The sequence below is a fragment of the Algoriphagus sp. 4150 genome (assembly GCF_031457395.1).
Taxonomy (GTDB): domain Bacteria; phylum Bacteroidota; class Bacteroidia; order Cytophagales; family Cyclobacteriaceae; genus Algoriphagus.
Genome location: NZ_JAVDWS010000019.1, coordinates 1 through 108260, shown reverse-complemented (window position 1 = coordinate 108260; position 108260 = coordinate 1). Strand labels below are relative to the sequence as shown.

General features: G+C 40.8%; 77 protein-coding genes and 1 pseudogene. 60 read left to right on the top strand and 18 right to left on the bottom strand.

Annotated elements, in window-relative coordinates:
* The first annotated feature begins 86 nt into the window (after positions 1 to 86).
* From J2X69_RS19855 to J2X69_RS19830, 6 genes are all read left to right on the top strand, one after another.
* Positions 87 to 842: a LytTR family DNA-binding domain-containing protein gene (locus tag J2X69_RS19855; protein WP_310107267.1), complete on the top strand. Its 756-nt coding sequence runs from the start codon at positions 87 to 89 to the stop codon at positions 840 to 842.
* 302 nt (positions 843 to 1144) lie between these two features.
* The gene (locus J2X69_RS19850; protein ID WP_310107266.1) at positions 1145 to 2230 is read left to right on the top strand and encodes an AraC family transcriptional regulator; all 1086 of its coding nucleotides are present in this window, start codon (positions 1145 to 1147) and stop codon (positions 2228 to 2230) included.
* A 508-nt stretch (positions 2231 to 2738) separates the two neighbouring features.
* Complete coding sequence (locus J2X69_RS19845; RefSeq protein ID WP_310107265.1) at positions 2739 to 5597, top strand: TonB-dependent receptor; 2859 nt, start codon at positions 2739 to 2741, stop codon at positions 5595 to 5597.
* A 9-nt stretch (positions 5598 to 5606) separates the two neighbouring features.
* Positions 5607 to 6425, top strand: a complete 819-nt coding sequence (locus tag J2X69_RS19840; protein WP_310107264.1) for a tyrosine-protein phosphatase — start codon at positions 5607 to 5609, stop codon at positions 6423 to 6425.
* A gap of 449 nt (positions 6426 to 6874) precedes the next feature.
* Complete coding sequence (locus J2X69_RS19835; protein WP_310107262.1) at positions 6875 to 7525, top strand: flavin reductase family protein; 651 nt, start codon at positions 6875 to 6877, stop codon at positions 7523 to 7525.
* Between the two features lie 638 nt (positions 7526 to 8163).
* Positions 8164 to 8421, top strand: a complete 258-nt coding sequence (locus tag J2X69_RS19830) for a hypothetical protein (protein ID WP_310107260.1) — start codon at positions 8164 to 8166, stop codon at positions 8419 to 8421.
* Positions 8422 to 8690: 269 nt separating this feature from the next.
* Here the strand turns inward: J2X69_RS19830 and J2X69_RS19825 are convergent, their stop codons facing one another.
* Both J2X69_RS19825 and J2X69_RS19820 read right to left on the bottom strand, forming a co-directional pair.
* A complete protein-coding gene (locus tag J2X69_RS19825) occupies positions 8691 to 9380 on the bottom strand; it encodes a sugar transferase (protein WP_310107258.1) in 690 nt (229 codons plus the stop codon).
* A 4-nt stretch (positions 9381 to 9384) separates the two neighbouring features.
* A complete protein-coding gene (locus tag J2X69_RS19820; RefSeq protein WP_310107256.1) occupies positions 9385 to 10122 on the bottom strand; it encodes a WecB/TagA/CpsF family glycosyltransferase in 738 nt (245 codons plus the stop codon).
* Positions 10123 to 10729: 607 nt separating this feature from the next.
* Here J2X69_RS19820 and J2X69_RS19815 point away from each other — a divergent pair.
* From J2X69_RS19815 to J2X69_RS19720, 20 genes are all read left to right on the top strand, one after another.
* Complete coding sequence (locus J2X69_RS19815; RefSeq protein WP_310107254.1) at positions 10730 to 11689, top strand: GDP-L-fucose synthase; 960 nt, start codon at positions 10730 to 10732, stop codon at positions 11687 to 11689.
* 26 nt (positions 11690 to 11715) lie between these two features.
* A complete protein-coding gene (gene gmd, locus J2X69_RS19810; protein ID WP_310107251.1) occupies positions 11716 to 12861 on the top strand; it encodes a GDP-mannose 4,6-dehydratase in 1146 nt (381 codons plus the stop codon).
* Positions 12862 to 13220: 359 nt separating this feature from the next.
* Complete coding sequence (locus J2X69_RS19805) at positions 13221 to 13805, top strand: condensation domain-containing protein (RefSeq protein WP_310107250.1); 585 nt, start codon at positions 13221 to 13223, stop codon at positions 13803 to 13805.
* A gap of 108 nt (positions 13806 to 13913) precedes the next feature.
* Positions 13914 to 14654, top strand: a complete 741-nt coding sequence (locus J2X69_RS19800) for a 4'-phosphopantetheinyl transferase superfamily protein (RefSeq protein ID WP_310107249.1) — start codon at positions 13914 to 13916, stop codon at positions 14652 to 14654.
* A 49-nt stretch (positions 14655 to 14703) separates the two neighbouring features.
* Positions 14704 to 15615, top strand: a complete 912-nt coding sequence (locus J2X69_RS19795; protein WP_310107248.1) for an alpha-1,2-fucosyltransferase — start codon at positions 14704 to 14706, stop codon at positions 15613 to 15615.
* Positions 15616 to 16348: 733 nt separating this feature from the next.
* Entirely contained in the window at positions 16349 to 17362 is a 1014-nt protein-coding gene (locus tag J2X69_RS19790) for a sugar phosphate nucleotidyltransferase (RefSeq protein ID WP_310107247.1), read from the top strand.
* A 102-nt stretch (positions 17363 to 17464) separates the two neighbouring features.
* Positions 17465 to 23884, top strand: a complete 6420-nt coding sequence (locus tag J2X69_RS19785) for a polyketide synthase (protein ID WP_310107246.1) — start codon at positions 17465 to 17467, stop codon at positions 23882 to 23884.
* A gap of 42 nt (positions 23885 to 23926) precedes the next feature.
* The gene (locus J2X69_RS19780) at positions 23927 to 28048 is read left to right on the top strand and encodes an amino acid adenylation domain-containing protein (protein WP_310107245.1); all 4122 of its coding nucleotides are present in this window, start codon (positions 23927 to 23929) and stop codon (positions 28046 to 28048) included.
* Between the two features lie 86 nt (positions 28049 to 28134).
* Entirely contained in the window at positions 28135 to 28944 is an 810-nt protein-coding gene (locus J2X69_RS19775; RefSeq protein WP_310107244.1) for a polysaccharide biosynthesis/export family protein, read from the top strand.
* 46 nt (positions 28945 to 28990) lie between these two features.
* Entirely contained in the window at positions 28991 to 31309 is a 2319-nt protein-coding gene (locus J2X69_RS19770) for an AAA family ATPase (protein ID WP_310107243.1), read from the top strand.
* Positions 31310 to 31350: 41 nt separating this feature from the next.
* Positions 31351 to 32700, top strand: coding sequence for an oligosaccharide flippase family protein (locus tag J2X69_RS19765; protein ID WP_310107241.1), 1350 nt, complete (start codon positions 31351 to 31353; stop codon positions 32698 to 32700).
* Positions 32701 to 32710: 10 nt separating this feature from the next.
* Positions 32711 to 33598, top strand: coding sequence for an alpha-1,2-fucosyltransferase (locus J2X69_RS19760; RefSeq protein WP_310107239.1), 888 nt, complete (start codon positions 32711 to 32713; stop codon positions 33596 to 33598).
* A gap of 21 nt (positions 33599 to 33619) precedes the next feature.
* The gene (locus J2X69_RS19755; RefSeq protein ID WP_310107237.1) at positions 33620 to 34831 is read left to right on the top strand and encodes a glycosyltransferase; all 1212 of its coding nucleotides are present in this window, start codon (positions 33620 to 33622) and stop codon (positions 34829 to 34831) included.
* Between the two features lies 1 nt (position 34832).
* Complete coding sequence (locus tag J2X69_RS19750; protein ID WP_310107235.1) at positions 34833 to 36182, top strand: hypothetical protein; 1350 nt, start codon at positions 34833 to 34835, stop codon at positions 36180 to 36182.
* Positions 36175 to 37503 carry a group 1 glycosyl transferase gene (locus tag J2X69_RS19745; RefSeq protein ID WP_310107233.1) on the top strand — a complete coding sequence of 443 codons (1329 nt, stop codon included), beginning with the start codon at positions 36175 to 36177 and terminating at the stop codon, positions 37501 to 37503. Before J2X69_RS19750 ends, J2X69_RS19745 begins: the two co-directional genes overlap by 8 nt.
* 12 nt (positions 37504 to 37515) lie before the next feature.
* Positions 37516 to 38667, top strand: a complete 1152-nt coding sequence (locus J2X69_RS19740) for a glycosyltransferase (protein WP_310107231.1) — start codon at positions 37516 to 37518, stop codon at positions 38665 to 38667.
* Positions 38654 to 39703: a glycosyltransferase gene (locus J2X69_RS19735; RefSeq protein ID WP_310107229.1), complete on the top strand. Its 1050-nt coding sequence runs from the start codon at positions 38654 to 38656 to the stop codon at positions 39701 to 39703. The genes J2X69_RS19740 and J2X69_RS19735 overlap by 14 nt, the downstream gene beginning before the upstream one ends.
* A 6-nt stretch (positions 39704 to 39709) precedes the next feature.
* Positions 39710 to 40885 carry a glycosyltransferase family 1 protein gene (locus tag J2X69_RS19730; protein WP_310107227.1) on the top strand — a complete coding sequence of 392 codons (1176 nt, stop codon included), beginning with the start codon at positions 39710 to 39712 and terminating at the stop codon, positions 40883 to 40885.
* Between the two features lie 51 nt (positions 40886 to 40936).
* Positions 40937 to 43393, top strand: a complete 2457-nt coding sequence (locus J2X69_RS19725) for a right-handed parallel beta-helix repeat-containing protein (RefSeq protein ID WP_310107225.1) — start codon at positions 40937 to 40939, stop codon at positions 43391 to 43393.
* Positions 43394 to 45157: 1764 nt separating this feature from the next.
* Positions 45158 to 54709 carry an Ig-like domain-containing protein gene (locus J2X69_RS19720; protein WP_310107222.1) on the top strand — a complete coding sequence of 3184 codons (9552 nt, stop codon included), beginning with the start codon at positions 45158 to 45160 and terminating at the stop codon, positions 54707 to 54709.
* Positions 54710 to 55093: 384 nt separating this feature from the next.
* On the opposite strand, the gene J2X69_RS19715 is transcribed toward J2X69_RS19720, so the two are convergent.
* The 3 genes from J2X69_RS19715 to J2X69_RS19705 form a co-directional block, all read right to left on the bottom strand.
* Positions 55094 to 55474, bottom strand: a complete 381-nt coding sequence (locus J2X69_RS19715; RefSeq protein WP_310107220.1) for a hypothetical protein — start codon at positions 55472 to 55474, stop codon at positions 55094 to 55096.
* Positions 55475 to 56073: 599 nt separating this feature from the next.
* Positions 56074 to 56691 carry an NAD(P)H-dependent oxidoreductase gene (locus J2X69_RS19710; protein WP_310107217.1) on the bottom strand — a complete coding sequence of 206 codons (618 nt, stop codon included), beginning with the start codon at positions 56689 to 56691 and terminating at the stop codon, positions 56074 to 56076.
* 3 nt (positions 56692 to 56694) lie between these two features.
* Positions 56695 to 57183 (bottom strand): dihydrofolate reductase, encoded by a 489-nt coding sequence (locus J2X69_RS19705; protein WP_310107216.1) that lies wholly within the window; start codon positions 57181 to 57183, stop codon positions 56695 to 56697.
* A 104-nt stretch (positions 57184 to 57287) separates the two neighbouring features.
* On the opposite strand from J2X69_RS19705, the gene J2X69_RS19700 reads away from it, so the two are divergent.
* The 13 genes and pseudogenes from J2X69_RS19700 (at position 57288) to J2X69_RS19640 (ending at position 69014) form a co-directional block, all read left to right on the top strand.
* A complete protein-coding gene (locus tag J2X69_RS19700; protein ID WP_310107214.1) occupies positions 57288 to 57650 on the top strand; it encodes a helix-turn-helix domain-containing protein in 363 nt (120 codons plus the stop codon).
* A 216-nt stretch (positions 57651 to 57866) separates the two neighbouring features.
* Entirely contained in the window at positions 57867 to 58619 is a 753-nt protein-coding gene (locus J2X69_RS19695) for an SDR family oxidoreductase (RefSeq protein ID WP_310107212.1), read from the top strand.
* Positions 58619 to 59323 (top strand): 2OG-Fe(II) oxygenase, encoded by a 705-nt coding sequence (locus J2X69_RS19690; RefSeq protein ID WP_310107211.1) that lies wholly within the window; start codon positions 58619 to 58621, stop codon positions 59321 to 59323. The genes J2X69_RS19695 and J2X69_RS19690 overlap by 1 nt, the downstream gene beginning before the upstream one ends.
* A gap of 3 nt (positions 59324 to 59326) precedes the next feature.
* Positions 59327 to 59572, top strand: a complete 246-nt coding sequence (locus tag J2X69_RS19685) for an Ada metal-binding domain-containing protein (RefSeq protein WP_310107210.1) — start codon at positions 59327 to 59329, stop codon at positions 59570 to 59572.
* A 152-nt stretch (positions 59573 to 59724) separates the two neighbouring features.
* A complete protein-coding gene (locus tag J2X69_RS19680) occupies positions 59725 to 60300 on the top strand; it encodes an NAD(P)H-dependent oxidoreductase (protein ID WP_310107208.1) in 576 nt (191 codons plus the stop codon).
* A 95-nt stretch (positions 60301 to 60395) separates the two neighbouring features.
* Positions 60396 to 60551, top strand: coding sequence for a hypothetical protein (locus J2X69_RS19675; protein ID WP_310107207.1), 156 nt, complete (start codon positions 60396 to 60398; stop codon positions 60549 to 60551).
* A 63-nt stretch (positions 60552 to 60614) separates the two neighbouring features.
* Entirely contained in the window at positions 60615 to 61070 is a 456-nt protein-coding gene (locus J2X69_RS19670) for an SgcJ/EcaC family oxidoreductase (protein WP_310107205.1), read from the top strand.
* A 195-nt stretch (positions 61071 to 61265) separates the two neighbouring features.
* Positions 61266 to 61727 carry a carboxymuconolactone decarboxylase family protein gene (locus tag J2X69_RS19665; RefSeq protein WP_310107201.1) on the top strand — a complete coding sequence of 154 codons (462 nt, stop codon included), beginning with the start codon at positions 61266 to 61268 and terminating at the stop codon, positions 61725 to 61727.
* A gap of 272 nt (positions 61728 to 61999) precedes the next feature.
* Positions 62000 to 62689: a head GIN domain-containing protein gene (locus tag J2X69_RS19660; protein ID WP_310107200.1), complete on the top strand. Its 690-nt coding sequence runs from the start codon at positions 62000 to 62002 to the stop codon at positions 62687 to 62689.
* Positions 62690 to 62844: 155 nt separating this feature from the next.
* Entirely contained in the window at positions 62845 to 65271 is a 2427-nt protein-coding gene (locus J2X69_RS19655) for an ABC transporter permease (protein ID WP_310107198.1), read from the top strand.
* Positions 65272 to 65730: 459 nt separating this feature from the next.
* Positions 65731 to 66426: pseudogene (locus J2X69_RS19650) on the top strand (head GIN domain-containing protein).
* 437 nt (positions 66427 to 66863) lie between these two features.
* Complete coding sequence (locus J2X69_RS19645) at positions 66864 to 68006, top strand: hypothetical protein (protein ID WP_310107196.1); 1143 nt, start codon at positions 66864 to 66866, stop codon at positions 68004 to 68006.
* Positions 68007 to 68018: 12 nt separating this feature from the next.
* Complete coding sequence (locus J2X69_RS19640; protein WP_310107194.1) at positions 68019 to 69014, top strand: phosphotriesterase; 996 nt, start codon at positions 68019 to 68021, stop codon at positions 69012 to 69014.
* Between the two features lie 46 nt (positions 69015 to 69060).
* On the opposite strand, the gene J2X69_RS19635 is transcribed toward J2X69_RS19640, so the two are convergent.
* Positions 69061 to 69657, bottom strand: coding sequence for a hypothetical protein (locus tag J2X69_RS19635; protein WP_310107192.1), 597 nt, complete (start codon positions 69655 to 69657; stop codon positions 69061 to 69063).
* Between the two features lie 298 nt (positions 69658 to 69955).
* Positions 69956 to 70558 (bottom strand): hypothetical protein, encoded by a 603-nt coding sequence (locus tag J2X69_RS19630; protein WP_310107189.1) that lies wholly within the window; start codon positions 70556 to 70558, stop codon positions 69956 to 69958.
* Positions 70559 to 70773: 215 nt separating this feature from the next.
* On the opposite strand from J2X69_RS19630, the gene guaA reads away from it, so the two are divergent.
* From guaA to J2X69_RS19610, 4 genes are all read left to right on the top strand, one after another.
* A complete protein-coding gene (guaA, locus tag J2X69_RS19625; protein WP_310107187.1) occupies positions 70774 to 72303 on the top strand; it encodes a glutamine-hydrolyzing GMP synthase in 1530 nt (509 codons plus the stop codon).
* A gap of 141 nt (positions 72304 to 72444) precedes the next feature.
* Entirely contained in the window at positions 72445 to 74094 is a 1650-nt protein-coding gene (locus J2X69_RS19620; RefSeq protein WP_310107185.1) for an ABC transporter substrate-binding protein, read from the top strand.
* Positions 74095 to 74097: 3 nt separating this feature from the next.
* Complete coding sequence (hemL, locus tag J2X69_RS19615) at positions 74098 to 75393, top strand: glutamate-1-semialdehyde 2,1-aminomutase (protein WP_310107183.1); 1296 nt, start codon at positions 74098 to 74100, stop codon at positions 75391 to 75393.
* 29 nt (positions 75394 to 75422) lie between these two features.
* Positions 75423 to 75776: a Spx/MgsR family RNA polymerase-binding regulatory protein gene (locus J2X69_RS19610; protein ID WP_310107180.1), complete on the top strand. Its 354-nt coding sequence runs from the start codon at positions 75423 to 75425 to the stop codon at positions 75774 to 75776.
* A gap of 165 nt (positions 75777 to 75941) precedes the next feature.
* Here the strand turns inward: J2X69_RS19610 and J2X69_RS19605 are convergent, their stop codons facing one another.
* The 4 genes from J2X69_RS19605 to J2X69_RS19590 form a co-directional block, all read right to left on the bottom strand.
* Entirely contained in the window at positions 75942 to 77324 is a 1383-nt protein-coding gene (locus tag J2X69_RS19605; protein WP_310107177.1) for a c-type cytochrome domain-containing protein, read from the bottom strand.
* A gap of 50 nt (positions 77325 to 77374) precedes the next feature.
* On the bottom strand, positions 77375 to 78880 hold the full coding sequence (locus J2X69_RS19600) for a DUF1501 domain-containing protein (protein ID WP_310107174.1): 1506 nt from the start codon (positions 78878 to 78880) through the stop codon (positions 77375 to 77377).
* Between the two features lies 1 nt (position 78881).
* A complete protein-coding gene (locus tag J2X69_RS19595; protein ID WP_310107172.1) occupies positions 78882 to 81623 on the bottom strand; it encodes a DUF1553 domain-containing protein in 2742 nt (913 codons plus the stop codon).
* A gap of 391 nt (positions 81624 to 82014) precedes the next feature.
* Positions 82015 to 82962 (bottom strand): L-threonine 3-dehydrogenase, encoded by a 948-nt coding sequence (locus tag J2X69_RS19590; RefSeq protein WP_310107170.1) that lies wholly within the window; start codon positions 82960 to 82962, stop codon positions 82015 to 82017.
* 156 nt (positions 82963 to 83118) lie between these two features.
* Here J2X69_RS19590 and kbl point away from each other — a divergent pair, with 156 nt between their 5' ends.
* Entirely contained in the window at positions 83119 to 84315 is a 1197-nt protein-coding gene (gene kbl, locus J2X69_RS19585; protein ID WP_310107168.1) for a glycine C-acetyltransferase, read from the top strand.
* Positions 84316 to 84581: 266 nt separating this feature from the next.
* Here kbl and J2X69_RS19580 read toward each other — a convergent pair whose 3' ends face one another.
* From J2X69_RS19580 to folP, 3 genes are all read right to left on the bottom strand, one after another.
* Positions 84582 to 85304, bottom strand: a complete 723-nt coding sequence (locus J2X69_RS19580) for a DUF5715 family protein (protein ID WP_310107167.1) — start codon at positions 85302 to 85304, stop codon at positions 84582 to 84584.
* Between the two features lie 416 nt (positions 85305 to 85720).
* A complete protein-coding gene (gene cdaA, locus J2X69_RS19575) occupies positions 85721 to 86605 on the bottom strand; it encodes a diadenylate cyclase CdaA (RefSeq protein ID WP_310107165.1) in 885 nt (294 codons plus the stop codon).
* Positions 86602 to 87486 carry a dihydropteroate synthase gene (gene folP / locus J2X69_RS19570; RefSeq protein ID WP_310107163.1) on the bottom strand — a complete coding sequence of 295 codons (885 nt, stop codon included), beginning with the start codon at positions 87484 to 87486 and terminating at the stop codon, positions 86602 to 86604. The genes cdaA and folP overlap by 4 nt, the downstream gene beginning before the upstream one ends.
* Positions 87487 to 87500: 14 nt before the next feature.
* Here folP and J2X69_RS19565 point away from each other — a divergent pair, with 14 nt between their 5' ends.
* From J2X69_RS19565 to J2X69_RS19555, 3 genes are read left to right on the top strand one after another with little or no spacing between them, the layout of a single operon-like run.
* Positions 87501 to 88046, top strand: coding sequence for a DUF1599 domain-containing protein (locus tag J2X69_RS19565; RefSeq protein WP_310107161.1), 546 nt, complete (start codon positions 87501 to 87503; stop codon positions 88044 to 88046).
* Positions 88039 to 89139 (top strand): BT_3928 family protein, encoded by a 1101-nt coding sequence (locus J2X69_RS19560; protein WP_310107158.1) that lies wholly within the window; start codon positions 88039 to 88041, stop codon positions 89137 to 89139. The genes J2X69_RS19565 and J2X69_RS19560 overlap by 8 nt, the downstream gene beginning before the upstream one ends.
* Positions 89140 to 89142: 3 nt before the next feature.
* A complete protein-coding gene (locus tag J2X69_RS19555; protein WP_310107156.1) occupies positions 89143 to 89673 on the top strand; it encodes a shikimate kinase in 531 nt (176 codons plus the stop codon).
* On the opposite strand, the gene J2X69_RS19550 is transcribed toward J2X69_RS19555, so the two are convergent.
* Positions 89663 to 91168: an outer membrane protein transport protein gene (locus tag J2X69_RS19550; RefSeq protein ID WP_310107154.1), complete on the bottom strand. Its 1506-nt coding sequence runs from the start codon at positions 91166 to 91168 to the stop codon at positions 89663 to 89665. The two genes, J2X69_RS19555 and J2X69_RS19550, sit on opposite strands and share 11 nt — an antisense overlap.
* Positions 91169 to 91188: 20 nt before the next feature.
* On the opposite strand from J2X69_RS19550, the gene J2X69_RS19545 reads away from it, so the two are divergent.
* Positions 91189 to 91365 (top strand): hypothetical protein, encoded by a 177-nt coding sequence (locus J2X69_RS19545; RefSeq protein WP_310107152.1) that lies wholly within the window; start codon positions 91189 to 91191, stop codon positions 91363 to 91365.
* Here the strand turns inward: J2X69_RS19545 and J2X69_RS19540 are convergent.
* Entirely contained in the window at positions 91362 to 92699 is a 1338-nt protein-coding gene (locus tag J2X69_RS19540; protein WP_310107150.1) for a hypothetical protein, read from the bottom strand. The genes J2X69_RS19545 and J2X69_RS19540 overlap by 4 nt on opposite strands.
* 121 nt (positions 92700 to 92820) lie before the next feature.
* Here J2X69_RS19540 and proS point away from each other — a divergent pair, with 121 nt between their 5' ends.
* From proS to floA, 3 genes are all read left to right on the top strand, one after another.
* Entirely contained in the window at positions 92821 to 94302 is a 1482-nt protein-coding gene (proS, locus tag J2X69_RS19535) for a proline--tRNA ligase (protein WP_310107148.1), read from the top strand.
* Positions 94303 to 94401: 99 nt separating this feature from the next.
* Positions 94402 to 94860 carry an NfeD family protein gene (locus J2X69_RS19530; protein ID WP_310107146.1) on the top strand — a complete coding sequence of 153 codons (459 nt, stop codon included), beginning with the start codon at positions 94402 to 94404 and terminating at the stop codon, positions 94858 to 94860.
* 1 nt (position 94861) lies between these two features.
* A complete protein-coding gene (gene floA / locus J2X69_RS19525) occupies positions 94862 to 95881 on the top strand; it encodes a flotillin-like protein FloA (RefSeq protein ID WP_310107144.1) in 1020 nt (339 codons plus the stop codon).
* Between the two features lie 10 nt (positions 95882 to 95891).
* Here floA and J2X69_RS19520 read toward each other — a convergent pair whose 3' ends face one another.
* Complete coding sequence (locus J2X69_RS19520) at positions 95892 to 97457, bottom strand: WG repeat-containing protein (RefSeq protein ID WP_310107143.1); 1566 nt, start codon at positions 97455 to 97457, stop codon at positions 95892 to 95894.
* Between the two features lie 94 nt (positions 97458 to 97551).
* Entirely contained in the window at positions 97552 to 98817 is a 1266-nt protein-coding gene (gene hemA, locus J2X69_RS19515; RefSeq protein WP_310107268.1) for a glutamyl-tRNA reductase, read from the bottom strand.
* Positions 98818 to 99013: 196 nt separating this feature from the next.
* Between hemA and J2X69_RS19510 the strand changes: the two genes are divergently transcribed.
* From J2X69_RS19510 to J2X69_RS19470, 9 genes are all read left to right on the top strand, one after another.
* Positions 99014 to 99697, top strand: a complete 684-nt coding sequence (locus J2X69_RS19510; protein WP_310107141.1) for a helix-hairpin-helix domain-containing protein — start codon at positions 99014 to 99016, stop codon at positions 99695 to 99697.
* A gap of 50 nt (positions 99698 to 99747) precedes the next feature.
* Complete coding sequence (locus J2X69_RS19505) at positions 99748 to 100221, top strand: type I restriction enzyme HsdR N-terminal domain-containing protein (protein ID WP_310107140.1); 474 nt, start codon at positions 99748 to 99750, stop codon at positions 100219 to 100221.
* Positions 100222 to 100286: 65 nt separating this feature from the next.
* On the top strand, positions 100287 to 101000 hold the full coding sequence (locus tag J2X69_RS19500; protein ID WP_310107137.1) for a Crp/Fnr family transcriptional regulator: 714 nt from the start codon (positions 100287 to 100289) through the stop codon (positions 100998 to 101000).
* Positions 101001 to 101036: 36 nt separating this feature from the next.
* The gene (locus J2X69_RS19495; protein ID WP_310107136.1) at positions 101037 to 101546 is read left to right on the top strand and encodes a rhodanese-like domain-containing protein; all 510 of its coding nucleotides are present in this window, start codon (positions 101037 to 101039) and stop codon (positions 101544 to 101546) included.
* Positions 101547 to 101923: 377 nt separating this feature from the next.
* Positions 101924 to 102688 carry a DUF547 domain-containing protein gene (locus J2X69_RS19490; RefSeq protein WP_310107134.1) on the top strand — a complete coding sequence of 255 codons (765 nt, stop codon included), beginning with the start codon at positions 101924 to 101926 and terminating at the stop codon, positions 102686 to 102688.
* 51 nt (positions 102689 to 102739) lie between these two features.
* Complete coding sequence (locus tag J2X69_RS19485; protein ID WP_310107132.1) at positions 102740 to 104095, top strand: FAD/NAD(P)-binding oxidoreductase; 1356 nt, start codon at positions 102740 to 102742, stop codon at positions 104093 to 104095.
* Positions 104096 to 104207: 112 nt separating this feature from the next.
* Positions 104208 to 105752 (top strand): 4Fe-4S binding protein, encoded by a 1545-nt coding sequence (locus J2X69_RS19480; RefSeq protein ID WP_310107129.1) that lies wholly within the window; start codon positions 104208 to 104210, stop codon positions 105750 to 105752.
* On the top strand, positions 105753 to 107219 hold the full coding sequence (locus tag J2X69_RS19475; RefSeq protein WP_310107127.1) for a glycosyltransferase family 2 protein: 1467 nt from the start codon (positions 105753 to 105755) through the stop codon (positions 107217 to 107219). It begins immediately after the preceding gene.
* 6 nt (positions 107220 to 107225) lie between these two features.
* On the top strand, positions 107226 to 107918 hold the full coding sequence (locus J2X69_RS19470; RefSeq protein ID WP_310107124.1) for a glycosyltransferase family 2 protein: 693 nt from the start codon (positions 107226 to 107228) through the stop codon (positions 107916 to 107918).
* The last annotated feature ends 342 nt before the right edge of the window (positions 107919 to 108260 follow it).

The window sequence follows — 108260 nt, the reverse complement described above, 5'->3', positions numbered from 1 at the left end:
GCATGAATATGAAAATTTAACTTCTTAGCGTTTTCTTACCCTTACCTAAAAATATAAAAATGAAGTGACAGAAAAATTATAAACATATGAAAAGAGCAATTATCATCGAGGATGAAGTTAGAAGCAGAGAATTGCTGCATGCCTTGGTCACCTCCCATTGTAGCGAAATAGAGGTAATAGCTTCCACGGGAACTGTAAATGAAGCTATAGCCCTGATCAAGGCACATGAACCGGATATCCTGTTTCTGGATATCGAGCTTCAGACCGGAACGGGATTTGAAATCCTACAGCAAATAAACGGTCTCAGCCCGGCGGTTATTTTCACCACTGCCTATGAGCATTATGCCATCCGTGCGATCAAATTCAGTGCGGTAGACTATCTGCTGAAACCCATCGATGTGGATGAACTTAAAGAAGCTGTGACCAAAGTAGCCAGCCGACCTACTGAAGATCATCAGCGGATGCTGAGCTCCCTTCTCCAAAATCTGCATGAGCTGAAGCCACAGGGGAAGCCTACACTGACACTATCCCTGTCGAATGAACTGGAATTTATTCCTATCGATGAGATCATCCGGATCGAAGCAGCAGGGGCTTATTCTACATTCTATTTAGTAGATGGGAGAAAGATCATCGTCAGCAAAAACCTGAAGGAATATGAGATGCTTCTTTGCAGTCATTTTTTCATGCGCATACACAACTCCCATATCATCAATCTAAACAAAATCCAGCGAATGCTTAAAACTGATGGAGGCTATGCGGTGATGAGTGATGGGTTTCCGGTGATTATCTCTCCCAAAAAGAAGGATGAATTTCTTCACGCCATGTCACTGAGATCATTGTAAAGATCCCTGTTTTGCCAGGGGGGTGTCAATGGCCTATGTGGATACACATAAAATATATCTCTGAGAGTATCAGTGGGTGATTAAACACCGATTTTATTATCCGATGTAAATAAATTGATAGTTGACTCTATCTGGCGAAAATCGGACAAGCCCTTACTCACCTCCAAAGATAATATTCCATTAACATCTATATAATTCCTAAAAGGTAATTTTGAAAGCAACCGGCAAGAAGGGTTTATCCATGAAAGCCGGTCTATAAAGTATAGAGCTTATTCGGATTTCCAACTCAAAGAAGTTTAACCATGGGTATTGTACTTGCTGTTGTCACTCTTCAAGCACTCACCAGTGGTCTTTTAATATACCTCAATAAGAGATACAAGGGGGAAGATCTTTACCTAAGTCTTATTTTTGGTGTAATTTTTATTCATCTGGTCTATAAAGGAGCCCTACTGGTATTTTTCGAAGACAGGGAAATATTTGACAAACTTCACGGTTGCTTTTCGATGCTCTATGGTCCTATGCTCTATTTCTATATCAGATCCATTCTGGGTAAACCGGTAAGCTATAAACTACTCCTCATTCATGGGGTGCCTTTTTTTATGGGCTTAGGCCTTAATAGTATGATGATCATCTTTTTGCTTATAGATACTGATTTTCACCAGCTTATGGAAGTCTATCATCAGCTTACCCAATGGATGGTGTTTCTGTCATTTGTGGGGTATGGGACGTATTGTTTTGTAGCACTAAGGAAAGTGGAAGGAGATTGGTTTCTTAATCATAAGATTCTTATTTCCAAAGGTATAGGTGCTAGTTATTTGATTCTTTCTGTGCTGATTTTGATAGGTTTTGGCTCTGTGTTATTTGATTTTATTTTGCCCATCAATATGAGATACATCTACTTTACCATGATGTTTGTCTTGTTTTTTTCAGTAGTGCAGATCAGGATTAGAATGCTTTTGTCCAAAGAGAATCCCGGTGAAGCCCAAAACCATTTAGCGATAATTCCTAAGACTAAGTACCGCAATTCTAAAATTTCCGATGAAGAATTGGAAGAGGTTCTAATGAAAGTTTACCAACTTTTTGCCGATAAAAAACCATACTTGGATCAAGACTATAGCTTGGATCTGATGGCAAAAGACATCGGTCTTCCCAAGCTTAAAATCACTCAGGCATTAAACATGCATTTGGGACAAAATTTTTATCAGTTTGTCAACGCGGCCAGAATAGAAGAGTCTAAAGTTCTGTTGCAGAATCCGCTGGAAGAAAATCTCAGTGTGGTAGGTTATGAGGCAGGATTTAAGTCCAAATCCACTTTTTACAAGTATTTCAAGGATGCGACTGGATTTAGCCCCAGCGATTATAAGAAATCACTGGAATTCAGTAATTGAGAATCCGTTTATTGGTTAAGCTACCTTGCTTTATTTCCTTCAGGGATATTCAGTTTACTCTAGCACTTGATTTTTTCGGGCACTTCTAATTTCAATCTCCATACTTCCAGTGCCTTTGCCGGATAGATGTCTAAAGTGATCCGACCCTTGGCATTTGTTAGGCACTACTTGGCTTTTTTCAAATCGGCACTAAGGCAGAAGGTATTTCTAAAGAGAATATGGAAGGGATTCCGGAGTTTTTCGACTGACTTAAGCAGCTTCAATCTATCGATCTCTTCAATGGGAAGGTAAATGGAAATTGAAGAATAAGAATAACAATGGGATGCAGGATAGATTAACCGAATACCTGATTATCTGTTTTCTTTTTTTAGTAACTATTTGATAATACATAGTAAATAACTGATAATAAGTATGTTATATTCTATTTCTGATTGGAAGTGTGCGTGAAAATTTGTACGGACGACAAATGCAAACCGGAAGAATAGGTTTGTGGAAAAAATTGAAAGCTATGCAAAAACACTTACAACTAATGCTGGTATTGATGTTTTTGAGCTTTGCCATAAAAGCTCAAACCAACGCCTCCATATCAGGAAGAATATCCGATGGGAACGGGTACTTGCCCGGAGTAAACGTCTATGTGATAGAAACCAATCATGGTGCTCCGACAGACCTGTCGGGGAAGTTTGATATTTCCAATTTACCAACAGGAAAAGTAGCTGTCCGAATCAGCTATCTCGGTTATGAGACAGTCACCAAAGTCGTAGAACTTGTTCCCGGAAAAAATACAATTGGAAATATAATTTTGGCAGAAGCAGCGGGCGACTTGGAGGAATATGTGATTAATGGAACGATGATTCCTTCACAGATGAAAGCGATGTCCATAAAAAAGAATTCCCTTGCTATAATGGATGTGATTGCTGCCGATGCAATAGGCAAGCTTCCTGACAGAAACGCCGCCGAGGCGGTTCAGCGCTTGCCGGGAGCAAGTGTAAACCGATACCATGGTGAGGCCAATCAGGTGAGTGTGAGAGGAACTCCCTATGCTTGGGCTTCTACATTGTACAATGGTACCCGACTTCCCAGTGCAAATGTATTTGGCAATAGAAATTCTCTTTTGGATGCAATTCCGGCTGAAATGATCCAATATGTTCAGCTTTCAAAAGCAATTACTCCGGATATGGAAGGGGATGCGATAGGGGGTAGTGTGAATTTTGTGACCCGAACAGCTCCTCAGGATAGAACACTTAATATCAGTTTGGCAGGAGGATACGGTCAAAAATCCCAAAATGGAAGTTACAATGCTTCGTTGGTTTATGGCGACCGTTTCTTTGACGGAAAATTGGGCTTTGTAATCTCAGGGTCTATCTGGAATCGGAATTTCGCTTCGGATGAAATCGCCTTGGACTACAATCTAACTAAGGAAAATCCTGCGGAACGATATAGTGTCAACACAATGAATGCAAAAAGGTACTATGGTACCAGAACTACCTCTGCGGTGAATGCGGCCATAGAATATGAGTTTTCGTCTTCGCACAAAGTATTTGCGCGGCTGGTGCGGGATAGATTTGATGATGTCAGGCCGGTGTACGAATCTTATTACGAATTCAATAGAAATCGTTACCGCTACAGCAACAGAGAATCAGAATATAAAACCAACCTTAAAGGGGTCGAATTGGGAGGAAGTCACAACCTATCTACTACGTTTAAACTAGAATGGAAGGCATCTTCCTATGATATGTATTATAGACTTGATACTCCTCCGGGAATGCCTTCTGACCAGAAAGGTCTTCCGATCGCCCAGTTTTTTCAAAACCTGGAAGGTGATTTCGGTGGCAGATCCGCAGATGGACTGATATACAATACGTTTGATTCCCCCGACGGGAAAGGAATCTCGCCGCTGAACTTTGATCCCCAGCTTAGCAATGAGAATGATTTTCTAGACCCTACACGCCTGAGTTTGCAGCAGATGATAATATATCAAATTGACCAGCGGGATAGAGATCGGGTGGGACAGGTAGACTTTACCTGGGACGCGAGTTCCAAATTCAGTTTAAAAGCGGGAGGTAAATTCCGGTTTAAGAAAAATGAGGGAATGAATACCCCGTTGGCATTCTTAGCCAATGCCTCATTGGGAATTCCTAATTCGGCACCTTTAAGATATCTGAGTGAATTTGACCAGATGGATTTTCCTGTCACCGGTACATTTTTCAAGGAATTGAATGGGCAATTTGATGGGTTGGCTATTCAGCCGATGACCCAGACTCAGATATTTGAACTATTCACACCTGAGTTTTTTGAGCAAAATGGCATCAACAACTATTCTTCTGCGTCAAACGCCACGACAAAATTCAATGGAACAGAGGATGTCTATGCCGGATACATCATGGGAACCTATGAGCTTAACTCCAAACTCAAAGTAGTCGGTGGTTTTAGAAACGAATACACACAAATCGAAATGAACAGTTCAGTGTATGACGCGGCTACCAAGGAAGTAACTCCGATTACCAAAGACCACAGCTATAATGCCTTCCTGCCCATGTTTCATGTGAAGTACAGCCCTTCGGAAAACAAGAATCTCCGTCTGGCTTATACAAGGACTTTCGCAAGGGCAAACTTTGCGGATCTGAGCCCTTCAGAGAATATTGATATAACCGGTGGAATCCCTAGGATAACCCGTGGAAATACGTATTTGCTGCCTACTTTTTCCAACAACTTTGATGTCATGGGAGAGTGGTTTCTTCAGGATATTGGATTGCTCACTGCAGGGATTTTCTACAAGGATATAGACAATTTTATTTTCAGGGATCTTTCCACCGAGACCATCGATGGCACGGGGTATTTGGTCTCACAGCCAAAGAATCTGGAATCAGCTTTCTTGGTAGGGTTTGAGATGGGGATTACCAAGAGATTTTCCGGCTTACCCGGATTCTGGAGTGGATTTGGGGTTGACGTGAATTATACGTTGATTCATTCAGAGTTGGAAGTGCCGAGAATCGGAGAGAGCGGTGAGCCTATTGCCGTGGATATCACTTCTTTGCCCAATCAGTCTAAGAACCTTTTCAACACCTCACTTTTCTACGAAAAAAACGGTTTGATGCTTCGATTGGCTGGGAATTATCGTGGTCCATCCATTGAGACAATTAATCAGAACCTAGGCCCTGATTACTATGTGTCTGTAAACAAAAATTTCACAGTTGACTTCTCTGCGGCTTACTCAGTCTCGGATCGCATTAAGGTATTTGCCGAAGTAAGAAACCTCACCAACGAGCCTTTTGTCCAGTATTTGGGAGAAAATAAAAACCGGATTACATCCAGCGAGTGGTACGCCACTAACGGACAGGCTGGAATCAGATACGTAATATTCTAATCAAACACCATGAAAACGTTAAAAACACTCATCTTATCGGCCACCTTGCTTACTTCTCTGGAAGCAATGGCCCAGAAAAACCTTGGCTTAGAATCCAGCCCTAATTTTAGGGAACTAGGCGGTATTTCAGTCGGAAATGAATACCGTATCAAAGAGGATATGATTTACCGATCCGGTAGCTTTAGTAATCTTCCGGATTCTGATAAGGAGAAATTCGCTGAGACCGGAATAAATACCGTGGTTGATTTTCGGTCTGAATTCGAAATAAAACGGGAGCCGGACGATATCCCCGCCTCATTAGAAGCTAACTATGTAGGAAGCCAAATAGGTGAAATGGATCAGAAGGCTATGGGTCAATTTATGAAAGTTCTCAACAACGATGATTTCAGAACTGAAAGCCTGGATTCTCTGATGGTGGAGGCGAACAAGGGTTTTGTAACTAATATTTCTGATTATATGCCTTTTTTCGAAAGTCTTCGGAGACCGGATGCAGTAGTGCTTTTCCATTGCAGCGCAGGTAAAGACAGGACCGGGTTGGCCTCCTCTCTTTTTCTACATATTCTTGGAGCGGATTGGGATACTATTCTTGCTGACTATATGCGTTCGAATGAAGCAGTGCAGAAGCTTGATGAGGATAAACTTTCCATGTACGGAATTCCAAAGGATAGAGCGCAATATTTAATGGGGGTAAGGCCTGAATATTTGGAAGCGGCATGGACTGAAATCCAGAGAGAATTCGGCAGTGTCGATGCTATGCTCGAAAAAGAGTTCGGTATAGGAGAAAAGGAGAAAGCTGAGATTAAAGCTAAATATCTGACAAAAATCTGATTTTAACTTTACTTTAAAACCGAAGAAGGCTGTCTCACATCAGGAGGGACAGCCTCTTTTTTTTCGAATAGGAGGCAAAGAAGTCTCCAAAATCAAATCGGACGGCGGCGCGGATTGGGGGGATAGGGGCTCAGCACCTGCCTACTTGACCTTCCGTCTTACCACCTAAGCTTGAAAGTTCATATGTTCATTTCCACCTCCTGCACTAGCTCTTATTTCCAGACAAGGGTCCTTGGGCAGGAGACAATGATCTTGATGATAATTGGATTCAAAAGAGGGATGATTGATCCCAGTGGATTTAAGAGATCCTGTAGGCCTCTTTTCGGTAATTTAAGTCTCAATTCTTTGCCTCTAATCCCTGTACCGAATCTCAAAGGCGATAAATAGCAAGAAACGGGTTTTTAACATGCTATAAGTGGTTGACATTTGGATAAACAAACTTCTAACAGATGCATCTATTAAGTGAGCCTTCTATCCTGTATTTTGGAACCCCGGTTGTACTGATCAGCAGTGAAAATGAAAACGGTACTTATAATCTCGCGCCGATCTCTTCCGCATTTTGGTTAGGTTGGCGCTGTATTATCGGAATTGGTACAAATACCAAGACAGCGCAGAACCTGAAAAGGAAGGGGGAATGTGTCATCAATTTACCTTCTGTAAATGAAGCAGGTATTGTAAACGGGCTGGCAATGCTAACAGGCTGTGATTCTGTTCCTGCCAGAAAACAGGCTAAGGGGTATCGCTATGAACCAAATAAGTTTGAAATAACAGGGGCTACTCTAATGAAGTCTGAAATAGTTTCTGTTCCCGGGGTAAAGGAATGCCCTGTCCAGCTGGAGGCTGTTGTCAGTGCAATTAACCCTATTGGCGAAGATGATATATCTCTAAAGGATCGGATAGTTTCTGTTGAACTTAAAATCCTGAGAATAAGGTTGGAGGAAAACATCCTGATGGACGGTGATCCCAACCATGTCGACCCTGACAAATGGAGACCTTTAATAATGAGCTTTCAGCAGTTTTACGGTCTTGGAAAACAGGTCCATCCATCAGCACTGGCACAGATCCCTGAGCATTTGTACCGTCAATCTGCCCATCCTTGATCATATGGGGATTACCGAAACCAAACCGGTATAGTAAATTGAGGTTTACAGAAGTAAATCATAATTCCGGTCTGGGAATAGTTGACATCTCTTTTCGGACGTAATCGTCGTCAAGAGTCTGAATTTTTATTTATCCGAAGATAAAAAGGATGTTTTGATTTTATTTTGAGGGATGGTTTTGGCAGTCCTCCGAAGAAGGAGATACTTTTGCCTGCCGACCGAAGGGGGGCTCAAAAGTACCGAAGAAAAACTACCTCAACTTTATTGATACAGGTCAATACAGAGATTTAGGGGTGATAAATACATACAATGTCCCTTTTTCCACCTCCTGCACCATTCCCCATTTCCAGACAATGATCCAGGGCAGGAGACAATGTCCTTTGATTTTTTAAACCCAGCATTGAAATGCTGGGCTACAAATCTGCCATGTCCCGAAAGAATCGGGACTGGCTCTACGGCATTGCTTCGTATTTACGGCAGCATGGTGCCTACCTGACGTTCCGCCTTACTAGCCAAACTAGAGAGTTCATATTTTAGTGCCTTGGCTTAGTGGTTAGGGCGCGAGGGGGTGACGCAGCACGAGGGAGCGGCTGGTTTGCGCGGTAGGAGATTGCTGGCATCTTGACCTTTTGGTTCTTTTGCGTCAAGGCAAAAGAACAGAGAGAATAGACAGTGATACGATGAGGACTGAGGGAGCTCTGCAGAAGATTCAGGTTCCTTCAATTATTCTTAAGGCTGGCACCAGCCCTGAAGGGCGAAAGGCAAATGAAGATGCAGTGGCCGGTTTGGAAAATGTAAAGCTTATGCATCTGGAGGGGACGGGGCATAACTTGCATCATGACGATCTGGATGCTACGGTAAGAGAGATTTATGGCTTTTTACCCGGCATTGATTAAGTAATCCTGTTCCTGAGTATCTTGGATTCACGATCTGATCACGGTATACTGTAGTAACCTACTACGCTAACATAGGATGAATGATTAGCTGATTTCAGAGGGGGATTTCCTCCAATTGTCTTTTGCTAATTGGAGAGAATAGGTATCCTTATTAACTAATAAGACATCCATGACCGGACGTTGTCAGTTCATGAGATGTCTTACAGGCAGGGTGCGTGGCAACTTTTTGTTTTTATGTGCTATACCTACAAATTTTCATTGCAGGGCATTCAATAAGCATTCTTGTTATTGAAGAGAAGACACTTGAACGTTGTCAAAATTATCACAAAATCTAAGCTCAAGCTCCACTTCTTTATGTAGAAAAAGTCATACGCGAGTCGATGATTCATGTCTGATTCATCTTTTATTTCTCCTCTCAATCCATTCGCTTGAGCAAGCCCGGTAAGCCCCGGCTTCACCATATGCCTAAACATAAAATCGTTTATTTTGCCGGAATAATCTCTATTCATGGATAATGCATGGGGTCTTGGGCCTACTATGGACATTTCACCGATCAGAATATTGAATAGTTGCGGAAGTTCATCTAAGCTGGTTCGTCGAAGAATTGATCCTACGCGGGTAATTCTGGGATCATTTTTCTGGGCTTGGAGAAATTCACTGTTGCTGCTATGCTTCATTGTTCTGAATTTATAGCAATAGAACGGTTTATTGTTTTTTCCATGCCTAAGCTGCCTGAAAAGTACCGGGCCTTTGGATTCCAAAGAAATGCATAGAGCAATTAGTACAAAAAGCCACCAGCCGACAAAAACAAAGAACAATGTAAAAATTGACAGATCAACTAATCTTTTTAATGCAACTTGAAACGAGTCCAGATGATTGATTGAGTAGGATTTATAGATGAAGTCTCTATTCCTGCTTAAATCCTTAACGGCAATATAATTATCCAGTGTAAGCGACATTTTATTAAAACCGTAATTTGTGTGTCAGTTTTGAAAAGACGATGTATTTGACGTAAATGCCTCCATAAAGAAGATATCTTCTCCACAGTCTTTTTGGTTCTTTGATGAATCTCCCAAACCATTCCAATCCGTTTTTTACCCAGAAATCGGAAGGTCGGTCTATGGTTTCGGAATAAAAATCGAATACAGCACCTATAGTACAAATGTAGGTGGCCTGGATTTTATCCCTGTTTGCATGTACCCATTTTTCTTGCTTGGGTGCAGTCATTCCCACGAACAATACATCAGGAGAAAATTCATTGATGTGTGCTATCATCACCTCATTTTCTTCTTCGGAAAATTCATCCCGAAATGGGGGTGAATAGCTTGCGTGAGAAATATTGGGATATGAACTTCCCAACTTCTGTTGGATAGCATCCAAAGTTTCCTGTTTGGAGCCCAAGTAGAAGCAGCTTCCGTACACACTGTTCAAATATTTCAGTACAAATTCATGAAGATCCGCTCCCGCGATCTTTTCAAGCTGGTTTCCATTCAGAAATTTCGCCGATAATACTATTGAAATTCCATCAGGCAACAACACATCTGAGCTCATCAGAGCACTTTTAAACACTTTGTCCTCCTCTGCAATGCAGAAGCTGTATTGGTTTAATGTGTTGATGATTGTTTTTCCCTTGTGAAAGAGATCTCCCAATTGACCATTGAACATTGGGTATCCCAAAAATTCCGATCCAGTTGTATTCATATTCGTCTGATTTTGAAAATGCTGTAAAGAAGGTCGTGTGACATTCAAAAGTTCGACAAGGTACAAATAAATTTATTTGAAATACATTTAACATGGTAGAAAATTTTAAAGATAATTTTATTTATTTTGATGTTTAATTGAAATAATCATTAAAATGAGTTTTTTGGCTAAAATAATTATATCGCATAATGTATTTTTTATATTTTATCAACATGATTTTAAATGAGAATTTGAAAGATAAAATGTTCAAAAATTTGAATTAAGGCAAACAGGGGTGTCTCTGCCCTTACATGGTCAAATTGTGAGAGAGTCGAGAAGCGTTGGATGATTTTTATTTTCAGTGGTCGATATAGAATTTCCTCTATTTTCTTTTTTGTTGTTGATCAGCCGGTATCTGGCTGAAATCCATATTTAAGTGCTGTTAGGTGGTCAGATTGATTTTTTAAACCAATAAAAAAGCATTTCAATTAGTAAAAAATGTATTTTAAATTTTTTACTTCAAAAATCACTTTCTATATTTGAGGCAAATTACAGGGTAGCGCATTTAGTAAGCAGTCCTGAATTCTGATTCGAAGCATTTTGGTAATTGGATAAATAATTAGTTTTTATGGATTTCTTGAAAAAGAAAATTTACGTGGCAGGGCATAGCGGAATGGTTGGTTCGGCTATTTGGAGACTTTTGCAGGCCCGTGGGGCAGAACACCTTATAGGTATGTCTAGCAGGGACTTGGATTTGAGGGACCAATATGCGGTGTCGGAGTTTTTTAAAGAAGAGAAACCCGACATAGTTATTGATGCCGCGGCCAAAGTCGGAGGTATTTTGGCAAATGACAGCTATCCTTACGAGTTTCTGGTTGAAAATCTGCAGATTCAAAACAATCTGATCAGCAGTGCTCTAAAAGGGAATGTAGAACGGTTTTTATTCTTGGGAAGCTCATGTGTTTACCCCAAGAAAGCTCCTCAGCCTATAAAGGAGGAGTATCTGCTTACCGGGCCATTGGAGGCTACCAATGAAAGTTATGCAATAGCGAAAATTGCGGGTATCAAGGCTTGTGAGGCAATTTTTAGGAAGAAGAATAGAATGTTCACTTCTATTATGCCTTCAAATCTCTATGGGGCATTTGACAATTTTGATCTAAACAGTTCGCATGTATTGCCGGCTATGATCAGGAAATTCCACGAATCCAAAATCAATGGCAATCAGCCGGTCAAACTGTGGGGGACCGGCAGTCCGCTGCGGGAATTTCTTTATGTGGATGATCTGGCCGATGCAGTTATCTTTTTACTGAATAAAAATGCACCGTATCCTGTTTTGAACGTGGGAACCGGCTATGATATCGAAATTAAAAGCCTTGCACTAAGGATTCAAAATGTTGTCGGCCATGAGGGAGAGATATTTTGGGATGTGGATAAGCCCGATGGCACTCACAGGAAAGTGATGGACATCAGTAAAATGAGAGGTATGGGTTGGGAGCCGAGGGTGTCTTTAATAGAAGGAATTACAAAAACATACAACTGGTACTTGCAAAACATCAGCAATTTGAAGATGGTGGATATGCATATCTGATTTTATTAATTAAACAAATACACTTTATGAAAACAGCATTAATAACCGGCGTTACGGGCCAAGATGGAGCTTATTTGGCAGAATTGTTACTGAGCAAAGGTTACACTGTACATGGTATCAAAAGGAGAGCGTCGTCTTTCAATACCCAGAGAATTGACCACCTATATCAGGATCCACATGAGTCGGATCCCAAGTTCATTCTTCATTATGGAGATCTGACTGATTCTATGGGTATTACCCGTATTATCAAAGAGTGCCAACCGGATGAGATCTATAATCTAGGTGCTATGAGTCATGTGAAAGTGAGTTTCGATACTCCTGAATATACGGCCAATGCCGATGGGTTGGGGATTCTCAGAATTTTGGAAGCTGTACGGTTACTTGGCATGGAAAAGAAAACCAGAATTTACCAGGCAAGTACCTCAGAACTTTATGGGTTGGTGCAGGAAGTTCCACAGAGAGAGGAGACTCCTTTTTACCCTAGATCTCCCTATGCAGTCGCTAAACTGTACGGCTTTTGGATAGTGAAGAATTACCGGGAAGCTTATAATATGTTTGCCTGTAACGGTATTCTGTTTAATCATGAATCTCCCTTGCGTGGAGAAACTTTTGTGACCAGAAAAATCACCCGTGCTGTGTCCAGAATAGGTATGGGAATGGAAAGTGTGCTTTATCTAGGCAATTTGGATGCACTGAGAGATTGGGGGCATGCCAAAGATTATGTAGAAGCAATGTGGAGAATGCTTCAAGTAGACGAGCCTGAAGACTTTGTGGTAGCGACTGGGGTGACCACCAGCGTAAGAGATTTCTTACATCTAGCCTTTGGGCAAATAGGATTCAAACTGGACTTCATAGGTAAAGGAGTGAGTGAAATGGGTGTGCTGTGCGGGATCGATTATGATATTGCCTTGGAAAAACTAGGGAAGTCCAAAGAAGAGTTGCCAAAGCCGGGTGAGGTTATGGTGAAAGTAGATCCTGAGTATTTCAGACCTACTGAAGTTGAGCTTTTGATTGGTGATCCGGAAAAAGCATTTAAAAAGCTTGGCTGGAAGCCTAAATATAATCTTGAAGCATTGGTTGAGGATATGGTTTCTTCAGATCTACAACTCTTAAAGAGAGATGTTTGTCTATTGGAAGGTGGCTTTAACGTGATTTCTAATTCTGAGTATTAATAAATAGATTCTTCGGAAACACTAATAGTTTAAAGCCTTTTGGTTTTGACTATTAGTGTGCTTCTGATCTGTCAATTAAAATTTTTGATTCATAAGTTCTTGATTTAAGTGCCGGAGTGGTCGATGTCCATATGCTTTATGGAATTGGTCAAGAAGGCCTGACGATTAGAGTTGTCAAGGACAGGGGCGGTACTTGCGGCTAATTTATATCGTGGATTGAGCGATCCATCTCATAGGCTGCCGAAGAGTATTAATTTTTCTTTTTCGGATTTTATTGCCGGACGAGGAAGGGCTTTGTATGGAATGGATTACTGGTTTTCTCTTTAAAAAAATGAATTTTCTACAAAAAACGCCAAAATATGTCTAGTGTAAACAAAACCCAGGTGCCGGTAATTCCTATTATAGAAAAGAAATTGCCCACCACTGATGCTCAGAAAGAAATCTGGCTCACCTGTCAAATAAAAGATAAAGAGGTAAATAGGGTACACAATGAATTGGTGTACCTGAATCTACAAGGGGATCTGTCGGTAAAAATCCTTCAGGATTCTTTTATAAAACTGATTGAGAAACATGATGGAATGCGTTCTTTAATAAGCGTTGAAGGAGATTATGTTTTAGTGTTTAATGAGTATACAGTTCCTATCAGAATGAGGGATATAAGAGAGTTGGGGGTTAATGATAAAGATGTGTTTCTCAAAAAGCATTTAGAACAGAAGAAACCTTATCACTTTAATTTGATACAAGGTCCCTTATATGTTTTGGATTTGATTCAGTTGGAGGATATGAACTATTTGCTGACACTGACAGGACACGAATTGATGTTCAGCGAAAAGTCACTGCAACTTATGCTGAGTGAGTTGGTGACTATGTATTCTGATCATATTTCAGACAATCCCATATGGCAATCCAAGGAAATTGTTATTTGTGAAGGTATCCATAGTTAAGGAACACTTTTTATGACAAGAAGGCCTTGTTCTATACACCTGAAGGGTTATTCGGTTCAAAATTTAACAGGATTACCGAAAAACTGATCGCATCGAATATATGAAAAGATGGTATTAGGAAGAGCGTACTGCTCTCAGATTAATGTAATGGAATGGAGGAATGTCTGTGATTTTGATCTTCAGAGAAATCTCGATATCTGGCGGATTTACATTCCCGATTTTATTGATAAGATAGAGCAAAACAGATTGTTGTTGACTGCTGCCGAGCTAAGTAAAAGCGAGGCCTTCTTGCACGAGGAGGATAGAAACAGGTTCTTGTTGGGGAAAATATATCTCAGGAAGATAATCGCCAAGTATTTAAGAATAAGTGACCGGGATGTGGATTTTGATTATTTGGAGTTTAAAAAACCTGTCTTGCCGGCTTGTTATAGTTTGAATTTTAACGTTTCACATTCCGGTGATTATATAATATTCGGTTTCGCAAATCGACGGCCTGTAGGGGTGGATGTGGAATTGATGGATACTAAAGTAGATCTATATAATCTGATCTATACCAGTATGTCAAGTGTGGAGGTGAGTTCTATATTGAATAGTGAATTTCCGAGAGATATGTTCTATAAGCACTGGACAAGGAAGGAAGCTCTTTTGAAAGGAGTAGGACTTGGGTTGACTGATCGGTTAATGGATGTAAGTGTGTGCGATGGATTGAATTTTGTGCCCCCCGAACTGTCAAGCTTTACTTCAACTTGGAGTATTAGAAACTTTACTATGGATGAGGTGTATTCAGTGAGTTTGGCTTGCGACTCGGCTGTACGGGTTGTGAGATTCTACGAATTGACAAATAGTTGATTCTATTGTGGATAGGGGCAGGTATGGAGGAACAAGTAAATTACATAGTATGAATCGTGTAGCAATTTTTGGAGGGCTGGGGAATCAGATGTTTCAGTATGCGTTGGCGATAGCAATGGATGCGGGCGGAATTCCCACAAAGATTTCTGTTACTGACTATTTATTGAATAGGCATTACCAGGGATTTGAACTGCTCAAAGCTTTTAATGTCCCTATTCCGATTGAGGACAGAGTGAGGGTATTTGCTATAAATCGGGTTCGTCCGATGTTGCTAGATGTGAAGATGTCTGCTGTTCGGACTCTTGTAAAGAAAATGCTTTTCAAAAGAAAGAATCTGTATAAAGAGATCGAAGAATATTCATATGACCAAGGCGTTTTTGAACAGGATTCCGCTTTTTTGGTAGGGACATGGCAATCGATTAACTATTTTGAACGGCAAAATGATCTTATTAGGGAGGTGTTTAACTTCAATAAGCCAACAGATGCGGTCAATATGACTATTGCGGGGGAAATACTTAAGAAAAATGCTGTTGCTGTTCATGTCAGAAGAGGCGATTATATGAATCCTGAACATGCAGACAGCAGAATGGTAATAGACCCGCTCAAATATTATAATGAAGCATTCCATGTGATGAATGAAAGTGTGGAAAATCCGGTTTTTTATGTTTTTTCGGATGATGTAAAGTGGGCTAAGGAGAATTTCAAAGGCTCAAACTATGTTTTCTTGTCGCATAATATTGGTGCAAACAGCTATTTAGACATGTATTTGATGACCTTGTGTAAGCACTTCATTATTGCAAACAGCTCTTTTAGCTGGTGGGGTGCATGGCTTGCTGAGTACAAAGAGAAGAAAGTAATCATGCCTTACCCTTGGGTAAAGAATTCGAGTAGTGAAGGAATTTATCCTGAAGGGTGGATTGCCTTGAAAGCAAGCTCCAATAAGTGCGAATTGGTGCACTAAACCAAGTGTGAGTTTTTGTGGTAATATAAGAACACGGATTCTTTGAGCCAGTGTGAAGTTTTTTCAGAAGGTCTGGTTCTTGCAGACACGAGGCAAGTTGTTAGAGAAGACGTAGATTTCTGCAGGTGTTTTTAAATCAAATTAATCTCTTCTGCTTCCTTTGTGTAGTCCCTCTACAGATGTTTTTTTTCAGGAAAAGTGTGTGAAGGATTTGATGTCATGACCTAACTCTTAATCCGGAATGTGGTTTGATTCAGTAAGCCATGAATGAAAGTAGGTGATGGAATGATTCACCACAAAGTGTCCTGTTTGATCTTTGCCGCATGGTTTTTTGCTAAATACAGACGTAGTTCCAGAATTGACTTAGATTTAAGTAATTGATATTGAGGTTGCTTGTAATAAGTGTGCTGTTGTTCATGCTATGCTTTTTATCTTTACTTCGCTTTCCTTCCATTTTATTCTCTGTTCCAATACTTATTTTTCTGGCCTTATTTAGGGTCTGGAGGCTTTTTACAAGCTGAAGCTGCCTGTTATCAAGATGTGTTTTTCTGTTTTTCTATGTATTTCGTAGCAGGGTTTTGATTTTTCAAATAAAAAAAAATGTCTTTTAGAGACTAAAAATTGAATTTCATATTTAAATATTGAAAATAACTTCTTACCTTGCCTGAGCAATTGGAGGAGATAGGAGCTGTCTGTCCGATAGCAATAAAAAGTGTCCTTTAATTATTAGAAAATGGAAGAGATTTTTACAATTAAGCATGTTGTACTTTCAGGTGGAGTGGGTAGCAGGCTATGGCCGCTGTCAAGAAAGACAAAACCAAAACAATATTTGGATTTATTCTCAGGCAAATCACTGTTTCAGCTATGCGTGGAGAGAAATGAGTTTTTGAATCCTGAATTGATAATAGTAGGGAACGGGGAAAACTACCGGCTTTCGCGCGACATTCTTGCCAAAATTCAGAAGAGCCAATATCAGGAGGTGATTGAAGCAATGCCAAAAAACACTGCACCTGCTATTGCATTTGCTGCCTTTATGTCTCGCCCTGAGGATATTCTGTTGGTGACTCCTTCTGATCACTTGATAGAAAACGAGAAAGAGTATCACGCCTGCGTGTACCGGGCAATAGAGCTTGCGAAAAAAGGAAAATTAGTGACGTTTGGCATAAAGCCTTCGAGACCTGAAACAGCTTATGGTTACATAGAATGTGACGGTGAGGAAGTAGTCGGTTTTAGGGAAAAGCCGGGTAAAATGCTTGCAGAAGAATTTTTAGCTACCGGCGACTTCTTATGGAATAGCGGAATGTTCTGTTTTAAAGCTTCCGCTTTTTTGGATGAGCTGAAAAAGTATCAACCGGAAATGTTTTCGTTGACCAAAGCGGCATTCGATGCAATGGTCGATGGTGTATTGGAAGAGGAGTCCAATTCACTGATTCCATCTATAAGTGTAGACTATGCAGTGATGGAGAAGTCCAAAAATATAGCGGTGGTACCATCAGATTTCAGATGGTCCGATATGGGATCCTTTGATGCGCTGGCGGAACACCTGGCAGACAAAAAGGAACTGGAACTTGATATCAACGGGAATTTTACGATTGGATGTAATCGCTTTGTGTCTTTTGTGGGCGTGTCCAATGTTATTCTTGTTGAAACTCCTGATGCAATCTTGGTATTGGATAAACACTCCTCCCAGGATGTAAAAGGGATTTTTGAAAAACTCGATAAAGAGAACTCGATTCTGGTAAAATAATCTAGATATAAGAGCGCAAAGCTTCGGGCTGCCAATTGGTGAATGCGGTCTTCATTAAACTTAACACAGGAATTTTGATAAGATTTTTAGTTGACACAATAAATGGAAAATAGTAGCACAAACTCTTCTTATAGTTCTATCATCGAATTGGTTAGGCATTCTTGGGCTGAATATGCTCAGGAGATCGCTATGGACAACGGTGTGGATAAATTGACTTTTAAAGAGTTGGAAGAAAAGGTAAGCGCTTTGAGCAGTCTTATTTTGACCGTGGCCCCCGATGAGGAAGTAGTGGCGCTGACTACATCCAGAGGTTTCCAATTGATCATCAATATGCTTGCTGTTTTAAATGCGGGCAAGACCTATGTTCCTATCGATCCCAGCTTTCCAATAGCAAGAATTAATCAAATAGTAGAGGATTGTGGAGTAAAGTATTATCTGAAAAGCAATGAGAGTGATTTCTTGGATCTAATAGCTGTTGACATTAATGGTGTTCCGGAACGACCCCTCGCATCAGCTAAAAGCTATACCAAGTTAGCCTACATTTTATATACTTCAGGTTCCACGGGCAAGCCAAAGGGAGTGTGCGTACCGCATGATGGCATCATCAATCTGATTAACTGGCAGGTGGAGAATTCTGTCTCTAAGCCTGGAATGAAAACTCTACAGTTTACGCGGTTGACATTTGATATTTCCGTTCAGGAGATATTCAGTACCCTGTGTTCTGGGGGTACTTTGCAGCTGGTAGATGTAGAGGTGATTAGAGATTATAGCGCACTTGTTCAGGTGCTTAATGAGCAAAAAATACAGCGTTTGTTTCTTCCGTTTGTAGCACTTCAGGGGATTGCCAATGAATCGGAGAGCTCTTCTTTATATCCTGAATTTTTGCAGGAAGTGATGACCTGTGGTGAGCAGTTGAAATCTACCAGAGCGGTCAAAGCTCTGTTTTCAAAAATGAAAACTGCCAAACTTTTTAATCAATATGGGCCTACGGAGTGCACGTGTATCGTCACTCAGTTGGAGCTGCCCGCTGATCCGGGCAGCTGGGATGATTTGCCTACCATAGGCAAGGCTATCAGTGGCGTGGAAAGTCTGATTTTGGATAGTAGGCGGAATGTGATTACGGAGCCCAATGTGGAGGGAGAATTGTATTTCTCAGGTGTTTGCCTGGCAGATGGCTACCTGAATAAATCCGAGTTGACAAAGAAATCCTTTTTCCCGTTGACATTGGAAGACGGAACTACCAGGATGGTCTATAAAACAGGTGACCTGGGTTATTACACTGGGGAGAAGGAAATATTCTTTTTGGGAAGAATTGATGATCAGGTGAAAATCAGCGGTTTCCGAATTGAAACAGGCGAGATTGAAGCAGTAGCGGCAGCACTGCCGGGAGTAGCTCAAGTGGCTGTAATTGTGGGAGAATACGAAGATGGGCAAAAATACCTGTCACTTTTTTATGTGAGCCCGGAAGATGGGGTACAGGAGGCGGAAATGATTGCTTTTCTGAAAGAGAGATTGCCGGCCTACATGATTCCTACTGCTTGTGTCCGTAAAGACAGCTTTCCTCAAACATCCAACGGTAAGATTGACCGAAAATCACTGTCCGAGAGGATTTTAAGAGTTAATCCATTTAAAGACAGCTATACGAAGCCAAGAGGTAAAACCGAAACTGAGCTGGCCAAAATTTGGGAAGAGATACTCAATTTGGACCAAGTGGGGAGAGACAATCACTTCTTCGAATTGGGTGGGTCATCCTTTTTGGCTCAAAGAATGGCAATTGCAATCAATAAAGCCTTTGGGAAAGAATTTGGAGTATCTAAGATCTACCAATATCCTAAACTTAAGGCGCAGGCGTCTTATTTACTTGGTGAGGAGAAAGGTGCGAAAGCGCACGTCTCTAGAAAAACCGGCAATGGCGGAAATAATAGGGATGTTGCAATCATTGCCACGGCAAGTAGATTTCCCGGAGCCGCAAATACCAACGAGTTTTGGGAGATGGTCAAAAACGGAAAAGAGACCATCCGTTTTTTTGACATGGAGGAATTGGATCCATCTGAGCAATTAAAAGCAAAACAAAACAAGAGTTATGTAAAGGCAAGAGGTATAGTTGAGGATATCAAAGACTTTGACTATGAGTTTTTCGGATTCAACCGAAAGCTTGCTTCTGTGATGGATCCGCAGCACAGACTTTTCCTTGAAGTAGCCTTCGAGGTATTGGACTCAGTGGGATATATTGCAAACAAACCTGATTTTAATGTAGGTGTTTTTGCGGGATGCAGTACCAATTATTATTTTTCCAGAAACCTGGTTTTCGATCAAGAGTTAACCGACTCATTAGGTGCTGTCCAGCTCAATTCACTGAATGAGAAGGATTATCTAGCCACACGGGCAGCCTTTTTATTGGACTTAAAAGGACCTGCTGTCAGCATCAATACTGCCTGCTCTACTGCTTTGGTGGCTGTAGCCAATGCGGTGAAAAGTATTAGATCCGGTGAGTGTACAGCTGCTATTGCGGGAGCAAGCTCAGTGGCTTATCCGGTCCATAGTGGGCATTTGTACGAAGAGGGATCTATCATGAGCAAGGATGGTCACTGTAGACCGTTTGACGCAGAAGCCTCAGGCACATTGTTCAGTGATGGGGGAGGGGCAGTGCTTCTAAAGGATTACGAACAGGCGCTTATAGATGGAGACCCGATTTTAGCCATAATCAAAGGAGTCGGTATAAATAATGATGGAGCTGATAAAGGCAGTTTCTCCGCACCCAGCGTGGAGGGACAGGCAGGAGCGATTCGAATGGCTCTGGAAGATGGCGATGTAGATCCTTCAGAAATAGGATATGTGGAGGCTCACGGCACCGCGACTCCTATAGGCGACCCAATTGAGATTGAGGGGTTAAAATTGGCTTTTGGAACAGAAGTCCCAAATCAATATTGTGCACTGGGATCTGTGAAGGGAAACGTAGGACACCTTAATTCAGCTGCCGGTATCGTAGGATTAATCAAAACCGTATGTGCACTTCAAGAAAAAACGCTTCCGGCATCTATAGGTTACTCGACACCCAATCCGGCTATTAATTTTGATAAATCACCGTTTTATATACAGCAACAAACTACTGCATGGGATTCCGCAGGAGTTAGAAAAGCAGGCGTAAGTTCATTCGGAATTGGAGGTACTAATTGCCATATCATCTTGGAAGAGTTTATTCCTACTTCGGAACTAAGCAGTCAAAATTCTGAAATTGATCAGACAATTTATTTGTCTGCAAAAACTGAAAATAGTTTGAGGGGATATGCCGCTCGCCTTAAAGAACATGTTCTGCGGTTTCCTGCGATCAATTTGGGCCAGTTTGGATACAATGTCAATAAAAATAATGCTAAGTATAAGCTGGGCGCTTCAGTTACTTTTAGAAATAGCCAGGAACTGCTTTCGGGCTTGGGTGAACTGATAGAAGGGAATGCATCTATTGTAAAACGCAAAGGAAACTTTGATTTTCCTGTATTTATGTTTCCCGGACAGGGATCTCAGTATGTGGGAATGGGTAGGGAGTTGTATGAAAGAGAACCCGTATTCAGATCTACATTAGATCAATGCGGTGAACTTGTTTCAGCGTATGCAGGTATTTCAATCCGTGATTTGCTTTTCCCAACTGAAGTATCGGATCTTAAAGAGCGAAAATTAGCCGATACGCGCTACACACAGCCTTTAGTTTTTGCAATTTCATATTCATTTGCCAAATTATGGGAAAGTAAAAACATCAAACCTTCAGCATTGGTGGGGCATAGCATAGGCGAATTTGTAGCTGCATGTATTGCCGGTGTGTTGAGTCTGGAGGATGCTGTGAAAGTGGTGTCAAAACGTGGCGAGCTTATCAGCCAACTAAATCCCGGATCTATGCTATCCATCAGATCTTCGGCAGATAGTATCACTCAGATGCTGCCTGAAGGGGTTACATTGGCTGCTGATAATGCGCCCAATCTTTGTGTAGCTTCTGGTCCTTCTGAGCTTATAGACTTACTTACCGGAAATCTGGAGCAAAAGGGTATTCCCGCTAAAGTATTACGGACAAGTCATGCGTTTCATTCAGCAATGATGGATCCTGTCCTAGATCAATTTCAAGAGCTGCTCGCAAGTGTGAAATTGAGCAATCCAAAAATCCCCATTATGTCAACTGCGACAGGTGAATGGATGAAAGATGCTGAAGCAACTTCTACGGAGTACTGGACACAGCATATGCGCCTTCCCGTACTTTTCAATAAAGCTGTTAAAAATCTCCTGAATGAATTGCCTGAAGCTGCATTTGTAGAGGTCGGTCCCGGAAATGGCTTGACTACGTTATTGTTACAGCATTCTGAGGCCCAGGAGGCAGCGGTTTCGACCAGTTTAAATAAAACTTTTGAAGCTTCTGAACGGAGCTATTTCCAGGAACAACTTCACTCGTTGGTAAGTAAGGGATTAAACTTGCCATGGAATGATATCTATCCGGAGGAGTTTCATGCTAAGATGATTTTGCCGACTTATGTGTTTGATAAAAAGCGATGCTGGATAGATGTCAACATTCCTTCTACTCCTAAAGAAGGAGACTTAATTGATAGTACAATTAATGAACAGATTGAAGACAAGACTACGGAGGAAGGCGTGGAAGATATTGGATTGACGGAGATTTTTGGGAAGAAATTATCCCGGATGCTGGAGGATGTTTGTGGAGAGAAAGTATCGGCTGACGTGTTTGCTCTGACCTATTTTGAAATCGGCTTGGACTCCTTGGGTCTTACCCAATTTGCGTATTCGGTAAAAAAAGAATTTAAGGTAGAAGTTTCTTTCCGCCAGTTAAACGGCGAATTGAATAATCCAACAGCCTTGTTGGGGTACCTACTTGCAAATTCGGATTTAGCACATACTAAAAGAGTGCTTTCTCCGAAAATACTTTCAGGAAAGCCGGAGCATGGCGTATTGGCAAATGGATCATTGGTGATCAAGCCTTCTTCTGAAAATTCTTTGGATAAAGCTGAAAGAGAGGAATTGGCGAAGCCTTTTGGTGCAGTGGCTAGGATAGAAAAACAGTCTGCGGAAATTTCCGAAAAGGCGGAGAGCTTTATCCTTGAATTTATCAAAACTTATAATTCCAAGACACTAAAAAGCAAGGAACACGTTCAGGAGAACAGAAAACACACTGCCGATCCAAGAGTGGTAAGCGGTTTCAAACCTTTCACAAAAGAACTTACTTACCCGATCGTAACCAATTATTCCAAAGGGTCACAATTGACAGATTTGGACGGAAATACCTATTTGGATTGGTTGAATGGTTTTGGGTGTAATATGTTTGGGTATCAAGCCGATTTTATCAATAAGGCCATTATCGAGCAGATCAATAAAGGGATAGAGATTGGTCCGCAGACTGCTTTGGCGGGGATCGTTTCCGAGAAAATCAGCCGACTTACCAACAACGATCGCGTAGGATTATGCAATACCGGTTCAGAGGCTGTATTGGGTGCAATTAGAATTGCAAGGACGATTTCACAAAGAAATTTGATTGTCACCTTTGAAAATAGCTATCATGGGATAAACGATGAGGTGATCATACGAAGAACCAAATTAGGAAACAGTTATCCGGCAGCAGCGGGGATTTTGAAGGAAAATGTCCAAGAAACTCTTGTGCTGGAATACGGCACTCGTGAGAGTTTAGATATTATAGCGGAGCGATCTGATGAGATAGCCGCTGTACTTGTAGAACCTGTTCAAAGTAGGAGACCTGAGTTTGTCCCGTTGGAATTTCTGCAAGAGCTAAGAACGTTAACTGAGGAGCGCAGGATCTGTCTTATTTTTGATGAAGTTATTACCGGTTTTAGAAGCCATATTGGTGGGTTTCAAGGCTTGTACCCTGTCAAGGCTGACCTGACTACCTATGGAAAAGTGCTGGGGGGAGGATTTTCGATTGGGGTCATCGCAGGCAAGGCTAAATGGATGGATGCGTTGGATGGAGGATATTGGAGCTATGGGGATGATTCCATGCCTGAAGTTGGAGTTACTTACTTTGCAGGGACTTTTGTTAGGCATCCACTGACACTTGCGACTACAAATGCCGTTTTGGATTTCTTGGTAGAAAAGGGAGATTGTTTTCAGAAAAGACTGACTGGCCTCTCAGAAAAGATGGTGGCTGGACTGAATTCCATTTTTGAGAAATATAATGTGAAATACTATGCGGTGAATTTCAGTTCTTTGTGGAAAATTAAGCTTAAAGAAGAATTTCCATATTCTGAGTTGCTTTTTACCATGTTGAGGGAGAGAGGAATTCACATTTGGGAAAATTTCCCTTGTTATGTAACAGATGCTCATTCAGAACAGGATGTTCGTTTTACTCTAAATATGGTAGATGAAGTGTTGAGACTGCTGGTTGAAAATGAAATTGCATCGGGAGATTTGATTGCGGCATCTGACGATTGGATGAGTTTGGATAATCCGCCATTTGTTGGGGCAAAGATTTCATTAGACGTAAAAGGGTTTCCTGTTTGGGTTGTTGCTGAATAATCAAGGGGATATAGATATGTGTTTTAAATAAGCATTTTTTTTATGAAAAGGATACAAGACAATTTAAATGTGGGTTCAGAAGTAATGCGGGATGAAGCTGTGATTTCCAAGGTGTTTCCAAGCACTCCTTCACAGATGGAAATCTGGTTGCAATGTTATTTAGGAGGAAAAGAAGCCAGCATGGCCTACAATGAATCTAATTCATTTAGAATGTATGGCGATTTGATGGTGGATATCCTTAAAGAAGCCTTTCAGGTTATTGTTTCCAGACATGAAGGAATGCGCGCGGTGTTTACTCCGGATGGCAGACAGATTATTGTCTTTCAGTCATTGAATACATCTATCAGGACAAAAGATATTTCCACCTTGTCTGAAGAAGAGCAAGAAGAATTTTTAAAAGAACATAGTATACAAACTGGATTTTATGAGTTTGATTTAGTAAAAGGCCCCCTTTATGTACTTGACTTGATCAAGATAAATGAGCTTGAGCATATGGTTACGTTCACAGGACACCATTTGATTTTTGATGGCTGGTCTATGGGGTTGTTGGCTGAGGAGCTTAGCTCGGTCTATGGCCAACTGTGTAAGTCCGATGCAGTGGCTATGCCCGAGCCCAATAAGCTGTCAGATTATGTGCTGAAAAATCTTCGTCTTACCAACAGTGCCGAGATGGCGAGATCCCGCGACTTCTGGGTTAATAATTTGTCTAACCCCCTTCCTTTTCTTGAATTGCCTATTGACTTCGAACGGCCTAAGGTCAGAATGTTAAAAGCAGCAAGAGTGGAGCATAAGGCTGCATCCGGGATTATGAAGAAGGCGAAAAAATATGCGGCGTCCCAACATGCAAGTTTAAATGTTTTGTTACTGTCTATTTTTGAAATAGTGCTTTCTAAATGGACTGAAAGTAGAGATGTAGTTATCGGAATGCCACGGGCCGGACAGCCACTTTTGGGATGCAGTAATATGATAGGACATAGCGTGCATCTGCTTCCGATCCGAGCCAAGGTGGATTTTGACCTGACTTTTGAAGAATATTTAACCAAAAGAAGGATAGCTTTCATGGAAGTTTTGGATCACGGTACTGTTTCTTTTGGCGAACTGATCCAAAGCTTGCAAATCAAAAGAGACCCGTCCCGCATACCACTTCTTCCTTTGACTTTTAACGTTGAGATAGGATTGGAGCAGGGGATTTCATTTGATTCCCTGAAGTATAGGTTTATATCCAACCCGAAAGCTTATTCGAACTTTGAAATCATACTCAATATCTTCGGAAGCCTAAATAAGAGTGTCTTTGAGTGGACCTATAATGAGTCGCTTTTTGATAAGTCATCGATTCATGAAATAGCCCGGATATATGATCATCTGATTCAACGATTGGTTGAATGTCCTACCCAAAAACTAAGCATTGTAGATGAGTTATTTGAGGAGGTAGATCTTTCGGGGCTTCTTGATAATCTACATATTGAACTGACTGAGCACTCTTCGGTTCAGGAAAACGGAAGTATTGAGAAAGAAGCGGACGTTATCATACGTGAGGAATCATCGGTCTCGTCTAATGAATCCGAAAATGAAACGGATCCGGCGATACCGGTTGTAATAGCCGGACTCTTGGAGTCTGCGGTCTCGTTTCCCGACAAAATTGCAATTGTCACGGGGGAAAATTCGCTTTCTTATAAAATCCTCAATACTCAATCCAATCAACTTGCAGCTCTTTTAAGAGAAAAAGGGGTTCGGCCCGGAGATATTGTAGGTGTATACATGGAGCGCTCTAATGCTACAGTGGTAAGTATCATGGGGATCTTGAAGGCGGGTGCGGCTTACATGCCTATTGATGTGGAGGTGCCGGCTGAGCGGGTGTCTTATATGTTGAAAAACAGTAATTCCAAGTGTTACATCACAGACCAGCCAGCCTTTGATAACGGTGAATTGGCAGATATCAGACTTCTCTATACGGATGTAATTGAGATGTCAGCCGGTTTTCCTACAACTGACAATCCGACTAAAACACCAGTGAATAATCCTATGTATATCATTTATACATCAGGTTCTACCGGCAATCCGAAAGCAGTGTGTCTTTCACGTAAAAATCTCGATTATTTTATTGACACAGTTATTGTCGATCTGAAATTCTGTGCGGAGGATGTAGTGGCAGCCATTACTTCTGTTTCTTTTGATGCCGCCACTCTGGAAACCTTAATTCCATATTCATTTGGCGCTACTGTGCATATGCTGGATAAATATCAGCGCAGGGATCCAAAAGAAATTTTAAGAGTATTTGAAGAGAAAAAGATTACAAAAACAATCGCCACACCTACTCATTGGCAATTAATAGCGAATTCAGGATGGAACACCAAAATTCCTTCGTTGACAGTTATGACGATTGGTGAGCCGCTGAAAAAGGCACTGGTGGATCATATAGCTCCTCTCTCAAAGGAGATCTTCAACTTGTATGGACCGGCTGAGACTACTGTATATTCTACCTTCAAAAAAGTAAGTAGCTCAGATAGCCGGATCACCATTGGGAAAGCTGTTCCCGGGACCACAGTCTACTTGGTAGATAAATCAGGCAGCAATATCACTGAACCCGGAGTCTCCGGAGAGATTTGGATAGGAGGAGATGGCGTGGGACTGGGGTACTTGGGACTCAAAGAATTGACCGCGGAGAAATTTGTCAGCAATTCATTCGACCAAAGTCCAAAGAATCTATACAAAACGGGGGATTTGGGATTCTGGCTTGATACGGGAGAGATACAATGCGAAGGGAGAATCGATCATCAGGTGAAAATACGTGGACACAGGATTGAGCTGGGAGAAATCGAACAACGGATTTTAGGTTTTGATGAGGTTTCAAATGCGGTGGTGGATACAGATAAGAGTAGTGATATAGTTACTTTAATCGGGTTTGTATCGATTAAGAAGGAGTTGAGAGACTTTATAAATCTGGATGCTTATGCGGACAAATTGAGGGAAAGGCTTTTAATAGGGCTTCCTGACTACATGGTGCCCACAGAATATCGCTTTGTAGAAGAGTTCAAGCTGACCACGAGTGGGAAAATAGACAGAAAGCAACTTCCCGGACGTCAAACCCAGGGTGTAGAAAAACAAGTTAGAGTAGAAAAGTTTGCTCAAGATTTAACGCCTGTTGAAAAAACAGTGTATTCCATCTGGAAAGATCTTTTGGGTAATAGTAAACTAAGTTTGGACGATGATTTTTTCCTTGTCGGTGGACATTCCTTGATGGGAGTGAAGCTGATCTCTATACTGGAGAAGAAATTCCACTTGTCCTTATCCTTACTTACACTCTTCCAATATCCGACTGTTAGATCCCTGTCTGCGCTGATAGCGAAGGAGACTACTCCTACAGGCACAGACTCTTTGGTATTAATTAAAAATGGATCTCCTGATAAAGTATTGTGCTTTGTTCACGGGGTCGGGCTCAATCCTATAGAAATCAATACATTGATTAAAAATATGGATGAGGATCAGACCATCTGGGGTCTACAATCACCTGCTATTTCAGGAAATGCCAGACCGTTTGAATCAATTCCGGAAATGGCGAGTCACTTTATCAAGGAGCTGGATGAAAAAGGAATTAAATCCCCTTTTAATTTGATCGGAAATTCCATTGGAGGAATAATAGTTTTTGAAATGGCCAAACAATTGATTTCTGCCAATCGAAAACTTGGGTTCATCAGCATGATTGATACAATCGGCCAGTTTTTCCATGATGAAATGCCCACTGTAGCTAATAAGACTGTCAAACTTACTAAAAAACTACAATTTGAATTTCAGTTTTTGTTGGACGATATGCCTTACTATTTAAGACATAGAAAGAATAATCTGAAAGAGAAGTGGAGAAACTTTAAAGGAATCAACAGTAATGAGAATGACCTCTCAAAAAGAATCAGGGAAATTGAACTGATCAATTATAAGGCATGGAGAGAATATGTAATGGAGCCTATAGATATCGAGCTTACGTTGTTTTTGGCCAAAAAGAAAACCTTTTTTGTAGAGGATTTTAAAACATTGGGTTGGGAAAAATATACAACTAATGTGGTAAGTATTACAATGCCGGGAGAGCATGCCAACATGCTTAAACCTCCCCACGGAATTGAGTTTTCAAGAGTTTTGCAGCAGAGACTTAATTTATATACTATACAATAATTAGAAGTGAATAAGATAGCAGGGTGCTGCATCATCGCTGTTGAGTTTGAGGTTAAAGGGTTTTGATTTAATTAATTGAATTTGAAATGTTAAAATATAAAATAAATAAAAGAGCGATTATTGTTCCATTTATACTGGTGACTATACTTATGGTTAGCTCCTGTGCAAAAAGAAATTTGACTTATTTTAAAGATATAAGTCAAGAGCAAGATTATCAACTTAAAGAGGGTATCTATGAGCAGCCGAAGATTGTGGTAGGAGATCTGCTGGATATAAAGATAAGTACGCTAAATCCTGAATCAAACTTGCTGTTTAATTATGGTATTGTTTCTTCTGACAATGGGTCTGATAATCAAATTATTCATGACCCCATAATCGAGGGATATTTGGTGGACTCAAAGGGGAATATTGATTTTCCTACGTTGGGAAATATCAAACTCGCCGGATTGACCCAAGAAGAGGCGAAGCAGTTCTTGAGAAATGAGCTTGCGTCCTTGGTAAAGGATCCGAAAATTGAAATCAGATTTCTGAATTTTAAGGTTACCGTGATCGGTGAAGTTAACCGCCCTTCTTCATTTGTGGTTCCTACAGAGCGAATTACTGTCTTGGAAGCACTGGGTTTGGCAGGTGATATGACGGCTTACGCACTTAGGGAAAATGTTTTGTTGATAAGAGAGACTTCTGAGGGGAAATTAATTCACCGTTTTGATATCGGCAAAAAGGATATTCTGAGCTCACCATATTATTACCTCAAACAGAATGATGTGATTTATGTTGAAGCTGATAAGAGGAAACTTAATCAGGCCAACGTAAACCCAAATACAATAGCCGGCTTGACAATAGTGTCTTCTCTAGTGGTGGCTCTAATATTTAATTTCAATGATATTTTCAAGTAAGTAGCTCTAAGGTTATCTGCTGACATACAATATTCTCTATTAAATTATGAAACTTTCAAATATACTTATCGAAGAGAACCCGGGTTTTACTTCAAAAAGTATGGACATAAAAGATAAGTTGCTTCAGATTTTCAAATTCTGGCCATTGTTCTTAGTGTCCTTTGTACTGGCTATTACTGCCGTGTGGGTTTACGTGTATTATGCCATCCCATATTATTCTGTGACGAATAGCATCATGCTGAGGGATGTTACCAAAGGAGCAAATTTTTTGGAGAATCCTGTTTTCGAAGGTTTGGATGAGTTTAAATCATCCAATACCGTGGATAACGAGATGGATGTGATACAATCAGGGTTGCTGATGAATGAGGTCGTTAGTAGCTTGAATCTGTACAATGATTATTTTATTGAGAACAAGTTTAAAAAGAAGGAAGCTGTTTTCTACAAAGATCTCCCGTTTGCAATTGATATGGAAGAAGTAATAGCTATTAAATCTTCTGAGCCAAAGGTGATGCGAATCACTGAATTTAAGAAATCGTCTTTTATTGCTGAGATTGATGATGAAGTTATTGAAATTGATGTAAATAAATCGGTAAGTACCAAGTATGCCAAATTTAAACTGGCATATAATGAAAATATAAAACTTGGTCCGCTGGAGAATCCTATTTTAGTTCATTTTAAAAGCTCTGAAGAGCTTGCAGGAACATTTGTAAGCCAGTTGAAAGTGGAGGCGAAAGATAAGTTTTCAAGTGTTTTGTATCTCTCTCTTTTTGAGACAGTTCCTCAAAGAGGAGTGTTGGTGCTTAATGAACTAGTGGATCAGTATAATTTGCAGCTTTCTGAAGATAAGAAAGAAGTGGCGAGGAAATCATATGCTTTCATTACCAAGCAAATTAATTCGGTACTGTCTGATCTCAGTGTAATGGAACAAAATATTGAAAGTTTCAAGAGCGCCAAGAATGTGGTGAATGTTGAGACAGATTCAAAGGTATATCAGGAAAATTACATACGTAATAATCGTGAAATATCTGATTTGAAAAATCAAATTGACATCTACAACAGTGTACAATCGGTGGTTTCCAGTGATATCGAGGGAGATATTACAGGCTTGAGTTCTTTGATCAATTCTGACCCGTATTTATCAGCTTCCATGGCAGAATATCAAGATGCCAAAGCAAAAATCACTGAGTATGAAAAGTCGCTAATGCCTGATAATCCCTTAATGATCAAGCAGGTTTCTATTCTCAATTCTGCTAGGAGGAAGGTTGTAGGCCACATAGATATCAAGAAAAGACAACTTGAAATCACACTTCAAAATTTGGAGAACGAGAATTCTCAATTTCAAAGTAAATCCTATTCTGCTCCAAAATTGGAGCGACAGTATGAGGAGATCAGTAGGGATTTGGGCATCAAAAAGGAACATTATCTTTATTTGATCAAGAAAAGAGAGGAGACAGCTTTGTTTATCGAATCTGTGCCTTCCAATCAAGCTAAGGTTATCGATAATGCATCTTTCGGGTATGTGCCGTCAAAACCGTACCCTCCTGTATTGTATTTGGCGGGTTTGTTTTTTGCCTTCACTGTTCCCTTTGTTTATGTATATGGTGGTTCCCTTTTGAGTAATAAAGTGATAGAGAGAGCTGATTTGGAGACCATTTCCCAAATCGATGTCTTGGGCGAGGTCTCATATCTTAAAAAGGATGAGGTATTTGTGATCAATTATAAGGACCGAACGCCTGTTTCAGAACAGTTTAGGTTGATTCGTTCCAATTTTAATTACAAAATCGCAAAAGACAAGTCTAGTGTAATTCTGGTCACCTCTTCAATTTCCGGTGAAGGAAAAACTTTCTTTGCTGTGAATTTTGCCAAGTCCTTGTCCATGGTAGGGAAGAAGGTAGCTGTGTTGGAATATGATCTGAGGAAAAGGGGCCTTAAAACCGAATTGAATCTTAAGTCGGAAAAAGGGATATCCAATTATCTTTCTGAAAGTGATTTTACGCTGGAAAATCTTATAGAAGCAGGAAGCGAGGTTAATGGTATTACTGTCTTTCCTGTGGGTAATATTGCCGAGGATCCTTCAGAGATTATGTATTCAAATAAAAATTCATTACTCATAGAAAGGCTGAGAGAGAATTTTGATTACATAATTATTGATACTGCTCCAATTGGGCAAGTCTCTGATGCATTTGAATTAACCAATTTGGCAGATTATTCCATATTTATGGTAAGGTATGATTACACCAGCAAGAAAAATTTGGACTTCTTTAGTGATATAATTAAGAATAATCGCTTGAATAATCCGATGATTGTGCTAAATGGATCAAAAAATAGCGTCGCTTACGCTTATGGTCACTATAGCTATAATTAAATCAACATAGTATCATCGCGAATATGCAAGCTAGTTATTATTTGAGTAAATTTTTCAGCAAGGGGAACGCAAGAACCCTAGCTGCTAAAAAGAATGTGGCAGGGAGTTTTTTGGTAAAAGTATTTAGCATGGCTATATCTTTTATTATTGTTCCTCTTACCATCAATTATATCAATCCCACCCAGTACGGAATTTGGCTTACGCTTACTTCTATGGTTGGATGGGTGTCTTTATTTGATGTCGGTTTGACGCAAGGTCTTAGAAATAAATTTGCTGAGGCAAAAGCCAAACATGATGTTAATCTTGCCAGGATATTTGTTAGTACCACTTATTTCTATATTTCGATTCTTTTCGTAATTGTGTGGGCTATTTTGGTAGTAGTCAATAGCTTTGTTGATTGGAGTTCTATTATCAATGTTCCGATTGTGATGGATTCGGAGATAAGGATGTTGACATCTATAATTATTACATATTTTTGTCTTCAGTTTATTTTTCAAGTAGTAAAGACTATTTTAATAGCAGATCAGAAACCGGCAGTAGCTTCGCTTATTGACGTAATTGGCCAGTTTACATCCTTAGTGATTATTTGGCTTTTGACTTTATTTACTGAAGGGTCATTAATATTGCTTGGTTTAGGAATAGGTGTTTTGCCTGTTGTTGTGTTAATAATAGCGAATGTTTACTTGTTTTCTACTTCCTATAAAAATGTTGCTCCAAGTATTAAATTGGTACATAAGGAATATAGAAACCAACTAATGGGGCTGGGATTAAAATTCTTTGTGCTTCAATTAGCGGCTATGATTCAGTATAGCTCTTCCTTGTTTATAATAGCTCGCTATTTTACCCCTGATGATGTGACTGCGTATAATATTGCGTTCAAGTATTTTTTAATGCTCCAAGGGATTTATATGATTCTTCTTTCTCCTCTTTGGAGCAGTAGCACTGATGCTTACTTCTCCGGTGACTATGATTGGATTATAAGGGCAGTGAAAAAATATTTATTGATTCTGGTTCCATTTGTGTTGCTGGGACTTCTTATGTTGCTTTTTTCTAATCAATTTTATGATTTGTGGTTAGGAAAAGGCGTAGTAGAAATAGATTTTAGAATTTCATTGCTGTGCTTTGTCTTTTTTGTCTTAGGAATGTTTGCTAGTATTTTTGTCAATGTGATCAATGGTATTGGTGCTTTGCGTGTTCAGTTCTATGTATCTGTAGTCACTTCTGTTGGATTTATTGCGTTGTCATTGGTGTTTATATTGGTTTTTGACTGGGGGGTGTGGTCAATTATTTTGGCGTCTATTATTTCTAATGTTTATGGGTATTTATTTGCTCCTATTCAGTTGTATAAAATATTAGTTGTTCGTAAGACTGATAGTATTTGGTTTAAGTAATTTGAATATAATGAACAAGGTGAATATATATGGCGGGTTAGGAAATCAAATGTTTCAATATGCATTTGTTAATATGTTGATTTCAAAGGGAATTCCTGCTAGGATTAGCATGAGAGACTTCTTTTTATATAATCACCACAATGGTTTTGAACTTACCCATGCGTTTGATATTAATTTAAGTTTTTCGGATAGAATAAAGTTAAAGCTATTGGTGTCAGGATCTTCTCTGTGGAGTTATTCTGTAGTTAAGAAAGTACTGGCAATTTTATTTTCTTCATATTCTAGATTATTTGAGAATTCATTTAAAGAAAAAAAGGAATTTTGTTATGATGCGGATGTTTTGAAAGCTTCCAATTCTAGATTTATAGGTACTTGGCAATCTGTAAAGTATTTGCCTAAGGAAGAATATTTGTTGAAGGACGTATTTAAATTTAGAGTACCGACCGATACTAGAAATGTGAAGCTGAGCAGTGAGATAAGGGAAAATAATTCAGTAGCGGTCCATATCCGCCGTGGTGATTATACCAGTCAGGAATGGCGTAATACCCATCTTGTTATTGATGGGAGCGCTTACTACCAAACAGCTATCGAGGAACTGTCATCTAAGTTTAAGGACCTTACGTTCTATTTCTTTTCTGATGATATGCCGTGGGTAATGGCTAATTTTAAAGCTCCTAATTTCAAATATATCGATCATAATTCAGGGCTATCAAGTTATATAGATATGTATCTGATGAGTTTGTGTTCGAAATTCATCATCCCTAACAGTACATTTAGTTGGTGGGCTGCATGGCTTTCCGGTAACACGGAAAAAGTAGTATATATGCCTAGCCCTTGGATCAAAGGATTAACTGGAACTGAAATTTATCCTGCCAATTGTATTGTGAAAAATGTTTGATGTCATGTTCTCTACTCCCAAATGCTTAAGATAGTTCAAATTCAGTTTTCCGGTAAATCCGCAGGCTCATCTGCTTTAAGACTTCAAAATGGATTCAGCCATTCCGAGTCTGTGGAGTCTCAAATAATCTCATTGTATGGAGCTGGTGAGGAAGTTGACGGTGTGTTTTATCTAAATGCCTGGGCAAGATTTAAATCATGGGTGAATAATAAGCTATCTGGAAAAATATATAAATATGACCATAGTAAATATGGTTTGTATTCCTATCCCCTGACTGGCACTGATGTTTCGAAACTAAAAATGGTTCAAGAGGCAGATGCAATTTATATTCACTGGGTTCAAATGGGATTTTTTGATTTTAATTCATTTTCTAAATTATTTCAGCTAAAGAAAAGAATTTTTATAGTTATGCACGATATGTGGTTTCTTACAGGCGGCTGCCACTATGCAGTTGATTGTGTTTCTTATGAAGATAGTTGTGAAAAATGTCCGATTTTCCCCAATAATTCAAAAATAGCTTCTTCTCAGCATCGTGTCAAGGGGGAATTGATCGCTAACTATGGAAAAGACTTACAGTTCATTACGCCTAGTTTATGGTTAAGGGATTTGGGTTACAAATCTTCGCTATTAAAGAATCAGTCCATACATTTTGTGCCTAATTTCTTTAGTTCTCCTCATTTTAAGAGTGGCAATCAGACTGAAGCTCGCAAACTTTTGTCTATCGATAGTTCCAAAAAAGTGATCTGTTTTGGGGCGGTGAATATCTCCAGTATTTATAAAGGCTGGAGGTTTCTTAAAGAAGCCTTTGTTCATTTGCACAAGTATTATTCAAATGATGAAGTTGAAGTAGCTATTTTTGGAAATGGCGACCTTAAAGAGTTTGAGGCTTCGATAAATTTTAAAATTCACTATTTAGGTTATTTGGAAGATGAAGACAAGATAGCTCTTGCGTATAAATGTGCTGATGTGTTTGTAATCCCCAGTATTTTGGATAATCAACCTACTACTATTGTAGAAAGTATGCACTGTGGAGTTCCTGTTGTAGGATTCAATTTGTGTGGAATACCTGAAATGATTGACCATAAAAAAAATGGCTACATAGCCGAGGCTTATAATTCTCTAGATTTGGCTGACGGTATCAGATTTTGCCTGGATCATCAGCTTGACGTAAGTTTGAAAGAAGAGTATCTTCCTAAAAGCGTGCTCAGTGCTCACCTTAATCTATTGAATTAAGATGGAATTGTTAAGCAGTAAACCGGAGTCTACACAGATTAGTATTCAAAAATCCGGTGTTTTCGTTTTTCCCACTAAGTCTTTTGCTTATTATATAAGCTTATTCTTCTTAGCTATGATTGGGTTGAGTTTTGGTTATGTCATGGCTCTTACCACTTTTTCTTTTACGTTTGCTTATCAGGGGATTGAACTTTTAAGCTATTTGGTACTAGTTTATTCTTTGACAGGGTTGGTTAAAGTTAATGTTAAAATGTCCTATCCTAGGGTTTTTGGACTTATATACTTTATTTGGCAAGTTATAATATTGATACGCGGCGATTATTCTGATTTAAATTATTTTTATTTCAAACAGTTGTTGTTTGATTTAAATTATGGAGGAATGATTTTCTTAATTCCAATTCTGTTGTTTATTGATTTTAACTTATATTTAGTTAAGAGATTGTTTGATTCTGCGATCATCTTGGCTCTACTATATTTGGTGCTTGTAGCTTTCAACTATACTGTATTGTTTAATCCTGATTTAGAAAGTCTGGTAAGTTTGGGTACTTCAGAAATGTATTTTAAGTATTTTGCCTTACCAATAGGGATACTTGCATTTAATTTCAACCTATTGAGCAATAGAGTTCGTGTACTTGTGCTCACGGTACTGGCGTTAATGTTTTTAATTGCGATTTTAAGAGCTCGAAGAGGCATGTTGTTTATGACTGCTTTGATTTCTTTCTTTAGTGGTTTTAATTATTTTGTAACTTCTAAGAGTAAATTTCATATCATTTTTTACGTTGTTTATTCACTTGTAGGAGTGTTTTTACTTGTGTTTTATACAATGGATTTGGATTTTGATAATATTTCATTTTTCAAGAATATATCTGAACGTGGATTGGAAGATACAAGGAGCTATGTAGAAGACTGTTTTTATAATGATATGTCAACAGATGACTGGTTGTTTGGAAAGGGTTACAATGGAGGTTACCGGTGCGCAGGTATTGACGCCGCTATCTTTAAGGACAACATACGTAAAGTGATAGAGACTGATTACTTGCAGCTAATTATGGTCGGTGGAATCGTAAATATATTTTTTCTCTTTCTGATCATGATTCCGGCAGTTGTCCTTGGATTGTTTTATTCGAAGAACAATCTAGTTAAGATGTTTGGGGTATGGATATTGTGCTGGTTGATATTCCTTTACCCAGCTAATGTGTATAGTATTAATATTTATCATGTTTCAGTTTGGGTAAGTGCTGCGATATGTTATGTCAAACCAATAAGAATGTTGCCTAATTCTTTTGTTATCAAGTATTTTACCAGTGAATTTACCTATCAGTCCATTCCTAATAGTGAAAAAAATGCCTAAAGTATTAATATTCGGTCAATCATTTAATGCCAACACGGGTGGTGGAGTGACTTTAACCAACCTGTTTGGGGATTGGGATAAGGATGATCTAGCTGTTATATGTACAAGTCATGCAAATGGGAATATTTCCCCCAATGTGTGTGATAATTACTACTTTATTGGCTCAGATGAATTTCATTACAAGTTCCCTTTCAATTATTTTCAGCGTCCTTCTCCTTCGGGAAAACTGCCAATAGTATATACCACAACCAATGAGTCTTTCTCTTACAAGCCAGGTTGGAGGGAACTGATAATTCAGAACGTACTATATCCCATGTTGGATTGGTCTGGATTGATGCATGTTATTTCTAAGATGGAAGTCAGTGCTAATCTGCTGAAGTGGGTGGATGAGTTTTCTCCTGATATTCTCTACATACAGGCATCTACCAGAGAATCACTTCTTTTTGCTATCAAATTGTCCGAGAAGATAAAAGTGCCAGTAATTATACATCAGATGGATGATTGGGTAAGTACTGTCGGAAGTAATGGGCTGGGTAGTAGGTATTGGAATAGAAAGATTAATGGAGAGTTCAAGCAATTGGTACAAAGAGCAGATTTGTGTCTAAGCATCAGTGATCTGATGGGATCAGAATATCAGAGACGCTATGGATCTAAATTTAAAACATTTCATAATCCGGTAGATTTGGATATTTGGGAACCTAAAGCGAATGTTGAGAAATACGCTGAAAAAGAATGCTCTATTTTATATGCCGGCAGGACGGGCTTTGGAATAGCTACTTCTTTGAAGGCCTTTGCATCTGCAGTTGAGCGTTTCAATGAAACCAGCGATATCAAAATCAAATTTTACATCCAAACTGCCGAAGAATTGGCATGGACTCAAGATTTCCAACATACAATACACAGGAAGCTTATCCCATATGATAAGCTGCCCCAGTTATTTCAAAGTATGGACTTTTTGTTACTTCCGTGCGATTTTTCGGACAAAGCTCTAAAATTTCTAAAGTATTCTATGCCTACAAAGGCTCCTGAATACATGATTACAGGAACTCCTATCATCATCTTGGCACCTGAAGAGACAGCTATCTTCCAGTATGGTAAAGAATACAATTGGGCATTTACCATAAGTGATGATGACCCGGATTTTCTTTACAAGAGACTGAAAGAAATCGTTTCTAACACTGAGGCTAAGTGGGAGATCTCTCAAAATGCACTAAAACTTGCTAAAGCCAGACACTCCCGCAAAGTTGTAATTAAGGAATTTACCCAGGAGTTTCAGAAGCTGTTAGAAGAGGAAGAGCAGTGCGATTATGTCAGTTTTTAAGTTACCCACATTATGAATATATTAGTTTTTGGGATTCCCTTACGGGAGGGAATGGCCGGATCAGTGCGGGTTAGGAATTTACTATACCCTTTGGTGGAAAGTAAATCTGCTTATCTAAGTAATATTTATTTTGCTCTTCAGGCGGATGGGATAGATGATATAGGTAGAACTGATGAGCTAAAGATAGATCTAAATTTAAAGAACCCGTTCTCGGTGATTTCCTATCTTTATAGATCGATTTTATTCATTCGCGGTAGGTTTTCTCCTACCGATAGGAATATTTTTTATTTATATGAAACTCCGGATATTAAGACCATTTTTCCTTTATTGTATGCCAGATTTCTAGGATATAAAATAGTCTTGGATATAGTAGAGGACAATTCCCATGCAGCTAGTTTTGGCGGAGTAATTAATAAATTCAGAATTAAGAGCGGTGCTTATATTTTAAAAAACTTTCAATCGTTGATCGATTTGAATATTGTTATATCATCCCATTTGGAAAGATTGTTATTGTCGTATACCAATAAAGACAAAGTCCTGTTTATACCGGTTACAATGGATATTTCCAAATTCACCAATACGGAATTCACCAAAAAAGAAGTGACAACCTTGTTTTACGGAGGGTCTTTTGGCAAAAAAGACGGTTTGGATCTTTTACTGGAGGCTTTTGAGAAAGTATGTGAAGAGCATGAGACACTTAAGTTGATCCTGACCGGTAAAGGTGAAAATGTCGCTGATTTCAATGAATTTATGTCGTTGGTAAAGGCCTCTAAATTTTCAGACAGGATTGTATACAAAGGCTTCATCCCATCCGGTGAGTATCAGGATTTGTTAAATTCATGTGAAGTGTTTTGTGTAATACGGGATAATTCAGGTGCTGCCAATACAGGATTCCCTTCCAAACTTGCCGAATACCTTGCAACCGGCCGTGCTGTAATTGTCAGTAATGTGGGAGATATTCCGAAATACCTTATAGACAAGCAAAATGCGATTTTAGTACAGCCTGAAAATTTATCTTCTTTGGTATCGGCTATTAAATACTTGATAGCGAATCCGGAGCAAATTGATCGAATTGGTGCTCAGGGTAGATTAGTAGCGATGAATCGCTTTAATAATAAAATCGAAAGTCAGAAATTAGTTGACGTTTTAAATGGAAGTATCTAAAAATACCATGCCCAAAGTTGCCATACTTTTGACCAACTCTCTTCAGACTTCATATGGGGGAATAGGTCCTTTTGTTAAGAATCTTGATGTTCATTTAAACGATCATTATCAATTGCGTTATTTTTCGCTTTCTGAGAAGTTTGAGCATGTGACAATCATTCCCCATCGATTGTTGTACTTAGTTTATCTGTTCTCTAAGTATTTTACATTGAGGAAGTATGAATTTATTATTTCCCATAGCCATGAAGGTTCCTTTGTAGCATCAGTCTTGGGATTGCCTTTTGTACATGTGTTTCACGGGAATGATAATCCGGTTTCTATTTCCAGATTTTGGTACGGAAAATACTTCGCATCACTTTTTGATTATATGTCTAGAACGATTTCCAGAAATAGCCTTATATCCTACACGGTCGGAAATGAAATGGATGGTCGTAAGAAGATACTTAATCCCATCTCTCATGATATTGCTGTCAGGGATGCTTCTTCCAAAAGTGGATTTATTTTCGCAGGTAGATTGGAAAGTGGTAAGCGTATAGGCAGATTAATAGACGCTTATGCTCTTTTGCCATTTGAAACAAGGGAGCTGAATACCTTTAAAATAGCGGGCAGGGGCTCCCAATTTGATTTTTTGAAAAGTAAAATAGCCTCATTAGGGCTGGAGGGACAGGTTCAGTTAATTGGGAATCTTGATAATAAAGCTTTGGTAGAAGAAATCTCCACCAAAAAGATTTTGCTGATGGCTTCCGAATTTGAGGGGTTTCCAATGGCAATTGCTGAAGCGCTGTCAGTTGCCGTTCCCGTAATTTCAACCGGCGTGGGAGATATTCCAAGTTTTGTGGTAAGTGGAGAGAATGGGATTCTGGTAGAGAAGGATTACTTGGATACTGATTATAAGACGGCAATTGAGACTATCCTCTCGGACTATGACCGCTTTTCTCAAAATGCCTATGTATCAGGGAAAGTCTTCGATGCAAAAAAAATCACAGAGGATTTAGTTAAGGATTTGGATAGGATTCGTAACAAAGCCGCTAATTGATATTTTATGAAAAACATATGTATTGATTTGACAAATATTGTTCCCGGAAAAGGTGGTGCGGGCGGAGGAATCGCAACCTATGGAAGAGAACTGATATTGGGCATAGATGAGTTGCTGGGAAATAGTGAGGATTTAAGAAGTGAATACAAGGTCACTGTATTGTTAAATACGGATACCTATAAAAACCTCCCATTGCAGAATCTGAACAGGCATTATTTTGCCGTCAATAATCAGAATTTATTTGCAAGAATGTACTGGCTCCATGTACGATTGCCCCGCTTTCTTAAGCAGCAGAAGATGGATTTATTGCATCGTATATTGAGTGAAATGCCGATCAGAAAAGTTTGCAACTATGCAGTTACTGTTCACGATTTTATGTTTGAATTCTATCTTAGCAGGCCTGAGTATGTTAAATATCTGGGTACAAAAGAGAGATTGAAATTTAGGTTATTAAATGGGCTTTTGTCAAAATCTGTCGAGACCAGTGACCTAGTCATTGCCAATTCCCAATCCACCGGCAATGATGTGAAATCTAGATTTCCTGAGTCACATTCTAAAGTGGAATCGGTTCTTCTGGGTTATTCCCAATCTAGTTTTTCACCCCCAATGAATCAGGAGGGAAAGTCTGATCAGATCATTCGATTTGGAGTGGTAGCAGCTTTTCATCCTCACAAGGGGCATCTCAGCGTTATTAAGCTGGCTGAGAGAATTGTCGCGCTCGGATTTGTAAATAGTTTTCATTTTTATTTCCGGGGAAGTCCTGTCTATCAAGAATATTACGATGAGATCAAAGAAGCAATTTCACAACGAAATTTGACTGATTATTTCACATTTGAATCTTATGATCCTGAGATCACATTAGCCGATATTTATAATAGCTATACGGCTACTGTATTATTGTCTAATTACGAAGGTTTTGGTCTGCCCGTCATTGAGTCTCAGGCATATTCCAGGCCGGTAATATGTTCTAAAATCCCCGTATTTGAAGAGATTTTGGGAGATAGTGCTATTTTTTTAGATAAAGATCCCAGTGACGGGGAGCTTATGGGCTTGATGGCTGATTTGAAAGATGTAGAGTTAATGGAGTCTTTGAAAGAAAAGGGAAGGTTAAATGCTGCTAATTACACATGGAGCAGCACATGTAAGCATACTATGGAGGCATATTCCAAATTGCTTGATTAGTTATTTCCTGGCTTAAGCTATTTATGAATTAGGATTTTGCAAAACCACAATATGATGTCATGTATAAGCAGATATTCGTTGTATGCCATCTTCGGATTTCTACTTTCGATTTCTGAACAGATCCATGCCTCTGATTATTACTTTTCTTCTTCCACAGGTGATGACGTACATTCGTTGGAGCAAGCTCAATCTCCGGCTACTCCTTGGAAAAGTATAGAAAAGTTAAATGATCTGGCTTATTCTCTGAAGCCCGGTGATAGGGTGTTCTTTAAAAAAGGAGACATATTCCACGGGACGATTCGGCCTATTAAAGGTGGAACTGCAGAGAATCCAATTATTTTCGATGCATATGGATCAGGTGAATTGCCTGTCATTACTTCACTGGTGGAGTTAGCCAATGCGGAACATGTTGGTCGTGGGGTATACCAGTATCAAATTTTGGATAGCGAAGTTTCTCAGCTCAAGGTAGTACTGATCGATGATCAGATTAGAGCCATGGGAAGATATCCCAATGCTGAGGATGTCAATGATGGCTATCTTACCATTCGCTCAGTCAATAATGATTTTAGCATAGTTGGAAGCGAACTTCCTTTTAATCCTGCCGGGGGGGAAGTGGTAATCCGCAAAAACAACTGGATTATTGATAGTTATCGTATTAAAGGTGCAAATGCCGGCACTATCGATTTTGCCAACCGGGGTACATCGAGCTATAAGCCGATAAGTGGCTATGGCTATTTTATCCAAAATCATATAGCTGCCCTTGATCAATTCGGAGAATGGGCTTTCTCAGATAAAAACCAGAAACTTACGGTCTATCTGGGGGAGAGAAATCCTTCTGAAGTAAGGGTGGAAGTCGCTACAAGTGATTACTTGGCAGTTGTGGGTTTTTTGGGAAGGAACCTGTCTTTCAAAAATATCCATTTCAGAGGTAGCAATAAGAATCTGATCAATATAGAAAAGTCTTCAACAGTCTCTATAGAAAATTGTCTCTTGGAATTTGCGGGTGAAAATGCTGTTTTCAGCTTTGGCACACCCAATTTAACTTTTAGGAATAATACGATACAGAATGCGCTAAGCAGTTCAATATTTCTTTGGCATAGCACTCCAAGGGCTGTGATTGCGGATAATTTGATTGAAAACACAATGCCCTTTCAGGGAATGGGAAAGAACAGTGACTTAAATGGAATTGGGATTTACATTTCAAGTAATGCCGACAGCTCGTTGATCGAGAAGAACAAGGTGATCAATACCGGTTATAATGGAATTCACTTTGGAGGAAATGGGTCTGTGGTTAAAAATAATCTTGTGAAGGATTATTGTCTTTTCAAGCAGGATGGGGCGGGGATTTACATGAATTCAGATGGAATGACCAGGCAAAACAACAAGGGACGGGTAATCGTTGGCAATGTTGTTTTGGGAGGGTTGGGCGCGAAAGGCGGGACTGATTCTGATGCAGACCTGGCAGAGGGGATTTATTTGGACGATAACACCCGGGGAGTTTTGGTTACACAAAATACAGTAGCCCATGTCAACGGGAAAGGGATCTATCTGCATAATGCAAGTGATATAGAGATCGTAGATAATCTCGTATATGACTGTCAGGTGCAGCTAAAAATTGTCCATGACAGCTTGGGTAAGCCGGTTAGGGGGATTAAAGTCGAGCATAATTTTCTTTCCAGCACCGGAGAAAGGGAGATTATCTATTCTATATCTTCTATTAAAAAGGACATTGACCAAATTGGAGTTAGTTTGAATAATTACTTTTTGGATCCTTACAATGCTGAATTGGTTTTTGAATCCAAGGATCCTGACCGTTCGCATAGTGTACTGAGGAATTTTTCCAATTGGAAAGATGCATTCGGGTATGATGAGTCTTCTACGCTGCTGGATTTCAACCTAAACAGGGTAAGGATAATCAAGGAAGTAGTGTTGAAGGAAAGCAATTTTAGTAGGGATATTAGCTTGGTGACCGGGACGTATAAAGGGGAGTCTAAATGGATTGATTCCGGTTTGGATCGGGGAACCTGGGGTATCTATCCGGATTCTCAGGAGTCGACTCTTTGCTATGTGCCAATTGGCACTATAAGGGAAGGAGATAAAATATTGGTGGATATGGAGGTTAAAAGTGCCCATGATAATCTTGGGGTAGAGCTTTTTCTGGAGAAAACGTTTAACCATAATCAACAGCAGGCAATTTCTTATTTTAGTCCTTCTTCAGGAAGAAAAAGAGTGAGCGTTTTTTTGGATGCACTAGTCAGTGAGGATAGTGAGAGCTTGGTGCTTCGTGTTCCACCTGAAATTGGGTCACTTTTTATTGACAATTTGAAGATTTCGAAGGTAACCGCGAAACAGGAGTCGGATCAGCTTTTCTTTAAGTATAATTACTCTGATAGAGCAGTCTCTTATCCATTAAAAGGATCCTATAAAGATGGGAAGGGACATGTTTATACTGGGACTGTATCCATCGCACCTTACAGATCCTTACTTCTTGTGAAAGAAAAAGAATGAGTGGGCGAGCCTTGAAATTCTTGATAAAATTGGCTGAATTAACATTTTTGCATTCTTGATTGGTTCAAAGAGTACTTTTCAAATCAAATCGAGATGATGTCCGGTAAGTGGATGTTGTATGTTTTTCCCACTTTTTAACTAAAGAAATCTCAAGGATTTTGACAAAAACTCAAAAATGTAACCCTTGGATGGGTATCAGCGTTGATATAGTTTGGAGGATTTACTTGGGGCGATTTTTAGATTTGAGAGACTTCGGAGTTTACGTAATCTTTCCACAAAGTGAGGGCAGCATCTACATGTTGGGTTTTTTTGTGCGCCCGTAAAAGTATAAAGGTTTCATATTTAATTAGATTCTGTTATTAGTATAAGTAAAAATAACATTTTTTTTGTTGGTAATAGTTAGAATTTGTTCCTCTGCAGAGCTGATGTTCTTATCGAAATAGTTGATTCCATGCGATTTTATTTTTTACGTTTATTGAATAAGTAAGCAGTGTCCCGATAATCTGTGGTCAAGATCATACTTCGTACACGAACATCAGATTTGCTTATAAAAGCATTTCAGTGTGGGTTAAGAATTTAAATAGAAAATTTTGGATTTCATGAATTTTTTATCGCCATTACAAAAAAGGATACGCTTGTACTTTTGGATGTATTTTGTTATTTCCATTCCCACGCAATAATAGATTTCTTAACACACAATTAAACTACTTACTGACGAGTAAGAAGATATAAACTATTGACCTAATCATGGCTGATAGGGTTTTTCGGTGGGCAGGTAATTTTCGACAGTTGAAAAATTACCTGTATGTCCTGTCCTGCTTCCGGCAGAAAAGAGATGAGCTAATTACTTTTACTTTAGTTAATACTATTGATTTAATTAAACAATTAAAATCCTTTTCTTCTCTTTGCTATTTACTATCAACTTTACCTCAATAGCTAGAACGAGAAAGTGATTTAACCTGTAAAAAAATGCAACTTTTTTTGATCCGATGATTTATTGCAGATAATGATCAGGGAAATAGCCGGTGACTTACTCTGCCTCAGGCAAGAAAACTGCCAACATAAGGAGCGTAAATCTGAATAAAGCAAAGAGAGTCCTAATGGCAGAGATGATTCCAAAGTCACCAGCCGCTCAAACCAAGAGTTTAATTGTTGTTTTTTTAATTTTTTTTTACGATTTCATAAATTTTATTCATTTTCACCTAGATAAATATTAGTTAATTTTCTTTTTTATCTGATTTACAGTTGATTATATATTAATTTCCTTTGGAAAATTATTTTATGTCATACCTTTTGGGTCACTTATTTTAGTGTTTTAGATTCTTATAACCTATATAATTAGGTATTATGAGGTTTTTCTTTCAAAAATACTCCTCTTTTAATTTTAGTTCTGACGATTATTTGTGAATACTTCTTCAATGATTTATGAAATGCATAATTTATTGTTTAAAATTCTATTTAATTGATGATAAATCAATGTTAAGTTTTTTGTCATTTATTTTTATTGAGTATGGTGATATTGAAGATTCTTTATTTTGATTTTAACGATTGTAGATAGAAGCTAATTTATTGTATTTCATTATTTAAACTAATGAGAAAGGAGGTTTGTTTAAATTTCCTTAGATAGTTCTTGTTTACTTCTTGTGTGTATGTTTTTTTGGAAAAAAGTTATTTCTTTGAATTAACCTAGGAAGATTTCTAAAATCAACTGGCTGGGAAATTGGGAATAGTTCAATAAATCCTCCTTCAATTTTTAACCTATTCATGAAAAAAACCGTACATACCCGGCCTAAGAACAGGCATGATGAAAAGCTAAATCTTTTAAGGAAAAGCGTTTTTATTTTTATGTTCTTAGTTGGGTTTGTTACGTCTTCATGGGCAACTGATTATTATTTTTCCAGTTCTTCAGGGGACGATAGTCGATCAGCTGGACAAGCTCAAAATTCCTCCACACCGTGGCGAAGTATAGATAAGCTTAATTCGATATCGAGCGAACTTAGACCTGGAGATAGAGTGCTTTTTAAAAGTGGGGATACCTTTTATGGGTCCATTCTTGTTAGCCGAGGAGGAAGTTCTGGGAATCCCATCACGTACACATCATATGGTGTGGGAGAAAAGCCTATTATTACCTCCATGGTGCGAGTTTCAAACTGGGTTTCTAGAGGAAATGGAGTATATGAAGCAAGTTTATCAACTATAGATTCATCACCGCTTCATATTTTGTCGCTCAATGGTGATCTTATGGAAGTGGGTAGGTACCCAAATGCGGGATCTGCCAACGATGGGTATTTGACGATTTCCGGTGTCAACAACAATCTAAGTATTCAAGGGGAAAATATGCCCGGTAATTACGTTGGAGGGGAGATTGTGATCAGGAAAAATGATTGGATCATAGACAGACATGAAATTTCTTCTAACTCCGGCAGTACGATAAATTTTTTAACAAACTCTACTACCGGCTATAGCCCGCAGAGAGGGTATGGGTATTTTGTCCAAAATCATATCAATACCCTCGATCAATATGGGGAATGGGCATATTCGAAGAACGATAAAAAGCTGTACGGTTATTTTGGAGGGCAAGATCCCAACGGTCTGGATGTCCAAGTGGCTACTAGAGAACATTTAATTAATGTTAGCAAATACATCCAGAATCTAGCTTTTAGTAACCTGAGCTTAAAGGGAGCCAATGTAAATATTTTGAATGTAGAAAATTCCGGAAATGTCCAGGTGGTTAATTGTCAGTTGATGTTTGCAGGACGCAATGGAATCTATGCGCACACAACTCCTGATATTTTGGTTAGAAACAATGAGATAGATTATTCACTGAGTGGTGGATTGTTTTTTCCTTTTGGAACGGAAAGGTCTGTAATAGAAGATAATACTATCGATCATACCATGCCTTTCCAGGGAATGGCTAGTAGTAGTGATCTTAAAGGGGTTGGGATATACATTTCGTCAGATGCAAATAATTCTAAAGTAACCAGAAATAAAATTTATAATACAGGCTTTAACGGTATACATTTTGGCGGAAATTATACAATTATCAAAAATAATCTCATTGATACCTATTGCCTTCGCAAGCAAGACGGGGCAGGGATATATACTAATTCAGACGGGCTGAAGACTTCGAACAATGTGGGGAGAGAGATTGTTGGCAATATAGTTTTGAGAGGCATAGGGGCTGTAGGAGGATCTCGTGTAAATTATAGGTTAGCGGAAGGCATTTATTTAGATGATAATTCCATGGGGATTAAAGTTTATAATAATACGGTGTATGATGTAAGTGGTAAGGGATTGTATATTCATAACAATAGGGACATAGAGATTTATAATAATGTTTTCTATAAAATACCTGTCCAGTTAAACGTAACTCATGATACCTATGGAGATGCTGTGAGAGGGTTACGTGTCGAAGGAAATCAGTTTTCTAACGTGTTTGACGGTGAAATACCATACGCTGTGGCATCCATACAGAATGATGTCAAGGATATTGGGATTTCAGACAATAATTATTTTTTGGATCCTTTTGGTGTTGAGCTTATGTTCAGAAGCCAAAGTCCAAGTGATGGGCCTTTAGGCACGAGGAGTAATTTGCAAAACTGGACTTCAAAATATGGGTTTGAGCAAAACTCGAAAAAACCTGAATTTAACCATGAAAAGTTTATAGTTAAAAGTTCATCTACTATTAAGGAGAGTGACTTCAGCTCTAATTTAAATATCATTGCAGGAACATATAATGTGACCTCTGAACTTTCGACGGGTATCGATGGTGGAGTATGGAGAATTGATTCCGGACAGTCTACAAACGGGTCTGCGTTTATTCAGATTGGATCTGTTACTGCGGGGGATGAAATTTTGATAGAGTTTGACACTAAAAGTACCTCAATAAATCAGGCCGTTGAACTTCTTCTTGAGAAGACTTTCAACCAAAATCAAGAAGGAAGCATTTATAATTTTGTTACTTCCAATGAGGTGAAGAAAGTTAAGCTCCTTTTGAAGGCACGGGCAAGTGCATCTGGTGAAAGTATTGTATTTAGATTCCCACAAGCTCTTCAGGGTTTGCTTATAGACAATCTTAAGATTTCAAAAGTAGAGACTGAAGCAGTTAGAATTGAGGATTATGTCTTTTTTCAATATAATTACTCAAATAATGCCATTTCCTATCCGCTTTCAGATACTTATAAAAATGGAAAGGGTGAAGTATTTAAAGGATCTGTAAGTATTCCTGCATACGGCTCTGTTTTGTTGGCTAAGACTGAAAAAGAAGAGGAGGAGATTAATCTACCGCCTAGTATTTTAATTTTAGAACCTGTTAATGAGCAGGTATTTTTAGAAGGGGACGAGATATTAATAAAAACTGAAGCCTCAGACCCTGAAGAGAAGCTCTCCAAAGTTGAGTTTTATTATGGAGGGGAACTGATCGGAGAGGTTTCCGTTGCTCCATTTGAGTTGGTTTGGAATAACGCTCCACTTGGCTCACATGAATTGATGGCCAAGGTATTCGATGAAGGAGGGTTGACGGCTGAGTCGTCCACAGTTACAGTGACAGTGGAAGCAGCTCCTGTGGAGAATCAAGCCCCGTCGGTCGCGATAGTTTCTCCGGCCAACAGCCAAAGCTATATAGAAGGCGAGGAAGTGGTGATCAAAGCAGATGCCTCCGATCCTGAAGAAGAGATTTCCAAAGTTGAGTTTTATTATGGAGGGGAACTGATTGGAGAGGTTTCCGCTGCTCCATTTGAGATGGTTTGGAATAATGCTCCACTTGGCACTCATGAATTGATGGCCAAGGTATTCGATGAAGGAGGATTGACTGCCGAGTCGTCCAGAGTTACAGTTATGGTAGAAGCAGCTCCTGTGGAGAACCAAGCTCCTTCGGTTGCGATAGTTTCTCCGGCCAACAACCGAAGCTATACAGAAGGCGAGGAAGTGGTGATCAAAGTCGATGCTTCTGATCCTGAAGAGAAGCTCTCCAAAGTTGAGTTTTATTATGGAGGGGAACTGATCGGAGAGGTTTCCGCTGCTCCATTTGAGATGGTTTGGAATAATGCCCCACTTGGTTCACATGAATTGATGGCCAAGGTATTCGATGAGGGAGGCTTGACGGCTGAGTCGTCCAAGATTACAGTTACAGTGGAAGCTGCACCTATTGAGAACCAAGCTCCTTCGGTTGTGATAGTTTCTCCTACCGACAACCAAAGCTATATAGAAGGTGAGGAAGTGGTGATCAAAGCCGATGCTTCTGATCCTGAAGACGAAATTTCCAAAGTTGAGTTTTATTATGGAGAAGAGCTGATCGGAGAGGTTTCCGCTGTTCCGTATGAGCTGGTGTGGAATAATGCTCCACTTGGTTCGCATAAATTGATGGCCAAGGTATTCGATGAAGGAGGATTGGCCGCTGAGTCGTCCAAGGTTACAGTGACAGTAGAAGCTGCACCTATTGAGAACCAAGCTCCTTCGGTTACGATAGTTTCTCCGGCCAACAACCAAAGCTATATAGAAGGCGAGGAAGTGGTAATCAAAGCCGATGCTTTTGATCCTGAAGATGAAATTTCCAAAGTTGAGTTTTACTATGGCGGGGAACTGATCGGAGAGGTTTCCGCTGCTCCATTTGAGCTGGTTTGGAATAATGCCCCGCTTGGTTCACATGAATTGATGGCCAAGGTATTCGATGAAGGAGGGTTGACGGCTGAGTCGTCCACAGTTACAGTGACAGTGGAAGCAGCTCCTGTGGAAAACCAAGCTCCTTCGGTTGCGCTAGTTTCTCCTACCAACAACCAAAGCTATATAGAAGGCGAGGAAGTGGTAATCAAAGCCGATGCTTTTGATCCTGAAGATGAAATTTCCAAAGTTGAGTTTTACTATGGCGGGGAACTGATCGGAGAGGTTTCCGCTGCTCCATTTGAGCTGGTTTGGAATAATGCCCCGCTTGGTTCACATGAATTGATGGCCAAGGTATTCGATGAGGGAGGCTTGACGGCTGAGTCGTCCAGGGTTACAGTTCTGGTAGAAGCAGTTCCTGTTGAGAATCAAGCCCCATCTGTTTCGATAATTGCCCCAAGTGATAATCATATTTTTATTCAGGGATACGATGTTGTGATCAAAGCAGATGCTTCAGACCCTGACGGAGAGATCTCCAAAGTTGAGTTTTATTATGGAGAAGAGCTGATCGGAGAGGTTTCCGCTGCTCCGTATGAGCTGGTGTGGAATAATGCTCCACTTGGTTCACATGAATTGATGGCCAAGGCATTCGATGAAGGAGGATTGACTGCCGAGTCGTCAAGAGTTACAGTTCTGGTAGAAGCAGCTCCTGTGGAGAACCAAGCTCCTTCGGTTGCGCTAGTTTCTCCGGCCAACAACCAAAGCTATATAGAAGGCGAGGAAGTGGTGATCAAAGCCGATGCTTCTGATCCTAAAGATGAAATTTCCAAAGTTGAGTTTTATTATGGCGAAGAGCTGATCGGAGAGGTTTCTGCCGCTCCATATGAACTGGTATGGAATAATGCCCCGGTTGGTTCACATGAATTGATGGCCAAGGTATTCGATGAGGGAGGCTTGACGGCTGAGTCGTCCAGGGTTACAGTTCTGGTAGAAGCAGTTCCTGTAGAGAACCAAGCTCCTTCGGTTGCGATAGTTTCTCCTACCGACAACCAAAGCTATACAGAAGGCGAGGAAGTGGTGATCAAAGCAGATGCTTCTGATCCTGACGGAGAGATCTCCAAAGTTGAGTTTTATTATGGAGGGGAACTGATCGGAGAGGTCTCCTCAGCTCCATATGAGCTGATTTGGAATAATGCCCCGGTTGGTTCACATGAATTGATGGCCAAGGTATTCGATGAGGGAGGCTTGACTGCTGAATCAGAAGAGGTTTCAATCCTGGTTATAGAAAGCTTCTCGGAGGAACCTGGAGAAGGAAACCAAGCTCCTTCGGTTGTGATAGTTTCTCCTACCGACAACCAAAGCTATATAGAAGGCGAGGAAGTGGTGATCAAAGCAGAAGCTTCCGATCCTGACGGAGAGATCTCCAAAGTTGAGTTTTATTATGGAGGGGAACTGATTGGAGAGGTTTCCGCTGCTCCATACGAACTGGTGTGGAATAATGCTCCACTTGGGTCTCATGAATTGATGGCCAAGGTATTCGATGAGGGAGGCTTGACGGCTGAGTCGTCCAGAGTTACAGTTCTGGTAGAAGCAGTTCCTGTAGAGAACCAAGCTCCTTCGGTTGCGATAGTTTCTCCTACCGACAACCAAAGCTATATAGAAGGTGAGGAAGTGGTGATCAAAGCCGATGCTTCCGATCCTGACGGAGAGATCTCCAAAGTTGAGTTTTATTATGGAGGGGAACTGATTGGAGAGGTTTCCGCTGCTCCATACGAACTGGTGTGGAATAATGCTCCACTTGGTTCACATGAATTGATGGCCAAGGTGTTCGATGAAGGAGGATTGACTGCCGAGTCGTCCAGAGTTACAGTTATGGTAGAAGCAGCTCCTGTTGAGAACCAAGCTCCTTCGGTTGCGCTAGTTTCTCCGGCCAACAACCAAAGCTATATAGAAGGCGAGGAAGTGGTGATCAAAGCAGAAGCTTCCGATCCTGACGGAGAGATCTCCAAAGTTGAGTTTTATTATGGAGGGGAACTGATTGGAGAGGTTTCCGCTGCTCCATACGAACTGGTATGGAATAATGCTCCACTTGGTTCTCATAAATTGATGGCCAAGGCATTCGATGAAGGAGGCTTGACTGCTGAATCAGAAGAGGTTTCAATCCTGGTTATAGAAAGCTTCTCGGAGGAACCTGGAGAAGGAAACCAAGCTCCTTCGGTTCTGATAGTTTCTCCAGCCAACAACCAAAGCTATACAGAAGGCGAGGAAATGGTGATCAAAGCCGATGCTTCTGATCCTGAAGATGAAATTTCCAAAGTTGAGTTTTATTATGGAGATGAGTTAATCGGAGAAGTTTCCGCTGCTCCATATGAATTGGTTTGGAATAATGCTCCACTTGGTTCTCATAAATTGATGGCCAAGGTATACGATGATGGAGGATTAACGGCTGAATCCGAAGAGGTTTTAATACAGGTTATAGAACTTTTGGATAGACCTGGGGCAGGAAACCAAGCTCCATCTGTTTCGATAATTGCTCCAAGTGATAATCATATTTTTATTCAGGGATATGATGTTGCGATCAAAGCAGATGCTTCAGACCCTGACGGTGAGATTTCAAAAGTCGAGTTTTATTATGGAGAAGAGCTGATCGGAGAGGTTTCCGCTGCTCCATATGAATTGGTTTGGAATAATGCTCCACTTGGTTCTCATAAATTGATGGCCAAGGTATACGATGATGGAGGATTAACGGCTGAATCCGAAGAGGTTTTAATACAGGTTATAGAACTTTTGGATAGACCTGGGGCAGGAAACCAAGCTCCATCTGTTTCGATAATTGCTCCAAGTGATAATCATATTTTTATTCAGGGATATGATGTTGCGATCAAAGCCGATGCTTCCGATCCTGACGGTGAGATTTCAAAAGTTGAATTTTATTATGGAGAAGAGTTGATTGGTGAAGTTTCTGCCGCTCCATATGAACTGGTATGGAATAATGCCCCGGTTGGTTCACATGAATTGATGGCCAAGGTATTCGATGAGGGAGGCTTGACAGCCGAGTCGTCCAGAGTTACAGTGACTGTGGAAGCAGCTCCTGTTGAGAACCAAGCCCCATCTGTTTCGATAACAGCTCCATCTGATAATCATATCTTTATTGAGGGAAATGAGATTAGGATAAAAACAGAAGCCTCTGACCCTGATGGTGAGATCACCAAAGTTGAGTTTTATTATGGAGATGAGTTAATCGGAGAAGTTTCTGCCGCTCCATATGAGTTGGTTTGGAATAATGCTCCACTTGGTTCTCATAAATTGATGGCCAAGGCATTCGATGATGAAGGATTGACGGCTGAATCGGAAGAGATTTTAATACAGGTTATAGAACTTTTAACGGATGAACCTGGGCAAGAGAACCAAGCCCCTTCTATTTCGATCACGGCTCCGACCAACAGAGAGACCTTTATCGAGGGTCAGGATATTGTATTCTCTGCCAATGCCTCGGATCCTGAGGGTGAAATCGCTTGGGTAGAATTCTATTATGGAGCGAAGATGATCGGCTTGGTAACTGAGGCTCCTTATCAGGTCATTTGGAAAGATGCTCCTGTCGGCACTCATGAACTGAAAACCAAAGTATTCGATAAAGGAGGATTGACCGCTGAGTCTACAAGAATTACGGTTACGGTAACCCCTTCTTCTGTGGAGAACCAAGCTCCTTCGATTTCGATCACAGCTCCGACCAACAAACAGAGCTTTGTCGAGGGTCAGGATATTGTATTCTCTGCCAATGCTTCAGATCCTGAAGGTGAAATTGCTTGGGTGGAATTCTATTACGGAGAGCAGATGATCGGTTTGGTAAGCAATGCTCCTTATCAGGTCATCTGGAAAGACGCCCCGCTTGGATCACATGAACTGAAGACCAAAGTATTCGATAAAGAAGGATTGACTGCTGAGTCTACAAGAATTACGGTTACAGTAATCCCTGCTTCTGTGGAGAACCAAGCCCCTTCGATTTCGATCACGGCTCCGACCAACAAACAGAGCTTTATCGAGGGTCAGGATATTGTATTCTCTGCCAATGCCTCGGACCCTGAGGGAGAAATTGCTTGGGTAGAATTCTATTACGGAGAGCAGATGATCGGTTTGGTAAGCAAGGCCCCTTATCAGGTCATCTGGAAAGACGCTCCTGGTGGCACTCATGAACTAAAAACCAAAGTATTCGATAAAGGAGGATTGACTGCTGAGTCTAGAAGAATTACGGTTACGGTAACCCCTTCTTCCGTGAAGAACCAAGCCCCTTCGATTTCGATCACGGCTCCGGGCAACAAACAGAGCTTTATCGAGGGTCAGGATATTGTATTCTCAGCCAATGCCTCGGACCCTGAGGGAGAAATTGCTTGGGTGGAATTCTATTACGGAGAGCAGATGATCGGTTTGGTAAGCAAGGCTCCTTACCAAATCATTTGGAAAGACGCTCCTGTTGGCACTCATGAACTGAAAACCAAAGTATTCGATAAAGGAGGATTGACTGCTGAGTCTAGAAGAATTACGGTTACGGTAACCCCTTCTTCCGTGGAGAACCAAGCCCCTTCGATTTCAATCACGGCTCCGGGCAACAAACAGAGCTTTATCGAGGGTCAGGATATTGTATTTTCTGCCAATGCCTCGGACCCTGAGGGAGAAATTGCTTGGGTAGAATTCTACTACGGAGAGCAGATGATCGGTTTGGTAAGCAAGGCTCCTTATCAGGTCATCTGGAAAGACGCTCCTGTTGGCACTCATGAACTGAAAACCAAAGTATTTGATAAAGGAGGATTGACTGCTGAGTCCACACGGATTACAGTGACCGTCAAAGCTGCTTCCGTGGAGAACAAAGCCCCTTCGATTTCGATCACTGCTCCCACCAACAAACAGACCTTTATTAAGGGTCAGGATATTGTATTCTCTGCCAATGCAACAGATCCTGAGGGAGAAATTGCTTGGGTAGAATTCTACTACGGGGATGAAATGATAGCTTTAATCACTCAGAAACCCTTTGAAGTAGTTTGGAAGAACGCTCCTATCGGGAACCATATTCTAAAAACCAAGGTGTTTGATCTCAGTGGCAAATCTGCTGAATCCAAAAGAGTTAATATTGAGGTAAAGGAGGCTAGTGCATCTATAGAAAGCAAGATAAAACTGGTTAGTCCAAGGATGCATCACCAATTCATCTCTTCTGAGATTATTGAAATAGAAGTTGAAGCAAAAGATTTGGTTTATGACAGTATTCAAGTTTTAGTTAATGGGGTGAGGATTGCTAGCTCCGACAAGCTGATTTTTGAGTTGCCGGCAAACGTCATGTCTCCGGGAGATAATATAATTACAGTCACTGCTTGGCTAGATGGGGTTGCCCAATCGTCTGATTGGGTTTCTGTGAGAATCTTGGCTACTAATTCCAACCCACAAAAAAATCCCGTAATTACGCCCGGAGAGGCAGCATATACTTATGAAATAGGACCTGTACCTACATCGGATTTGTTAAATATCTATTTTGAGAATATGTACCAAAATGAAGATATTGAAATCACGATTTACGATATGAACGGCGCTATACAAAAGGTAATTGAAACAAACACATCGATGGAATCAATTGCCTTGGATGTAAAAAATTATAGTGCAGGAGCTTATTTGATCAGGATTGTAGGGAAAGTCTATGTGTACGAATTAAAACGGTTTGTTAAATATTAGGGTAGATAATCAATCATGCCCACAATGAATAATGTAGGTGGATTTTTGCGCTAATTAAAAGGGACTCTTCTTTTGGGGAGTCCTTTTATTACGTCTGATAGTAAGTTGACATGGAAGTATTGGATCCTTTCTTAGTCATGAATTCGCAAAGCAAATAGCCAGAATTCCCGCAAAGGGAAACAGGATCCCCTTATTCTTATACGTCTACTCGAAAACCATTAGGAAGAAAACTGCTGAGATATCTTTTTAAAACATGCAAATAGATATAAGCAGTATCAAAAAGATGCTTGTAAAAAAATCATTTAGAAAAACGATGGACTTTCAATCTACTATAGATTTCATTTTCAGCATGCCCTACTTAAACCTATTTATAGAAAGCAGCTGTTAATTCTTGGTACCTGTCCATTCACCGCTTAAGTTGTACAAAGAAAAAGTCCATTCCCCATTCGCAACGTTTTCAGACATGTTTCCCGTAAAAACAGCCCCGCTTGATACAGATCCCGAAGCAACATTTACGCTCCCGTTTTTTTTCACTTCTCCGGTAACCTCAAATTCGGAGTTAAGAAGCTGTGAAGATATGATACCACTAATTTTCCCGCTGGGATGAACTTGCAGGACCCAAGTCCCATTGTCGTCGATTCCGGTATATTCTCCTGTCCAGGTTCCTTGAAATTCAGATATATAATGTTCGTCCTTTTCTTTTTCAGAACAGGAGAAAATTGTTGTTGCAGTTAGTATCAGTAGCAATTTTGCAATAAATTTCATAAGAGTCCGGAGATAGTAGATGGGTATTTAGCCAACGCTAAAAGCGTGTTGAGCCTTTAATCAAAAATCAAATATGTTACATTTACATGTTAATTGAAAGAAGTTATTTGATTTTGGCTAAAATTTAAATCCCCGAACGACACTTTTTATAGCGTATTTCTTTTTCTTTAGAATGTTATGGTTTGATATTTTATTGTGCTGAGATGTTTCTGGATCTAAAATTAGTGTCTATGTTCATTGTTGAGCACTTTGTGCGATCATTGCTTAAGTTATAGTAATTGCTCACTTAATTTGCTTTAGGTGAAGTGATTTCAGAAGAGTTTTTATTGTCGCATGTTATTATGTGACAATTGTTCTTTATGTCTTATTCTGATTCATAGTAATTCTGATTTATTAAATAGAAGGGTTCTGAATGGTTTCCACAGATTCGAAAAGGAAAGTTTTTTCTACCGGATAAAGTGGAGAAAGGAACAAAGGATTTGGTAAACTTTATCATTTAGGTCGCTTCGTCCTGCCCTGATCGGGCAGGCAACGAAGGACGGCCTGCCCGATCAGAAGGGGTCTCTTTACCTGATAAGTACGCGAAAATTCTTTCAGCTCTATAGAGTTGAAAGATAGGTATCGGAGGTTTCGGCTGTTTTGTGCTTTTCCGGGTTCTCCAGAAATGTCATATAATCTGTTACATATTCTTCGACATAGGCCAAAGTGGTATCATCTACAGTTCTTTCCAATGCAAAAGTCCCGTCTGTGCTTGCTATAGCATTGGAGGCTACTCCATAGATGGGATAATGCCCTTGGTAAACAATACGTAAATAATCAAATGTTAGGAAAAGCGGATGAATGATCTTTTCCAGTGCGTAATCTCCGGTAGCACTCTCTTGGTCAATTCCCGCAGAAACTGCAAGAGCTACTTTTTTTCCACCCAATTTATATCCGCTTGATCTTCCATATGCCCAATTGTAGGTCAGTACTTCGTCCATCCATTTTTTTAAGAAAGAGGGGACATTAAACCAATAAATCGGAAATTGAAATACTACCCGGTCAAACGATTCGATAAGTTCTTGTTCCCTCTTTACATCAATTTTTTCATCGGGATAGCTAGCGTACAAATCGTGTATTTTAAACTTATCAGGCCTCTTGTTTAATTCCTGAATCAGGCGCTTGTGGACGACAGACTGTTTTAAATTGGGGTGAACCACAATTACAAGTATTTGCATCTTTTAAGCGAGTTTATAATGAAGTTGCACAATGCCCGATTTTTCAATTTCCTTAAATCCAAGGAGCTGTAAATTTTGAAATTTGCCCTCACTGGATTTTAGTTTGAGTCCTTCTTCTAGGTAAGGTTCAATATTAATCACCATCTCGTCAATGAGATTTTGGGCAAGAAATGCATTGGCCAAAGTTACTCCTCCGATTATAAAAGCGCTGCTATAACCTTTGAGATTTAAATAGTCCAACGCCTCCCTAGGGGATCTTGCTGTCTGCACCTCTGCCAATATGCTTTCGGTAGACACGACCACGACATCAAGTCCATCAAAGACCTTTCCGTCGTTGAAAATCTCGTAGGTTTTACGTCCCATTACAATGTTTCCTGCTTCTAGTGCCTGTTTATTTAGATCGTCAAGTTCTTCTTGTATGGGCAATTGTCCGGTTTCACTGCTTCCATAATTGCCATTTGCGGTGAGTCCAGAATAGAGGATTGCTTTCATGATGATAATTAGTTGAATATGAATTAGTAAAGTAAAAGTAATATATTCACCTCATAATCTGTATATTTACTACCAATTGTAAGGTACTAACAAAAATGTAAGTAATGACCAAAATAAAAGAAACGTCCGCCCACTTTGAAAATAAGCAATGTTTAACTGATTGTTGTTCGACTATTTATGCCACCGATCTTCTAAGCGGTCAATGGGTATTGGCTATATGCTGTGTATTGGAAAATGGCAAAATGAGATTCGGTGAATTAAAAAAGAGCGTTCCAGGTATCACCGAGAGAATGCTTACGCTTCAATTGAGAAAAATGGAAGCCAATAAACTTGTAAAGCGTACGGTGTATGCAGAAGTGCCTCCTCGGGTAGAATATGAAATGACTTCTATCACCCGTGAATTGGATCCCGTAATCAAGCAATTACAGGCTTGGGGTGAGAAACACAAAAAAATGATGGGGAAGTAAAGAAAGCTCTATAAATATGTTTGTATTCGCTTTTCTGCCAGCGTTTACGGGAGAGAGAAACGGATATTCGCCGATAAAAAGGAATAGTAGAGACTTGCAAAACCGCCGGGATTGATTGGTGAACCCTATAAGCAGAAAGAAATTAATGTAGCAAGTTTCGGGTTTTCAGTCTTTGAGCACTTCCCAATCTTTGTATCAGGATTAAAACACAATTCAATGCAAAGATTCAACGACAAATTCGCTCTTATCACAGGCGGAACAAACGGGATGGGGTATGCTACTGCCCGGCAATTCATCTCCGAAGGCGGTACCGCAATCATTACCGGCCGAAGTGAAAAAACAGTAAACCAAGCTTTGGAAAGCTTAGGAGACAGGGCTTTGGGAATAGTCTCCAATGCGGGAAATATACAGGATATCTTCCTGCTACAGGAGCAGGTGAAAAAATATACGGCAAATCTGGATTTACTGTTTGTGAATGCTGGGTATGGCAAGTTTGCCTCCATTAAGGATGTGGACGAAGGCCATTTTGACGAACTTTTCAATTTGTTGGTTAAGGGCACTTTTTTTACAGTTCAGCAAATTTTACCGCTTATGCGGGAAGGCAGTGTCCTAATTCTCAATACTTCTGTAGTTACCGAAATGGCTGTTGAAAATTTCTCCATTTATACAGCTGCTAAATCAGCAGTGCAGTCATTTATCAAAACATTTGCTGCTGAATGTTCTGTCAAAGGAATTCGGGTGAATGGAATCAGCCCAGGTTATATCAAAACCAATAGCTTTAACAATACAGGCTTAAGTCCTGACCAAATTGAAGGAGCTATTCAAAGCATAATTCCTACAATACCTTTCAAGCGCTTTGGTGAACCAGCAGAAATAGCCCATGCGGTACTTTTTCTCGCATCCTCCGAGGCCTCTTACATTCACGGAACGGAATTAACAGTAGATGCAGGGTTTTCAACTACCAGATAATGGAAAATCAGTTAAAAGACACAGATTGGAATTTGATCAAAGGCGAAATGAATGAAAAAGGATTTTCGATCATTCCAAAGTTCATCACGGAACAAGATTGCGAGGATTTAAAAGCAAATTATGACAACCCAACTGCATACAGAAAAAGGGTGGTGATGGAACGGCATCGCTTTGGTCTGGGGGAGTACAAATATTTCAACTATCCGCTGCCTGATATTATCCGCCAAATCAGAACAGAATTATATTCACAGCTTGCTCCCATTGCCAATGCATGGTTTAAGGTCTTGAATATGGATCGAAAATTCCCTCAACACCATGCCGAACTATTGCAGCAGTGCAGGGAAAATGATCAGCAAAAAGCCACTGCCTTGATTTTGAAATATGGCAAAGGAGGCTTCAATACTCTTCATCAGGATTTATATGGTGATATTTATTTTCCGATTCAAGTGGTGTTATTTCTGAACGAACCTGAAAAAGATTATTCAGGCGGAGAATTCGTGTTGACGGAGCAGGTCCCAAGGGCCCAATCCAAAGCTATCGTACTGAAGCCCGGAAAAGGAGACATGCTTATTTTTACGACCAACTTTAGGCCTGTAAAAGGAACACGGGGATATTATCGGGTCAATATGAAACATGGCGTGAGTGAAGTCCACAGTGGAGAGCGTCATACATTGGGGATTATTTTTCATGACGCGAAGACCTAGGAAATGATCCCTCACGACGAAATAACCAATGAGGACTTGCGATACAAAATCCAACGCCGTGTAATTAGTTTTGGTGGAAATCGGAAGCTTAAAATTTATGGAACTTTGGCCTGTCGCTCCGGAAAGCGTTTGAAAAGGGAGTCCAGAGTATTCTTTTTTTCAGAAGAAGAGGCTCTACAGTATGGGTATCGTCCTTGTAGTCATTGTTTGAGAAAAAATTATCGAAATTGGAAACAATCAATGCTTTGATAATGATGTAGATGTGCTTCAAACGATCAGAGTTATCGAAAGAGGAAAAATGGCAAAATCACCTGCCTTCTTTGTCTTTTTTACCTCTTTTGCCGCACTGACCTGTCCGCTAGATTTGTATAAATTCATTTATAATCAAAATCCGGTAAGAAATGAGAATTGTAATTCTGGCAGGAAGTATAAGGAAAAACAGAAAATCCATACAGGTGTGCCGTTACCTAGAGAAGCAGCTTTCCGGTCGTGGAGTGGAGATTGACCTAGTTGACCCATTGGATGACCCACTGCCCATTTTTGATGATTTTGCAGATGAAAATCCAGTTGTGCATAAAGCTGTCCAAAAGATGGAGAACCGATTGGGAATTGCCGACGCGATGGTTTTTGTGACCCCGGAATATAATGGAAGTTTTTCCGGAGTTTTGAAAAACACACTGGATTATTTCTGGAACGAGTTTTCCGGAAAACCGATTGGTGTTGCCGCTGTCTCTGCAGGTAAAATGGGAGGGATCAATGCGTCTGTCCAATTGCAGCATGTGGTTTTAAGTTTGGGAGCCTATCCCTTACCTGTCAAACTGCTAGTCCGGCGTGTAGACCATGTCTTTGATGATAACTTAAATCCTGTTGATGAGGAGTTTGTCAGAAATGCGGATAAATTCATTGACCAATTTTTATGGTTTGCCAATGCTGTTTCCACTGCAAAAAAACCGAAGAAATATGAAAATGTTAGCTGAATAATTTCTGTATATCTTCCTGTAAAATAATTTAGCTTGTGGTAATAGTGTTTGCATCTAATATAGACAATAAAGTCAAAGTGGATTTGGTATGTATGGAGATTCTTAAAATAGAAGGAGTCCAACATGTCAATGTGGATTTGGACGATTGGGAAAATGTACTGAGGGTGGAGTGTGGATTTGAAATACCTTCGACAGTTATTTATCAGACGGTATTCAGAATGGGATTTAGCTGTTTTGAACTAACTTAATACTTAATTATCGTTTTAATAACGTAGGGGATTTGGTAGTTGGGAAAAAATCAAATGATACCGATGGAGATAAAACAGCGATCTGACATTCTTGAAATAGAAACAGTTTTAAATAACTATGTCATCTATTGGAATACTCATGACATGGATTCTTGGGGCAGGTTATTTACAGATGATGTTGACTACATCAACAGAAATGGAGGCTGGTGGAAAAACAATGAGGATAATATTGCAGGCCATAAGCGAATCCATGAAATGTTGATCAAAACGGGGCAACCTAAAACTTTCAATCTTACATTAAGGAAAATAGAATTTATAAAACCTGAGGTGGCATTAGTTCAAGCCTTGAGCAATTGGTCCGGAATCAAGCCTTCTCACCCTGATAATCCACCGCAAGAAATGAATGGGATCATGACCTGCGTGTTTTTGAAGTTGGAGGGCAGATGGTTGATTAAGACTCTTCACAATACACTTATAGCTGAAAGTGATACAATTGAAGTAGCTAGCGTGAAGTTTTAATGGGGATCCGGTTATTGAGATATCTTTTCGTTTTCTGACTTTGCTGATTGTTTTTGTGTCCTGGTATTATAGACCGGCAGAAAGAAGAATCTCTAATGTAAACCCAAATTGACGTTCCTAAATTCTTTAGTTTTTTAGTGGCGAAAAAGTGAAAGTAACTATATCTAAGAAGCAAAATCATAAAGTGTAATTCTAATGAAAGAAAGAATCAAGTTTTCAGAAATCTCAACTGAATTGATCAATTTATTGATGCAAACAGAAGGTTATATCAAAAAATGCGGGATTCCGATTCAGCTTATTGAATTGATAAAATTCCGGGTTTCTCAAATTAATAACTGTGCTTATTGTCTGGATATGCATTTCAAAGAAGCCATACATCATGGAGAAAGTGAAATCAGACTTTATTCTCTTTCCGCTTGGAAGGAATGTTCCTATTATACAAACAAGGAGAGGGTTGCTTTGGAATTTGCTGAAACTTTGACCTTGATAAGTAGGAGGGATTTCAATAATGAACAGTTTCTAGAGCTTCGTGCTCATTTTTCGACCCAAGAGATAGCAGACTTGACTTTGATTATTAACCAGATAAATTTATGGAATCGGTACATGAAAGTACTTGGCACCGTTCCAGGCAACTATAAAGTTTTGCAGGAATCGTAAATAGCTTTATTTCATGGCTGAGAGTAAGAATACATTTTAGGTGAGCACTTCTTTTATAAGAAGGGCCCACTGGCTAAACCCAATCAGCCGGGTGGTGCCTAAGAAGACAAATTTCCTTAGAAAAATTAATAAATGTTCGCAAGCGCACAAAAAAGCTCCTGCTCGGACAGGTCTTTTATTGTGAAATACTGTTAAAACGAGTGAAAAGGCGTTTTTTGGTAATGGCACAATCTCTGAAAAGTATTGGTGGATTATACTTAAATCAATTCGCTATGACAATCTCAAAAATTACAGCCTTTGTCCTTCTTCTATTCTTGTTGGGCGCGGCAGTGCAAGCGCAAACTGATATCCGCACGCCGGGTTCTTTCCATGCTATTGAATCAAGCGGAAGCTGGGATGTTTTTATCACACTTGGATCCAAAGATGAAGTAAAGTTGGTGTCCCAAGGTTTTGATCTCGGGAAGGTAATCACTGAAGTGAAAAACGGAAAGCTTGAAATCTCACTGGAGAAAGGGAATCACAGAAATGTCAATTTTGAGGCTCACATCACGGTGAGAGAGCTCGAAAGCATAGGCTCAGGAGGTTCCGGTGACATGACTTTGACATCTGATATTTCTTCCGATAAATTCAACGTAGGTCAGTCCGGAAGTGGGAATGTGAAATTGCAAAAACTTAATGTGGGTTCACTCAATGTAGGAATGAGCGGCTCCGGAACGGTATCCATAGAGGGAGGAAGTGCTGAAACAGCTAATATTGGCCAGTCCGGTTCAGGAGATTTTAATGGACTTGAGTTGATGGCGAACTCTGTGAAAATCGGAAAATCCGGATCAGGGCATACATCCATAGGTGCAGGCGAAAATCTCACTGTGGGATCATCAGGATCCGGAAATGTGTATTACAGAGGCAATCCTGAGAATAAGAAAATCGGGAATTCCGGTTCCAGCAAGGTGATTAAGAAGTAGCAAGACTGAAGAATCAAGAAGTCAGAGCCCGGAAACAAGAGTTGGAGGTTAAAGCTTCCCGGATTTACCACCTCGCCACTTCAGCTTATTACAATCTTACAATTTTTAAATCCGCCACGGCAGACAAGTTCTTTCAATATTCCAATCATGACATCATGCTAAAAAACTATTTTAAAATACTCATTCGAAATACACGAAAAAATCCGCTGTACATGTTTATTAATGTGTTTGGATTAGCTGTGGGAATGGCAGTCAGTATTCTGATTTTTTTGTTTGTCCAGCATGAACTGAGCTATGATACGTATCATGCCAAATCGGAGAGAATATATAGGATTTCGAGGAGCTGGAGTAATGCTAACGGAGAGGTGAGCTTACATCTGGGGCATTTGGCTCCGCCTTTTGGTCCTATTATTAAGTCAAACTTCGAAGATGAGGTGGAAAAAGCCGTCAGATTTTTTAATACTGGGCTTTTGATTAAATCCGGTGCAAACACCTTTGTGGAAGATGAGTTTTTCTTTGCGGATCCCGAAGTGTTTGATGTGTTTTCCTGGAAAATGCTGGAGGGAGATCCTAAAGCCGGCCTTCTTGAATCAGATGGGGTTCTGATCTCTGAAGATATGGCCAAGAAATATTTTGGAGACTTGGGGGCTGTTGGCAAGGAGCTGCTGGCGGAAGTAGATGGCCTTAAAATGACTTTTCAGGTGCGGGGTGTTTTTGAGAATATTCCGGACAATTCGCATATGCATCCGGATTTTATTGCGTCTATGAATCCGGTGGTTGAATTTTACGGAGGCATGGAGCCGTTTATGAGTAATTTTGGTTCCAATAATTTCTCCACTTACGTATTATTGAAGGAAGGTGTCGATTACAACGTATTGGAATCCCGGTTTCCTGCCATGATTGATCGGACGATGGGAGAAGCCCAAGCAGGCATCCCCATGTCCAAAACTACCGCTCTGAGCCTATGGCCGCTGGAGGACATTCATTTATATTCTAATTTGGATTCAGAAATAGAGGCAAATAGCAACATTGACTACGTATTTGTCTACGTGGCGGTAGCCTTGTTTATCCTGTTGATAGCTTGTATCAATTTCATGAATCTCTCCACTGCCCGTTCTTCCCTGAGATCCATGGAAGTGGGAGTTCGTAAAGTCATGGGGGCAGACCGGGTGCGGTTGGTAAAGCAGTTTATGGGGGAATCCTTTGTGATGACGTTTATTTCATTATTTCTCGCAGTTATTATCGCCTACATCTTCTTGCCTGTTTTTGCAAGTTTCACACATAAGGAATTAAGTCTAAATTTTATTCAACACCCCGAATACCTTCTCGCATTGATAGGCTTGGCTATTGGCGTAGGATTATTGGCAGGTAGCTATCCTGCATTATTTCTATCGGGATTTTCTCCTTTCAAAGTTCTAAAAGGAACATTTAAAGTAGGAAAAGGCCATGAGAATTTTAGGTCAATATTGGTGGTGGGACAATTTGCCCTATCTGTCATGCTGATCGTAGCAGTGATCGTAGTGGTGCGTCAGCTTGATTTTATGCAGTCCAAAGACCTTGGTTTTGACAAGGAGGACATTGTGGTACTGCCGTCTAGCCCGATGATCAATGAAAACTATCAGATCATCAAAGACCGCCTATTGAATAACCCCGGAATCTCGGCAGTTTCTATTTCCAGTAGGGTGCCTTCAGGGAGATTATTGGACTCTCAGGGAGGAAGCGCAGAAATCAACGGAGAAATGTCCCAGTTGGATGTAAGGATTGCTGATATTCATGTAGGGCATGAGTTTTTAGACACCTACGGAATTCCGATTGTAGCCGGAAGGAACTTTGATTTCAAGATGGCAAGTGACTCCACAGAGGCATTTATCCTGAATGAATCAGCAATCAGGGAGATTGGTTGGTCATCCCCGGAGGAAGCCATAGGCAAGAAATTCAATTATGGTGGAAGAAGTGGTTTTGTAACAGGTGTGATGAAGGATTTTCATTTTGAATCATTGCACCAACCAATTGTTCCTATCGTATTTATGATCACTCAGGACAGATCCAGTAGGGTAAGTTTGAAAATAGGGAAAGCTACTAAAGAGAAAACACTGGCTTATCTTGAGTCAGAGTGGGCAGTGCTGCATGCGGGATTTCCTTTTGAACCGATATTTGTTGATGAGGGATTCAATAGGCAATACGAAGCTGAGCAGCGGGTTAAAACCATTTTCACTTTCTTCTCCGCATTGGCTGTGCTGATTTCAGTTCTGGGATTATTGGGACTGACGACTTTCGCTACTGAGCAGAGAACCCGTGAGATAGGGATCAGAAAGGTGATGGGAGCGGAGACCGGCAATATTTTGATGTTGCTGGGCAAAGATTTTATGAAACTGGTGTTGATTGGGTTTCTGATCGCCGTGCCGCTTTCATGGTTTGGAATGACCAGCTGGTTGGAGGATTTTGCTTATAGAATAGGAATCAACTGGACTGTATTTCTATGGGCGGGCCTGATCGCAGGTCCCATCGCTGCCGGCACCGTCATGCTGCAGTCGCTCAAAGCGGCTCTGGCTAATCCTGTGAAAAGTATTAAAAGCGAGTAAAAAAAGTAGCAAGTAGCAAGAGTCAGGAAACAAGAGTCAAGTACAGAAATCAGTTCGGAGCGTCATTGCGAACGACGCAGGAGTGTGGCAATCTCTTCTCATAGTATTAAGTAAAGCTCAACAGTCCAGAAATATTGAATACCGAATGATGAATGCCGAATAATGAAGATTATACAACCAATTAATCTTTAATCTTTTAACCCTTAAACTTTTAATCCTTAATCCATTGTCTGAAATCAAGAGACAGGATTTAAGAATCAAGAGACGAGAGACAAGATTTAAGAATCAACAAAAGGAGATCTGCCTGCGCAACTTTTCCTTAGGAATTTGCATCTAATGAAAAGAAGCTTGACCAATCCTTAAAAGTTAATTCCTTCATCATTTCAACTTTACCGCATCTTAACCTTTAGAACTCAGCAACAAGTCTTTAAAATTTTGCAATCTTTCAATTATACTACTATGAAAATCTCTTCAAAAATTATTGCATTTGCAATCTCCGCATTGGTGATGGCATCGTGTGTCCAAGCTCAGCAAACAGAAACCAGAGCTCTGGGACATTTTACCAAAGTAAGTTCCGGCGGTAGCTGGGAGGTAATCATGACCGAAGGAAACAAGGAAGAAGTAAAAATCGAAGCCAAAGGAGTGTCGCTTGACAAAGTCAGAACTGAAATTGACGGGGATGTCTTGAGTGTGGGTTTGGTGAAAGGGAACTATAACAACGTCAAATTGAAATTCTAAATCACCTACAAAGAATTGGAAGGAGTAAAGTGCTCAGGTTCCGGAACTATCAAAATCACTTCGCCCGTAAGAACAGAAGCTTTTTCTGCGGGTCTTTCCGGTTCGGGAGACGTCCTGATGGACAAGCTTGAAGCCGGAGAACTCAATGTCTCTATTTCAGGCTCTGCTGATCTTAAAATCAAAGGAGGACAAGTAGATCAGGCAGAAATCAAACAATCCGGTTCGGGGGATTTCCATGGAGAGAACCTGGCAATTGGCGAATTGACAGTTAGCAAATCAGGTTCCGGAAATACGCATGTAGGCGACTTGGGAAAAGTATCGGTGAAAGCTTCAGGATCAGGAGATGTGATTTACTCCGGTTCTCCCACTATAGGAGAAATTAAAACATCAGGATCAAGCAGTCTAAGAAAAAGATAGAATCGGGATATGATTATCCGCAATGATGCCAGGCTCCTTAGTGCCTTGGCTTATTTGGTAGGAAGACGGGAGACCGAAGACCGAAGTGGCGTAAATGATAAAGTACACCAAATCCTTTGATGCTTTAATTTCTTTGGTGGTAGAAAAGCGGACATACATAAGTCAGGAAAACTTATCAATTTAATCCCTCAGGCGAAAGTTTGGGGGATTTTTTTTCAAACCTGGTTTTTAGCCATAGTGCGCTCGGTAGTTTGGCAAGCTTACCAACCGAGGTTTTTGTAGCTCACAGTGCACAATCTCTATTTTAGCACCTTGGCATAGGATGAATCTTATCATTTGTAGGCTAAAGGATCATTACATAGAGTGATTTTGCTATTAAGATTTAAAAATTGCACTTTCAATTTTGAATTTCTTGCATCTAAGCCTAGATTATCAGAATGTTCAGAGCTATTAAGAGATTTTTACTATTACTTGTTTTGGCTGGTTTTTTCGCTTGCGAACAGTCCAAAGAAACGCAATCAAACGTCTATATTCCCGAATTGGTGATTAAAGACAGCTTGATGATCGATCACCTCACAGAGCTAGGGATGATCGATGTCAAAGAAGATCATTCGGAATATCTTTTCTTTGATTGGACTACGAATGAACTTCTTAGAATCAATTCTGAAGGGCGCATACTTACCAAAGCAAATCGAAGTGAAGACGGCAAGGATAGTTACAAGCAGAAGTATTTTACTACAGCCAATTATATAGGAGAAGATGAAATTCTTATTTTAACATTTGCCGGCGCTTTTATTTATGACTTGGATTTTAATCTAAAGGAAGCAATAAAACTGGAGTTTGACTTGGTTACACGTAGAATTGTAGGCAGTCGAGCTGCACTAACTCATAAGGATTCCTTTTATACATTTTCACTCGATAAATCTGATGCGAATGAGGTTTATAAATCAGATGATTTTAGTATTGCTTATCCGTTTATTACAATCAGAGATCTCAATTCTATGGAAATCCTTAGTTCAGATTTCATTCCTGCTGAAAGCCAATTGGCTATTACTCCCGGACAATACAATAATTTGGATCCGATTGTAAAAATTGTCAATGAAGAGATGTTTGTGCTTTTTCCAAATTCTCCTGAAATGTATGTCTATGGGATCCCTGAATTGAAATTGAAAAGAAAATGGGATTTGAATCCCGGTAAAAGCTACAGACAGATTTTACCGACAAGGGATGAGGCATCATTTGAAGGGTTTTTAAATGCCTTAGCCAGTTCAGAATATACCAATTTTGTGTTTTCAAATGGCTATTTATTAACCCTGTTTGATGATTTTGCTCCACAAGAGGAAGTTGACAAACTTCCACGTGATTATCTTGGAGGTACTGAGTTTAGTGAGTTGTCAGATAAATATAAATTATTGCCTAATTACCAGATATTCAAAGATCAAGAGAAACTATGGCAAGGCAAATGGGATGTAAGACTATGGTCAGTACGTGATGTGCTTTATTCTAGTGCCAAACCGGGAGAAGACCCCGAAGCAGTCGAAAAGGATATGCAGACCATTTATTTTTATGAGCTGAGATAAGTAAATTTAGTGATGAGAAAATTTCATGTCTTATTTATTATAGTCATCTTTTTATCAATTTCCTGCTCAAAACCTGAGCTCAATCCTCCTTTCATCAATGCCGTCACAGGCTCGATCCCCGCTGATTCTATGGGAATTACTTTGATTCATGAGCATATGCTGGTGGATTTTATCGGAGCCGATTCCGTTTCACCTGAGCGGTATGATCAGGACGAAGTAATTGCTAAAGTTTTACCGTATTTGCTGGAAGTAAAGCAACTTGGAGTGAAGACGATTTTCGACTGTACACCTTCCTATTTGGCAAAGGATGTGATCTTACTGAAAAAGCTAAGCGAGCTCTCCGGAATCAAACTGGTGACAAACACCGGATTCTATGGAGCTGTAGACAATAAGTACTTGCCGGCGTTTGCTTTTGCTGAAAGTGCCGAAGAATTGGCGAATCGATGGATTGAGGAATTTGAAAACGGAATAGGGGAGACAGGAATCAAACCGGGATTTATTAAGATCTCTGTAAACGAAGAAACTCCTCTTCGGCAAATCGATGCAAAACTGGTCATGGCAGCAGGGCTCACGCATCAGAAAACCGGATTGCAAATAGCTTCCCATACGGGGACTTGGGCTACAGCAAGTCAGGAGGTGGCTATTCTACAGGAAATGGAAATTGATCCTTCAGCCTTTATTTGGGTACATGCACAAGCTGAGCAGAATTTCCGGAATTATCTCACTGCTGCAAACATGGGCGTGTGGATAAGTCTGGATGGAATAGGATGGAGCGTGGATGAGTACATCGATCGCTTACTTTTTGCCAAGGAAAATAAAATCTTGGATCAAGTGCTGATTTCCCACGATGCCGGATGGTATGATCCCGAAAAGCCTGACGGCGGAGATTTTGTGCCCTTCACCAATATTTTCCAAAAATTGATGCCCACATTGAATGAAAGGGGATTTACAGCATCAGATTGGAAGATGCTGCTGGAAGAAAACCCGAAAAGAGCGTTTGGAAGGTGAAATTCTCAATCTCAATGATCAATTTTCAAGTAAGGGAAGTAGGTATTTATTTTAGCCTGAATCCCATTCTGTAAGTCGCCATCAAATACCAAGGCCAATATCCGCTAAAAGAAGACATACTCACTACGGCAGAATTTCGTCTGTTTTCATTTTTGCTTTTCCAATCGAAAGCGATCTGCTGGGTATAGCCTAATCTGGCAAAACGCTCGACGGTAAATAGCTTTTCATAATAGTTTTCAATCCCATCAAACCTTAAAACAGTTCCTCCGTATCCATTTTCACTTCCTAATTGGAAGGATGGCCCAAATGCCAATGAGATCCTGAAATCTTTTTTTGTTTTCAACACATCGTATTTGAGTGTCACGTTTGTAAAGAGCCCGGAAGAATTGTCTTGTTTATAGCTTTCCTTCTCATCCCAGTATTTGATAGACTGATAATAAGTTAATGATGGATTAAGAGAAATTCTCTTACCTAATCCAAAACTTAATTCATTACTAACATTAACCCCTAAAAGCCCGCCATTTCCATCTACGGTGGGACCTATACCCACATAGTAAGTCAACTTTTCTTTGTCTTGGGCAAAAGCGGACGAGTGTAAAAAGCACAGGAAAAGTGCAGAAAAAACAAGAAGAGATTTTTTCATAAAAGTCGGTCTAAGTATGTTCAAATATATGGATAAAATTAGTTTTAACTAAGAATTAAAATCCATCACCTGAGCTTTGATCGCTGCTTTTGCCAGCGTTATTTTTCTCATAGTTTTTTCATCATCGACGGGTATTAATTCTTTAATCTTATCCTGTGATTTTCTGAAGCGGAGCTTTTTGAGCAAAAGAAGTTATACTAAGGACTAGAAGAAACAAAGAAAGAATAGACTTGAGTATCATTCGGGCAACTTGAGTTCTTTTACATTAAACTAAAGGATGCAAGATAGAATTTTACGTTTATTTATTTCCGAGTTTAAATCGCATTTTATAGGTAGCGTTTAGATACCATGGCATGGAACTGTCAGCTCCAAATGCGGAAAGACTGACTGCGTTTTTACGATTTGGATTCTTGGAGTTCCATTCAGCTTCCAGTTCCATAAACAATCCAATACGCTGATATTTGTTAGTCACGTAAGTTTTCGTTGGGACTTCAGAAAAATAGCCTCGAATAACTGATTCTCCACCAAGCTGTAGTGAGGGACCTGCCGAAAAAGCCAACTTGAATCCGGAAGGGCGTTGGACAATGTCGTATTTGAACGATGGTGTTATAAAAATGCCGGATGACTGTTCATTATTTTTTCCATTGGAATAGATAGGTAATGTTTCTTCCTCCAAACTACCCAGTGATTGATAGAATGAGAGTCCTGCATTGAATGAGGTTCTTTTTCCCAGTCTTACATTCAATTCATTGGAGAAGTTTAGACCCCATAGCAAGTTCATTCCGTCAATGGATGAACCGAATCCTACGGTGTATTGTAATTTAGGTTCTTCCTGTGCATAAGATGCTATGGGAAATAAACTCACGAAGAAAAGGATGAGAAATAGTAGATTTGTTTTCATGATAAAAAGGTTTTAAAAGTTGTTTTAACAAACATCTAATAATCTTTTCACTAAAAAATAGTCTTTAGTTTATTTTAACTAAAAACTTGTTAAATTGTTATAATTCAAGTTTTTAAGCTATATCTCATTGGTGCCTTCTCCCATTATTCAAAATTCTCACACCAAATTTTCTTTGTCGGATTTTAGGAAGCCACCTTGGCTGATTACCTTTGCGCATGGCAGAACAAATCTTGATCCTCGATTTCGGTTCTCAGTACACACAACTCATCGCCCGAAGAGTTAGAGAGCTGAATGTATATTGTGAAATTCACCCTTATAATAAAGTGCCTGAGATCACTTCCGATATCAAAGGAGTGATACTTTCAGGTTCCCCATGCTCAGTGCGGGACGAGGGTTCACCTGATTTGGACTTAGATGCTTTAAGAGGTAAGCTTCCACTTTTAGGCGTATGCTACGGTTCACAGTTATTGGCTCAGAAATACGGCGGAGAAGTACTTCCCTCTGAGATCAGAGAGTATGGACGTGCCAACCTGAATCATATTGACAATCACTATGATTTGCTGAAAGAAATGACTCATGGGTCTCAAGTGTGGATGTCCCACGGAGATACAATCAAGAATCTACCTGCAAATTTTGAAGTAATCGCCGGCACGGACTCAGTTCGTGTGGCTGCTTTCAAAATTCAGGATGAAGAAACCTACGGAATTCAATTTCACCCAGAAGTAACGCATTCAACCGAGGGTAAGAATTTACTTAGAAATTTCGTGGTCGGAATCTGTGGCTGTGCCCAAGATTGGACTTCAGATGTATTCATCGATGCGAGTATAGCCGATTTGAAAGCTAAAATCGGAGCAGACAAAGTAGTAATGGGGCTATCAGGAGGAGTGGATTCTTCTGTGGCTGCCACACTGATTCACCGGGCGATTGGCGATCAGTTGATCTGTGTGTTTGTGGATAATGGCTTGCTTCGCAAGAATGAATTCGAAGAAGTTTTGGAGTCGTATAAGCACATGGGATTGAATGTAATCGGTGTAGATGCGAAGCAAAAATTTTATGATGCGCTGGCAGGAGTCACAGATCCTGAGGCGAAGAGAAAGGCTATTGGAAATGCATTCATCGAGGTTTTCGATGAAGAGTCCAATAGGCTCGAAGGCGTAAAATGGCTCGGACAAGGAACCATCTATCCGGACGTGATCGAATCGATCTCTGTAAAAGGCCCTTCTGCTACCATCAAATCCCACCACAATGTGGGTGGATTGCCTGATTTCATGAAGCTTTCTGTAGTAGAGCCATTGAATACGCTGTTCAAAGATGAGGTTCGTGAAGTGGGACGTGCGCTGGAGATTGTAGAAACTATCATCGGTCGTCATCCGTTCCCGGGACCGGGGCTTGGAATCCGTATCTTGGGAGATGTCACTGCAGAAAAAGTGAAGACACTTCAGGAGGTAGATCATATTTTTATCAAGGGCTTGAAAGATCATGGTCTATACGATGACGTTTGGCAGGCAGGAGCAATGCTGCTACCTATCCAGTCTGTGGGCGTAATGGGTGATGAGCGTACTTATGAAAAAGTAGTTGCGCTAAGAGCGGTAGGCTCTGTAGATGGCATGACTGCTGATTGGATCCATCTTCCTTATGAATTTTTGGGCAGGATATCCAATGACATTATCAATAAAGTGAAAGGTGTAAACCGCGTGGTTTACGATATCTCTTCCAAACCACCTGCTACGATAGAGTGGGAATAGAAATTTGAAATCTCAAATTATAAAACCCGGAGAAAAATCTTCGGGTTTTTACTTTTCAAGGCTTTCCGGTCTGAACTTTGGGTTTGAAAATAATGGGTTAAATTTGCACTCCCTGTCTGATGTTAGATTCACTTCGATAAAATGAAAAAATTTCTTTTAGTAATTCCGGTATTTTTCATCTTGAGTTTTTCCTTTGCTCAAAATCCCGCTCCGGATGCATATCGCAAGGCTCAGTCCGAATTGCTTGCCAAAAATTACTGGGAAGCAATCTCACTTTTCAAGCAATTTACTGATCCAAAAGCGTATGGTAATTTGGCTAATTACGCAGCTTTTCATCTGGCTGAAGCTTCACTTGGAGCGAATCAGCCCGCAGAGGCAATAGCTGCATTGGAACCTGTAGTGGCAGGTAACTGGGCCAAATCGGATGAAGCAAAATATCTTTTGGCCATAGCTTATTTTAAGAATCAACAGAATATTGAAGCACTTCAGCTCATCGGAAAAATCAAGAATGAGGCGATTATGGGGATGGCGGAGAATGCTACATACGAAAATCTGAAGCAGGCGAGTGCCGGTTTTTTGATAGGCAATTTTTCAAAGTTCAAAGAGAATAAAGGCTATGGAGAAGCACTTAAGCGTGTTTTGGAAAACCAGAGTATACTTTCTGCTACTGAGCGGGCTGCTTATTATGAGCTACAGGGAAAGGCTAACGAAAGTAAAAATGCGGTAAAAGACCAAGTGCTGGATATAGTAGTAATCTTGCCGTTTACCAATTCATCCCGTAAAGATTTGTCAAGTGTTGCTCAGAACGATTTTGTATTTGAATTGTACCAGGGATTGAAATATGGGGTTGAGGAATTAAAGCAGAAAGGGACTGAAGTCAATATGTTGACTTTTGATTCGAAGAGAGACGTTTCCCATTTGCAAGCTTTGTTGGCAGATCCTGCTATAGCTTCTGCTGATATTATCATTGGGCCCATTTACCCCGAAGAAGCCGATGTGGTCAGCAACTTTGCGGAAACGGCTAAGATACCGTTTGTTCATCCACTTTCTAACTTAGGGAATAGATTTGAAGAATTGAATTACAGCTACCTTTTCAGACCTTCCGTAAGTTCTATTGCAAATGGAATTGTGCAAGGTTTGAAAAAGCAGGATTGGGGTAAAAGAGTAGCGATAGGATACAGCGGAAGTTCTAGGGACGAGATGTTGGCCAAAATACTGAAAGATCAGCTGGGAAAAGAAGGATTTCAGTTGGTGGAATTTGAGCAAATCAAGCCTGGCAATACCAGTGAATTTTTGCAGGGGCTGGGAATTCGCAGAGGTGAAGAAAGCATGTCTGTGGATCAGATTATTTTGCTTTCTGACGATCCGTCTATTGCTCAGCCGGCATTTTCATTGATGGAATCCATCACGGCTTCCATACCGACATTGGTCATGGATTCTTGGTTAGGTTTTAATTTTGCCAATTATGAAATGCTGGAGTTTCCGAATTTCTACTTTATAGGCAATAACACCCTGAACTTCTATGCGGAACCTATGCAGCAATTCCGGAATAAATTTTTCAACAGATACCTGAATCTTCCCAGTATGAATGCCGCACTTGGTGTAGAAATGATAAATTGGGTTGCCTCCAATATGTCTGATACCAAAGGCTTTGATTTGAGGAAAAACTTGAACCAAAGTGCCTTCCAAACGGGTAAATTGACTTGGGGATTTAACTTCCAGGGCACTCATAATAATCAATATGTACCTCTGTTTACATTAGAAGCAGGGAAATTGAAACCTTTAGATTAATCAATGAATATCTCTAAGAGTAAGGAGCTTTTTGCAAAAGCCCAAAATTTCATACCGGGAGGAGTGAATTCACCGGTTCGTGCCTTTAGAGCAGTAGGTGGTGAGCCCCTTTTTATCAAAAAAGCGGACGGAGCCTACCTGTACGACGAGGATGGGAATAAATTCATCGAACTGATCAATAGCTGGGGACCTATGCTTTTGGGGCACAATAATCCCCTGATCCGAGAAGCTGTAATGGAAGCTATGAGTGACGGAACGTCGTTTGGAGCACCTACGGCCAGAGAAGTTGAGATTGCTGAACTGATTGTAAGCATGGTTCCCTCGGTAGAAAAAGTCAGAATGGTAAATTCCGGAACTGAAGCTACGATGTCTGCCATTCGTGTAGCCAGAGGATATACCGGCCGCGATAAGTTTATCAAAATGGAAGGGCATTACCACGGACATGGTGATTCGTTTCTGATCGCTGCCGGTTCGGGAGCGATGACCATGGGCGATCCTGATTCTCCGGGGGTGACTAAAGGGACAGCAAAAGACACCTTGATTGCTCCTTACAATAATCTGGAAGCTATAGAGCAATTGATCGCTGCAAATCCGGGTGAAATTGCTGCGTTGATATTAGAACCTGTTCCGGGGAATATGGGGCTTTGTCTTCCTAAGGAAGGCTATCTACAAGGTCTTCGGGATATCTGCACCCGAGAAGGAATAGTCTTGATTTTCGATGAGGTGATGACGGGTTTCCGTTTGGCAAAGGGCGGCGCCCAGGAAGTTTTCGAAGTAACTCCTGATATGACCACCTTGGGCAAAATCATCGGTGGAGGAATGCCTGTAGGTGCTTATGGAGGGAAGAGGGAGATTATGGAGTTCGTCTCTCCTGCAGGTCCGGTCTATCAGGCAGGCACACTTTCCGGCAACCCAATTGCCATGGCTGCGGGATTGACTATGTTGAGGTATTTGAATGATCATCCGGAGGTTTATAAAGAACTAAATCACATCGGTGTAACATTGACAGATGGTATAAAAAGTATCAATCAGGAATTGGGCTTGAACTATACGGTGAATAGCAGGGGAAGCATGTATTCATTGTTTTTTACTGATAAGCCTGTGTTTGACTTTGAAAGCGCAAAGGCTTCCGATACCGGGTTGTTTGGGAAATATTTCCAAGCAATGCTAAAGCGAGGAGTCTATTTGGCACCAAGCCAGTTTGAAAGCTTGTTCTTGTCCACAGCGCTGAAGGCTGAGGTGATCGATCAAATTTTAGTTGCTCATAAGGAAGCTGTGGTGGAGGTATTGGGGTTATAATAAAGATAAAGTCATAAAAATCGCGAATCATGTCAATCAAAGTTTACGGTATCAAAAATTGCAACACGATGAAGAAAACCTTCGATTTCCTGACGGAAAAGGGAGTGGACTATGACTTCATCGATTATAAAAGAGAAAAGCCGGACGCAGTACTTTTAGAAGGATTTTTGAAAAAAACTGATTTGTCTTCTCTTGTGAATAAAAAAGGAACTACTTATCGGAAAATGACTGATGATCAGAAATCAGCTCTTGAGAATGAGGAGACGGCGATTCCGGTTTTAGAAGAAAACTCAAGCATGATCAAGCGGCCGGTGATTGTTTACAAAGACGGAAGTATTGGTTTGGGTTTTGATCCGGAGGAAATTGAAGGGCATTTGAGGTAATAATCTAGTATGTTTTTGTCTCCCGCTACGGCGCAATGTTTTAAAGTCGCTGTTTGATATTATGAAGCTTTATTAACGGATTTCGAATCCAACTATAAATTCTTCTAAGTTTCAAACCTCAAAAAAAGAAATTGCACCTTTGAGCCATGGCGGGAGACTTACTTTTTAATACACAATCGTATCCGAAGCCAAAGGTGGCAAACTGAGACTTCCTGCTTCCAGGTGAAAGCTAAATTGAGGAGAACTGGCTGAATCAGCTGCAGGCGTTTCAAAAGCAAATACTTTTTCCAGTGTTGGATGGCCATCAAGAGGTGTTAATTTGTCAAGAGGGACTTTGGTATTATTGATATAAAGTAGTTTTAAGCTTTTGTTTTCAGTTAGCTTCTCCAAACTTGAACCTTCGATAGACGTCTTATTAAGTTTCAAAACAGTCAGGTTTGGAAGTATGGCAATTTGCTCTAATAGTATATCGGTAATAGCAGTGCCTGTCAGATCCAAGTAAACAATATGGTCTTTTGCTGACTGGAGCATATGCCAGTCCGAATCAGAAAAAGCCTGAAAATTCACACAGCTGATCTTCAACAAAGGAGAATCTTTCTTCACCGCTTCTGCGAAAAAGCCCTGCTCTCTGAGTTTGGAAATGAAATCTTGCGCAAGCTTAGGGAGCTCTGCAATTGGATAAAATGGCCTTTCTCTCTTTTTGAAGAATGGCTCAATCAAACTCTCATTAATTGCTGATTCACCTAGTTTTACTTTTTCTGAGGCCCCTGATTCAATCCATGCTTTGATCAGTTCGATTTCTTCTTTCCTTGGCTGACGTTTATCCCTCGGCGGCATATGATCTTCATGATCTTCCGGCAAAAGCATTCTAATCAGGAGTGGGCTTTCTTCAGCGTTTTCAGCTTTTAGAATCATACCGTCTTCACCGCCTTTTTGAATTCCTTTGAAGGAACTCAGATCCAATTCGCCTTTCAGTTTTTTAGGGTTATGACAGCTTTTGCAGTTCCGGTCTAAAATTGGCTTTATTGCTCCGGCATAGAATTCTACCTCTTCCCAATTGTCAGCAGGAAGTTCAAGTGGTTCACCATTTCCGGTATTGCCTCCAAGGAAGGCTTGTAGCCCAGGCGGCAAAACTTCGGTGAAGTAATCATCACCGTGTGTGATATTTCCTCCTAAATGCCCGGTAACGGTTAAAAAAAACAGTAAACCCGCTGATTGTAACTTTAGTGGTATCGGGCTGAGTACTGATTTTTTCAAGTGATACCACATTCCAAAAGATAGCAGTGTAGTGAGGATACCAAGAATCAGATGAAACTTGACTGTATCCCAACTGTACCCTTCATTTTGATAGTGCAAAAAACCACTCATACTTGCCAGAAGAGCAGAAAACCCACCGACTAGAAAGGCTAATTGAATTACTGGTGCATATGCGCCGTACTTCTTTCCAGCCCAAAAAATCAGGATTGCCCCAAAGACCAGGAAGCCAATCGGCAAGTGAACCAAGATCGGATGAAATCGTCCGAACAATGGTAATATAAAATTAATCATTTAGTCTACTCGTCTTAATGGGATGCTTATCTTCATAGTTTGTCACTTGATTATGCTAGTATTTTATTGATCAATTCACCCTCAACATCAGTCAAACGGAATGGTCTTCCTTGAAATTCATAGGTAAATTTTTCGTGGTCAAAACCCATTAAATGCAGAATTGTGGCATGGATATCATGGACAGAAACTTTATCCTCAACTCCTGAAAAGCCAAAATCATCTGTTCGTCCATAACTAACGCCGGGTTTGATACCTCCGCCGGCCATCCACATCGTAAACGCATCTACGTGGTGATCTCTACCCATAAAACTCTGCGTTTTTCCCTCTCGGTTTTCTTGCATCGGAGTTCTCCCGAACTCACCTCCCCAGACCACTAGCGTATCTTCGAGCATTCCTCTTTGTTTCAGATCAAGCAATAAAGCTGAAATAGGCCTATCGATCTCGCGGCATTTATTTCTCAAGCCCATATCGATGGATCCGTCGTGATCTGTGCCGTGCGTATCCCAACCCCAATCATACAGCTGAACAAATCGAACACCTTTTTCCACCATTTTTCGTGCAAGGAGACAATTGTTGGCAAATGATTCTGAACCGGGCTTGGTGCCGTAGAGCGCATGAATTGATTCAGGTTCATCAGAGATATTCATTACTTCAGGTACTTCAATTTGCATGCGGTAAGCCATTTCATACTGATTGATTCTAGCTAGAATCTCCGGATCACCGTAAGCTTCAAACTCTTCCCGATTTATCGTATTGATGGCATCAATGACGTTTTTCTTTAAGTTGCGGGACATTCCCTCAGGATCATCAAGATACAGAACTGGGTCTCCTTTGGATCGGCATTGTACACCTTGATATACTGAGGGCAAGAATCCACTTCCCCATACACTTTTGCCGGCATCCGGAGTTTTTCCGCCTGAAGTAAGTACTACAAAACCGGGAAGATTCTGATTTTCTGTACCCAATCCATAGGTTACCCAGCTGCCTAGACTAGGCCGGCCGAGACGGGCACTTCCCGTTTGCATAAATAGCTGGGCAGGTCCATGGTTGAATTGATCAGTATGGACAGCTTTCAAGAAAGAAACTTCGTCGGCTAGCTTCTGAAAATGTGGAAGATAGTCAGAGATCCACGCCCCGGATTCTCCCTGCTGGGAAAACTTAGCCTGAGGACCCAGAATGTTGGGAACACCTCTGATAAAGGCAAATTTTCTTCCTTCCAAAAGCGATTCCGGACAAGGTTGGTTATGATATTTTACCAGCTCCGGTTTGTAATCAAAAAGCTCCAGCTGGGAGGGCGCACCGGCCATGTGGAGGTAAATGATAGATTTTGCTTTAGCTCCGAATGGTGGCGGCAAAGGAGAAAGTGGATTTAGATCCCGCTGACTTAGGTTTAATCCCGTGGATCCTATGGATGAATCAGTACCACATCCAAACAAAAGTGGAGCCATTGCCAGACCGCCAACTTTGGATACGCAGTCCATAAGGAAATGTCTTCTTGTCTGCTTTTCCAGCTTTTGCTGTGCAAACTCAGCGAGCATTTTATCGAGACTCTTCATATCAGGGCTTGGTTAAAAATTCATCCATATTCAGCAGAGCATTTGCTACTACAGCCATTGCTGCTTGCTCGGGGTTTGTAGCTTTGTCTTTTCTAGTGAAGAAAGCTTGTAGAGATTCCGGGTTGGCTGTATATTCTGATAATGCCTCTTCATATAAAGTAGAAAGAGCCTCCAGCTTTGCGTCCGAAATTGGAATTAGAACTAGCTTTTTGTAACCATAAGTAATGCTTTTTCTGGGATTCTTTGGGTTTTCCCTGAGCATATCTTCTGCCAAGTAATAAGCAGCTTCCAGGTATACGGGATCATTTAATGTGACTAAAGCCTGCAGTGGAGTATTGGTCACAATTCTTCTGCTGAGACAAACTTCTCTACTTGCCGCATCAAAGGAAATGAATGAAGGATAAGGGCTTGTACGTTTTAAAAAGGTATATACGCCCCTTCTGTGGGCATCTTCACCTTGACTTTCAGTCCAGGAATCTCCATTGTAAACGGTCTGCCAAATACCTTCTGGTTGATGTGGCTTGACCCCCGGTCCATACATTTTATCACTTAGTAATCCTGACACTGCTAAGGACTGATCCCTGACTTGCTCAGCACTTAATCTGAATCTAGGACCGCGGGCATACCATTTGTTTTGAGGATCTTTTGCAAAAAGATCCGGAGAAATAGCAGAAGACTGCTTGTATGTATCGGAGGTAACAATTTCCCGAATCAAGCTTTTGAGGCTCCAGCCGTAATCATTCATAGTTTTCCATGCCAGATAGTCCATCAGTTCCGGATGGGATGGTGGGTCGGACTGAGTCCCCATATCTTCAAGAGAATTTACAATTCCTCTTCCAAATAGCTGATCCCAAACCCGATTTACCAAGGTTCTCGAAGTGAGTGGATTTTCCTTGTCTGTAAGCCAGTAAGCAAAGCCCAATCGGTTGTTTGGCCAATCCTGATTCCAGTTATTTAGCACTTTTGGAGTTTCCGGATTTACCTTATCTCCAGGAATCATCCAGTTTCCCCGCTCAAAAACATGGGTTTCTCGAGTCATATAATCAGGATTCTCGATCATTATCGGAAGCTTCGTTCCGCCGTGGTTCAACGCAGCTTCCCAAGCGTCCTGAACTTCCTTAAAACCCGGTTTACCTTTTCCCCGAAGCATAGGAACAAAGGCAAACCACACAAACTTAGCTGCATTTTGGTCGGATTTTACACTGGGATTCTCAACCGCTAAAAACAAGTCCACGAAACCTTTTATGGGTTTGAAAGGAACTGCACGGATGATATCCCCATCTGTTTTATTAATCGGGAATGCTGCCAGAATTTCTCCTTCAGGACCTCCATTTCTGATGGTCATCTTACTGCCGTCTAAGCCAGAACCATATTGTATCAGCATTTGATCTGAGCCCTGCGTGTCTATTTTTTTCAAGTAAGCAGATCCATTTGCTTGAATTCCCAGCCATTTGGTGTCGATAAGTTCAGCATTTGTGAACTCTACAGCATTATGCGAGGGATATTTTGGTTCTAAAAAAGTGAGAAAATCTTTACGGTTTTTCGCTGCTTGAGTACTTTCATTTTCTCTGACCCAAGCGAGAACAGACTCGATTTCTGATTTTCTATCGGGCGAATAAAATCTTAGTCTCGGCTCTTCGTCATGGGTGTCTTCATCCCGGGAATTGTTGAAGAAAGCTACTGATTGATAAAACTCCTCATGTCGAATAGGGTCATATGGGTGACTGTGACACTGCACACAAGCCATAGTTGTACTTTGCCAAACTTCATAAGTAGTGCTGACACGATCAAGGACAGCAGCCACCCGGAACTCTTCGTCATCAGTTCCTCCTTCATCATTGTTCATGGTGTTTCTGTGAAAAGCTGTTGCGGTCAACTGATCTTCTGTGGGATCTGGGAGCAAATCTCCCGCTAATTGTTCAATGGTAAATTCATCAAAGGGCTTGTCTTCATTGAAGGCTCTGATGACCCAATCACGATATGGCCACATGGTACGTGAAGCATCACGCTCGTAGCCTTTGGTATCAGCATACCTGGCTAGGTCTAGCCACCAAGTAGCCCATTTTTCTCCAAAGGTGGGTGAGGAAAGCATCTGGTCTACCGCTTGTTCGTAAGTGATTTTTTTGGAGGAATATTCTGCCAGAAGTCCTTCTGCCGGAGGTAAGCCTGTAATGTCCAGAGCGACTCTGCGAAGTAACTTAAGGGGTGCCTCCTTTTTAGAAAAGTCTAATTCTTGTTCTTGGAGTTTTTTTCTGATGTATAGATCAATACTGCTTGATGCGGAGTAATTGTGGTCAGATGAAAATCCGGCAGTCGTTTTCTGTTCATTAGCTTCAGGAGAACGGATGGGCTTATAAGCCCAGTGTTCACCCCATTTGGCTCCTTGCTTGATCCAGGTTTTTAAAAGGTCAATTTCCTCCTTAGAAAGTGGTGTTCGCTCATAAGGCATTCTGACTTCAGGATCGGAAGAAGTCAGACGCTTGATCAACTCGCTGCCATTCGGATCGCCCGGAATAATTGCCGGATGCCCTGAGTCCGTATTTTCAAGAGCCTCTTCCTCAAATAGTACAGAGAACCCGCCACTCTTTTTCACTCCGCCATGGCAGGAAATGCAGTTTTTATTCAGAATGGGCTTGATCTGGCTACTGAAATCTACTTCCTTTTCCTGACCAAAAATCATAACCCCTCCAATGGCAAGGATGATTGCAAGCGTAAGAATACCGGCTGCTTTAAGGTTATTCATAGGAAATGGAATGAACCTGAAAAGTAAAGAATTTTGAGCTACTTCGAAAATCTATTATATCATGCGGGTGATTTGGGTGTAGTGTTTATTAATGTTCTGGGATTTTGGTTTTGGCGATGCAATTCAATAGGGTGTGATTTCGACTGGCTTCTGCACAAGGGGACAAATTGTTCTCCAGGTCAAGTTTTTATTCCCGCTATATGGTATGAAAATACTCTGGAATAGATGCTTCACAAAAGGAGAGTGAAAATGGATAATGAGATCGGGCTAGTCTACTGTGACTGCATAAGGACTTGTTAAATACCGGTTGTGCCTCTGGACAACCTCAACATTCCCTGTGGAGGAAAAAAGCAAAAAAATACCCCGCATTATCAGTAGGCAGGGTAGTCTTTTAGAATTTGAAGTTTGGAAGATTCTCCAAAATATCCTTGGTCATCTTATCAAGATCATAATCATGCTTCCATCCCCAGTCTTTCCTTGCACATGAGTCGTCTATACTGTCAGGCCAGCTATCTGCGATAGCCTGACGAAAATCCGGATTGTACTCGATTTTGAAATCAGGAATATGTTTTACTATGCTTTGATAAATTTCTTTTGGAGTGAAATTCATCGCGGCCAAGTTGTAACTAGACCGGATTTTTACAGATTCGCGCGGAGCGTTCATTAGATCCAAGGTTGCTTTGATGGCATCAGGCATATACATCATAGGCAATGAACTGTCTTCACGAAGGAAGCAATCAAATTTTTCCCTTGCCAATGCTTTGTGATAGATATCCACTGCATAATCGGTGGTACCTCCGCCTGGAAGCGACTTGTATCCGATCAAGCCCGGGTAACGAAGGCTGCGAACGTCTACATTGTATTTCTGAAAATAGTATTCGCACCATCTTTCTCCGGCCTGCTTCGAAATGCCGTACACGGTATTGGGTTCTTTGACGCAATACTGAGGTGTATTGATTTTTGGTGTATTGGGTCCGAAGACAGCAATAGAGGATGGCCAATAGATCTTGTTAAGATTAAATTCTCTGGCCAGCTCCAGGACATGAAGTAAACTATCCATGTTTAGCTCCCAGGCAAAGAGTGGTTTTTTCTCACCCACTGCGGAAAGCACTGCCGCCAGATGATAGATTTGGGTGATTTTTTGGTTTTTGACAAGGTTTCTCAGACCTTCTTTATCCATCACATCCAAAACTTGAAAGCGACAAAAGTCAAACTTGGATTGTGCGGATTGGTTGAGGTCTGTGGCGATTACTTGCTCTGCACCAAACTGATCTGCCAAAGACTTAGTGAGCTCCGAACCCAATTGGCCTGCAGCGCCTATTACTAGGATTTTTTCCATTGATATTTCTTTCAAAATCTACCCTAAAGCCGGGCTCCGGGTTTTTGTTTATATTTGGGTTTGCAGTCGCAAAAGTAAGAAAAAACTGCTTCCAGATCAGAATATTTGACCAAAGGAAGCAGACGTTTTTGAATAACATAAAATCAACTAGCTATCATGTACGATCAGTTCAAACCCAAATTGCAAGAAGAACTTAAGGGAATAGAGGAAGCAGGCCTTTTCAAGAAAGAGCGTGTGATCACATCCCCGCAATCAGCAGAAATCACCATTGCAGGAGGGCAAAAAGTTTTGAATTTTTGTGCCAATAATTATTTGGGACTTTCTTCCCATCCAAAAGTAATCGAAGCAGCCAAGGCGGCGATTGATTCCCATGGATTTGGAATGTCTTCCGTGCGCTTTATTTGCGGTACGCAGGACATTCATAAGGAATTGGAAAAGAAAATTTCTGAGTTTCTAGGCACAGAAGATACCATTCTATATGCGGCGGCTTTCGATGCCAATGGGGGAGTGTTCGAGCCTCTTTTGGGCCCTGAAGATGCGATCATCTCAGATGCATTGAATCATGCTTCTATCATCGATGGTGTCCGTCTATGTAAAGCAATGCGCTTCCGATATGAGCACAATAATATGGAAGATCTGGAAGTCCAGTTGAAGGATGCCATTGCCAAAGGAGCTAAGCAAAAAATCATTGTAACTGACGGGGTTTTCTCTATGGATGGGACAATTGCACAGTTGGACAAGATCGTGGAATTGGCTGAAAAGTACGAAGCCTTAGTCATGACAGATGAGTGCCACTCAACAGGATTTATGGGCAAAACAGGAAGAGGAGTTCATGAGCATTGCGGTGTGATGGGTAAAATAGATATTATCACCGGGACGCTTGGAAAGGCACTTGGAGGTGCTTCCGGAGGATTTACCTCAGGAAGAAAGGAAATTATCGAATTGCTTCGCCAGCGCTCCAGGCCGTATTTGTTTTCTAACACACTAGCACCATCGATCACAGGAGCTTCGATAGCAGTGTTTGATTTATTGTCTGAAACTACTGAGTTGAGAGACAAGCTGGAAGAAAATACAACCTATTTCCGTGAGAAAATGACTGCCGCAGGTTTTGATATCAAGCCGGGTGAGCACGCCATTGTGCCGATTATGCTGTATGATGCAGTTCTTTCGCAGCAAATGGCTGAGAAGGTTCTTGAGAAAGGGATTTATGTGATTGGCTTCTATTATCCGGTGGTACCAAAAGGACAAGCTAGGATCCGCGTTCAGATATCTGCCGGGCACGACCGGGCTCATTTGGATCAGGCGATTGCTGCTTTTACAGCAGTTGGGAAAGAACTGGGAGTGATTGGGTAGCCGTAAAGGACAAGCTAATTAACGCTGAGGTTATGTGGATGTCGGGTGTCCGATGTTTCAAAGCCGGGTTTCTAGTTTAGATCCCCGGTTTTTTTATCTCAATGCCCGGAAAGAAACTGGAAAGGCTACAGTTGACTTTTACTTGAAACTTGAGCTTGAAAATTTATTATTGAGACTTTTATGATTTTCCGTGCCTTTGGATTGATCATTATGATTATCCGTTTTCTGACAGTAAAGAGACTTTATCATTGCGGATATACCATTAATCATCTAACCGTCACGTGGTAGCAACTCTGTTTTCTTTCTTTGATGAAGAAAATTTTGTCGGCTTCTTGAAATTCCTTTAGAATTTCTTCAAGTTTTTTTTGTTTGCTTCTGTCGAAGCTCTTTTTACCATTAAATCTAATGTAAGAGATGTCGAATGAGGATCCGTAGGAATGGGAGCTGACTCCCTCAGTTGCATTTCTATTCCTTTTTCTTAAGCTTTTTTGCTGTTCAGGAGTCCGGGTAACTGATGTTAACGTAAAGAAACTTTCAGTATCTGTAAGTGTTTGGAAAGCTATCCCCAGTTCTTCAAGGACAATTTTTGAGTATGGAGTAATGTAAGGATGGCTATGGGTTAAGGGCATCACTTCGTATCCACTTCCCTGGTTCACCAGCACCAACTGTTTCTCATCAACTAGTTTGTTGAAATGGGTTTCATTCTCTATTAAACCAAATCCATTATGTTCTGAAGCATACAGATGTTTGTCATATTCTTTTGCGATCAGCTCCTCAGGAATAGGAAGCACGACTCTGGGAAGGGGAGTTTCTAAGCTAATGGGCTCGGTGTTCTCAGGACGTGGGACAGATTTTGGATTATTGGTAAAGGCAGAATAGGTGTCTTTTAGTTGCCTTTTTAGCTCCGGCATATATGCCTGGGTAGCTAGAGCACCCACCGAAAAAAGTATGAAAAAAGCGACTAGGTATACTAAGGTATGCTGTTTCATGTGTTTATATTTTGATTTTTAATGGTCAGATAGCCTGTCCCGAACTTGATTCGGGAGAATCTCGCATAGTTGATAATCATATCAGTGTGTGTCGCCTTCGATATGCTCGATTTCATGTATTTAGTAATTGTTTTTTAATTGTCACATAGCCTGTCCCGTCCGCCGCGGCGGATCGGGATGGAATCCCTGCCTGCGGCAGGCAGGTCGCACGGTGAATAATCATCCCCCTGTGCGTTGCTTTTAACATTCTCGATTTCATGGGGTTAAAAAAACGAGAGTGTCTCATAAGTAGGATTTCTTGTCAGGCTGAGCGAAGTCGAAGCCTTTTATGCGCTAATTAAGCCCATTTCGACTTCCCGCTACAGCGAGGCAAGCTACTCAATGTGACAATTATGAGTTATGAGACAGCCTCTTTTTTAGGATGCCGACTTGCTACTGGTCATGGCGAGTTTTCTTCGCTTTTTCATCTCATATTCTTCGAGATCTTCGAATCGGGCGTCCAGATCGAAGTTATTTAGATAATCATTGATTGTTTCTCTGATTTCCTGAAAGGACATGTTGTGTAGAATCTTTCCATTCTTGGACATAGACAGTTGCCCTGTTTCTTCGGATACGATTAATACCAACGCATCAGTGGTCTCCGACATCCCTATTGCTGCCCGATGGCGAAGTCCGAATTGGGCAGGAACTTCACGCTCAGTTACGGGTAAAATACAGCGGGCTGCTTTTATTTTACCGTTGTGAATGATCACTGCACCATCGTGTAGGGGACTGTATTTATTGAAAATTGAGATAAGCAGTCGTTTCGACAATTCTGCATCAAGGATATCACCGCTTTCGGCGTAGAATTTTAATTCTGTACTTTTTGAAATCACCATCAATGCTCCGGTATTGCTGCCCGCAAGGGTCTTGGAAGCATCTATAATAGGACTGATATTAAAGACAGCATCGTCTTTTTTTCTCCAGAAGAAGAGCATGTCTTTCCACGCATTATCATCTGACAGGAGCGAAGACCGTCCTATCAAAAGAAGAAATTTTCTGATTTCAGGAGCGAAAATAATAATGGCTGCTATTACACCCACTCCCATGAATTGCCCTAAAATAGCAGATAGAAGCTCCATACGGAGCGCTCTGACCAGAAGATAGATTAAGTAGATAGAAAGAAAACCAAGAAAAATCTTGATAGCAACACTTCCTTTTAGCAGTTTATAGATTTGATACAATAGGGCGGCTACCAACGCAATATCGAAGATATTGATGATGGAGATGTCTAAAAATCCTATTTTGAAAAGTAGTATCAAGAGTATAAAGTGTTGTATAATTTCAATGTTTCGTTTGCTTCTTTAACGTCATGAACCCGCAGGATGTTTGCGCCATGGCATAAAGCAAACATATTTAATGCAGTGGTACCATTCAGAGCTTCACCGGCATTCACTTCCAGCGCTTTAGATATCATAGATTTTCTAGAAATACCCACAAGCAACGGTAATGAAAGCGTCTCAAAGCGTCGAAGGTTCCTGAGTAAGAAGTAATTTTGTTCGAGAGTTTTAGCAAATCCGAAACCTGGATCAATTATTACATCTTTGATGCCAAACTTTTTGAATTGTTCCAGTTTTTCAGCGAAATAATACAATATCTCTCCTAAAATATCTGAATAGTTTGTTTTTTTCTGCATGTTTTGGGGATTTCCTCTCATATGCATGGCTATGTACGGAACCTGAAGCTTGGCTACCGTCGGGATCATCTCTTCATCCAGGTCTCCAGCCGATATATCATTTATAATATGAGCTCCTGATCCTATTGCTTCCTCTGCAACCCGCGATCTGAAAGTATCAACAGAAATTAAAATATCGGGAAAGTTGGAAGCGATCCATTTCACAGCAGGAATTACCCTGTCGATCTCTTCCTGTAAACTAACCTCGGCCGCTCCCGGTCTGGAACTGTATCCTCCAAGATCCAGAATGCCGGCACCATTGGAAATATGGGATGTGGCTAATTCTATAACTTTGTCCATGGACTTCTCAGCTCTGCTTCCTTCGAAAAATGAGTCAGGTGTCAGATTTACTATTCCCATCAGCTGAGGTTTGTTCCAACTGATTAGCCGTCCATCGATTTGAAGGGTGTTTTTTTGGGGAAATGATTTATCTTCGATTTTGGAAGACTTGCCCGGAAGAGGAAACATTAAATTAAGAGACTTTGGAGACGCAAACGAGTAACGAATATAAGGAAGTTATCAGCCGTTGTAAAGAACTATTTCGTAAGAAGACTATAGATTATGGTACGGCATGGAGAATTTTTCGCTTACCGTCGATTACAGATCAGATTTTCATCAAAGCGCAACGTATTAGATCGATTCAGGAAAAGGGGAATCAAAAAGTCAATGATCCGATAGAAGATGATTTCGTAGGGATTATTAATTATTGCCTGATTGCTTTGCTTCAGATCAGTTATGCAAAAGACAATCGGATGGAAATTCCTTTCGAAGAACTTGAGCCGGCGTATGATCACTGGGTAAACGAAACCCGTGGGCTTTTGGAAAATAAAAACCATGATTACGGTGAGGCTTGGCGGGAAATGCGTATAAGCTCTATTACTGATATTATTTTGATGAAATTGCTTCGTACCAAGCAAATAGAAGACAATCAAGGTCAGACTCTAGTGTCCGAGGGTATTGAGGCTAACTATCAGGACATGATCAATTATGCTGTATTTTGTTTAATTAAATTAGGGTATCATGTTTAAGCAAGGGTTTTTGTGGGTGATTCGGTTTATTGTCGGAGGCCTTTTTATTTTTTCGGGTCTGATCAAGGTCAACGATCCTGTAGGGACATCGATTAAACTGGAAGAATATTTTGATGTGTTTTCTACAGACATAGCCGGCTTCTTTCAATATCTCAAGCCCATTGCATTAGAACTCAGTATTTTCCTTGTAGTAGTGGAAGTTGTTTTGGGCATCATGCTGATATTGGGAGTGCGGAGCAGATTTACTGTTTGGGCTCTTGCATTGATGATCTTATTCTTCACATTTCTTACGTTTTACTCTGCCTATTTCAATAAAGTGACGGATTGCGGATGCTTTGGAGACGCGATCAAATTGACACCCTGGGAATCCTTTTACAAAGATTTGCTTCTTTTGGCCTTGATCGCGATTCTGTTCTTGTTTCAAACGGATCTTCCCAAAACATCTTCTACTTGGGCAAAAGGAGTGACTGTAGTAGCCATGGTTATGTCTTTTGTCTTAGCCATTCTAGCGGTTCGAAATCTTCCATTTATTGATTTTAGAGCCTATAAGGTGGGGGTGGATATCCCTCAAAATATGCTGCCGTCGGCTCCACTTCAATATTCTTATGTGATGAAAAAGGACGGCGAACTTGTTACTTTTGATCAGTATCCGTCCGATGAAAGCCTGGAGTTTGTGGAAATGAATTTGAAGAACCCGGATGCTTTACCTAAAATTTCTGATTTTGCTGTTTGGAATGAGGACGGAGATTATACAGAAGAAGTTTTTACGGGCAATAAGATGCTGATTCTATCTAGCAGTATGGCCAAAATAAGTAATTCAAATTTGGATCAAATTGACCAACTTATTAAATCTCTTTCGGGATCTCCTGTAGAGCCTGTTTTCATCGCTGCAGCCTCACAGGAAGAGATTCTAAATTTTATCGAATCAAGAGGGTGGGATATGCTTACACTTCAAGCAGATGCCACCGTGGTCAAAACCATCATCCGGGCCAACCCGGGCATAATGCTGCTAAAAGATGGAAAGGTGCTGGGCAAGTACCATCATAATAACACTCCGGACGCCAACGAAGTCTTAGACTTATATATGAAGTAGGGGATGGGCAAGGACTTGAAAATCGTTTTGGTAGGGCTCCCCGGATCAGGAAAAAGCACGTTTGGAAAACAGTTGGCCACGGTCCTGAAATTTCCCTACTACGATCTGGATCATCTGATAGAAGATCAATTTCAGATGAAAATTCCGGATATTTTCTCTAGATATGGGGAAGGTCAATTCCGTACATGGGAGACAGAGGTGCTTCAGAAGTTTCTGAAGCGGGAAGATTCTTATGTACTTGCCACCGGAGGCGGATGTCCGTGCTTCAATGACAATATGGATTTGATCAATGAAAAAGCCGTGTCTGTGTATCTGGATGTGCCATTGGAAGAGATTTCATACAGACTGGGATTGGCTAAGGCGCAGAATAGACCTATGTTTCTGGGGCTTGATCAGGGAGAAATAACCTTGAAATTAAAAAGTTTGTTGGTGGAGAGAGATTACTTTTATAGGCAATCAAAAATAAAACTCAGCGGGGAAGATTTCTCCGCTGAGTTATTGGTATCGGAGTTGATCCGTTTGCTTAAAAACTAAGACCTAGTGTAAGTACTCCGTTCAGCTGATTGTTTTTGATTTCGGTCAACGGCCCAGCGTTGCGTCCTTGACTATCCAGAACCTGATAGCTACTGTATAGTGTATTGAACTTTTGGTTTACCAGAGCAAAGTCCACAGAGAACTTGTTGATTTTCACACCAAGACCACCACTTATCTGCTGTGTACTTCTATCAAAGTTAGAATTTGCAATAGGGTCACCAAAGTAGCCATATCCTCCTCTAAATCTGAAATTACTTAATCTATACTCTGCTCCCAGTCGGAAATTGACGGTACTGCTATATAGGTTTTGAATTTGCAAATTATCAGGTCCTTCATCGAAATCATTGGAGTTGATTCTTGCAGAACTGTAGTCTACCCAATCCACATCTGCGGAGATAAATCCATTTTTCCCTAAGAATACTGTAGCTCCACCGCCTATTTTTAGAGGAGTATTCAATCTGTATGAACTGATTATAATATCAGTCAGATCTTCTACTCGCCCTAGCGTGATTCCTTCCGGCTCATAGAAATAATTATCATAATTGACGACCATACTTGCATCGTATTCGTCATTTAAGGCATACCAAGTAGGAGTCTGGAATGTAAAACCCAAATTCAGGTAATCCACAGGCTTATAAATCAAACCTAGATTGAGGTTTACACCCCCTCCATTGATAAATAAATTCTCCTGAAGGCTGGAATTGATCAGTGGCCCCTCGGAAAACTCTTCATTATAAATCTTTCTGGAGGTGAAATTTAAGGTTCGGATACCAATGGATCCACCGACAAATAGCTTGTAATTGAAATTGGCTCCATAAGCAAAAGTAATTTGGCTTGAACTTCCTTCTTGGGTGATGTTTTCATCTTGAAAAGGAGCAAGGAATCCATTGATAGGCTCGTATTCTCCAGAAATTACATTACCGTTACTGTCTAAGCGGGGATTGATTTGATATGTATTGTATGCCATTCCCGTCAGGCCGAAGTTAGCGACTTGACTTTCCGGAAATCCTTGAGCATCCTGTAGATAAAAGTCAATAATGGATGTCTCTCCCGGCTGGTCAGAATAGTATCCGTACTCCGTGTTAAAATTAGCAATCCGCTGAATGCTTATTCCGAAAGCTCCTCCTTTAAATGACCCTCTTTCGAAGTCTCCTTTAGGATTTGCCATCACGAAACTCACATTTGGTAGGGAGAAGTTGGTTGTATTATAACTTCTATTTTGTCCCATATAGTTTGTCTCACCCCCCCAGTCGGTAAAGCCAACAGTGGCACTTGCTTCGGAGGATCTGAAGAAACCCAGTCCTGCGGGGTTTCCGGCAATATTTGATACATCTCCACCAAGTGACCATTGTGTGCCGCCAACTCCCATAATGCGGGCCGAGCCGGCGGGTTTAACTTGACTGAACCGATATGCATCCTCAAAATATCCGCTTTGGGCAAGCGTATACGAGGTGGAAATAAAACATAGGGATAAAACCAGAATGGATATTCTCATTTAGATTTGATTTGGATATAATGAATAAACGTGCTGAACAGATGAAAATGTTTCTTAGTCTCCACATTCTTTTTCCAAAAACAGGCAGACTGAGTGAAGAGCTGGATTGTGTCGCTACACAGGCAGCAATAAATAAGGCAGTGAGATCACTGCCTTATTTTAATTTATCCACAATCGATACAGGGATAGGGTATTAATTTCCCCGTCCTCCTCTTGATGTACCAGAGCTGCCTCTAGTTGCTCCTCCGGAAGATCCTCCACTTCTAGAAGGTGCGCTATAACTTGGCGTACTTCGTGTAGGTGTAGTAGTACGGGGAGGGGCTACAGTTCTGGTGTTTGTGCCTCCATTGTTATAAGCAGGGGATGACGTTCTGCTAGGAACATTACTTCTGTTATACGAAGGACTGGTTGATCTATTGTTAGTGGCAGGGTTTGAAGATCTAACTGTCCCTTCTCTACCTGAATTCACAGATCTGGAATTTGTAGTACCTACGCTTGGTCTAGCAGATGGCATTGCACTTCTAGTTCCTGATGCCGAACGATCCATAGCGGCAGAATTGACGTTTCTACTGCTGCCTTCCCTAGCTCTGGAATTGTAATAATCATTTTGTGAAGAGCTGAAATCTCTAGCAGTTGCTCTTGAATTGTTAGCATTGGAAACGACTCTTCTCGATGAAGTATTGTCTCTAGAGTTGAGTACATCTCTTCTTGCCTGCGCTCTGGCAGTACTTGGCTGCAACGCGGAGTTAGACACATTTCCGCCTCTACCTCCGGCAAGTGAAGAACCTCGAGTTGGTCTGGCACCTGTTACGACTCTTCTGTTTCCATATTCATTACCCGGAAGTACATATATAGGTCTGCCGTATCCAAAGCCCGGATATCCACCCCAGCCATACATCGGCATTCCCCAAGGATCATAAAATCCTCCATATCCGAATCCAAAGCCAGGTCTCATGTACATAGGTCTGTAGAACCCATTTCCAAATCCGAATCCAAAACCTATATTAAATCCAGGTCTGAATCCGAAACCGGGACCCCAGAAAGGATCGTAAAATCCGCCCATTCCCCAGGGATTCATTCCGTACATCATTCCCATGTTCATTCCCATTCCCATCCCCATGTTGAAAGCCATGGAATTATTGAAATTGGAATTGTTGCCTGAACCGTTAACTCTATAGTTATCGTAAGCATTGATGTCCGGATTATTTTGCTCCTCAGCTCCTTCGTCAAAGTACACGATGTTATCTTGGACAGTGTCTTCTCCTGCTTGATATCTTGCGATGTAGTCTGGATTTACATTTCTAGAGCTAAAACTTTCTTGTGGAATTGGCTCAGAATTCACTGAGGAAAGTGTCTGGAATTGCTCGCGGTTATTGTTTTGCACAGCAAATTCAGTAGCTACTTTAGCGTCTGAAGCCATGAAATACAAATTGTCGCTCGTATCTGTGGTGGCTAATTTGTTAGTGCTACAAGAAACCAAAACCAGGGATCCAAGGATAAATGATGATGTTATGATTGCAGAATTCTTCATAATAGAAGTTTAATTGTTACTTTCTTATACGAGAGCATGGGTGAAGGGTTATACTTTTGGTTTATATTTGTCCCGCATAAGTTAGCAAAAATAACTATAATCTGTATCTCAACCAACCACAATGAGTAAAGGACTGCCTAAGAGAAGCGAGGATTATTCGCTTTGGTACAATGAATTAGTGAAAAGAGCCGATTTGGCAGAGAATTCAGCCGTAAGAGGCTGCATGGTAATCAAGCCCTACGGTTATTCTATATGGGAGAAAATGCAGGCTGAGTTGGATCGCATGTTCAAAGAGACCGGTCATTCCAACGCATATTTCCCGCTTTTTATCCCCAAATCTTATCTAAGCAAGGAAGCTAGCCATGTGGAAGGATTTGCCAAAGAATGTGCTGTAGTCACTCATTACAGATTGAAAAATGCTGAAGATGGAAGTGGTGTGATTGTAGATCCTGAAGCAAAGCTGGATGAGGAGTTAATCGTCCGTCCTACTTCGGAAACAGTTATTTGGAGCACGTACAAAAACTGGGTGCAATCTTATCGTGATCTTCCCCTGCTGGTAAATCAGTGGGCAAATGTGGTCCGCTGGGAAATGAGAACAAGACTTTTCCTTCGGACTACAGAATTCCTATGGCAAGAAGGCCATACAGCTCATGCCACCAAAAAGGAAGCTGAAGCTGAGACTTTGCAGATGATGAATGTGTATGCACAGTTTGCTGAAGACTTTATGGCCTTGCCTGTGGTGCGGGGGAGAAAAACAGAAAGTGAGCGTTTTGCAGGAGCGGATGATACCTTGTGTATCGAGGCGATGATGCAGGATGGAAAAGCTTTACAGGCAGGAACCTCACATTTTTTGGGGCAAAATTTCGCCAAAGCTTTCGATGTGAAATTTGCTACTAAAGAAGGAGGCCTAGAGTACGTTTGGGGTACTTCTTGGGGTGTCAGCACACGTTTGATGGGAGCATTGATTATGGCTCACTCAGATGACAATGGGTTGGTTCTGCCACCGAAATTGGCTCCAATACAAGTGGTGATTATTCCCATCTATAGAAAAGACGAAGAACTGGACGCCATCACCGAAAAAGCCAATGAGATTATTGCCGAGCTTCGCAAGGCAGGAGTTTCAGTGAAATACGACAATCGTGATACACATAAGCCAGGCTGGAAATTTGCAGAGCATGAATTGAAAGGTGTTCCTCTTAGAATCGCCATAGGGCCTAGGGATTTGGAAAACGGTACAATTGAAATCGCAAGAAGAGATACCCTGACTAAGGAGCAATTTGAATTGGCTTCTCAGCCGATTTCGGAGAAAATAACAGGTATGCTTGATGAAATTCAGACTAGTATTTACTCCAAAGCGCTAAATTTCAAAGGTGAAATGACAACAGAAGTGAATTCTTGGGATGAATTTAAAGAAGTGCTGGAGGAAAAGGGAGGATTTTTGTCTGCTCACTGGGATGGAACTTCAGAGACAGAAGAAAAAATAAAAGATCTTACCAAGGCTACCATTAGATGCATTCCATTGGATAGGAGTGAAGAAGCCGGGATTTGTGTCTTCTCCGGTAGCCCTTCTGCCGGCAGAGTCCTTTTTGCAAAGGCCTACTAGTCACCAAAGCCCGGAAATTTCCGGGCTTTTTTTATTTTTATTGACAAGGGGTAACGAGGAAACTTGTATTTTAGACATCAATTCTTTTTCTGAACCGTAATGACAATCCTAGTCCTCTCCAGTCTCCTACTTATAGGTCTGATCCTTTTGCTTGCCGAGGTGCTGTTTGTCCCAGGAACTACGGTAGTTGGAATCTTTGGGCTTGCGGTGAGTTTGGCCGGGGTAGTCTATGCTTTCCTTAGCTTTGATGCAGAGGTAGCATGGTGGATCACTTCTATGGCAGTCATATTGAACCTCGCTGCTATTGTGTATGGATTTAGCTCTGGAGTTTGGAATCGTTTTTCACTGAAATCAGCCATGCAGGGCGGAGCTTTTGATGGACGGACTGAGGCTTTGCAAATAGGAATGTCCGGCATAACGATCTCCGACCTTAAGCCTGTGGGCAAAGCAAGTTTTGAGGACGTAGTGTATGAAGTGAAATCTGAAAATGGTTTTATTCCTGTAGGAACTGATGTGATTATTATCAAAATCGAAAACAACAAAATTTTAGTAAAATAATATGGAGAATCTAGATCCGAGCAGTTCAATGTTCATCCTAGTGGCTGCGGTCGCAGGAATAGTCCTACTTTTCATCTTCTTGTACTTTGTTCCGGTTAATCTCTGGATCACTGCCCAATTTTCAAATGTGAGGGTTGGGATAGGTGAACTCATAGGAATGAGAATAAGAAAAGTACCGCCAAGTATTATTGTTAATTCATTGATCACAGCTACCAAAGCTGGGCTTGAATTGACTACCAATGACTTGGAAACTCATTATATGGCGGGAGGGAATATCCCCAATGTGATCAGGGCTTTGATATCTGCCGACAAAGCAAATATTAACCTGACGTTCAAACAGGCTACCGCAATTGACTTGGCGGGAAGAGACGTGTTTGAAGCAGTGCAGATTTCTGTAAATCCAAAAGTGATCAATACGCCAAATGTAGCTGCTGTAGCTGCGGACGGTATACAGCTGATCGCAAAAGCCAGAGTAACTGTTCGTGCCAATATCGCCCAGCTGGTAGGTGGAGCGGGAGAAGAGACTATCCTGGCCAGAGTAGGTGAGGGGATTGTGACTTCTATCGGTTCTGCGGCTACACACAAGAGCGTATTGGAAAATCCGGATAAAATATCAAAACTGGTTCTACAGAGAGGATTGGATGCGGGAACTGCCTTTGAAATTCTTTCGATTGATATCGCTGATATCGATGTGGGAACAAATATCGGTGCCAAACTACAAATCGATCAGGCATCTGCCGATCTGAAAGTAGCGGAAGCTAGGGCAGAAGAGAGACGTGCGATGGCTGTGGCACTAGAGCAGGAGATGAAAGCGAGAAATGTGGAAATGAGGGCTAAAGTCATAGAAGCCGAAGCAGAGGTTCCACGGGCTTTGGCAGAAGCTTTCCGAAGCGGTAGACTGGGTGTGATGGATTACTACAAAATGGAAAATATCCAATCAGACACTTCCATGCGCGAATCGATAGCCAACTCGGACACAGACTCGAAAGATTCCTCCAAAGGGAAAAACGAGAAAAAATAAGAAAAGGGGCTCAGGCCCCTTTTTTGTTTTTCTTTGTTGGTTCTTCCGCAGCTTGAACCACAGTAGGAATATAGCTGCTTTTAGTGAAAATCTGCTCATTTGCCCAATCGACCAAGATTTTTTCATAAGCCAGAGGAAGAATGATCTCGCCTGTTTCGTTGATCACGCCTGTAAGCCCATTCTTTTGGACTATAACAAAATTCTTTCTTTCTCTTCTCAGGCTTTCAAATTCCGTAGGGATGACTTCGACGCCATTGCTATCCAAAAGCCCTGCTTTGCCTGATTTTTCTACCATGAAATACCCGTCACCGGTACGGTAGATAGTATCAAATCCTTCAGGATTCACAGTAGCGCCACTACTGTTCAGCAGGTAGAATTTTCCGGCGCTTTTGGCGATTGCAATTCCTTTTTGAAAAGGCTTGATTTCATCGTAATGGGCTGTATTGATCAAGTCTCCGGAAGCACTTATTAACCCCCAGTTTTGCGTGGCTCGATAGGCAGCAATTTTATCAGAAAACATGGTTATTTCTGCATATTGGGCTGGAATTACCCAAGTTCCTGCTGAATTCACAACGCCAAAAGCTCCTTTTGATTTAGCAGGGAAAAGGCCTTCGTTGCCAAATTTGATCTCTTCTACGCCTAGCATAGGCCGAACTAACCAACCTTTCTTTCCCAATAAACCGATTTTCGAATCCCGAAAATGAACCGTGTATAAGTCTTTTCCGATTTTATCGACGGCAGTCATACCTACATCATCAAGTAAAATACCGTCATCTTCCATTACACGACGGAGTTTTCCATGAATATATTCCAGCATGATATCATTCTCAAAAGTGATCTTGTGAAATGAGTTATAACGGATGTTTGATTTGATATCATTCCCTTCGATCAGTAAATACTGCTCTTGGTTATAGCCATAATAGAAATTGCCGTGCGTATGCTGCAGCGTGTCTATGATAGGGTCAAGTACATAATCACCTTCCCGATTGATCAGCCCATAGCCGGTTGCTTCCTTGGCCAAAACGAATTCACCCTCGTTATCGGCAAGTAGTTCAAACGTTTTATCGGGATTAGTTGATAAAGGCAAAGAATATTCATTCCCTTTTCGGATGATTACCAGACCTGTATTTGTGATCTTAGCTTCATCCAATTCGCCCATGTATATGGTTTTGTTTTTTCCGCGCTGGTATAGCCAGTATTCATTTCCCTTGCTCGCCAAAAGTAAGTTGAAGTAGGTCTGTATCTTTTCATACTCCAGCGGCAATACCTGTTGCCCGTATTCATGGAATGCACCGATGCCATCAGGCCCTTTGACAAGAATCCAAGGCTCAGTGTATTGGTAGATCTCGGTTCCGACCAGTGAAACTGCCGGTCTAAGATCACTGGACAATAATGAGAGTCCGCTTCCCGTCTTTCCTATTCTGACTGTCTCGCTGAGAAGATCGATTTCATCGTAAATCAATCGGGACTGGAGCTGGATTTTGGTGTCGTACACTTCCCATGATTGACTTTGGGCAGTCTCAGAAATAAAAAAAGTAAGTGTGAGACCGACGAGTAGCGTAAAATTTTTATTCATTTAACTATTGGTTATTCAGAAAGGTGATAAAGGTAAAATGACCAAAGGTTTGATTCAATCCTTTGGTCATTTTTATTAGTGGGGGTAGTGCTTATTACTCTGTTTTTACTTTCTCCAGATCAAATAAGTCTGAAATAATTTGGATCATTTCCTCCGCTTGATCACGCTGGCATGCTGCCCGAAGTTGTACCACGGGAACTTTGAGGATTTTCTGCATCATACTCTTGGTGATTTTATCGATCACCGCGTATTCTTTTTGGTCGGTATTTTTTGTAAATCTCGCCATTTCTTCCTGACGGATCTGCTCCAGGGATTGCTTGAGTTTGTTGATAGTGGGAGAGGCAATCATTTCCTTTTTCCAGTCGAAAAACTCTTTAATGCTTTCTTCGATTATTTCTTCCACCTTAGGCACTGAAGCCAGCCGTTTTTCCAAGGTTTCGGAAGCTTTGCTGCGAATGTTATCCACATTATAAAGCACTACTCCCGGCACATCCTCTACTGTAGTTTCTATGCTTCGGGGAACGGAGAGATCCACAAGCAATTTGTAACTGTTGATCCGGAATTTTTTAACCAATTCCTTCGTGATAAATGGTTCAGAGCGCTGAATAGAGCAAACAATCACATCTGCCTCCTCCATAGCCTCCAGACAATTTTCAAAAGGAACTACCTCAAAACCCATTTCTGCAGCGATAGATTCTGCTTTGCTATCGGTTCTATTGGTAATTTTGACTTTTGCGCTTGGGAGGTGTACCATGTTTTTGGCTACATCTTCACCTATCTCCCCAACCCCAATCAGTAGGATCCTAGGCTCGAAAGTATTCGAAGTCAAGCTTTCGATCAATTCAATTGCCGCATAGGACAAAGATGCCGCTCCATCCCTAAAGGCAGTTTCCTGCACGATGCGCTTATTGGTGAAAAAGATCGTATGCATCAATCTGTGAAGGAAGGGACCTGTCATATTCAAGTCGGCAGAGGCTTGATAAGCTCTTTTTACCTGATTGGAAATCTGGATATCACCTACCACCTGAGCTTCCAATCCCATAGAAACTCTGAACAAATGCCTGATTACAGCTCTATCATCATTCAAAATCTCAAAATACTCTAGGAAATTAACGATGTCAGTCAGCCCTTTTTCAAGACCTATCAATTTAATTATCTCAGTGCTGATATCCTGATCATGGCTGTAATACACTTCCGTCCGGTTACAGGTAGAAAGTATCAAAGCATCGTTTAGGCTAAAAAAGTCTTTGATTTTCAGTAAGATACTGTGTACGGCTTTCTCGTCCAGAGAAATAATTTCCCGGATTTGTACTGGTGCATTTTTATGTGATAAACTGAGTGCTCTAAATTTGACTTGCATCATGCTTAAGCTTGGACTGCAAATTTAACAGACAATGACACCGGAAGTGTCCATTTTGGGTAGGTATCCTGTAATTTGTAATCTGTCTAAATAACTGTTTGTCTTTATACTGCAATACTAAGGAGTTTAGGTTTCTCAATCCAATACTATTATCTTATAGGCTATTGATATATTCTATCACTTTTTTTAGAGCACTATGTGGGCTAGAATTTTTTATTGGCTAAAAGTTTATCTGGGATTCTCAGGAAAAGAATCGCGTGGATTTGTGCTTCTAATCCCCGTATTACTTCTTCTTGTTATCTCCAAAGACGTTTTGCGAGAGCTCAGAAAAGCAAAGTCAGGGGATTTTCACACCTACTATTTAGCAACTATAGATAGCCTTGAATTAGCGGGGATTGCTCTTGTCAGTTCGCCTTTTCCTGTCTTTAATCCTCATGATACAATTGTAAATAAATCAGATTCAAAACAGCTTGATAATCTCAACCGTATCCTCTTTTCTGAAGCAGATTCGGTAACACTGCAAATCGTCCCCGGAATAGGTGAGAGTACAGCGGGTAGGATTGTGAAGTTTAGAGAAAGTCTAGGTGGGCTTCATAGCAAAAGTCAGCTTAATGAAGTTTATGGATTGAAACCCGAAACAATCGGGAAAATTTGGGAATATTTTGACTTTTCACCTGCGATTTTCAAAAAAGTAGAAATCAATCAAATTGAAGTGGAGGAATTGGCAAAACATCCATACATCAGATACGCGGAGGCGAAAGTTTTAATCGCTTATCGAAAGCAGCATGGGTATTTTCGCTCGTCGGATGACCTCAGACAAATCAAGATTTTCAAGCAAGAATGGATTGATAAAATCACGCCATACATCGATTTTCAATAGTTCTACTATTTCATTTGTCCCAATTGAGCTATTTTACCCATCTTTGAAGCATGGATTCTCATCTGGACCAGATTCAACTACCCACACTTAATTTGCCGCATTTCGACCCGCAGCTTAAGGAGAAGGACGGGAAGCTTTGGATTTTTGACTCACTTCGCAAAAAACAGTTGGTTTTGACTCCCGAGGAATGGGTCAGGCAGCACTGGATTAATTTCCTGATCTCTCAACTTAAATTCCCCAAAGGCCTTGTGGCACTGGAAAAAGGTTTAATTTACAATAAACTTATCAAGAGAACGGATCTTGTAGTTTGGGATAAAGGAGGCAGTCCATACCTGCTGGTAGAATGTAAAGCCCCCAAAGTCAAACTTACCCAGAAAACCATCGAACAGGCTTGCATGTATCATAAGGAATTGAAAACGCCATTCCTTGTCATCAGTAATGGATTGCAACATATTTGCCTAAGTTTTGACCCTGCAGCGGAGAAGTTTACCCAAGAGAAAAGTTTCCCCGAACCTCCTGTTTAAATCCTATGTTGTAAATTTATACCTGAGATTTGTCTCAAAGTAACCTGAAATTATTCCAACTGAGTATGTCCAAGACCTCTTCCATTCACCCGTGTGATCTTTGTGCCAGTCGTAAGCTTTCTATGCTTTCTGATCTTACAGAGGAGCAGGCATGTAATATTTCGGATAATAAAAATATGATTTCACACCGAAAAGGACAGGTGCTCTATTACGAGGAATCTAAGCCACAGGGTGTTTTTTGCGTAAATGAGGGCGTGATCAAAATCTTCAAAACAGCTTCCAACGGCAAAGAACAAATTATGCACCTTTCGAAGAAAGGTGACCTGCTGGGATATTCTGCATTGCTGGGAGAGGAAAATTACACCAATTCCGCGATGGTGATTGAGGACGCCAAGATTTGCTTTATTCCTAAAGAAACTTTTCTGAAGGCATTGGTGAGCAATGGACCTTTTTTCAGAAGACTAACCAAGGCGCTCAGTCATGAAATCGGAGTGATGGAAGAGAAACTAGTAGATGCTTCGCAAAAGAGCATTCGGGAACGTTTGGCCTATCTGCTTTTACAGTTGGCAAATTCCTATGGACTGGACGGTGCAGGCCCCCAACAGATTGACGTGGTGCTGAGCCGGGAAGAAATAGCAAGCCTAATAGGTACTGCAACAGAGTCTGTTATCAGGCTTTTGTCGGAATTCAAGAAGGATAAACTTATAGAGTTAAAAGGCAAGAAAATCGTTGTGTTGAATAAGGAAGGACTGGTGAAGCTTTCTGATTTTTATGCTTAAGTTGAACATAGCTGCCTATATTGGGGTTAAAGTGATATGAAGTCTTTCCTTGACAAATACATTGTTGCGCTTTTACCAATATTCGCATTTTTCATTTTTTCAGGTAATGTAGAAGCCCAATCGCTTGCCTACAAGGCTTTACTTTCCACCCTTTATGATGCTGATTTTCCTGTTCTGAAACCTTCTCAAGTGACTGATTTGAGCAACTATCAAGTATTGGATACCCGGGAAAAGGACGAGTTTGAAGTCAGTCATCTCAAGGATGCTGAATGGGTTGGTTACGATACCTTTTCTCTGGATAATATAGCTTCATTCGATAAGGAGCAACCGGTTTTGGTGTATTGCACGGTGGGGGCAAGGTCTCAGAATATTGGCAAAAAACTTAAAGATGCAGGGTTCAAAGAAGTTTATAATCTGTACGGAGGTCTGATCGGATGGGTAAATGAAGATAAACCGATTTATCAGGGCAGATCTCCTACAAAGAAAGTCCATACCTATTCCCAATCCTGGGGCATCTGGCTGACAAAAGGGGAAAAGGTTTTTTAATATTCCCTTTTATGATTATCCGCAATGATGCCAGTAGACTCCTTTTCTTCGGTATAATGGACGGAAGACCGATGACAGAAGACCGAAGCTGCCTACAAACTATAATCCACCAAATCCTATGTTGCTTTTTCTTCCTTACTGGCAGAAAGGAGGATATATATCATTTTTATTCTTCCAGATGATCAGTCCTTATTATGTGTATCCGCTTAACTGCACATTTATTGTATTCTTGGAATTAATTCTAGAAGTCCAAATTTGGCAATTCCCCCTTTCTAAAAGGGGGTTAGGGGGATTTTCCACTTTAAAACCAGACATAATTCTTATTTCTCTACATCTTTATCCGGCATAGGACCGTACATCTATCCTAAACACATCCCATGAGAATCCCAAAAATCCATATCATACTTTTGCTTAGTGTTATTCTTTTCAGCTGTCATGGCCCGGTTCCGGGAATGGCCGAAACTACACCCCCAAGTCACAAGGCCTGGAATGAATTGCTCCAAGCAAATGTCAGCTCGGACGGAACGGTTAATTACAAAGGATTTATCAAAGAAAAAGCGAAGCTGGAAACTTACCTCAATAGCTTGAGTGAGAATGCTCCTGATCGTAAAACATGGTCAAAAGATGAACAGTTGGCTTATTGGATCAATGCATACAATGCCTTTACGGTGAAATTAATCGTGGATAATTATCCCGTGGAAAGTATCAAAGACCTTGGACCAAAGCTGAAGATTCCTTTGATCAAAGATGTATGGCATTACAAATTTTTCAAAATAGGAGGGCAGGAATCCAGTTTGGATGAGATTGAGCATTCGATCTTGAGAAAGGAATTTGAAGAGCCCCGAATTCACTTTGCCATCAATTGCGCATCGGTTTCCTGCCCACCTTTGCTCAATGAAGCTTTCGAAGCCACTACGATCGAGGAGCAACTGCATAAGGTTGCCAGCCGTTTTATAAATGATCAAAGCAGGAATAAAATCTCGCCCGAGTCGGCCCAAGTCTCTTCTATTTTCTCTTGGTTCAAAGGGGATTTTACCAAAAATGGCAGCTTAATAGACTTTCTGAATAAGTATAGCAAGACAAAAATCAAGGGGAATGCGAAGATTTCCTTTTTGGATTATGATTGGAATTTGAACGAATAGACTCAAGTTTTCGGTAAATTTCCAATTGTGCCCCCATCAATACCCATTTCAATGAACTCAAATCGCCATGTGGTCATTATCGGCAACGGAATAGCAGGTGTGACCTGCGCCAGACAGCTAAGAAAGCTGGATGAAAAGGTCAGGATAACGCTGGTTTCAGGAGAATCAAAATACTTTTTTTCCAGAACCGCACTCATGTATGTCTTCATGGGGCATATGAAATTTGAACATACCCAGCCTTATGAGAATTGGTTTTGGGATAAAAACAGAATAGAACTGAAAGAAGGCTGGGTGAAATCAATTGACTTCGCTGCCAAAAATCTGCTTTTCCAATCCGGAGAGGATATGAGCTACGATGAACTGGTGCTCGCTACAGGTTCCAAGCCGAATAAATTTGGCTGGGCAGGTGAGGATCTACAAGGTGTTCAGGGATTGTATTCCAAGCAGGATCTTGAACTTATGGAGAAAAACACCCAAGAGGGAGTGAAGCGGGCTGTAATTGTGGGTGGAGGATTGATCGGAATAGAGATGGCGGAAATGCTTGCTTATAAGAAGATTCCCGTGACTATCCTTGTTCGGGAAAAAGGATTTTGGGGAAATATCCTGCCAAAGGAAGAGTCCGGGTTGGTTGGAAGACATATTAGAGAGCACCACATTGATTTGCGCTTAAACGAGGAATTGGAAGAGATCATCTCTGATCCGAATGCCCGAGTGAAAGCAGTCAAGACGAAATCAGGAGAGGAGATCCAATGCCAGTTTGTAGGGCTTACTGCTGGTGTGACTCCCAATATTGATTTTCTCAGAAAAACAGAATTAGAAGTTAATAGAGGAGTAAAGGTTGATTTTGGTTTCCGGACCAACATTAAGGATGTATATTCTATTGGAGATTGTGCAGAGTTTCACGAAGCGCCGGCATCGGACCGCAAGCATGTAGAGCAGGTTTGGTACACAGGAAGAATGCAGGGAGAAACCTTGGGACATATTTTGGCAGGTCATAACGTGACCTACCAACCGGGTGTTTGGTTTAATTCAGCCAAATTTCTGGATATAGAATACCAGACTTATGGGCATGTTCCTGCAAGATGGGATACTGGGCAAGTGAAATCTTTCTATTGGGAGCATCCGGTTGGAAAAGTGGCTTTTCGTATGCTGATGGACTTAAACGGTCGGATCCTTGGAGTGAATAATTTTGGTTTTCGACTGAGACACGAATTTTTTGATCAGGCAATCCGAGAGGGATGGGATGGAGACCGAGTCATTTCCAAACTGGACAAAGCCAACTTCGACCCAGAGTTTTTTGCTCCTTATTATATAGCTATTCAACAGGCTTTTAAAAATCAATTTGGAGGAGATTTCACCATTTCCAAGAAGACATTTATCCAAAAACTATTCGGAGCAAGCGTATGAAATCGAGCATGACGAAGACTACACACAACATGTCCCGAACTTGCTTCGGGAGAGTGATGATTAATAAACATGCGAGATTCCATGTGGCCTATAAAAATCAAATTATATACACATGAAGTTTATTCAAAGTATAGGGATTCTGTTGTTTTTGGTGGGTTTGGCAGTATTTACTGTAATGCCTTTCTTAGGCAATTATACACTGACCGAAGAATTGGTTCTGGCCAGTACCAAGGAGATCCACCAGGAGAAAATGGCTGAGATTCTTGCTCCAATGTATGGTGAAACGTATTCTTCCAATTTCTCATTTATCTCTGCTTTCAATGAAAATTTTAATTCTTACAATAATGCACTAAAGGAAGAATCCAAGTGGGACGAGGTGATCTGGGATGATTACAGCTTTCCACTTGCGCAAAGTTCGCTCAGTAGCCCCGTCCGCGATCATCCTTGGCTTTTCTTGGGACTATCAATAGGTTTAGCGGTTTTGGGTGGATTGATGTACAATCTGCCAAAGCATAAAAGCGAACCTGAAGGAATCAAAAACAACGGAATTTACCACTCTTCCATGAAGAACCGTGGCTGGATGGGAATGGTCACAGGGGCTTACCTGATACTTTTCTACATTATTTTGTACTGGTTTCCGGCCTATATCGTAAATCAGGTTTGGATGGTGACCCCATTGAGTATGATCCTTAGTGGCAATCCTGCCAGTCAGTGGTTTCTTTACGGCACGATCTATACCATTGCGATTGCTGTGATGGGCGTTCGGATGTTCCGCAAATACAGAGGAAATAAGTATCAGCAGTTGCGAACAGCTTCGGTGATGTTTTTTCAAACGGCTTTCGCATTTCTGATTCCCGAGATTCTCGTATTGCTCAATCAGCCCTATTATGATTTCAAAAATATCTGGCCGCTCGATTACGATTTTTTCTACGATTATCAGATTGATACGTTCTTGAGTGCCGGTGGAGTAGGGATGTTTATGTTGATCTGGGGGATTCTGCTCATCATTATAGCAGTTCCGGTTTTTACTTATTTTTATGGGAAAAGATGGTATTGCTCCTGGGTGTGTGGCTGTGGCGGCTTGGCAGAGACGGTGGGGGATCCTTACCGTCAGCTTTCGGACAAGTCTTTGAAAGCCTGGAAATATGAGCGTGTAATTGTCCACAGTGTATTGGTGCTGGCAGTAGTGATGACTGCCGTGACTATAGCCAATTACTTTTCCGGCTTTGCGCTTTTGGGAGATGTCACAAACCAATTACATTCGTTCTACGGTTTTGCGATTGGGTCGGTGTTCGCAGGAGTGGTCGGTACCGGCTTTTATCCCTTTATGGGCAATCGCGTGTGGTGTAGGTTTGGATGCCCCCTGGCAGCCTATCTTGGCATCGTGCAGCGTTTCAAATCACGGTTCAGAATCACCACGAATGGAGGCCAGTGTATTTCCTGCGGCAATTGCTCCACCTATTGTGAAATGGGGATAGACGTTCGTTGGTATGCACAGCGGGGGCAGGAAATCGTAAGAGCCAGCTGTGTGGGTTGTGGAGTCTGTTCTGCCGTATGTCCGCGTGGAGTGCTGAAATTGGAAAATGGTCCCGAACAAAACCGAATCAATGAAATGCCAATAATCATTGGAAATGATTCCATCAAGATAAATGCCTAAATGATCTTATTATATCTTTTGATTGGGATTTATGCCCTGGGAATGCTGTTTATTTTTGTTTACAGTCTTGCTCAAGGGCATTTGCTTTTAAGGTTTCTTGGTGCAAAAAAATCGCTGGAACAGGTGTCTCATGTTTCACCTGAAGTTTGGCCAAAAGTCACTGTTCAGCTACCAATCTATAATGAACTTTACGTTGTAGATCGTTTGATAGAGGCAGTTTCCCAAATAAATTATCCCTTGGAATTACTGGAAATCCAGGTACTGGATGACAGCACAGATCAGACCACCAAGTTGATCCAAAGGAAAATCCTTGAGTTTCCTGAAATCAATTTCAAATACATTCATCGTTCTGACAGATCAGGCTTTAAGGCGGGTGCATTAAAGGAAGGTTTGGCAAAAGCCAACGGAGAATTTATCGCAATTTTCGATGCGGATTTTGTTCCTGATCCTGATTTTTTGCTGAAAACCATTCCTTATTTCTCTTCGGCCAAAGTCGGAATGGTCCAGACCCGCTGGACACATTTAAACAAAAACTATTCGCTGCTTACACGCTTACAGGCTTTTGCGCTGGATGCACATTTTCTGATCGAACAGATCGGGAGAAACAGCCAGCATGCATTTATCAATTTCAATGGAACCGGTGGTATTTGGAGAAAGGCCTGTATTGTCGATGCGGGAAATTGGCAGGATGATACATTGACAGAGGATCTGGATTTGAGCTACCGTGCCCAGCGCAGAGGATGGGAGTTTGTCTATAGACCGGAAATAGAATCCCCGGCGGAGCTTCCTCCGATTATGTCGGCAGTGAAGTCCCAACAATTTCGCTGGACCAAAGGAGGCGCAGAATGCGCAGTAAAACATGCCAAAGCGGTTTTAAGAGAAAATCTTCCGTTTTCTACTAAATTTCACGCGATGGCCCATCTCTTCAACAGCAGTATTTTTATAGCTATTTTACAGGTCAGTCTGAGTAGTATAGGCGTGTGGTGGGCAGGAACGCAAGGCATGATTTCAGCGAATCTGTTCAAAATTTCGGGACTGTTTATGATCGGGTTTGTGATCATTGCAGGTGTGTATTTGGTTGCGTATTTCTATGGAAAGAGAAGTTTTTGGAGAAGTTTTATTCAAGCCATCTATATGTTGCCATTATTCCTGTCGGTGTCTATGGGTCTGGGCTTGCACAATGCCCAGGCAGTTTGGAAAGGGCTTTCCGGTAAAAAATCGCCCTTTATCCGCACTCCAAAATTTAATCTGGAAAGTGGTTCCGGTCTGGAAACAAATCGTTACCTCAAGTTCAAAATCCCGGTTACCACCTGGATGGAAGGGGTATTGATGCTGGTGTTTTCAGGTATGGTAGCACTCCATATTTACTTGGGTACTTTCGAAATGTTGCCCTTTCATCTCATGCTCGCCGTAGGGTATGGGTTGGTTTTCTTTTCATCATTCAAAGCCTATAGTTTGGGCAAATAACTTTCGATGCATAATCCACCAATTGTTGATGTAATCATTCCTGCCTACAATGAGGAAAAGTCCATCCCAAAGGTAATTGGGGATATTCCATCCCTTGTCCGAAACGTAATAGTAGCAAATAACAACTCTACAGACAGCACAGGAAAAGTAGCGGAAGCGGCTGGCGCAAAAGTGGTTTTTGAACCTCAGAAAGGTTATGGAAAAGCATGCCTGACTGCGATGGACTGGATCAAAAAGCAGGAAACCCAACCGGATATTGTGGTCTTTCTGGATGGCGATTACAGTGATTATCCTGAAGAATTGCCGGATTTGATTCGGCCTATTTTGGATCTAAAAGCAGAGCTGGTGATTGGATCCAGAGCCTTGGGAGAGCGGGAATCGGGCTCTATGACTTTTCCGCAGGTATTTGGAAATTGGCTGGCAACTACCATGATGAAGTATATGCAGGGAGCTAAATTCTCTGATTTGGGCCCATTTCGGGCAATTGTTTGGGCCAAATTGCTTGAATTGAATATGGTAGATCAGAACTTTGGTTGGACGATAGAGATGCAGATTAAAGCACATAAGGCTGGACTTCGGTACACGGAAGTTCCGGTGAATTATCGAAAGCGGATAGGTGTTTCGAAAGTAAGTGGAACGGTTAAGGGAGTTTTCGGAGCGGGATATAAGATTATTTATACGATTTTCAAGTATTGGTAATTTTTAGAATCAAGAAGCTAGAACCATGATTCGTCATTTCGATAAGCGAGACAGGAGTGAAGAAGCAATTTCTTACGTTAGGATTAAGTAACAAGAGTCAAGAGTCAAGAAGCAAGAACCATGATTCGTCATTGCGATAAGCGAGGTAGGAGCGAAGAAGCAATCTCTTACGTTAGAATCAAGTAGCAAGTAGCAAGAGACGGGAGTCTAGTAACAAAACCTGCGAACTCCCCCTTGGATTGATTAGTTTGACTCGTCCTGAATTGAGTTTACACAAAGTAAACTACTATGAAACGACAAAAAGAAAAAAAAACAAGGGGCATAGGATCTCTGAGTTGGGCA

Excerpts from the sequence above, each read along its gene's own strand:
- J2X69_RS19545 (WP_310107152.1), top strand. The coding sequence starts at position 91,189 with ATGAATAAACGTGCTGAACAGATGAAAATGTTTCTTAGTCTCCACATT.
- J2X69_RS19760 (WP_310107239.1), top strand. The coding sequence starts at position 32,711 with ATGAACAAGGTGAATATATATGGCGGGTTAGGAAATCAAATGTTTCAA.
- J2X69_RS19715 (WP_310107220.1), bottom strand. The coding sequence starts at position 55,474 with ATGAAATTTATTGCAAAATTGCTACTGATACTAACTGCAACAACAATT.
- J2X69_RS19495 (WP_310107136.1), top strand. The coding sequence starts at position 101,037 with ATGAAGTCTTTCCTTGACAAATACATTGTTGCGCTTTTACCAATATTC.
- J2X69_RS19690 (WP_310107211.1), top strand. The coding sequence starts at position 58,619 with ATGGAAAATCAGTTAAAAGACACAGATTGGAATTTGATCAAAGGCGAA.
- J2X69_RS19640 (WP_310107194.1), top strand. The coding sequence starts at position 68,019 with ATGAGAAAATTTCATGTCTTATTTATTATAGTCATCTTTTTATCAATT.
- J2X69_RS19590 (WP_310107170.1), bottom strand. The coding sequence starts at position 82,962 with ATGGAAAAAATCCTAGTAATAGGCGCTGCAGGCCAATTGGGTTCGGAG.
- J2X69_RS19805 (WP_310107250.1), top strand. The coding sequence starts at position 13,221 with ATGTCTAGTGTAAACAAAACCCAGGTGCCGGTAATTCCTATTATAGAA.
- J2X69_RS19530 (WP_310107146.1), top strand. The coding sequence starts at position 94,402 with ATGACAATCCTAGTCCTCTCCAGTCTCCTACTTATAGGTCTGATCCTT.
- J2X69_RS19855 (WP_310107267.1), top strand. The coding sequence starts at position 87 with ATGAAAAGAGCAATTATCATCGAGGATGAAGTTAGAAGCAGAGAATTG.
- J2X69_RS19605 (WP_310107177.1), bottom strand. The coding sequence starts at position 77,324 with ATGATTAATTTTATATTACCATTGTTCGGACGATTTCATCCGATCTTG.
- J2X69_RS19540 (WP_310107150.1), bottom strand. The coding sequence starts at position 92,699 with ATGAAGAATTCTGCAATCATAACATCATCATTTATCCTTGGATCCCTG.
- J2X69_RS19780 (WP_310107245.1), top strand. The coding sequence starts at position 23,927 with ATGAAAAGGATACAAGACAATTTAAATGTGGGTTCAGAAGTAATGCGG.
- J2X69_RS19825 (WP_310107258.1), bottom strand. The coding sequence starts at position 9,380 with ATGTCGCTTACACTGGATAATTATATTGCCGTTAAGGATTTAAGCAGG.
- hemA (WP_310107268.1), bottom strand. The coding sequence starts at position 98,817 with ATGCAAGTCAAATTTAGAGCACTCAGTTTATCACATAAAAATGCACCA.
- J2X69_RS19750 (WP_310107235.1), top strand. The coding sequence starts at position 34,833 with ATGGAATTGTTAAGCAGTAAACCGGAGTCTACACAGATTAGTATTCAA.
- J2X69_RS19775 (WP_310107244.1), top strand. The coding sequence starts at position 28,135 with ATGTTAAAATATAAAATAAATAAAAGAGCGATTATTGTTCCATTTATA.
- J2X69_RS19630 (WP_310107189.1), bottom strand. The coding sequence starts at position 70,558 with ATGAAAACAAATCTACTATTTCTCATCCTTTTCTTCGTGAGTTTATTT.
- J2X69_RS19610 (WP_310107180.1), top strand. The coding sequence starts at position 75,423 with ATGTCAATCAAAGTTTACGGTATCAAAAATTGCAACACGATGAAGAAA.
- J2X69_RS19670 (WP_310107205.1), top strand. The coding sequence starts at position 60,615 with ATGGAGATAAAACAGCGATCTGACATTCTTGAAATAGAAACAGTTTTA.
- J2X69_RS19790 (WP_310107247.1), top strand. The coding sequence starts at position 16,349 with ATGGAAGAGATTTTTACAATTAAGCATGTTGTACTTTCAGGTGGAGTG.
- J2X69_RS19480 (WP_310107129.1), top strand. The coding sequence starts at position 104,208 with ATGAAGTTTATTCAAAGTATAGGGATTCTGTTGTTTTTGGTGGGTTTG.
- J2X69_RS19655 (WP_310107198.1), top strand. The coding sequence starts at position 62,845 with ATGCTAAAAAACTATTTTAAAATACTCATTCGAAATACACGAAAAAAT.
- J2X69_RS19695 (WP_310107212.1), top strand. The coding sequence starts at position 57,867 with ATGCAAAGATTCAACGACAAATTCGCTCTTATCACAGGCGGAACAAAC.
- J2X69_RS19680 (WP_310107208.1), top strand. The coding sequence starts at position 59,725 with ATGAGAATTGTAATTCTGGCAGGAAGTATAAGGAAAAACAGAAAATCC.
- J2X69_RS19815 (WP_310107254.1), top strand. The coding sequence starts at position 10,730 with ATGGATTTCTTGAAAAAGAAAATTTACGTGGCAGGGCATAGCGGAATG.
- J2X69_RS19490 (WP_310107134.1), top strand. The coding sequence starts at position 101,924 with ATGAGAATCCCAAAAATCCATATCATACTTTTGCTTAGTGTTATTCTT.
- J2X69_RS19685 (WP_310107210.1), top strand. The coding sequence starts at position 59,327 with ATGATCCCTCACGACGAAATAACCAATGAGGACTTGCGATACAAAATC.
- J2X69_RS19735 (WP_310107229.1), top strand. The coding sequence starts at position 38,654 with ATGGAAGTATCTAAAAATACCATGCCCAAAGTTGCCATACTTTTGACC.
- folP (WP_310107163.1), bottom strand. The coding sequence starts at position 87,486 with ATGTTTCCTCTTCCGGGCAAGTCTTCCAAAATCGAAGATAAATCATTT.
- hemL (WP_310107183.1), top strand. The coding sequence starts at position 74,098 with ATGAATATCTCTAAGAGTAAGGAGCTTTTTGCAAAAGCCCAAAATTTC.
- J2X69_RS19620 (WP_310107185.1), top strand. The coding sequence starts at position 72,445 with ATGAAAAAATTTCTTTTAGTAATTCCGGTATTTTTCATCTTGAGTTTT.
- J2X69_RS19470 (WP_310107124.1), top strand. The coding sequence starts at position 107,226 with ATGCATAATCCACCAATTGTTGATGTAATCATTCCTGCCTACAATGAG.
- J2X69_RS19550 (WP_310107154.1), bottom strand. The coding sequence starts at position 91,168 with ATGAGAATATCCATTCTGGTTTTATCCCTATGTTTTATTTCCACCTCG.
- J2X69_RS19795 (WP_310107248.1), top strand. The coding sequence starts at position 14,704 with ATGAATCGTGTAGCAATTTTTGGAGGGCTGGGGAATCAGATGTTTCAG.
- J2X69_RS19485 (WP_310107132.1), top strand. The coding sequence starts at position 102,740 with ATGAACTCAAATCGCCATGTGGTCATTATCGGCAACGGAATAGCAGGT.
- kbl (WP_310107168.1), top strand. The coding sequence starts at position 83,119 with ATGTACGATCAGTTCAAACCCAAATTGCAAGAAGAACTTAAGGGAATA.
- J2X69_RS19600 (WP_310107174.1), bottom strand. The coding sequence starts at position 78,880 with ATGAAGAGTCTCGATAAAATGCTCGCTGAGTTTGCACAGCAAAAGCTG.
- J2X69_RS19840 (WP_310107264.1), top strand. The coding sequence starts at position 5,607 with ATGAAAACGTTAAAAACACTCATCTTATCGGCCACCTTGCTTACTTCT.
- J2X69_RS19675 (WP_310107207.1), top strand. The coding sequence starts at position 60,396 with ATGGAGATTCTTAAAATAGAAGGAGTCCAACATGTCAATGTGGATTTG.
- J2X69_RS19725 (WP_310107225.1), top strand. The coding sequence starts at position 40,937 with ATGATGTCATGTATAAGCAGATATTCGTTGTATGCCATCTTCGGATTT.
- J2X69_RS19635 (WP_310107192.1), bottom strand. The coding sequence starts at position 69,657 with ATGAAAAAATCTCTTCTTGTTTTTTCTGCACTTTTCCTGTGCTTTTTA.
- J2X69_RS19560 (WP_310107158.1), top strand. The coding sequence starts at position 88,039 with ATGTTTAAGCAAGGGTTTTTGTGGGTGATTCGGTTTATTGTCGGAGGC.
- J2X69_RS19555 (WP_310107156.1), top strand. The coding sequence starts at position 89,143 with ATGGGCAAGGACTTGAAAATCGTTTTGGTAGGGCTCCCCGGATCAGGA.
- J2X69_RS19510 (WP_310107141.1), top strand. The coding sequence starts at position 99,014 with ATGTGGGCTAGAATTTTTTATTGGCTAAAAGTTTATCTGGGATTCTCA.
- J2X69_RS19700 (WP_310107214.1), top strand. The coding sequence starts at position 57,288 with ATGACCAAAATAAAAGAAACGTCCGCCCACTTTGAAAATAAGCAATGT.
- J2X69_RS19845 (WP_310107265.1), top strand. The coding sequence starts at position 2,739 with ATGCAAAAACACTTACAACTAATGCTGGTATTGATGTTTTTGAGCTTT.
- J2X69_RS19500 (WP_310107137.1), top strand. The coding sequence starts at position 100,287 with ATGTCCAAGACCTCTTCCATTCACCCGTGTGATCTTTGTGCCAGTCGT.
- guaA (WP_310107187.1), top strand. The coding sequence starts at position 70,774 with ATGGCAGAACAAATCTTGATCCTCGATTTCGGTTCTCAGTACACACAA.
- J2X69_RS19520 (WP_310107143.1), bottom strand. The coding sequence starts at position 97,457 with ATGAATAAAAATTTTACGCTACTCGTCGGTCTCACACTTACTTTTTTT.
- J2X69_RS19755 (WP_310107237.1), top strand. The coding sequence starts at position 33,620 with ATGCTTAAGATAGTTCAAATTCAGTTTTCCGGTAAATCCGCAGGCTCA.
- J2X69_RS19850 (WP_310107266.1), top strand. The coding sequence starts at position 1,145 with ATGGGTATTGTACTTGCTGTTGTCACTCTTCAAGCACTCACCAGTGGT.
- proS (WP_310107148.1), top strand. The coding sequence starts at position 92,821 with ATGAGTAAAGGACTGCCTAAGAGAAGCGAGGATTATTCGCTTTGGTAC.
- J2X69_RS19665 (WP_310107201.1), top strand. The coding sequence starts at position 61,266 with ATGAAAGAAAGAATCAAGTTTTCAGAAATCTCAACTGAATTGATCAAT.
- J2X69_RS19720 (WP_310107222.1), top strand. The coding sequence starts at position 45,158 with ATGAAAAAAACCGTACATACCCGGCCTAAGAACAGGCATGATGAAAAG.
- J2X69_RS19645 (WP_310107196.1), top strand. The coding sequence starts at position 66,864 with ATGTTCAGAGCTATTAAGAGATTTTTACTATTACTTGTTTTGGCTGGT.
- J2X69_RS19820 (WP_310107256.1), bottom strand. The coding sequence starts at position 10,122 with ATGAATACAACTGGATCGGAATTTTTGGGATACCCAATGTTCAATGGT.
- J2X69_RS19740 (WP_310107231.1), top strand. The coding sequence starts at position 37,516 with ATGAATATATTAGTTTTTGGGATTCCCTTACGGGAGGGAATGGCCGGA.
- J2X69_RS19710 (WP_310107217.1), bottom strand. The coding sequence starts at position 56,691 with ATGCAAATACTTGTAATTGTGGTTCACCCCAATTTAAAACAGTCTGTC.
- J2X69_RS19835 (WP_310107262.1), top strand. The coding sequence starts at position 6,875 with ATGCATCTATTAAGTGAGCCTTCTATCCTGTATTTTGGAACCCCGGTT.
- J2X69_RS19785 (WP_310107246.1), top strand. The coding sequence starts at position 17,465 with ATGGAAAATAGTAGCACAAACTCTTCTTATAGTTCTATCATCGAATTG.
- floA (WP_310107144.1), top strand. The coding sequence starts at position 94,862 with ATGGAGAATCTAGATCCGAGCAGTTCAATGTTCATCCTAGTGGCTGCG.
- J2X69_RS19505 (WP_310107140.1), top strand. The coding sequence starts at position 99,748 with ATGGATTCTCATCTGGACCAGATTCAACTACCCACACTTAATTTGCCG.
- J2X69_RS19800 (WP_310107249.1), top strand. The coding sequence starts at position 13,914 with ATGGTATTAGGAAGAGCGTACTGCTCTCAGATTAATGTAATGGAATGG.
- J2X69_RS19705 (WP_310107216.1), bottom strand. The coding sequence starts at position 57,183 with ATGAAAGCAATCCTCTATTCTGGACTCACCGCAAATGGCAATTATGGA.
- J2X69_RS19730 (WP_310107227.1), top strand. The coding sequence starts at position 39,710 with ATGAAAAACATATGTATTGATTTGACAAATATTGTTCCCGGAAAAGGT.
- J2X69_RS19595 (WP_310107172.1), bottom strand. The coding sequence starts at position 81,623 with ATGAATAACCTTAAAGCAGCCGGTATTCTTACGCTTGCAATCATCCTT.
- J2X69_RS19580 (WP_310107167.1), bottom strand. The coding sequence starts at position 85,304 with ATGAAACAGCATACCTTAGTATACCTAGTCGCTTTTTTCATACTTTTT.
- J2X69_RS19660 (WP_310107200.1), top strand. The coding sequence starts at position 62,000 with ATGACAATCTCAAAAATTACAGCCTTTGTCCTTCTTCTATTCTTGTTG.
- J2X69_RS19745 (WP_310107233.1), top strand. The coding sequence starts at position 36,175 with ATGCCTAAAGTATTAATATTCGGTCAATCATTTAATGCCAACACGGGT.
- J2X69_RS19475 (WP_310107127.1), top strand. The coding sequence starts at position 105,753 with ATGATCTTATTATATCTTTTGATTGGGATTTATGCCCTGGGAATGCTG.
- gmd (WP_310107251.1), top strand. The coding sequence starts at position 11,716 with ATGAAAACAGCATTAATAACCGGCGTTACGGGCCAAGATGGAGCTTAT.
- J2X69_RS19770 (WP_310107243.1), top strand. The coding sequence starts at position 28,991 with ATGAAACTTTCAAATATACTTATCGAAGAGAACCCGGGTTTTACTTCA.